This window comes from Subtercola sp. YIM 133946 (genome assembly GCF_036553535.1).
Taxonomy (GTDB): domain Bacteria; phylum Actinomycetota; class Actinomycetes; order Actinomycetales; family Microbacteriaceae; genus Subtercola.
On sequence record NZ_JAZHPE010000026.1, the window covers coordinates 1 to 111,837 of the forward strand.

General features: G+C 69.4%; 111 protein-coding genes (1 of these 111 only partly in view). 47 read left to right on the forward strand and 64 right to left on the reverse strand.

Features of this window, described 5'->3' with window-relative positions:
• Positions 1-160 precede the first annotated feature (160 nt).
• The 4 genes from V3W46_RS09815 to V3W46_RS09830 form a co-directional block, all read right to left on the reverse strand.
• Entirely contained in the window at positions 161-1,108 is a 948-nt protein-coding gene (locus tag V3W46_RS09815) for a MurR/RpiR family transcriptional regulator (protein ID WP_331782927.1), read from the reverse strand.
• Positions 1,109-1,151: 43 nt separating this feature from the next.
• Positions 1,152-2,510: an allantoate amidohydrolase gene (locus V3W46_RS09820; protein ID WP_331782928.1), complete on the reverse strand. Its 1,359-nt coding sequence runs from the start codon at positions 2,508-2,510 to the stop codon at positions 1,152-1,154.
• Positions 2,507-3,724, reverse strand: a complete 1,218-nt coding sequence (locus V3W46_RS09825; protein ID WP_331782929.1) for a pyridoxal-phosphate-dependent aminotransferase family protein — start codon at positions 3,722-3,724, stop codon at positions 2,507-2,509. The genes V3W46_RS09820 and V3W46_RS09825 overlap by 4 nt, the downstream gene beginning before the upstream one ends.
• A gap of 175 nt (positions 3,725-3,899) precedes the next feature.
• On the reverse strand, positions 3,900-4,982 hold the full coding sequence (locus tag V3W46_RS09830) for an acetamidase/formamidase family protein (protein WP_331782930.1): 1,083 nt from the start codon (positions 4,980-4,982) through the stop codon (positions 3,900-3,902).
• Between the two features lie 79 nt (positions 4,983-5,061).
• Between V3W46_RS09830 and V3W46_RS09835 the strand changes: the two genes are divergently transcribed.
• Entirely contained in the window at positions 5,062-5,850 is a 789-nt protein-coding gene (locus tag V3W46_RS09835) for a YoaK family protein (protein WP_331782931.1), read from the forward strand.
• Between the two features lie 56 nt (positions 5,851-5,906).
• Here the strand turns inward: V3W46_RS09835 and V3W46_RS09840 are convergent, their stop codons facing one another.
• The gene (locus tag V3W46_RS09840; protein ID WP_331782932.1) at positions 5,907-6,593 is read right to left on the reverse strand and encodes a phosphonatase-like hydrolase; all 687 of its coding nucleotides are present in this window, start codon (positions 6,591-6,593) and stop codon (positions 5,907-5,909) included.
• 150 nt (positions 6,594-6,743) lie between these two features.
• Here V3W46_RS09840 and V3W46_RS09845 point away from each other — a divergent pair, with 150 nt between their 5' ends.
• From V3W46_RS09845 to V3W46_RS09865, 5 genes are all read left to right on the forward strand, one after another.
• Positions 6,744-7,985: a TIGR03364 family FAD-dependent oxidoreductase gene (locus V3W46_RS09845; protein WP_331782933.1), complete on the forward strand. Its 1,242-nt coding sequence runs from the start codon at positions 6,744-6,746 to the stop codon at positions 7,983-7,985.
• 283 nt (positions 7,986-8,268) lie between these two features.
• Positions 8,269-9,408, forward strand: coding sequence for an ABC transporter substrate-binding protein (locus tag V3W46_RS09850; RefSeq protein ID WP_331782934.1), 1,140 nt, complete (start codon positions 8,269-8,271; stop codon positions 9,406-9,408).
• A 5-nt stretch (positions 9,409-9,413) separates the two neighbouring features.
• The gene (locus V3W46_RS09855) at positions 9,414-10,340 is read left to right on the forward strand and encodes an ABC transporter permease (protein ID WP_331782935.1); all 927 of its coding nucleotides are present in this window, start codon (positions 9,414-9,416) and stop codon (positions 10,338-10,340) included.
• On the forward strand, positions 10,337-11,203 hold the full coding sequence (locus tag V3W46_RS09860) for an ABC transporter permease (protein WP_331782936.1): 867 nt from the start codon (positions 10,337-10,339) through the stop codon (positions 11,201-11,203). Before V3W46_RS09855 ends, V3W46_RS09860 begins: the two co-directional genes overlap by 4 nt.
• Complete coding sequence (locus V3W46_RS09865) at positions 11,200-12,315, forward strand: ABC transporter ATP-binding protein (RefSeq protein WP_331782937.1); 1,116 nt, start codon at positions 11,200-11,202, stop codon at positions 12,313-12,315. Before V3W46_RS09860 ends, V3W46_RS09865 begins: the two co-directional genes overlap by 4 nt.
• Before the next feature lie 3 nt (positions 12,316-12,318).
• On the opposite strand, the gene V3W46_RS09870 is transcribed toward V3W46_RS09865, so the two are convergent.
• The 13 genes from V3W46_RS09870 to V3W46_RS09930 all read right to left on the reverse strand — a co-directional run bounded on the left by V3W46_RS09870 (position 12,319) and on the right by V3W46_RS09930 (position 25,144).
• Positions 12,319-13,419 carry an Fpg/Nei family DNA glycosylase gene (locus V3W46_RS09870; protein ID WP_331782938.1) on the reverse strand — a complete coding sequence of 367 codons (1,101 nt, stop codon included), beginning with the start codon at positions 13,417-13,419 and terminating at the stop codon, positions 12,319-12,321.
• A complete protein-coding gene (gene rnc, locus V3W46_RS09875; protein ID WP_331783072.1) occupies positions 13,412-14,164 on the reverse strand; it encodes a ribonuclease III in 753 nt (250 codons plus the stop codon). Before rnc ends, V3W46_RS09870 begins: the two co-directional genes overlap by 8 nt.
• Before the next feature lie 63 nt (positions 14,165-14,227).
• Positions 14,228-14,431 carry a 50S ribosomal protein L32 gene (rpmF, locus tag V3W46_RS09880; RefSeq protein ID WP_331782939.1) on the reverse strand — a complete coding sequence of 68 codons (204 nt, stop codon included), beginning with the start codon at positions 14,429-14,431 and terminating at the stop codon, positions 14,228-14,230.
• A gap of 3 nt (positions 14,432-14,434) precedes the next feature.
• Positions 14,435-15,061, reverse strand: a complete 627-nt coding sequence (locus V3W46_RS09885; RefSeq protein ID WP_443069966.1) for a YceD family protein — start codon at positions 15,059-15,061, stop codon at positions 14,435-14,437.
• Positions 15,062-15,116: 55 nt separating this feature from the next.
• Positions 15,117-16,064 (reverse strand): LysR family transcriptional regulator, encoded by a 948-nt coding sequence (locus V3W46_RS09890; protein ID WP_331782940.1) that lies wholly within the window; start codon positions 16,062-16,064, stop codon positions 15,117-15,119.
• Between the two features lie 132 nt (positions 16,065-16,196).
• Positions 16,197-17,531, reverse strand: coding sequence for an aspartate aminotransferase family protein (locus V3W46_RS09895; RefSeq protein WP_331783074.1), 1,335 nt, complete (start codon positions 17,529-17,531; stop codon positions 16,197-16,199).
• A gap of 120 nt (positions 17,532-17,651) precedes the next feature.
• Complete coding sequence (locus V3W46_RS09900) at positions 17,652-18,824, reverse strand: ABC transporter substrate-binding protein (RefSeq protein ID WP_331782941.1); 1,173 nt, start codon at positions 18,822-18,824, stop codon at positions 17,652-17,654.
• A gap of 128 nt (positions 18,825-18,952) precedes the next feature.
• Complete coding sequence (locus V3W46_RS09905) at positions 18,953-19,897, reverse strand: ABC transporter permease (protein WP_331782942.1); 945 nt, start codon at positions 19,895-19,897, stop codon at positions 18,953-18,955.
• The gene (locus V3W46_RS09910) at positions 19,894-20,754 is read right to left on the reverse strand and encodes an ABC transporter ATP-binding protein (RefSeq protein WP_331782943.1); all 861 of its coding nucleotides are present in this window, start codon (positions 20,752-20,754) and stop codon (positions 19,894-19,896) included. The genes V3W46_RS09905 and V3W46_RS09910 overlap by 4 nt, the downstream gene beginning before the upstream one ends.
• Positions 20,751-21,632, reverse strand: coding sequence for an ABC transporter permease (locus tag V3W46_RS09915; RefSeq protein ID WP_331782944.1), 882 nt, complete (start codon positions 21,630-21,632; stop codon positions 20,751-20,753). The genes V3W46_RS09910 and V3W46_RS09915 overlap by 4 nt, the downstream gene beginning before the upstream one ends.
• 13 nt (positions 21,633-21,645) lie before the next feature.
• The gene (locus V3W46_RS09920) at positions 21,646-22,662 is read right to left on the reverse strand and encodes a TIGR03842 family LLM class F420-dependent oxidoreductase (RefSeq protein WP_331782945.1); all 1,017 of its coding nucleotides are present in this window, start codon (positions 22,660-22,662) and stop codon (positions 21,646-21,648) included.
• 85 nt (positions 22,663-22,747) lie between these two features.
• Positions 22,748-24,187 carry a dihydropyrimidinase gene (gene hydA / locus V3W46_RS09925; RefSeq protein ID WP_331782946.1) on the reverse strand — a complete coding sequence of 480 codons (1,440 nt, stop codon included), beginning with the start codon at positions 24,185-24,187 and terminating at the stop codon, positions 22,748-22,750.
• Positions 24,188-24,295: 108 nt separating this feature from the next.
• Complete coding sequence (locus V3W46_RS09930; RefSeq protein ID WP_331782947.1) at positions 24,296-25,144, reverse strand: nitrilase-related carbon-nitrogen hydrolase; 849 nt, start codon at positions 25,142-25,144, stop codon at positions 24,296-24,298.
• A 126-nt stretch (positions 25,145-25,270) separates the two neighbouring features.
• Between V3W46_RS09930 and V3W46_RS09935 the strand changes: the two genes are divergently transcribed.
• The 4 genes from V3W46_RS09935 (at position 25,271) to V3W46_RS09950 (ending at position 30,002) form a co-directional block, all read left to right on the forward strand.
• Positions 25,271-27,058: an aminotransferase-like domain-containing protein gene (locus V3W46_RS09935; protein WP_331782948.1), complete on the forward strand. Its 1,788-nt coding sequence runs from the start codon at positions 25,271-25,273 to the stop codon at positions 27,056-27,058.
• A 143-nt stretch (positions 27,059-27,201) separates the two neighbouring features.
• The gene (locus tag V3W46_RS09940) at positions 27,202-28,092 is read left to right on the forward strand and encodes an LLM class flavin-dependent oxidoreductase (RefSeq protein WP_331782949.1); all 891 of its coding nucleotides are present in this window, start codon (positions 27,202-27,204) and stop codon (positions 28,090-28,092) included.
• Positions 28,093-28,152: 60 nt separating this feature from the next.
• A complete protein-coding gene (gene cofD, locus V3W46_RS09945; RefSeq protein WP_331782950.1) occupies positions 28,153-29,160 on the forward strand; it encodes a 2-phospho-L-lactate transferase in 1,008 nt (335 codons plus the stop codon).
• 29 nt (positions 29,161-29,189) lie between these two features.
• On the forward strand, positions 29,190-30,002 hold the full coding sequence (locus tag V3W46_RS09950) for an amino acid deaminase (RefSeq protein WP_331782951.1): 813 nt from the start codon (positions 29,190-29,192) through the stop codon (positions 30,000-30,002).
• A gap of 42 nt (positions 30,003-30,044) precedes the next feature.
• Here V3W46_RS09950 and cofC read toward each other — a convergent pair whose 3' ends face one another.
• From cofC to V3W46_RS09975, 5 genes are read right to left on the reverse strand one after another with little or no spacing between them, the layout of a single operon-like run.
• Entirely contained in the window at positions 30,045-30,677 is a 633-nt protein-coding gene (gene cofC / locus V3W46_RS09955; protein ID WP_331782952.1) for a 2-phospho-L-lactate guanylyltransferase, read from the reverse strand.
• The gene (cofE, locus tag V3W46_RS09960; protein ID WP_331783075.1) at positions 30,674-31,522 is read right to left on the reverse strand and encodes a coenzyme F420-0:L-glutamate ligase; all 849 of its coding nucleotides are present in this window, start codon (positions 31,520-31,522) and stop codon (positions 30,674-30,676) included. The genes cofC and cofE overlap by 4 nt, the downstream gene beginning before the upstream one ends.
• Before the next feature lie 34 nt (positions 31,523-31,556).
• Positions 31,557-32,558, reverse strand: a complete 1,002-nt coding sequence (locus tag V3W46_RS09965) for a TIGR03557 family F420-dependent LLM class oxidoreductase (RefSeq protein WP_331782953.1) — start codon at positions 32,556-32,558, stop codon at positions 31,557-31,559.
• Between the two features lie 41 nt (positions 32,559-32,599).
• Positions 32,600-33,085: a pantetheine-phosphate adenylyltransferase gene (coaD, locus tag V3W46_RS09970; protein WP_331782954.1), complete on the reverse strand. Its 486-nt coding sequence runs from the start codon at positions 33,083-33,085 to the stop codon at positions 32,600-32,602.
• Positions 33,086-33,103: 18 nt separating this feature from the next.
• A complete protein-coding gene (locus V3W46_RS09975) occupies positions 33,104-35,458 on the reverse strand; it encodes an ATP-dependent DNA helicase RecG (protein ID WP_331782955.1) in 2,355 nt (784 codons plus the stop codon).
• A 100-nt stretch (positions 35,459-35,558) separates the two neighbouring features.
• Between V3W46_RS09975 and rsmD the strand changes: the two genes are divergently transcribed.
• From rsmD to V3W46_RS09990, 3 genes are all read left to right on the forward strand, one after another.
• Positions 35,559-36,131 (forward strand): 16S rRNA (guanine(966)-N(2))-methyltransferase RsmD, encoded by a 573-nt coding sequence (gene rsmD, locus V3W46_RS09980; RefSeq protein ID WP_331782956.1) that lies wholly within the window; start codon positions 35,559-35,561, stop codon positions 36,129-36,131.
• 182 nt (positions 36,132-36,313) lie between these two features.
• Positions 36,314-37,003 (forward strand): TetR/AcrR family transcriptional regulator, encoded by a 690-nt coding sequence (locus V3W46_RS09985; protein ID WP_331782957.1) that lies wholly within the window; start codon positions 36,314-36,316, stop codon positions 37,001-37,003.
• The gene (locus V3W46_RS09990) at positions 37,000-38,733 is read left to right on the forward strand and encodes an MDR family MFS transporter (protein WP_331782958.1); all 1,734 of its coding nucleotides are present in this window, start codon (positions 37,000-37,002) and stop codon (positions 38,731-38,733) included. Before V3W46_RS09985 ends, V3W46_RS09990 begins: the two co-directional genes overlap by 4 nt.
• 263 nt (positions 38,734-38,996) lie before the next feature.
• On the opposite strand, the gene V3W46_RS09995 is transcribed toward V3W46_RS09990, so the two are convergent.
• Positions 38,997-39,299, reverse strand: a complete 303-nt coding sequence (locus V3W46_RS09995; RefSeq protein WP_331782959.1) for a DUF7882 family protein — start codon at positions 39,297-39,299, stop codon at positions 38,997-38,999.
• A 97-nt stretch (positions 39,300-39,396) separates the two neighbouring features.
• A complete protein-coding gene (locus V3W46_RS10000; protein WP_331782960.1) occupies positions 39,397-40,539 on the reverse strand; it encodes a thiamine-phosphate kinase in 1,143 nt (380 codons plus the stop codon).
• Positions 40,540-40,562: 23 nt separating this feature from the next.
• Between V3W46_RS10000 and V3W46_RS10005 the strand changes: the two genes are divergently transcribed.
• Positions 40,563-41,234: a DUF3515 family protein gene (locus V3W46_RS10005; RefSeq protein ID WP_331782961.1), complete on the forward strand. Its 672-nt coding sequence runs from the start codon at positions 40,563-40,565 to the stop codon at positions 41,232-41,234.
• A gap of 75 nt (positions 41,235-41,309) precedes the next feature.
• On the opposite strand, the gene V3W46_RS10010 is transcribed toward V3W46_RS10005, so the two are convergent.
• A complete protein-coding gene (locus tag V3W46_RS10010) occupies positions 41,310-43,358 on the reverse strand; it encodes a M3 family metallopeptidase (RefSeq protein ID WP_331782962.1) in 2,049 nt (682 codons plus the stop codon).
• A 78-nt stretch (positions 43,359-43,436) separates the two neighbouring features.
• On the opposite strand from V3W46_RS10010, the gene V3W46_RS10015 reads away from it, so the two are divergent.
• Positions 43,437-44,270 carry an aldo/keto reductase gene (locus V3W46_RS10015; protein ID WP_331782963.1) on the forward strand — a complete coding sequence of 278 codons (834 nt, stop codon included), beginning with the start codon at positions 43,437-43,439 and terminating at the stop codon, positions 44,268-44,270.
• 186 nt (positions 44,271-44,456) lie between these two features.
• On the opposite strand, the gene V3W46_RS10020 is transcribed toward V3W46_RS10015, so the two are convergent.
• Genes V3W46_RS10020 through V3W46_RS10050 form a run of 7 tightly spaced genes read right to left on the reverse strand, consistent with a single transcriptional unit; the run spans position 44,457 to position 51,901 of the window.
• A complete protein-coding gene (locus V3W46_RS10020; protein ID WP_331782964.1) occupies positions 44,457-45,545 on the reverse strand; it encodes a D-alanine--D-alanine ligase family protein in 1,089 nt (362 codons plus the stop codon).
• Positions 45,448-46,593, reverse strand: coding sequence for an NAD(P)H-dependent glycerol-3-phosphate dehydrogenase (locus V3W46_RS10025; protein ID WP_331782965.1), 1,146 nt, complete (start codon positions 46,591-46,593; stop codon positions 45,448-45,450). The genes V3W46_RS10020 and V3W46_RS10025 overlap by 98 nt, the downstream gene beginning before the upstream one ends.
• Positions 46,593-47,321, reverse strand: coding sequence for a lysophospholipid acyltransferase family protein (locus V3W46_RS10030; RefSeq protein WP_331782966.1), 729 nt, complete (start codon positions 47,319-47,321; stop codon positions 46,593-46,595). The genes V3W46_RS10025 and V3W46_RS10030 overlap by 1 nt, the downstream gene beginning before the upstream one ends.
• An 8-nt stretch (positions 47,322-47,329) precedes the next feature.
• Positions 47,330-48,718 (reverse strand): UDP-N-acetylglucosamine 1-carboxyvinyltransferase, encoded by a 1,389-nt coding sequence (murA, locus tag V3W46_RS10035; protein ID WP_331782967.1) that lies wholly within the window; start codon positions 48,716-48,718, stop codon positions 47,330-47,332.
• A 13-nt stretch (positions 48,719-48,731) separates the two neighbouring features.
• Positions 48,732-49,328 (reverse strand): 3-isopropylmalate dehydratase small subunit, encoded by a 597-nt coding sequence (gene leuD, locus V3W46_RS10040; protein WP_331782968.1) that lies wholly within the window; start codon positions 49,326-49,328, stop codon positions 48,732-48,734.
• A gap of 2 nt (positions 49,329-49,330) precedes the next feature.
• The gene (leuC, locus tag V3W46_RS10045; protein WP_331782969.1) at positions 49,331-50,797 is read right to left on the reverse strand and encodes a 3-isopropylmalate dehydratase large subunit; all 1,467 of its coding nucleotides are present in this window, start codon (positions 50,795-50,797) and stop codon (positions 49,331-49,333) included.
• Positions 50,798-50,836: 39 nt separating this feature from the next.
• On the reverse strand, positions 50,837-51,901 hold the full coding sequence (locus V3W46_RS10050; protein WP_331782970.1) for a TerC family protein: 1,065 nt from the start codon (positions 51,899-51,901) through the stop codon (positions 50,837-50,839).
• Between the two features lie 183 nt (positions 51,902-52,084).
• Between V3W46_RS10050 and V3W46_RS10055 the strand changes: the two genes are divergently transcribed.
• Positions 52,085-52,879, forward strand: coding sequence for a TIGR00645 family protein (locus V3W46_RS10055; RefSeq protein ID WP_331782971.1), 795 nt, complete (start codon positions 52,085-52,087; stop codon positions 52,877-52,879).
• Between the two features lie 103 nt (positions 52,880-52,982).
• Here the strand turns inward: V3W46_RS10055 and V3W46_RS10060 are convergent, their stop codons facing one another.
• From V3W46_RS10060 to V3W46_RS10080, 5 genes are all read right to left on the reverse strand, one after another.
• A complete protein-coding gene (locus V3W46_RS10060) occupies positions 52,983-53,720 on the reverse strand; it encodes a PadR family transcriptional regulator (protein ID WP_331782972.1) in 738 nt (245 codons plus the stop codon).
• Positions 53,717-54,556, reverse strand: coding sequence for a DUF4097 family beta strand repeat-containing protein (locus V3W46_RS10065; RefSeq protein WP_331782973.1), 840 nt, complete (start codon positions 54,554-54,556; stop codon positions 53,717-53,719). The genes V3W46_RS10060 and V3W46_RS10065 overlap by 4 nt, the downstream gene beginning before the upstream one ends.
• 144 nt (positions 54,557-54,700) lie before the next feature.
• Complete coding sequence (locus tag V3W46_RS10070) at positions 54,701-54,976, reverse strand: hypothetical protein (protein ID WP_331782974.1); 276 nt, start codon at positions 54,974-54,976, stop codon at positions 54,701-54,703.
• On the reverse strand, positions 54,973-55,470 hold the full coding sequence (locus V3W46_RS10075; RefSeq protein WP_331782975.1) for a MarR family winged helix-turn-helix transcriptional regulator: 498 nt from the start codon (positions 55,468-55,470) through the stop codon (positions 54,973-54,975). Before V3W46_RS10075 ends, V3W46_RS10070 begins: the two co-directional genes overlap by 4 nt.
• 85 nt (positions 55,471-55,555) lie before the next feature.
• Positions 55,556-55,846 (reverse strand): hypothetical protein, encoded by a 291-nt coding sequence (locus V3W46_RS10080; protein ID WP_331782976.1) that lies wholly within the window; start codon positions 55,844-55,846, stop codon positions 55,556-55,558.
• A gap of 141 nt (positions 55,847-55,987) precedes the next feature.
• On the opposite strand from V3W46_RS10080, the gene V3W46_RS10085 reads away from it, so the two are divergent.
• Both V3W46_RS10085 and V3W46_RS10090 read left to right on the forward strand, forming a co-directional pair.
• On the forward strand, positions 55,988-56,557 hold the full coding sequence (locus V3W46_RS10085; protein ID WP_331782977.1) for an SRPBCC domain-containing protein: 570 nt from the start codon (positions 55,988-55,990) through the stop codon (positions 56,555-56,557).
• 32 nt (positions 56,558-56,589) lie between these two features.
• Positions 56,590-57,600 carry an NAD(P)H-hydrate epimerase gene (locus V3W46_RS10090; RefSeq protein WP_331782978.1) on the forward strand — a complete coding sequence of 337 codons (1,011 nt, stop codon included), beginning with the start codon at positions 56,590-56,592 and terminating at the stop codon, positions 57,598-57,600.
• Positions 57,601-57,748: 148 nt separating this feature from the next.
• On the opposite strand, the gene V3W46_RS10095 is transcribed toward V3W46_RS10090, so the two are convergent.
• Positions 57,749-59,377: an acyl-CoA dehydrogenase family protein gene (locus tag V3W46_RS10095; RefSeq protein WP_331782979.1), complete on the reverse strand. Its 1,629-nt coding sequence runs from the start codon at positions 59,375-59,377 to the stop codon at positions 57,749-57,751.
• Between the two features lie 173 nt (positions 59,378-59,550).
• On the opposite strand from V3W46_RS10095, the gene V3W46_RS10100 reads away from it, so the two are divergent.
• Complete coding sequence (locus tag V3W46_RS10100; RefSeq protein WP_331782980.1) at positions 59,551-59,997, forward strand: TM2 domain-containing protein; 447 nt, start codon at positions 59,551-59,553, stop codon at positions 59,995-59,997.
• An 11-nt stretch (positions 59,998-60,008) separates the two neighbouring features.
• The gene (locus V3W46_RS10105; protein ID WP_331782981.1) at positions 60,009-60,989 is read left to right on the forward strand and encodes an alpha/beta hydrolase; all 981 of its coding nucleotides are present in this window, start codon (positions 60,009-60,011) and stop codon (positions 60,987-60,989) included.
• Positions 60,990-60,998: 9 nt separating this feature from the next.
• Here V3W46_RS10105 and V3W46_RS10110 read toward each other — a convergent pair whose 3' ends face one another.
• Entirely contained in the window at positions 60,999-62,003 is a 1,005-nt protein-coding gene (locus tag V3W46_RS10110) for an EamA family transporter (protein WP_331782982.1), read from the reverse strand.
• A gap of 227 nt (positions 62,004-62,230) precedes the next feature.
• Between V3W46_RS10110 and V3W46_RS10115 the strand changes: the two genes are divergently transcribed.
• The 3 genes from V3W46_RS10115 (at position 62,231) to V3W46_RS10125 (ending at position 65,271) form a co-directional block, all read left to right on the forward strand.
• Positions 62,231-62,794, forward strand: a complete 564-nt coding sequence (locus V3W46_RS10115) for a CGNR zinc finger domain-containing protein (RefSeq protein WP_331782983.1) — start codon at positions 62,231-62,233, stop codon at positions 62,792-62,794.
• 97 nt (positions 62,795-62,891) lie between these two features.
• Positions 62,892-63,272 (forward strand): VOC family protein, encoded by a 381-nt coding sequence (locus V3W46_RS10120; protein ID WP_331782984.1) that lies wholly within the window; start codon positions 62,892-62,894, stop codon positions 63,270-63,272.
• A gap of 94 nt (positions 63,273-63,366) precedes the next feature.
• Positions 63,367-65,271 carry a hypothetical protein gene (locus V3W46_RS10125; RefSeq protein WP_331782985.1) on the forward strand — a complete coding sequence of 635 codons (1,905 nt, stop codon included), beginning with the start codon at positions 63,367-63,369 and terminating at the stop codon, positions 65,269-65,271.
• 10 nt (positions 65,272-65,281) lie between these two features.
• On the opposite strand, the gene V3W46_RS10130 is transcribed toward V3W46_RS10125, so the two are convergent.
• Together V3W46_RS10130 and V3W46_RS10135 are read right to left on the reverse strand one after the other, a co-directional pair.
• Positions 65,282-66,262, reverse strand: coding sequence for a hypothetical protein (locus V3W46_RS10130; RefSeq protein WP_331782986.1), 981 nt, complete (start codon positions 66,260-66,262; stop codon positions 65,282-65,284).
• Positions 66,249-68,048 (reverse strand): S53 family peptidase, encoded by a 1,800-nt coding sequence (locus V3W46_RS10135; RefSeq protein ID WP_331782987.1) that lies wholly within the window; start codon positions 68,046-68,048, stop codon positions 66,249-66,251. Before V3W46_RS10135 ends, V3W46_RS10130 begins: the two co-directional genes overlap by 14 nt.
• Positions 68,049-68,134: 86 nt before the next feature.
• Between V3W46_RS10135 and V3W46_RS10140 the strand changes: the two genes are divergently transcribed.
• The 3 genes from V3W46_RS10140 (at position 68,135) to V3W46_RS10150 (ending at position 71,452) form a co-directional block, all read left to right on the forward strand.
• Entirely contained in the window at positions 68,135-69,013 is an 879-nt protein-coding gene (locus V3W46_RS10140) for a PfkB family carbohydrate kinase (RefSeq protein WP_331782988.1), read from the forward strand.
• Positions 69,014-69,161: 148 nt separating this feature from the next.
• Complete coding sequence (locus V3W46_RS10145) at positions 69,162-69,986, forward strand: alpha/beta fold hydrolase (RefSeq protein ID WP_331782989.1); 825 nt, start codon at positions 69,162-69,164, stop codon at positions 69,984-69,986.
• Complete coding sequence (locus tag V3W46_RS10150; protein ID WP_331782990.1) at positions 69,983-71,452, forward strand: diguanylate cyclase; 1,470 nt, start codon at positions 69,983-69,985, stop codon at positions 71,450-71,452. Before V3W46_RS10145 ends, V3W46_RS10150 begins: the two co-directional genes overlap by 4 nt.
• Here V3W46_RS10150 and V3W46_RS10155 read toward each other — a convergent pair.
• A complete protein-coding gene (locus V3W46_RS10155) occupies positions 71,431-72,654 on the reverse strand; it encodes an MFS transporter (RefSeq protein WP_331782991.1) in 1,224 nt (407 codons plus the stop codon). The genes V3W46_RS10150 and V3W46_RS10155 overlap by 22 nt on opposite strands.
• A 53-nt stretch (positions 72,655-72,707) precedes the next feature.
• On the opposite strand from V3W46_RS10155, the gene V3W46_RS10160 reads away from it, so the two are divergent.
• Both V3W46_RS10160 and V3W46_RS10165 read left to right on the forward strand, forming a co-directional pair.
• Complete coding sequence (locus V3W46_RS10160) at positions 72,708-73,046, forward strand: ArsR/SmtB family transcription factor (protein ID WP_331782992.1); 339 nt, start codon at positions 72,708-72,710, stop codon at positions 73,044-73,046.
• 28 nt (positions 73,047-73,074) lie between these two features.
• Complete coding sequence (locus tag V3W46_RS10165; protein ID WP_331782993.1) at positions 73,075-74,169, forward strand: AI-2E family transporter; 1,095 nt, start codon at positions 73,075-73,077, stop codon at positions 74,167-74,169.
• Here V3W46_RS10165 and V3W46_RS10170 read toward each other — a convergent pair.
• Entirely contained in the window at positions 74,154-75,758 is a 1,605-nt protein-coding gene (locus V3W46_RS10170) for a carboxylesterase/lipase family protein (RefSeq protein ID WP_331782994.1), read from the reverse strand. The two genes, V3W46_RS10165 and V3W46_RS10170, sit on opposite strands and share 16 nt — an antisense overlap.
• Positions 75,759-75,903: 145 nt before the next feature.
• On the opposite strand from V3W46_RS10170, the gene V3W46_RS10175 reads away from it, so the two are divergent.
• Positions 75,904-77,730, forward strand: a complete 1,827-nt coding sequence (locus V3W46_RS10175) for a thiamine pyrophosphate-requiring protein (protein WP_331782995.1) — start codon at positions 75,904-75,906, stop codon at positions 77,728-77,730.
• Between the two features lie 5 nt (positions 77,731-77,735).
• Here V3W46_RS10175 and V3W46_RS10180 read toward each other — a convergent pair whose 3' ends face one another.
• A complete protein-coding gene (locus V3W46_RS10180) occupies positions 77,736-78,128 on the reverse strand; it encodes a PPOX class F420-dependent oxidoreductase (RefSeq protein WP_331782996.1) in 393 nt (130 codons plus the stop codon).
• Between the two features lie 75 nt (positions 78,129-78,203).
• Here V3W46_RS10180 and V3W46_RS10185 point away from each other — a divergent pair, with 75 nt between their 5' ends.
• The gene (locus V3W46_RS10185; RefSeq protein ID WP_331782997.1) at positions 78,204-79,790 is read left to right on the forward strand and encodes a Na+/H+ antiporter; all 1,587 of its coding nucleotides are present in this window, start codon (positions 78,204-78,206) and stop codon (positions 79,788-79,790) included.
• Positions 79,791-79,798: 8 nt separating this feature from the next.
• Here V3W46_RS10185 and V3W46_RS10190 read toward each other — a convergent pair whose 3' ends face one another.
• Positions 79,799-80,734: an NADP-dependent oxidoreductase gene (locus V3W46_RS10190; RefSeq protein WP_331782998.1), complete on the reverse strand. Its 936-nt coding sequence runs from the start codon at positions 80,732-80,734 to the stop codon at positions 79,799-79,801.
• An 82-nt stretch (positions 80,735-80,816) separates the two neighbouring features.
• Positions 80,817-82,496, reverse strand: a complete 1,680-nt coding sequence (locus V3W46_RS10195) for an APC family permease (protein ID WP_331782999.1) — start codon at positions 82,494-82,496, stop codon at positions 80,817-80,819.
• Positions 82,497-82,744: 248 nt separating this feature from the next.
• Here V3W46_RS10195 and V3W46_RS10200 point away from each other — a divergent pair, with 248 nt between their 5' ends.
• The gene (locus tag V3W46_RS10200) at positions 82,745-83,500 is read left to right on the forward strand and encodes a ParA family protein (RefSeq protein ID WP_331783000.1); all 756 of its coding nucleotides are present in this window, start codon (positions 82,745-82,747) and stop codon (positions 83,498-83,500) included.
• Between the two features lie 114 nt (positions 83,501-83,614).
• Here the strand turns inward: V3W46_RS10200 and V3W46_RS10205 are convergent, their stop codons facing one another.
• The 10 genes from V3W46_RS10205 to V3W46_RS10250 all read right to left on the reverse strand — a co-directional run bounded on the left by V3W46_RS10205 (position 83,615) and on the right by V3W46_RS10250 (position 93,766).
• Positions 83,615-84,220, reverse strand: coding sequence for an alpha/beta hydrolase (locus V3W46_RS10205; RefSeq protein ID WP_331783001.1), 606 nt, complete (start codon positions 84,218-84,220; stop codon positions 83,615-83,617).
• A gap of 2 nt (positions 84,221-84,222) precedes the next feature.
• Positions 84,223-84,603, reverse strand: a complete 381-nt coding sequence (locus V3W46_RS10210; RefSeq protein ID WP_331783002.1) for a hypothetical protein — start codon at positions 84,601-84,603, stop codon at positions 84,223-84,225.
• 24 nt (positions 84,604-84,627) lie between these two features.
• Positions 84,628-85,482 (reverse strand): mycofactocin-coupled SDR family oxidoreductase, encoded by an 855-nt coding sequence (locus V3W46_RS10215; protein ID WP_331783003.1) that lies wholly within the window; start codon positions 85,480-85,482, stop codon positions 84,628-84,630.
• 155 nt (positions 85,483-85,637) lie between these two features.
• Positions 85,638-85,880: a hypothetical protein gene (locus tag V3W46_RS10220; RefSeq protein ID WP_331783004.1), complete on the reverse strand. Its 243-nt coding sequence runs from the start codon at positions 85,878-85,880 to the stop codon at positions 85,638-85,640.
• A 29-nt stretch (positions 85,881-85,909) separates the two neighbouring features.
• Positions 85,910-86,512, reverse strand: a complete 603-nt coding sequence (locus tag V3W46_RS10225; protein WP_331783005.1) for a J-domain-containing protein — start codon at positions 86,510-86,512, stop codon at positions 85,910-85,912.
• Between the two features lie 134 nt (positions 86,513-86,646).
• Positions 86,647-88,020 carry an NtaA/DmoA family FMN-dependent monooxygenase gene (locus tag V3W46_RS10230; protein WP_331783006.1) on the reverse strand — a complete coding sequence of 458 codons (1,374 nt, stop codon included), beginning with the start codon at positions 88,018-88,020 and terminating at the stop codon, positions 86,647-86,649.
• A 122-nt stretch (positions 88,021-88,142) separates the two neighbouring features.
• Complete coding sequence (locus V3W46_RS10235) at positions 88,143-89,810, reverse strand: MDR family MFS transporter (protein ID WP_331783007.1); 1,668 nt, start codon at positions 89,808-89,810, stop codon at positions 88,143-88,145.
• A 104-nt stretch (positions 89,811-89,914) separates the two neighbouring features.
• Positions 89,915-90,307 carry a hypothetical protein gene (locus V3W46_RS10240; protein WP_331783008.1) on the reverse strand — a complete coding sequence of 131 codons (393 nt, stop codon included), beginning with the start codon at positions 90,305-90,307 and terminating at the stop codon, positions 89,915-89,917.
• A gap of 33 nt (positions 90,308-90,340) precedes the next feature.
• A complete protein-coding gene (locus V3W46_RS10245) occupies positions 90,341-92,422 on the reverse strand; it encodes a solute carrier family 23 protein (RefSeq protein WP_331783009.1) in 2,082 nt (693 codons plus the stop codon).
• A 183-nt stretch (positions 92,423-92,605) separates the two neighbouring features.
• Positions 92,606-93,766 carry an acyl-CoA dehydrogenase family protein gene (locus V3W46_RS10250; protein WP_331783076.1) on the reverse strand — a complete coding sequence of 387 codons (1,161 nt, stop codon included), beginning with the start codon at positions 93,764-93,766 and terminating at the stop codon, positions 92,606-92,608.
• A 297-nt stretch (positions 93,767-94,063) separates the two neighbouring features.
• Between V3W46_RS10250 and V3W46_RS10255 the strand changes: the two genes are divergently transcribed.
• The gene (locus V3W46_RS10255) at positions 94,064-94,909 is read left to right on the forward strand and encodes an MmyB family transcriptional regulator (RefSeq protein WP_331783010.1); all 846 of its coding nucleotides are present in this window, start codon (positions 94,064-94,066) and stop codon (positions 94,907-94,909) included.
• A gap of 14 nt (positions 94,910-94,923) precedes the next feature.
• The gene (locus tag V3W46_RS10260) at positions 94,924-95,526 is read left to right on the forward strand and encodes a TetR/AcrR family transcriptional regulator (protein ID WP_331783011.1); all 603 of its coding nucleotides are present in this window, start codon (positions 94,924-94,926) and stop codon (positions 95,524-95,526) included.
• Between the two features lie 148 nt (positions 95,527-95,674).
• Here V3W46_RS10260 and V3W46_RS10265 read toward each other — a convergent pair whose 3' ends face one another.
• A complete protein-coding gene (locus V3W46_RS10265; RefSeq protein WP_331783012.1) occupies positions 95,675-96,655 on the reverse strand; it encodes a GlxA family transcriptional regulator in 981 nt (326 codons plus the stop codon).
• 154 nt (positions 96,656-96,809) lie between these two features.
• Here V3W46_RS10265 and V3W46_RS10270 point away from each other — a divergent pair, with 154 nt between their 5' ends.
• The gene (locus tag V3W46_RS10270; protein WP_331783013.1) at positions 96,810-97,169 is read left to right on the forward strand and encodes a hypothetical protein; all 360 of its coding nucleotides are present in this window, start codon (positions 96,810-96,812) and stop codon (positions 97,167-97,169) included.
• A 139-nt stretch (positions 97,170-97,308) separates the two neighbouring features.
• Here the strand turns inward: V3W46_RS10270 and V3W46_RS10275 are convergent, their stop codons facing one another.
• Complete coding sequence (locus V3W46_RS10275; protein WP_331783014.1) at positions 97,309-97,617, reverse strand: DUF7882 family protein; 309 nt, start codon at positions 97,615-97,617, stop codon at positions 97,309-97,311.
• A 75-nt stretch (positions 97,618-97,692) separates the two neighbouring features.
• Between V3W46_RS10275 and V3W46_RS10280 the strand changes: the two genes are divergently transcribed.
• The 3 genes from V3W46_RS10280 to V3W46_RS10290 are packed head-to-tail and all read left to right on the forward strand — an operon-like array spanning position 97,693 to position 101,342.
• Entirely contained in the window at positions 97,693-98,700 is a 1,008-nt protein-coding gene (locus V3W46_RS10280) for a diacylglycerol/lipid kinase family protein (RefSeq protein ID WP_331783015.1), read from the forward strand.
• Positions 98,697-100,280, forward strand: coding sequence for a GMC oxidoreductase (locus tag V3W46_RS10285; protein ID WP_331783016.1), 1,584 nt, complete (start codon positions 98,697-98,699; stop codon positions 100,278-100,280). The genes V3W46_RS10280 and V3W46_RS10285 overlap by 4 nt, the downstream gene beginning before the upstream one ends.
• 18 nt (positions 100,281-100,298) lie before the next feature.
• Complete coding sequence (locus tag V3W46_RS10290) at positions 100,299-101,342, forward strand: NAD(P)-dependent alcohol dehydrogenase (protein ID WP_331783017.1); 1,044 nt, start codon at positions 100,299-100,301, stop codon at positions 101,340-101,342.
• 50 nt (positions 101,343-101,392) lie between these two features.
• Here V3W46_RS10290 and V3W46_RS10295 read toward each other — a convergent pair whose 3' ends face one another.
• A complete protein-coding gene (locus tag V3W46_RS10295) occupies positions 101,393-102,211 on the reverse strand; it encodes an ABC transporter ATP-binding protein (RefSeq protein ID WP_331783018.1) in 819 nt (272 codons plus the stop codon).
• 102 nt (positions 102,212-102,313) lie between these two features.
• On the opposite strand from V3W46_RS10295, the gene V3W46_RS10300 reads away from it, so the two are divergent.
• From V3W46_RS10300 to V3W46_RS10310, 3 genes are all read left to right on the forward strand, one after another.
• Complete coding sequence (locus tag V3W46_RS10300; RefSeq protein WP_331783019.1) at positions 102,314-103,618, forward strand: choice-of-anchor G family protein; 1,305 nt, start codon at positions 102,314-102,316, stop codon at positions 103,616-103,618.
• A gap of 193 nt (positions 103,619-103,811) precedes the next feature.
• Positions 103,812-104,273 carry a DUF1772 domain-containing protein gene (locus V3W46_RS10305; protein ID WP_331783020.1) on the forward strand — a complete coding sequence of 154 codons (462 nt, stop codon included), beginning with the start codon at positions 103,812-103,814 and terminating at the stop codon, positions 104,271-104,273.
• Between the two features lie 34 nt (positions 104,274-104,307).
• On the forward strand, positions 104,308-104,676 hold the full coding sequence (locus V3W46_RS10310; RefSeq protein ID WP_331783021.1) for an MmcQ/YjbR family DNA-binding protein: 369 nt from the start codon (positions 104,308-104,310) through the stop codon (positions 104,674-104,676).
• A gap of 107 nt (positions 104,677-104,783) precedes the next feature.
• On the opposite strand, the gene V3W46_RS10315 is transcribed toward V3W46_RS10310, so the two are convergent.
• Positions 104,784-105,437 carry a DNA-3-methyladenine glycosylase family protein gene (locus V3W46_RS10315; protein WP_331783022.1) on the reverse strand — a complete coding sequence of 218 codons (654 nt, stop codon included), beginning with the start codon at positions 105,435-105,437 and terminating at the stop codon, positions 104,784-104,786.
• Positions 105,438-105,523: 86 nt separating this feature from the next.
• Here V3W46_RS10315 and V3W46_RS10320 point away from each other — a divergent pair, with 86 nt between their 5' ends.
• From V3W46_RS10320 to V3W46_RS10335, 4 genes are all read left to right on the forward strand, one after another.
• Entirely contained in the window at positions 105,524-106,558 is a 1,035-nt protein-coding gene (locus V3W46_RS10320) for an aldo/keto reductase (protein ID WP_331783023.1), read from the forward strand.
• An 81-nt stretch (positions 106,559-106,639) separates the two neighbouring features.
• Positions 106,640-107,599, forward strand: a complete 960-nt coding sequence (locus V3W46_RS10325; protein WP_331783024.1) for a DMT family transporter — start codon at positions 106,640-106,642, stop codon at positions 107,597-107,599.
• Positions 107,600-107,634: 35 nt separating this feature from the next.
• Entirely contained in the window at positions 107,635-108,396 is a 762-nt protein-coding gene (locus V3W46_RS10330; RefSeq protein ID WP_331783025.1) for an SDR family NAD(P)-dependent oxidoreductase, read from the forward strand.
• Positions 108,397-108,453: 57 nt separating this feature from the next.
• Complete coding sequence (locus V3W46_RS10335) at positions 108,454-108,804, forward strand: LysR family transcriptional regulator (RefSeq protein WP_331783026.1); 351 nt, start codon at positions 108,454-108,456, stop codon at positions 108,802-108,804.
• Between the two features lie 157 nt (positions 108,805-108,961).
• Here the strand turns inward: V3W46_RS10335 and V3W46_RS10340 are convergent, their stop codons facing one another.
• Positions 108,962-109,327, reverse strand: a complete 366-nt coding sequence (locus tag V3W46_RS10340) for a VOC family protein (protein ID WP_331783027.1) — start codon at positions 109,325-109,327, stop codon at positions 108,962-108,964.
• Between the two features lie 74 nt (positions 109,328-109,401).
• Here V3W46_RS10340 and V3W46_RS10345 point away from each other — a divergent pair, with 74 nt between their 5' ends.
• The 3 genes from V3W46_RS10345 to V3W46_RS10355 are packed head-to-tail and all read left to right on the forward strand — an operon-like array spanning position 109,402 to position 110,375.
• Positions 109,402-109,836, forward strand: a complete 435-nt coding sequence (locus V3W46_RS10345; RefSeq protein ID WP_331783028.1) for a hypothetical protein — start codon at positions 109,402-109,404, stop codon at positions 109,834-109,836.
• Positions 109,827-110,096, forward strand: coding sequence for a GNAT family N-acetyltransferase (locus tag V3W46_RS10350; protein WP_331783029.1), 270 nt, complete (start codon positions 109,827-109,829; stop codon positions 110,094-110,096). The genes V3W46_RS10345 and V3W46_RS10350 overlap by 10 nt, the downstream gene beginning before the upstream one ends.
• A 9-nt stretch (positions 110,097-110,105) precedes the next feature.
• Positions 110,106-110,375 carry a hypothetical protein gene (locus V3W46_RS10355; RefSeq protein ID WP_331783030.1) on the forward strand — a complete coding sequence of 90 codons (270 nt, stop codon included), beginning with the start codon at positions 110,106-110,108 and terminating at the stop codon, positions 110,373-110,375.
• Positions 110,376-110,394: 19 nt separating this feature from the next.
• Here V3W46_RS10355 and V3W46_RS10360 read toward each other — a convergent pair whose 3' ends face one another.
• Together V3W46_RS10360 and V3W46_RS10365 are read right to left on the reverse strand one after the other, a co-directional pair.
• Positions 110,395-111,552, reverse strand: coding sequence for a S1C family serine protease (locus V3W46_RS10360; RefSeq protein WP_331783031.1), 1,158 nt, complete (start codon positions 111,550-111,552; stop codon positions 110,395-110,397).
• A 133-nt stretch (positions 111,553-111,685) separates the two neighbouring features.
• Positions 111,686-111,837, reverse strand: the 3' end of a protein-coding gene (locus tag V3W46_RS10365; RefSeq protein WP_331783032.1) for a hypothetical protein. Its footprint extends 361 nt past the window's final position; the window shows 152 of its 513 coding nt (coding positions 362-513); the start codon falls outside the window, past its right edge; its stop codon occupies positions 111,686-111,688.

Genomic DNA, 111,837 nt, shown 5'->3' on the forward strand with positions numbered 1-111,837 from the left:
GGTGATCGAGGTGACTTGCGACTCCGGGAGGTCACGACGACGGCAGATGGTGGTCGAGCTGACTACTCGACTCCCAGAGGTCGCGACAACGGCAGATGGTGGTCGAGATGACTACTCGACTCCCAGAGGTCGCGACAACGTCAGATGGTGGTCGAGGTGATTACTCGAGTTCGTGGAGGTCGCCGTAGAGGCGGTTGATGGTGGAGATGCGGGTGCGGGTGTCGCGGGAGGCGATAGCGAGGGTCTCGCTGGCGAGGAGGGCGACCAGGCTGTTGGCGGCGGCGTAGCTGTCGAGGACGGTGACGCTGTCGACCGGGCAGCTGAGCCAGACGGCAGCGTGCGGGGCGTACCGGGCGGCGGAGGAGTCGCCGATGAGCACGAGGGGTATGTCGAGCTGCCGTGCGGCATCCACTATTCGGGTGAAGCCGTGGGGGCGGCGGCGGAATCCGATGATGACGACGACGTCGTCGGGGCCGAGGCCGGCGAGCTCTTCGCCGATCGACTGGGCGGGCTGGGGGGCGAGCCTGACGTCGTCGAGGCCCTGGATGAGCTGCTGGCGCAGGTGCAGGGCGACGGGGTACGAGTTGCGCAGGCCGACGACGACCACCCGGCGGCCACCGGCGAGAAGGGCGGCCGCGGCGTCGAGTCGGCCGTCGGTGACGGCCTCGAGGGCGCGGTGGATGTTCGAGCGCTCCTGTTCGAGGTGGGCCTCGAGGGCGGCGGCACGGCGGTCGAGACGGGGGGCTGAATCGGGATCGGGATCGGATGAGCCGAGGGTGATGCCGCCGAGCGGAACGCCTTCGTTGCGGAGGGCGCGGGCGTGGTCGCGCACCTCCTGGGCGTCGGTGAAGCCGAGGCTGCGGAAGAGGCGGCTGACGGTGGCCTTCGAGACTCCGCTGAGGCGGGCGAGTTCGGCGGCGTTGTAGACGGCGAGGTCGGCGAGGTGGTCGAGGATGAAGTCGGCGGCGCGCTGCTCCTGCGGGGTGAGGTCGGCGTAGGAGTCGTCGATGCGCTGACCGATGGGGGCCGGCGAACCGGCCTGCGGGGCGGCGGTCATCCAGACGCCTGCCGTGATCGAGCAGAGGATTGCGCGGGGTGCAGACTGCACCCACGCCGACTCTCTCGTCGCTTGAGGGGGTGGCGGCACGAGGTCATGGCGCGGTGGGAGCAGGGAACGGGGTGGCGGCGGCCAGGAAGAGTACGGCCTGCTCGAAGGCGTCGGTGGCGGCGGCGACGTCGGCGGCCTCGACGTGCTCGTCGGGGTGATGACTGACGCCGCCGCGACAGCGGATGAACAGCATGGCGATGGGCGTGACATCGGCCACCGCCATGCCATCGTGCCCGGCGCGGCTGAGAAGGAGGTCGGGGTCGTCGTTGCCGGTGCTGGCGATGCCGGCGGCGATGGCTTCGCGCAGGCGAGGATTGCACACGACGGCGGGGGCGTTGTGGGTCTGCCGAACGCTGAAGGTGAGGTCGCGTCCCTGGCAGATGGCGGCGATGTTGGCGTTGATCTCAGACCAGGTCTGGTCGCGCTCGTCGTCGAACTCACCGCGCAGGTCGAGGCTGAGTTCGACGCGGCCGGGGATGACGTTCACGGCGTTCGGGAACACCTCGAGGTGGCCGACCGTGGCGATGAGGCCGGCGTGGCGGGCGATGGTCTCGATCATGGTGACGATCTCTGCGGCGCCGGCGAGGGCATCCTTTCGCCGGTAGAAGGGGGTGCCGGAGTGGCCGGCGTGGCCGTTGATCGTGATGGCGAAGCGTCGGGCGCCGGCGATCGTGGAGACGATACCGAGTGCCCGGGAGGCCTCTTCGAGGTACGGGCCCTGCTCGATGTGCGCCTCGAGGTAGCCGATGAGCGACTCGGGGGTGCGGGCGGCGTCGGTCAGGCGGGCGGGGTCGAGACCGAAGGCGGTGTAGGCGTCGCGCAGGGTGACGCCGTTCTCGTCGGTGAGGTCGAGCCAGGTGTCGTCGAAGGTTCCGGCGAGGGCGCGGCTGCCGAGCAGGGCGCGGCCGAAACGGGTGCCCTCCTCGTCGCCGAACGCGACGACCTCGACGGCGAACGGCAGGCGGAGGCCCGCGGAGGTGATGCGGTCGACGACGGCGATGGCGGTCAGCACTCCGAGAATGCCGTCGTAGCGCCCGGCCGAGGGCACGGTGTCGAGGTGCGAGCCGAGAAGCAGCGCGGGCAGGCCGGGCGTGACGCCCTCGAGGCGGCCGCACTGGTTGCCGGCGGCGTCTTGCCAGGTGGTCATGCCGGCCTCGCGCATCCAGGTGGCCGCGAGGGCATTGACGGCGCGGTGTTCGTCGGTGAGATAGACGCGCCGGATGAGGCCGTCGGGCAGGGTGCTGTAGGCGGCCAGCTCGTCGCAGCGGGCGAGGAGGGAGAGGGCGCTGGTGCGGTCGGTGACCTCGGGTGAGAGGGCGGAAGCGCGAGACGGCGTGGCGGCCGGCGGGGGCGCCGCGGGTGACGGCGTGCCGGGTGACGGCGTGGCGGGGGCGTCGGTCACAGGGCGACGCTCGCGGCGAAGTCGGCCTCGACGGCGGCGTCGGCATAGAAGTCGTAGGCCGCGCCCACTCCCCCGCCGGCGGTGGCCGGCGCGCCGGCGCGGCGCAGCACCTGCTCGAGGGCGGCGAGTGTGGTGAGCACGGTGTCTTTACGCGCGTTGTAGCCCATCGTGCCGATGCGCCAGACCTTGCCGTGCAGGGGGCCGAACGAGGTTCCGATCTCGATGCCGAAGTCGTCGAGCAGCTCGCCCCGAACGGCGTCGCCCGAGACGCCGTCGGGGATGTACACCGCCGTGACGTTGTTCATCTGGTGCGACTCGTCGCCGAAGATGCGCAGGCCGAGGCCGCGGAGGCCTTCGAGCATGGCGCCGCCGTGCATCCGGTGCCGCTCGACAGCCATGTCGATTCCCTCGTCGACGAGGAGGCGGGCGCATTCGCGGGCGCCGTAGAGCATGGTGGTGGCCTCGGTGTGGTGGTTGAGACGCTTCGGTCCCCAGTAGTCGAAGATCATCGAGAGGTCGAAGTAGTTCGACCGGATGGGTGACGCAGACACCTCGTCGCCCTCTGAGCGGATGCCCGCCTCGATGCTCTTGCGCGAATCGATGAGGTCGACGGCACGGGGCGAGAAGGTCGCGGGGGCCGAACCCGAAGGCCCGCCGAGGCACTTCTGCAGGCCGGCCGTGACCGCGTCGAGCCCCCAGGCGTCGGTCTCGAAGGTGTTGCCGCCGAGCGAGGCCGTGACGTCGGTGTAGAAGATGACGTCGTGCTCGCGGCAGATCGCGCCGAGTTCGTCGAGCGGCTGGGCCATGGTGGTGGAGGTGTCGCCGTGCACGACGGCGAGGATCTTGGGGCGCGTCTCGACGATGGCCCGCTCGATCTGTTCGGGGGTGAACACCGTGCCCCACTCGGCCTCGATGACGTGCACCTCGGCCTGGCAGCGTTCGGCGATCTCGCGCAGCAGGTGCCCGAACCGGCCGAAGACGGGCACGAGAACGCGGTCGCCCGGCTCGATCATGCTCACCAGAGCCGCCTCGATGCCAGCGCGTGACGTGCCGTCGACCAGCACGGTCTGCTCGTTGGCGGTCTGGAAGACCTCGCGGTAGAGCCCCATCGTCTCGGTCATGTAGGCCGTCATCGCCGGGTCGTACTGACCGACCAGCTGCGCCGACATCGCTCGGAGCACGCGCGGGTCGGCGTTGATCGGGCCGGGGCCCATGAGCAGACGGGCGGGCGGGTTGATGGGCTGGCTGGCGATGAGAGGGCTCCTTGGGCGGCTACCGGATGATCTGATTCATGTGTTTCAGAGATCTAGTATATGCAACAGGTGTTTCAGGGGTGTAACGGTTTCGATACGCGGCTGCGCCGCTGCTCAACCGGCGAGGGCGGCGGGGTCAGGTGAAGTCGGCGACCCGGATGCGCGCGTGCACGCCCTTCACGATGTCGACGACCTGCGAGATGTTGAAGTCGGTCGCCGCGCTGAGGTAGGCGTACGCCAGGTGGGAGTCCATCTGGTAGCGGGCGCCGAGCAGCGAGATCGCGGCGCGAACGCAGTGCTGCACGGCCTCGTCGAGGTCGACGCTCATGCCGGTCGGCACGAGGAACTCGCGGGTCTCGGCGAGCGGGCCGACGAGCCGGCCGAACTGCTGCAGGGCATCCGCCTGGGTGACGACCTCGAACCTGATCGTGACGCGCAGGGAGGCTTCCATGGCCGTGAGGGCGACCTCGCCGTCGCCCTGGGCGAAGTGCGGATCACCGACGTAGGCGAGGGCACCTTCGACCTGCACGGGAAGGTAGAGCGAGGTGCCCGCGGTGAGCAGGTTGATGTCGATGTTGCCGCCGTGCGGGCCCGGCGGAACGGAGTGCGGGCGGGTGTCGCCGGAGACGGCGACGCCCATGATGCCGAGGAAGGGAGCGAGAGGAAAGCGCACCGACCGGGGGCCGCCGGCGACGAGGGGCAGGGTGCCGACGCGGCGCCCATCGGGGTCTTCGTCGACCGCCGCGAACGCGCTCACCGTCTCGAGGCCGACCGGGAATTCGCCGGGCAGGGCGCCGCGCCCGTGCCTGTTCGAGATGACACCGTAGGGCACGCGGGGCAGCGCCTCGACGAGGGTCATCTTGAGCAGGTCGCCGGGCAGGGCACCGCGAACACGGATGGGGCCGGTGACGACGTGCGGGCCGTCGGAGGCCCTGTCGCGCGGGTAGTCGGAGGCAGCGAGCGCCACCGCGTCGTCGAGCACCGCGTCGCCGTCGACGCCGTGCCCGCCGAAGTAACGCCGCGGGTCGCGGCCCTGGTCTTCGAGGATGCCCTCGTGGCTCAGGGTGTCGATCGTGACTTCGGCGCCCGAATCGACCTCGAGAACGGCGCTGTCGGCGGCGCAGGGCAGGCGCCCCCAGAGAACGTTGCGGCCGGTGGCGGGCAGATAGTGTTGGGAGCGGATCGCGCCGGCGCCCGGCTGGAGTGGATCAAGGATCATGTCAGATCTGCCTTCCGGTCTGCCTCGTGGTTCTGCACACGCCCACCGTTCTGAGAGTACCGTGACAAAGGATTCGCCCGTGCTTCGACGACTCAGCAGCAACACCGACAACCTGCACCTCGGCCTGATGCTCGCCCTCACCTTCTCGACGGGTGTGGTCGACGCGGTGGGCTACCTCGGGCTCGACCGCGTGTTCACGGGCAACATGACCGGCAACGTGGTGATTCTCGGTATGGCCCTGGCCGGGGCGGACGGGTTGCCCATCGTCGGGCCGGTGGTGGCGCTGCTCAGCTTCATGCTCGGGGCCGTGATCGCGGGCCGGGTGCTGCGGCCGGTGAAAGACGGCTGGACCCACCGCAGCACGGGACTGCTGACCACGGTCGCGGTGATCATGGTGGCGCTGGCGGTCACGCTGCTCATCTACGGCGCCACTCCCCCGCAGCCGCAGGAGTACGTCGTCACGATGTTCCTCGCCATCGGCATGGGCATGCAGGCCGGCACCGCCCGCCACCTCGGGGTGAAAGACGTGACGACGGTGGTCGTGACCTCGACGATCACCGGCTTCGCCGCCGACTCGCGGCTCGCGGGCGGCAAGGGGCAGCCGTGGTTTCGGCGGGGCGCCGCCATCGTGCTGATCGCGGCAGGTGCCGGGGTGGGCGCGCTGCTGCTGCGGCTCGGGCTCGGCTGGGGGGTGTCGCTGACGGCGCTGATCACGGTGGCGGTGGCGGTGCTCGGTCACGTGGGGGCGTCGACGGCGAAGAAGCAGGCCGCCGAGGTCGAGGCGCCGGTGGGTGGTGGGCCGGTGGGTGGTGGGCCGGTGGGTGACGGGCCGGGGAGCGGCCCGTCAGGCGGGTCGACGGCCGGCTGAGCCGGGTGACCTCGCAGAGTCGGCCGGGAGTGGTCGGCGGTCGGCGGTCGCGGTTGTCAGACGGCGAACTCAGGTAGCGTCAGAAGGGCCGCCGCGCTGTCGATGATGTGGCGGTGAGGATGCCCGGCCAGTCCAGCTCGCGTCAGGCCCCCGGTCAGCACGCCGACGCCGCAGACCCCTGCGTTGTGCGCGGCGATCAGGTCGACCGCCGTGTCGCCCACGGCCATCACCGCGGCGACGTCGGTCACGCCGGTCAGCTCCATGGCGTGGTGGATCAGGTACGGAGCGGGGCGGCCCTGCCGAACATCCGTCGTCGTCACGACCGCGTCGAGCAGGTGCTCGGGCCCCTGCCCCGCGCTCCAGCCGAGCGACTCGAGCAGCGGCTCGGCGACCTCGGCCGAGAATCCGGTGGTCAGCGCGATCGCGACACCGCGCGCGGCGAGCTCGCGCAGCAGCTCTTCGACGCCGGGAAGCGGCACCGGCGGATGCCCGCGGTACGCCTCGGCGAGCAACTGCCGGAAACGCGCGAAGGTCTGGTCGACGAGCGCCGCAGCGGGCTCGACTCCGCCGAGCTGCAGCAGTGCGGTGATCGCGGCGACCTTATCGGTGCCCATCCACTGCTGCAGGCTGTCGTCGGCGACGGTCGCACCGGCCTCGGTGACCGAGTCGGCGAGCGCCAGGTAGACGAGACCGTGGTCGTCGATGGTGGTTCCGGCCATGTCGAAGGCGACGAGTTCGATCATTGTGCAGTGTGCCTCTCTGCGATGGCTGAGGCCCGCGCCACATCATCAGAGCAGGGTCAGTTGAACACGACATGAATGCTGAGTGGCGGGATGCCCGCCAGGCGTCACCCGGCTTGACGAACGTTCGGCGACGAACCAATCTCGGGAATCGTGACTACCGTTCCCGTGATCGCCGAGTGCGACGTTCTCATAGTCGGAGCCGGAATCGTCGGGCTCGCGCACGCCGCCGAGGCGCAGCGGCGCGGCCTCTCGGTGGTGATCGTCGAGCGCGACAGCCGGGCGGTCGGCGCCTCGGTGCGCAACTTCGGGCACTGCTGCATCACCGCACAGACGGGTGAGCTGCTCGAGCTGGCACACCTCGCCCGGGAGCGCTGGCTGCACTTCGGTGGCCGGGCCGGGTTCTTCGCGGTCTCGTCGGGGGCGATGGCCATCGCCCGCAGCCCCGAAGAGCTCGCGGTGCTCGACGAGCTGGCCGCCTCACGCGAGCCGGGCGAGGTGCGGATGGTACGGGCATCCGAAGCCCTCGACCTGCTCGATGCGCCGGGCGACGTGGGGTCGGCTGCCGCATCGGCGCGCGGTGGGTCGGGGTCTGCTCCGGCAGCGGTACCGGGTGGGTCTGGGGCGGCGGGCGGTGCCGGCCCGGCGCGGCCGTGGCCTGCACCCATTCTCGGCGGGGCGGTGCTGCGCGACGACCTGCGGGTCGATCCGCGGGAGGCCGTCGCCGCGCTGGCCGGCTGGCTGGCGGCACAGCCGGGCGTGCGGTTGTTCTGGCGCACCGCGTTTCTGGGCGGGGCCGACGGGATGCTGCACACGTCGCGCGGCGACATCCGGGCTGCGCGCACGATCGTCTGCACCGGGCACGACCTCGATCAGCTGTATCCCGAGCTCGCCGAGCACCACGGCGTCGAACGGTGTGCGCTGCAGATGGCGCGCATCGAGGCTCCGGGGGGCCGGCGCATCGCCCCGGCGGTGCTGACCGGCACGTCGATGCTGCGTTACCCGGCCTTCGCCGAGACGACGACGGCGGCCGCGCTGGGTGCCGCGATGCGCAGCACACGGCCCGACCTCATCGGCATCGGCGCGAACGTGATGTTCACGCAGCGGCCCGACGGCACGATCATCGCCGGCGACAGCCACCGGTACGACGCCACGATCGACCCCTTTCTCGACGAGGGCACCACCGACACGTTGCTCGAGGCGGTCGCCGAGGTGCTCGGCACGCACGAGCTGCGGGTGCTCGAGCGGTGGCAGGGGGTGTATGCGTCGAGTGCGCAGCAGCACTACCTCGTGGCCGAGGCGGCGCCCGGCGTGACGGCGGTCACCATCACCTCGGGCGTCGGAATGACGATCTCGTTCGGGGTGGCGACGCGAACCTTCGACGCGCTGGGCTGAGCCGAGTCGCCTCTCGCGGCGAAGCGGGCGGCGAGACCGCGACCGCGCTCGAGGGCGTGCTGCCGCGGAACGTACACCGGGCGGGTGAACGCCGGGGGCATGGCGGGTGCCGGATGCGTGACGCGGCAGGGCAGTAGACGGGAGGGGTTCGCCTGGCGTTCATGAAAGGCTCCCTCACCGGCCACCGAGGCGAGCGACCATCAGGTGATCGCAACCCGGCGACATGAATCGTTCACCCAGCCCTAGGGCGAACGGCCGTGCGGTCGACCAGGAGGACACCCCAGTGAACAGCAGACGACTCATCGCGGGCGCGGCTCTCATCGCCGCCACCGCCCTCACGCTCACCGCGTGCGCAGGATCGAGCACGCCGTCGAGCACGGCAGAGACCAGCGCGAAGACGGCCACGAGCGCCGCAGACCTCGGCGGCATCGACGCGCTCGTCGCGGCCGCGAACGCCGAAGGCCAGCTCAACGTCATCACCCTTCCGCCGTCATGGGCCAACTACGGCGCCATCATCTCGGGGTTCGAGGCGAAGTACCCGAACATCAAGATCAACTCGGCCAACCCCGACGGGTCGAGCGCCGACGAGGTGGCCGCCGCCAAGGCGCAGAAGGGCCAGTCGACGGCACCCGACGTCTTCGACATCGGCACCGCGGTGCTGCAGCAGAACCTCGACCTGGTCGCACCCTACAAGGTGGCGAACTGGGCCGATCTGCCGGCCGACTACAAAGACTCAGGCGGCAAGTGGTACTACGACTACACCGGCCTGATGTCGGTCGGCTACGACTCGAAGGTGATCACCACTGCGCCGACATCGATCACCGACCTGCTGGGTTCGGCGTACAGCGGAAAGGTCGCCATCAAGGGCGACCCGACGCAGGCGAACGAGGCGGCCAGCGCGGTGTACCTCGCGGCCCTGCAGAACGGCGGCAGCGCCGACAACATCCAGCCCGGAATCGACTTCTTCCACTCGTTGAAGCAGGCGGGCAACTTCCTCGCCGTCACGCCCACGCAGGCCACGGTCGCCTCGGGTGAGACTCCCGTCGTCATCCAGTGGAGCTACAACAACCTCGCCTGGGGCGCGGCCGGAGGAACCAGCGGAAACCCCGACTACAAGACCGTCGTTCTGCCGGGCACCGCCCTCGGCAGCTACTACAACCAGGCCATCAGCGTCGACGCACCGCACCCCGCGGCCGCCCGGCTCTGGGAGGAGTACATCTACAGCCCCGAGGTGCAGAACCTGTACCTCGCCTCGGGCGCCTACCCGGCGACGCTGACCGCCATGCAGACGGCCGGCACGGTCGACAAGACGGTTCTCAGCACCGTCGGCGAGCCGCCGGCGAGCTTCGTGCAGCTGACCGCCGACCAGGCGACCGCAGCAGCGGGCCTGCTCAAGTCGGGCTGGGCAGCGGCGATCGGCTGATGAGCATGACCACCACCGTCGTCGCGCCTGTGGCGCCGACCGACACCGCACGCGGCGCCGAGGTTCCTCCTCGGCGCCGCGTGGCGGCGTGGGTCGGCCTGGTTCCCTTCGGGGCGTACGTCGTTCTGTTTCTTGCCATCCCCGCGGTGCTCGCGATCGCCAGCGGGTTCTTCGACGGTGACGGCGCGTTCACGTTCGCGAACTTCTCGGCGTACACGAACCCGACCATCCTGCAGAACTTCTTCGCCTCCATCTGGATCTCGGCACTGACGGCGGTGCTCGGTGCCATCGGCGGCGCGCTCATCTGCTTCGCTCTGCTCGGCACCCGGCCCGAACGGATGCTGCGTTCCACCGTCGACTCGGCCAGCAGTGTGCTGGCGCAGTTCGGCGGCGTGATGCTCGCGTTCGCGTTCATCGCGACGATCGGCGCCCAGGGGGTGCTGACCAAGTGGCTCGTGTCGCTGGGCTTCACCACGAACATATTCAACAACTTCAACGGCGGGGGGCCGCTTCTCTACCAGATCCCCGGCCTGGTCATCCCGTACCTGTACTTTCAGATTCCCCTGATGGTGCTGTCGTTCATGCCGGCGATGGAGGGCCTGAAGTCGACCTGGGCCGAGGCCAACGCCACACTCGGCGGCACCCGCCTGACCTACTGGACGCGCATCGGCGTGCCGATTCTCGCGCCGGCCTTCTTCGGCAGCCTGATTCTGCTGTTCGCCAACGCCTTTTCGTCGTACGCCACGGCGGCCGCTCTCATCTCGCAGGGCGGCATCATCCCCCTCGCGATCAGGCAGCAGCTGACCAGCGAGACCATCGTGGGCGTGGCGAACGTCGCGGGCGTTCTGGCGCTCGGGATGGTCGTGGTGATGATCGTCTTGATGACGGCGTACTCGGCGCTGCAGCGTCGCGCGTCGCGGTGGCGCCGATGAGCGCGCCCGTGGAGGCCCCGCGCCTCGCCGCGACCCGGCCCGGCCCAGCGCAGAAGACACCGCGGTACGCGGCCGCGCCGTCGAGGCTGACCCGCGGGATCATCCTCGGCGTCACCGCCGTGGTCTTTCTCGTGCCGATTCTGGCGATGATCGAGTTCTCGCTCCGGCAGGGCCAGACCGGAGCCTACGGTCTCGAGCACTACGTGTCGATCTTCACGGCCGGGCAGGCGGGCACCTACGACGTGCTCTTCCAGGGCATCCTGAACTCGATCGGCATCTGCGTCGTCACGGTGCTGATCGTGCTCGTGCTGCTTCTGCCGACGATGATTCTGGTCGAGCTGAAGTACCCGAGGCTGCGCGGTGTTCTCGAATTCGTGTGCATCATTCCGATCACCATTCCGTCGATCGTGCTGGTCGTCGGTTTCATTCCCGTGTACTCGGTGGTCGCACGCATCTTCGGCAGCAATCCATGGACCCTCGCCTTCGCCGTCGGCATCATCGTTCTGCCGTATGCCTACCGGCCGATCGCGTCGAACCTGGCCGCGGTCGAGGTCGTCACGCTCGGCGAGGCAGCCCGGTCGCTCGGCGCGAGCTGGGGCCAGGTGCTCTGGCGGGTGATTCTGCCGAACCTCCGGCCGGGCATCCTGTCGGCCTGCTTCATCACGATCGCGGTAGTGCTCGGCGAGTACACGATCGCATCGTTTCTCAGCCAGAACACTTTTCAGACGGCACTCGTGCTCGTTCAACACACCGACCCGTACGTCGCCGTCATCTTCGCGGTGTTCGCGCTGGTCTTCGCATTCGTTCTACTACTCATCATCGGCCGGCTCGGCAGCCTGGGCCGCAATCGGAGGGCCGCATGAAGGCACAGGTCTCAGCATCAACCACGAAAGCCGGCCGGCCCGCGCGCGCGGCCCGGTCGGGGGCTGCGCCGACGGGACTCGCCCGCGAGGGCGCCAGCGTCGAACTGCGCAACGTGGTCAAGTACTACTCGAGCCAGCGGGCGCTCAACGGGGTGAACCTGTCGATGGCGCCCGGCGAATTCGTCGCCCTGCTCGGCCCGTCAGGGTGCGGCAAGACAACCGTGCTGCGCGCCCTCTCAGGCCTCGAGTCGGTCTCTGAGGGCCACATCGAGATCGACGGTACCGACGTCGTGAACACCCCCGTCAACAAGCGCGACATCGGCATGGTCTTTCAGGCCTACTCGCTGTTTCCGCATATGACGGTGACGCAGAACGTCGAGTTCGGCCTGCGCATGCGCCGAGTGGATGCGGCGAGCAGGCGCCGCCGGGCATCCGAAGCCCTCGAGATGGTCGGGCTGGGCAGCTTCGGCGACCGCTTCGCCCACCAGCTGTCGGGTGGGCAGCAGCAGCGGGTGGCGCTGGCACGGGCGCTGGTCACCCGGCCGCGCGTGCTGCTGCTCGACGAGCCCCTCTCGGCGCTCGACGCGAAGGTGCGAGTGCAGTTGCGCGACGAGATCAGGCGCATCCAGACCGAACTCGGCATCACGACGCTCTTCGTGACGCACGACCAGGAGGAGGCGCTCGCCGTCGCCGACCGGGTCGCGGTGATGCGATCAGGCAACATCGAGCAGATCGGCACGCCGGAAGACCTGTACACGCGGCCGGCCACGTCGTTCGTGGCGACCTTCATCGGGTTGAGCAACACCGTGGATGCCCACCTGGTGGGCAGCACGGTACGAGTGCTGAACGCGGCGCTGCCCCTGCTCGGCACCGGGCCGGCGGATGGGCCGGTGACCGCGTACATCAGGCCGGAAGACATCACCTTCGCGACATCGGGCATCGCGGCGACGGTGGTGGCGTCGAGCTTTCTCGGGTCGTTGCGGCGCACGCAGGTGCGGCTCGACAGTGGGGAACTGCTGTTCGTGCAGCACGACGTGCAGCTGCACCCGGCCTCGGGTGAGCGGGTGTTCGTGGTGCTGCGGGGGCGGCCGGTGGCGGTGGATGCGCAGTAGGGCCTAGCTGGCGCTGCGGGCGGCGCGGGGCGGGCGCAGCTTCTGGCAGTGGGGGCAGAAGTGTGAGCTGCGGTTCATGAAGGCCTCGCGCACGATGAGAGTGCCGCAGCGGGGGCAGGGCTTGCCCTGCTGCCCGTAGGCGTTCAGGGAATGCGAGAAGTAACCCGAGGCCCCGTTGACGTTCACGTAGGTCTCGCTGAAGCTCGTTCCACCCTCGGCGAGAGCCTTCGTCAGTACCAGGCGTACCTCGGTAAGCAGCAGGCGGGTCTTGGCGGCGCTGAGCGATGCGGTCGGCTGGGCATAGTGCAGCCTCGCCGCCCAGAGCGCCTCGTCGGCGTAGATGTTGCCGATACCGCTCACCAGAGTCTGGTCGAGCAGCGCCCGCTTGATGCCGGTGTTCTTGCGCTTCAGTGCGGCGAAGAACGCGCGGTCGTCGAAGGCGGGGTCGAGCGCGTCACGGGCGATGTGCGCGACCTGGCTCGGCACGGCGGCCAGCCAGGCGGGTGCGGCGACGACGGCCGCGAGCGGGCCGTGCGCGGAGGCGGTGGTGCCGGCGGCGCGCTCGGTCGAGGCGAGGAGGGCGGCCTGGGCCGCTGCGACGGCGGCGGGTGCCGGTGGGGTCGGTGCGGGGGCGGCTGGCGTGGGTGGTGCGGGTGGGGGCCAACCGGCCTCGAGGCCGGGGCCCGAGTAGCCGCCGGCACGGGCATCCGGGGTCGGCACCAGGTCGTCGACGGCCATCGATCCGAAGATGCGCTGGTCGACGAAGTTCACCCAGTACTCGCCGAGCGACGGATGCTCGATGCTCAGCCGGATGCGCAACAGCCCGTCTTCGGCGGTACCCGGGTCGCGCAGCAGAACCTGGCCGCTCATGCCGAGGTGGGTGACGAGCGCGCGACCCGACGAGAGCGGAAACCAGAGGAACTTGCCGCGGCGCACCGCAGCCAGCATGCGGTGGCCGACCAGTTCGGCGTCGAACGCTCCGGCCACCGGGTTGTGGCGCTTCAGGGAGCGCTGGTCGAAGACCTCGACGCTGGTGATGAGGGAGTCGGTGACGGCCGGTTCGAGGCCGGCGCGAACGACCTCGACCTCGGGCAGCTCAGGCACGGGTGGCGGCGGGCGGGCCAGCGGATTCGGTGGCGGTGGCGGTGTCGGCGGATGCCGCGGCGTCGAGCTGGCGCTGCGCCTCGCGGGCGGCGACCGACTCGGCCTGCTTCTTGCTCGAGCCCTCGCCGGTGGCGGTGACGCGCGAACCGACGCTGACGGTCGCGACGAACACCTTGCGGTGGTCGGGCCCGCTCTCGGCGATCTCGTAGCGCGGGGCGTCTTCGCCGAGGCTCGCTGCGGTCTCCTGCAGAGCGGTCTTCGGGTCCATGGACTCGCCGAAGGTGTTCGGGTCGGCGACGAGCGGCTCGACCAGGCGCAGCACGAGGGCTGTCGCCGTGTCTCCGCCGAGGCCGAGGTAGGTGGCGCCGATCAGGGCCTCGACGGTGTCGGCCAGAATGGAGGCCTTTTCGCGGCCGCCCGTGAGCACTTCGCCTCGGCCGAGATGGATGTACGCGCCGAGCCCGATCGTCTTGCCGATGCCGGCCAGAGCCACCGTCGACACCAGGCTCGCCCGCCGCTTCGCGAGCTCACCCTCACCGAGGTCGGGGTAGCGGTTGTACAGCATGACCGTCACGGCCTGGCCGAGGATCGAGTCGCCGAGAAACTCGAGGCGCTCGTTCGTGGCCACCCCGCCGTGTTCGTACGACCACGAACGGTGGGTGAGCGCGAGGTGCAGCAGATCATCCGGAATCTGAACCTGCAGGGTCGCCAAAAGGTGCGTTCTGTCTACCGCCTGAGACGACATGTCAGAACGCACCTGGGTGACTCTCGAACCAGATCGTGTCACCCGAGGGGCGACCGGCCTGAATCAAACGTCGGCGACCTTGCGGCCCTTGTACTCGAGGAACAGGGGGGTGCCGGCGGAGTCTTCGACAACCTTCGCGCGGTGCGGGAGGCTGTACGTGGTCTTGCCGTTCTCGACGGTCTTGACCAGGGTGGGGGCAGTCGCCTTCCACTGTGCGCGGCGCATGCGGGTCGAGGCCCGCGACATCTTTCGCTTGGGTACAGCCATGAGCTAACTCTTTTCTCTCTCGGAGGGCGACCCGAACGAATCGTCTTCGTCGGGCGCACCATCTCCAGTGGACGTGTCTGTGGAAGCTTTTGCGGTTTGCTGCGGAGACCCGGCGGATTCCAGCAGGCCCTGCAGTGCAGACCAACGGGAATCGACGATCTCCTGTGGTGCACGCTCGGGCAGATCTTCAAGCCGCTCGCCCGTGACGGGGTCGAGGCCTGGGCAATCCGGCCGGCAGACCGGTTGGAACGGGAGTGCGAGAACCACCGCATCCCGGATCAGAGGTTCAAGGTCGACATGGTCGCCGATCACCTCATAATCAAAAGCTTCGTCTCGAGAATACGCGAAAAGCTCCGCAAACTCGACTCGAACGGGCAAAGTGATGTCTTTGAGGCACCGTCCGCAGATTCCGACGGCCTCGCCGTCGACCTGCGCGGTCACCAGAATGCCGTCGTGCAACGACTCGAGACGCACGTCGGCTTCGAGCACGCTGCCGGCCTCGACGGCCACGAGGCCCTCACCCATCTTCTCCGGCACAACGAGGTCGAGTTCGCGTTCGCGCAGCTCGCCGGGCTGGTGCATCAGATCCCAGACGTTGACCGTGAACGGGGTTTTACTGAATTTGTTCACGAGGGTCGAGTTTACATCGCTGGCGCGGGGCGATGGCCGGTCGGGGCGATGCGGGCTACGGAGCGATGGTGGGGTTCGCCTCGGCCACTGCTGCGGATTCGGCTCGCAGGGCATCCACCACCGTGCGCACGGCGAGCCGTTCGGCGCGGTCAGGGCGCATCAGGGCGTAGATATGGCGCTCGGCCCGAACGCCGGTGAGCGGCTTAAGCGAGATGCGCTGCGACAGGGCGCTCGAGGTCAGATAGGCGCCTCCGGCGGTGAAGCGCGGCAGAATCGCGATGCCGAGGCCGGCGGCGACGAGGGCCTCGGTGACGCGGGTGTCGGCGAAGCGCTGCACGATGTCGACCGGAGCGCCTGCCGCGGCCGAGATGTCGTAGAGCGTGCGTTCGAACGGATAGCCCCACGGCACGCCGATCCACTGGTCGCCGATGAGGTCGGTCGGGGTGACGCTGGGTGCGCCGGCGAGCGGATGCCCGGGCGGCAGCGCCACATCGAGTGGTTCGGTCATCAGATGCACCACGTTGAGCCCGCGGCCCTGCCAGAGGGCGGGCGGGCGCGTCGGGGCGTGCGCCACGACGATGTCGAAGTCGTTCGTGAGCTCAGGGAAGCGCTCGGAGACCGGGTCGCGGTCGCTGGCGTGCAGAGTGAGGCCGGTCTGGCGGGCCAGGCGGTGCAGCACCCCGGGCAGCAGCATCTGGCCGCCGGTGGGAAAAGTGGCCAGCGAGACCTCGCCGGTGGGGTCGTGGCGAAACTCGTCCCAGAGGGCGTCGGCGCGCTCGAGGGCGACGGCGACATCGGTGGCGCTGCGGGCGAGGGCGCGGCCGGCGTCGGTGAGCACGATGCCGCGGCCCGCCTTCTCGGTGAGGGGAAGGCCGGCCTCGCGCTCGAGCACCCGCAGCTGCTGCGAGACGGCCGACGGGGTGCGGTGTGTGGCGCGGGCGACCTCGGTGATGCTGCCGCGCTCGGCGAGCTCACGGAGCAGTTCGAGCCGGCGCACGTCCATGTAGTCACGCTACCGCTTCGGGCGTCGGGCGCCGCGCGGCGCTACCGTGTCGCGTGGAGCGCCGGTCGGGAACTCGGGACGCGCGCAGGCCGCGCGGCGCGCGCGGCGGCGGTGTCAGGCGGGTCGGCGGCCTCAGGCGGGAACGACGAGCGAGGCGAACGCCTCGTCGAGAATTGCGAACGCGGTGGCGCACTCCGCCTCGGTGACGACGCACGGCGGCACGATGTGCAGGCGGTTGTCGGCGAAGAACGGGAGCAGACCGAGCGAGAGCAGCTTCGCCTTCAGCTCGCCGACCAGCGTGCCGGTGAGCGGCTCACGCGTTTCGGCATCGGCCACCAGGTCGAGCGCCCAGAAGACGCCGATGCCGCGCACCTCGCCGATGACCGGGTACTTCGCAGCGAGCGCCCGCAGCCCGGGCTCGAGCACGTCGCGACCGATGCGCGCCGCGTTCTCGACGATGCCCTCGTCGGCCATCGCGTCGAGCGCACCGATGATCGACGCCATGGCGAGCGGATGCCCGGAGTAGGTGAGCCCGCCGGGAAAGACCTGCTCGTCGAACTGGTCGGCGATGAACGGCGGGATGATCACTCCCCCGACCGGCACGTAGCCCGAGTTCACGCCCTTCGCGAACGTGATCAGGTCGGGAACGACCGGTTCGTCGACCAGCCCCAGCGACTGGAACGCGAACCAGCCGCCGGTGCGGCCGAATCCGCACATCACCTCGTCGAAGATGAGCACGATGCCGTACTTGTCGGCGAGTGCGCGTACGCCGGCCAGGTACCCGGGCGGCGGCACGAGCACGCCGGCCGTGCCGGGGATGGTCTCGATGAGAATGGCGGCGATCGACGACGCCCCCTCGGCCTGGATCACTCGCTCGAGGTGGTGCAGGGCCCGGCTCGACTCTTCTTCGGGCGTCGACGACCAGAACTCGGAGCGGTACGCGAAGGGGCCGAAGAAGTGGGCGTGCCCGCGAGCGTATTCGTTGGGCACGCGGCGCCAGTCGCCCGTCGCGACGACCGCCGCACCGGTGTTGCCGTGGTACGAGCGGTACATCGAGAGGATCTTGTCGCGGCCCGTGTACAGCCGGGCGAGGCGCATGGCGTTCTCGTTCGCGTCAGCCCCGCCGTTGGTGAAGAAGACCTTGCTGAACTCGTCTCCGGCCAGCCCCAGGATGCGCTGCGCCGCCTGGCCGCGGGCGAGGTTCGCGTGCGCCGGCGCGACGGTGGCGAGCGTCTCGGCCTGCTGCTTGATCGCAGCGACCACGGCCGGATGCTGGTGCCCGATGTTGACGTTGACGAGCTGGCTCGAGAAGTCGAGGTAGCTCTTGCCGTCGAAGTCCCAGACCGTGCTGCCGAGTGCGCCGGCGATGACCATCGGTTTCAGCGCCGCCTGCGCAGACCACGAGTGGAAGACGTGGGCGCGGTCGAGTTCAGCGGCCAGCTGGCCGTCTTCTGGTGAGAGGTTCACGGTGTGGTGCTTTCTGTTGCGGGGTGTGGAGGGCCGGTCATCCACGTCACTCGACCCTACGCCTGGCACCGGGTGCCTGTCGGTGTGTCGTGAGGTGGATGACCGGCCGGGAGCCTCGTGCTACTTGCCGCCCTCGGTGAGGGTGACGGTGATGGGCTGGTAGGAGCTGCCGGTGACGTCGACACCCTCAGACTTCAGCGCGTCGAGTGCCTTGTTCACGTAGGTGTTGTCGTACGCGTCTGCGTCGGGCTCCTTCGTGATGACGGTGCTGCCTTCGAGGTTTTTGGCGTTCATCGCGACATCGACGGTCTGCGCCCACGAATCGGCGTTCACGACACCGATGCCGTCGGGTGAAGGCCAGATGAGCTTGTTGATCTCATTGGTCATCCAAAGCTGGTGGCTCGCGCCGAGCTGCGAGCCGGCCGCGACGACGATGGCCGAGGCCTTGTCGGGGTTGTCGCGGGCGTAGATCCAGCCCTTGAGCGCCGCCGTCAGGAACTTGACCGTGGTGTCTTGGTAGGCCGGGTCGTTCTTCAGCTTGTCGGTGTTGGCCCAGATGGCGTCTTGCAGCATGGCCGTGCCCTCGGTGTTCCAGTCGATGACGTTCAGGTCGCTCGGCTGGTACAGCTTGCCTGTGGCCGGGTTCACCGTCTCGAGAATCTGCGCGTATTCGTTGTAGGTCTCGGCCTGGGCGGCGTCGATCGACCCGTCGAGCAGGCCCGACTCGTCGAAGTTCTGCTGCACGAGCTGCACGTCGGTCGCGGGGTCGAGGCCGGCCTTGGTGATGCCGGCGAACATCTCGAACTCGTTGCCGTACCCCCAGTTGCCGACGACCTTGCCTTTCAGATCGGCGGCGGTCTTGATGTTCTTGTCGGCCATCGAGACCTGCAGGGTGCCTGACTTCTGAAAGACCTGGGCCACGTCGGTGATGCCGGCGCCCTGCTCGCGCGAAGCGAGGGCCTTCGGCACCCACGCCACGGCGTAGTCGACCGCGCCGTCGGCGAGCTGGGTCTGCGGCACGATGTCGGTGCCGCCCTCGACGATGGTCACGTCGAGCCCCTCGTCTTTGAAGTAACCCTGGTCGAGGGCTGCGTAGTATCCCGAGAACTGCGCCTGGGTGAACCACTGCAGCTGCAGTTTGACCGGGGTGAGAGCGCCGCCGCTCGAGCTGGCGTCAGGGGTGCTCGAACTGCCTGAACTCGAGCAGCCCGACAGTACGAGGGCTGCCGACGCGGCGATGGCCGCCGCGCCGAGGGTGATGCGTTTGCTGTGCTTCAACTTCTCCTCCTTCATGTGGTGAATCTGGGGGTGTGTCGTGCGGGGTGATGCGGTGTGCTGGTGGTGCGGTGTGCTGGTGATTCTGTTGATGCGGTGTGCTGGTGGTGCGGGTGGTACATCTGTGGGGGCGCAAGCCCTACGGCTCAGGTGCGCCGGCGGGTGGCCAGACGCTCGAGCAGCAGGGTGACACCGTAGAACACGAGGCCGAGGATGATCGCCCCGAACACGTAGGCCCAGGCCCTCGGGTACGCGCTGTTCGCGGCGGCGGAGGTGATGCGTGAGCCGAGGCCGTTCTGCAACCCGCCGAAGTACTCGGCGACGATGGCCGAGATCACACCGAGCGGCGCGGCGATGCGCAACCCGGTGAAGATGAACGGCAGCGCGCCGGGCAGCGTCACCGTGCGGGTCATCTGCCAGTTGGAGGCGGCATAGGCGCGCATCAGGTCGCGGTGCACGGGGCGCACCTGCCGCAGCCCGCGCAGCGTGTTGACGAAGATCGGGGCGAACACCACGATCAGCACGACGACACGGCGCGGGGTGTCTGAGGTCGAGCCGAACATTGTGTTCAGGATGGGCGCGAGCGCGACGATCGGAACCACCGCGATGGCGGCGACGATCGGCACAACCATGCGGTCGAAGATGGTCAGCCGTGACGCGAGCAACGCCAACACGATGGCCAGCACCGCTCCCACCACGATGCCGATCAGCGCATTCAGCCCGGTGGCGAGCAGCGACGACCACAGCAGCGGAAAGACGGTCACGATCTGTCCGGCGATGTCGGTGGGGCTCGGCAGCAGGTAGGGCTTGATGTCGAACACGACGACGACGAGCTGCCAGAGCAGCAGGAAGACGACGCCGAGGATGACCGGCGGCAGGATCGACCGGGCGATCCATGCCCCGCTGCCGGGGCCCGTCGGCGGCCTGGTGCCCGACGGGGCGGTGACCGACTCCCCCGGCAGCGCGAACAACGCGGGCGCGGTGGGGTCGGCGGCGGTCGCAGGGTCGAGCAGTGCAGTCACCGGATGCTCGGGCATCCGTTCGCCGGGTTCAGTCGCGTCGGCCGGCGGTTCGTTGCTCAGGTCGCTCATCGCGGGTCGGCCCCCAGCGGTGCGCCCGGCTTGCCGTGCAGGGCCTCGCGAACGGCGGTGACGCCGGCGAAGAACGCCGGATTCTCGCGCAGGATCTCGCTGCGTTCGGTGCCCGGCCCGAGGTTCACGTCGACGATGCCGACGATGCGACCGGGTCGCGGCGACATGACGACCACCCGGTCGCTCAAGAAGACCGCCTCGGGAATCGAGTGCGTGACGAACACCACTGCGGCGCCGGTCTCGGAGCAGATGCGCACGAGCTCCTGCTGCATGCGCTCGCGCGTCATCTCGTCGAGCGCACCGAACGGCTCGTCCATCAGCAGCAGCTTGGGTCGTTCGGCGAGCGACCGGGCGATGGCGACTCGCTGCTGCATTCCGCCCGAGAGCTGGTCGGGGTAGCGCGAGCGGAAGTCGGTGAGCCCGACGAGCTCGATCAGCTCTTCGGCCCGGGCGGTTCGGTCGGCCCTGCCGACCCCGTGCAGCTCGAGCGGAAGCTCGATGTTGGCCTGCACCGTGCGCCACGGCAGCAGCCCCGCGCTCTGGAAAGCGATGCCGTACTCCTGGTCGATGCGCGCCTGGCGTGCCGTCTTGCCGAACACCAGCACCTCGCCGCTCGACGCCTCATCGAGGTCGGCGATCAGGCGCAGCAGCGTGCTCTTGCCGCACCCGGAGGGGCCGATCAGCGAGACGAACTCCCCCGGCGCCACAGTGAGGTCGATGTCGTCGAGCGCGCGCACCTCGGCACCCTTGGCGACCCGGAACACCTTCGTGGCCCTGCTGATCGAGATGGCCGCAGTGGCGAGAGCGACGGCACCCCCCGACGTGTCGGCGGTATCACGGGCAACGGAATCGGTCATGACGACGCCTCCTGTCGGTTGAAGCGTTTGAGGGCGAGACCTGCGAGGGCCACGAGTCCCGCGACGAGCAGGCCGAGCACCACGGCGCCGGCGATCGGGGCGTACGCCTTGGCGGGGTCGGAGGTGCCCGATTGGGCGAACTCGATGATCATGCGGCCGATGCCGCCCTTGTATCCCGTCGAGACTTCTGCCACGACGGTGCCGACGATGGCGCTGGCGGCGCCGAGCCGCAGGGCGGGAAGCAGGTACGGAACGCTCGCCGGCAGGCGCAGGCGAATCAGCGTCTTCCACCACCCCGCATCGTAGCTGCGCATCAGTTCGACGTGGATCGTGTCGGGCGACTGAAGGCCGCGCAGGGCACCGACGGCGACTGGGAAGAAGGCGAGGTACGAGGCGATCACGGCGACCGACATCCATCTGTCCCAGGAGAACGCACCGATCTGGATCTTGCCGCCCCAGGCGACGATCACCGGGGCCAGCGCGATCAGCGGAACCGTCTGGCTGAGGATGAGCCAGGGCAACACGGCCCGCTCGGCGACCCGCAGGCGTTGCATGAGCAGTGCCAGCAGGAAACCGACGAACGACCCGACCGCCCAGCCCACGGCCGCGACCCCGAGGCTGTTCAGAGCGGCGCCGACGACCGCGAGCCAGACGGGCGGCGAGCCGGCCGACGAGTTCACCGGCTCGATCGCGCGCTGCACCATCTCGACGATGTGCGGCATCGACCGGTCGTCGGTCTTCGGCAGTATGCCCTGACCGAACAGCTCGACCCCGCCCGCCGGGCCGAGAGCCTTGTAGCCCTCCCATAGCGCGACGAGCACGATGATGCCGATCAGCCCCCACAGCACCGCATAAAAGCGGCCCCCCACCCTGGTCATGCGCTCATCACCCTCACGCAGTCGCCGTGATGTGATCACGAAGGGCCGGGATGACGCTCTCGCCGTACACCCGAAGCGTCTCTTCTTTGTTGTCGTGCTGCAGATACCCGGCGAACTGGTCGACACCGAGCTCTTTGAGGGCCCTCAGCTTCTTGATGTGGTTCTCGGCCGGGCCGAGCAGGCAGAACCGGTCGACGATCTCGTCGGGAACGAACTCGGCGTGCGTGTTGCCGGCCTGCCCGTGCTCGTTGTAGTCGTACCCCTGTCGGCCGGCGATGTAGTCGGTGAGAGCTTTCGGCACCGACGAGTCTGCTCCGTACTTCGACACGATGTCGGCGACGTGGTTGCCCACCATTCCACCGAACCAACGGCACTGGTCGCGCATGTGCTGCCAGTCGTCGCCGATGTACATGGGGGCTGCCACACAGAACCTGATCGACAGGGGGTCGCGACCCGCCTTCTCGGCCGCGTCACGAACGGTCTTGATCATCCACTCGGCGATGTCGAGGTCGGCGAGCTGCAGAATGAACCCGTCACCCACCTCGCCGGTGAGCTTGAGCGCCAGGGGGCCGTACGCCGCGACCCACACCTCGAGTTCGGAGCCGTGGCTCCAGGGGAACTGCACCGTGGCGCCGTTGTATTCGACCGGGCGGGAGTTGGCCAGCTCGCGGATGACGTGGATCGATTCGCGCAACGTCTTGAGGGTGGTGGGCGCACCGTTGGTGGCCCGCACCGCCGAGTCGCCGCGGCCGATGCCGCAGATGGTGCGGTTGCCGTACATCTCGTTGAGGGTGGCGAAGATGGATGCCGTGACAGTCCAGTCACGGGTCGCCGGGTTGGTCACCATGGGGCCGACCTTGATGCGGTGCGTCTCGTTCAGAATCTGGCTGTAGATGACGTACGGCTCCTCCCACAGCAGGTGGGAGTCGAACGTCCACGCGTACTCGAAGCCGTGCTGCTCGGCGAGCTTCGCGAGCGCGAGCGTTCGGGAGGCCGGCGGGTGGGTCTGGAGAACTGCTCCGAATTGCATGTGGTTCCGTTCGGTTGGTGGGGGGGTTCGATACGGGCTTCGCCCTACTCGACCGGCGAGTAGCGGAGCATGATCGAAACCGAGGTCAGATCAGGTACTGGCTGAGGCCGCGCTTGAAGTACCGGCCGTCGCCCTTGGTACCGAGGTACTGGTTGTCGTCGACGATGACCTTTCCGCGCGAGATGACCGTGTCGACGTGGCCATCGATCTCGAACCCCTCCCAGGCTGCGTAGTCCATGTTCATATGGTTCTTCTTGCCCTCGCCCATGCCGATCGAGGTGTGGCCGTTCGGGTCGTAGATGACCACGTCGCCGTCGGCGCCGGGCTGGATGACGCCTTTCTTGCCGTACATGCCGAACATGCGAGCCGGTGTGGTCGACGTGAGCTCGACCCAGCGCGGCAGCGTGATCTCGCCCATCACAACACCCTGGTAGATGAGGTCCATGCGGTGCTCGACAGAGCCGATGCCGTTGGGGATCTTCGAGAAGTCGGCGATGCCCATATCTTTCTGGCCCTTCATACAGAAGGGGCAGTGGTCGGTCGAGATGACCTGCAGGTCGTTCGTGCGAAGGCCCTGCCACATGTGGTGCTGGTGGCCCTCGGCGCGCGACCGCAGCGGCGTTGAGCACACCCACTTCGCGCCCTCGAAGTCGCCCCACTCGGCACTGGATGCCCCCAGCTGCTCTTCGAGCGAGAGGTAGAGATACTGCGGGCAGGTCTCCGCGAACACGTTCTGGCCCTTGTCGCGCGCCAGAGCGATCTGCTCGACCGCCTGCTTCGCGCTGACGTGCACGATGTACAGCGGCGCACCCGTGAGGTTCGCCAGCATGATCGCGCGGTGCGTCGCCTCCTCCTCGGCCTGCCACGGCCGGGTGGTGCCGTGGAAGTAGGGGGTGGTGTCGCCTCGAGCGATCGACTGCTGCACGAGCACGTCGATGACGCTGCCGTTCTCGGCGTGCATCATCATCAGGCTGCCGTTCTCGCTGGCCCGCTGCATCGCCTTGACGATCTGGCCGTCGTCGCTGAGAAAAACGCCCTTGTAGGCCATGAAGAGCTTGAAACTCGAGACGCCCTCGTTCAGCAGTTCATCCATTGCGGTGAGGGAGCTGTCTTGCACGTCGGAGAGGATCTGGTGAAAGCCGTAGTCGACGGCGCAGTTGCCTGCCGCCTTCTCGTGCCACAGGTTGTACTGGTCGAGGATGTTCTCGCCCGCGTACTGCACCACGAAGTCGACGATGCTCGTGGTGCCGCCCCACGCCGCCGCACGTGTGCCCGTCTCGAACGTGTCGCTGGCGAAGGTGCCGCCGAACGGCATCTCCATGTGGGTGTGGGCGTCGATGCCGCCCGGGATGACGTACTTTCCCCGCGCATCGATCACGGTGTCGACGCTGCCCGCGACGTCGAACCCGAGCAGGGCCGACCCGGGCGCCAGCACGGCGGCGATGGTCTCGCCGTCGATCAGCACGTCGGCCTGGGCTGTTCCCGTGGCGTTCACCACGGTTCCGTTCGTTATGAGAGTCTTCATCGATCAATTTCCTTCGATATTCGCCGATCGAGCTTGTCGAGATCTTATGGCTTCGATGGTGCGGGTTTCGATACGGCCCTTCGGGCCTACTCAACCAGCGCGACAGGGCTACGGCTGCGGGATGGCCGTGTACGACTCCGGCCGGCGGTCGCGGTAGAACTGCCAGTCGTCACGCATCTGCTGAACCATGTCGAGGTCGAGATCGCGAATCAGAATCTCCTCGTCGCTGCCGGAGCCACGCTCGCCGACGAAGTTGCCCCGAGGGTCGATGACCTGGCTGGTGCCGTAGAAGTCGACGGCGAGTTCGCCGTACTCGTTGTCTTCGCGGCCGACCCGGTTGGGCTGCAGCACGAAGTAGCCGTTGGCGACGGCCGCCGCGGGGCCCTCGACCTCCCACAGCCGGTTCGACAGGCCGGGCTTGGTGGCGTTGGGGTTGAAGACCATGTGCGCGCCGTTCAGGCCCAGCTCGCGCCACCCTTCGGGAAAGTGCCGGTCGTAGCAGATGTACAGGCCGATCTTGCCGACCGAGGTGGTGAAGACCGGGTAGCCGCCGTTGCCGGGGCGGAAGTAGAACTTCTCCCAGAAGCGGTCGAGGTTCGGAATGTGGTGTTTGCGGTACTTGCCGAGAACGGTGCCGTCGGCTTCGACGATGACGGCGGTGTTGTAGTAGACGCCCGTGATGTCTTCTTCGTAGATGGGCAGGATCATCACGATGTTCAGCTCTTTCGCCAGGGCGGCGAAACGCTGCACGATGGGGCCGTCGGCAGGCTCGGCGTAGCGGTAGTACTTCTTGTCTTCGGTGATGCCGAAGTACGGGCCGTAGAACAGCTCTTGGAAGCAGATCACCTGCGCGCCCTCGGCGGCGGCGTCACGCGCGAACTGCTCGTGCTTGTCGAGCATCGACTCTTTGTCGCCCGTCCAGGTGGTCTGTGTGATCGCTGCCCTGATGACCGTCATGGTGCCTGTTCCTTTCGAAGCCGTTTTTGTTATTATTCTTTGTGAACATTTCTCTTGTGTTTCAGCCTGTGACCCCATCGTAAATAAGTCAAGACAGCCCGATCCCGAAAAACGCGAGAGGTGTGCATGATCGACCTCATAGCGGGGGCTGTGGAGAAGAAGACGCCCGAGGCCATTGCGGCGGCGGTCTCCCGCCTCATCCGCACCGGCCAGATCGAGTCGGGCGAACGCCTGCCGACGGTTCGCGAACTCGCCGCGGCCCTGGGCGTGAGTCCGGCGACCGTGTCGAACGCGTGGCAGGCCCTCGCCGGCGTCGGCCTCATCACCTCGCGCGGCCGGGCCGGCAGTTTCGTGCTGCAGGCCGGCACGACGTGGATGCCCGCCCACTTCGCCGAGCTCGCCGGCTCGCACGTCGAGGCCCGCCTCGACCTGTCGGCCGGCACGCCCGACGCCGAACTGCTGCCCGACCTCGGGGCGGCACTCGCCCGCGTACCGGCTCGCGCCGACACCTCGAGCTACCTGGCAGGGCGCGTGCTCCCCGAACTGGAACGTTACCTGCGGGCATCCTGGCCCTACCCGCCTGAGGCTCTGACGATCACCGACGGAGCCCTCGACGCCGTCTCACGGTCGCTCGACGTGGTGCTGCGGTACGGCGACCGGGTGATCGTCGAAGATCCGACGTTTCCGCCCTTTCTCGACCTGCTCGAGCAGAACGGCGCCGAACGCGTGCCTGTGGCGATCGACGAGCACGGTATGGTTCCGGATGCCCTGGCCTTCGCTCTGCGCTCGAACCCGGCCGCGATCATCCTGCAGACGCGGGCGCAGAACCCGACGGGCGCGTCGATGACCGAGCAGCGGGCGCGCGAGCTGGTGCGGGTGCTGCGTGCGCACTCGCACCTCACCGACCCCGTGATCATCGAAGACGACCACTCGGGCGAGATCAGCACGGTGGGTGCGACGAGCCTCGGTGCGTGGCTGCCGCATCGCACGCTGCACATCCGCAGCTTCGCGAAGTCGCACGGGCCTGACCTGCGCATCGGGGCCCTCGCCGGGCCGGCCGCCCTCGTCGACCGGGTCGTCGCGCGCCGCATGCTCGGCCCCGGCTGGACCTCGCGCATGCTGCAGGTCATTCTGTACGAGCTGCTCTCGGCGCCGGCGTCGGTGGCGCAAGTGGCGGCGGCGCGCGAGACGTACCACGGGCGGCAGGTGGCGCTGGCGGAGGCGCTGGCGCGCCAGGGGGTCGGCACGGGGTGGAGGTTCGCCGCGGGTGCGGTCGGTGGCGGCGCCGCGAGCGGTGGCGCGGTTGATGGCGGCGCGGGCGGCCGCAGCAGTGCGGGTGGTGGCGGCGCGGGCGGTGTCGGCGGTGGCGATGGCGGCGGTGGCGGTGGCGATGGCGGCGGTGGCGATGGCGGCGGCGCGTCGGCGGGCCTGTGGGTGCCCGACGGCATCAACCTGTGGATGCCCGTGGCCGACGAGCGCGCGGCGATCGTGCTGCTCGCGGCGAGCGGCATGCGGGTTGCGGCAGGCACTCCGTTTCAGGCGCGCGCGGTGGGGGCCGAGGGCGAGGGCTCCCGCGGCGCCTGGGACGACACGCGTGGCGCGGGTGGAACCGGCGGCCGGAACAGCATGGGCCGAGGCGGCGGCCGAGCCGGGACGGGCGGCGTTGGCGGAGGCGGCAGCCGGGACAGCATGGGCGGCGATGGCGGAGTTGGCGGCCAAGACAGCAGTGGCGGCAGTGGTGGAGCCGGCGCGGGTGGAGGCGGTGCGGGTCGGGCTCTCCCGGACGGAGGAGACGGCGGCGGGGGCGGCGCGGCGGGGGCCGAGCATCCGCAGGCGATTCGCGTCACGGCCGGGCTCGTACGCGGAGACTTCGACGAGGTGGCGGCGCTGCTGGCGGCGGCGTCGCGCGCCTGAGCGCCACTGTCGGAGCGAGGCGATCATGGCGAGCGTGACGAGCATGGTGAGCGGGATGGAGCGAGCGCGGCGGAGCGCGGCGGAGCGAGGCGGAGCCGAGCGAGGCCGAGCGAGGCCGAGCGCGGCGAGCTTAGACTCTGGGCATGCGCTTCGGAATCGTCATACTGCCGCAGGACTCGTGGAACATCGGGAGACGCAAATGGGTCGAGGCGGAGACGCTGGGCTTCGATCACGCCTGGACCTACGACCACCTCTCGTGGCGTTCGCTCGCCGACGAGCCGTGGGGCGCGACGGTTCCCACGCTGACGGCCGCCGCGACGGTCACCTCCACCATTCGCCTCGGCACGTTCGTGTCGTCGCCGAATTTCAGGCATCCGGTTCCCTTCGCCAAAGAAATCGCGACGCTCGACGACATCTCGGCCGGCCGGTTCACTCTCGGCGTGGGGTCGGGCGGCACCGGATTCGACTCGTTCGTGCTCGGCCAGGCCGAGCTGACGCCCCGCGAGCGACACGAACGGTTCACCGAATTCGTCGAGCTGCTCGACGAACTGCTGCGGTTCGAGCCGCGGGCCGGGGGGCCCGGTATCAGCCGCGCCGGAACCTGGTTCACGGCGCACGAGGCGCGTATGGTGGGCCGCCCGGCGCAGCAGCCGCGGGTGCCGTTCGTGCTCGCCGCAAACGGTGTGAAGGGGCTCGCGCTGGTCAGCAGGCTGGCCGACGGGTGGGTCACGACCGGCGCCGACGGCGCGACGGGCGACGAGTGGTGGGATGCGGTTGAGCGGCTGAGTATCCGGCTCGACGAGGCGGCCGACGCGGCCGGACGCGACCCGCGATCGATCGACCGCTACCTCTCGCTCGACTCGGGCGGACAGTACTCGCTCGAGAGCGTGGGGGCGTTCGAGGAGCTGGTGGGGCGGGCATCCGTTCTCGGTTTCACCGACATCATCAGCCACTGGCCCCGGGCCGAAGGCATCTACGCCGGCCGCGAAGAGGTGCTCGTCGAGGTGGCGTCGCGGCTGCCCGCGCTGCGCTGACCTGCGCTGACCTACGCTCACCTGCGCTGAGGGGCCGCCCCGAGGTGTGAGGATGGACGGGTGAAGATAACGGTACTGGCCGGCGGCGTCGGCGGCGCGAAGTTTCTGCGCGGGCTGCGCGCGCACCTGCGACAGGTCGACCCCGACGGGTTCGGCGGCACGGCGAGCGAGGTCACCGTGGTCGTCAACACGGGTGACGACGTCTGGCTCACCGGGCTGCGCGTGTGCCCCGACCTCGACTCGATCATGTACACGCTCGGCGGCGCCAACGACGAGGTGCGCGGGTGGGGGCGGGTGGGCGAGTCTGAACGCGTCAGCGCGGAACTCACCGAATACGGGGTGGGATGGCCGTGGTTCACGCTCGGCGACCTCGACCTGGGCACGCACATCACCCGCTCGCACCTGCTGCGCGAGGGTCTCACGCTGAGCGAGGTGACGGCGCGGCTCTGCGCGCGATGGAACCTGGGAGTGCGCCTGCTGCCGATGAGCGACCAGTCGGTCGAGACGCACGTGGTCGTGGCAGACCCCGAGCAGCCGGGTGGCGAACGCTCCATGCACTTCGAGGAGTGGTGGGTGCACTACCGCGCCGGGTTGACCGCCCTGCGGTTCGAGCAGCGCGGTCTCGCGTCGGCCGTCGCCGCGCCGGGGGTCGTGCAAGCCATTCTGGGCGCCGATGTGGTGCTGTTCGCGCCGTCGAATCCGGTGGTGTCGATCGATACGATCGTGGCTGTGCCGGGCATCCGTGACGCCCTCGTCGAGACAGGTGCGCCCGTGGTCGGGGTCTCGCCGATCATCTCGGGGTCGGCGGTGCGTGGCATGGCGCACGCCTGCCTCAGCGCGATCGGTGTCGAGACGGCGGCCGATGCGGTGGCGCTGCACTATGGGGCGCGCGACTCGGGCGGGCTGCTCGACGCCTGGCTGGTCGACGAGAGCGATGCCGCGCTGGTGGCAGGGCTCGAGGAGGCCGGGCTGCGGGTGGCGGCGGTTCCGCTGTGGATGAACTCGGTCGAGGCCACGACCGCGCTGGCGGCGGCGGCGCTGGCGGAGGCGGCCGGGCTCACCGTCTGAGCGGGGGCGACCGCGGCCTAGCATGGGGCGTGGCCGAAAACGGGGACTTCATCGAGCGGGTGATGCGGGCATCCGTCGCCGCGGCGGGCGTGGAGGCTGCGGCGGCAGAGGGCGCGGGCGGGGTCGACGCTGAGGTCAGCGCGAAGTCGAGAGCCGAGGTGGGGCGGATGCTCGCGCAGAACCTCCCCGAGCTGATGACGAGCCTCGGGCGCGACAGGGCTGCCGGGGCGTTCGCGCGCTGGGGGCTGTCGACCGTGGTCGACGAGAACCTGCAGCAACCGGTCATCGGCCGTGCCCTCTTCGAGTCTCTGCACGACGCGGCGGGCATCGAGGCACGGTGGCCCCTCGGCAACGCCGGCCTGCTGCACGTCTACGGATACCTGCTGTCGACCGTCTCGACCCCGTATGGACTCAAACGTGAGCGCTGGATCGGCACCGACCTTTCACACGCACTGGGGCTGCCCGACGGTGCGTTCGTCACGGCGTTGGCGTCGCCGGACGGCGAGGTGGGCCTGCTGCAGTTCGTCACCGCGGCGCTGACAGGCTCCCGTGCGGCGGCCGACACACGGGTCGTCGTCGACGAGTTCGCCGGCGAGGAGCGCGAGGAGATCGCCCGCGCGACCTTCGTAGGGCCGCGCGACGCGGTCGTCGGGGCGGTCGTCTATGAGATCGTGCTGGCCGAGACGGCGCACCTGATCACGGCGTTCCCGGTGGGGGTGTCGAGCGAGCGCTGGCTCGAGGGGTTCACGGCCGCGCCGCCGCGCCTCAGGTACAACGCCGCCGCCCACGAGCTGCCACCGCGGTCGCCGCTCGCGTCGCGCCGCGTGCGCCTGCTCGACTGACGCGCCGGCGGGGCGTCAGGGCACGGGGTGCGCGAGGGGGCGTCAGGCCACCGGGTGCGCGAGGGCTCGGGCCGTGTGTGGGCCGACGCCCTGGCGCAGGGCGCGCTCGAGGTCGGCGGGGGTATCGACGTCGCGGCGCAGGGTGGAGCCTTCGGGCAGGGCGAGGGAGGTCATGCCGAGGCCGACGTGGCGCGCGGCCGAACCTGGGCCGAAGGCCGGCGTGAGCGCGGCGTGTGGCTGGGCTGTGATGGTGGTGGTTCCGGTGCCGTCGGCGTCGGCGACGAAGGCGGTGGGATGCCCGGCGGCCAGCTCGAGCGCCTCAGCCACATCGCGCGTGGCGAGCGTCGGCAGGTCGGCGGTGATCACGGCCACAGCGCTGTCGGGGTGTGTGCGCCGCGCCCGCTCGAGCCCTGCGGCTATGGCCGCGTTGAGTCCGTCGCCCGGATCGGGCACGATCTGCGCCCCGAGCCCGGCGAGCGCGGAGGCCGCCTCGGGGTCGCTCGTGACGACGACGAGCTGCCGAACATCCGCAACCGCAGCGATGGCGCCCACGGTGTCGAGAGCGAAGGCGAGCGCCAGGCGCCGCCGCTCGACGGGGCTGAGTGGGAAGTCGGCGAGGCGTGTCTTCGACGCCGTCGACCCCTTGACCGGAACGACGACGATCCAGTCGGTCACGTGCGCCCGTCGAAGGGTGTGACGCCGCGCCCGGTGGCAAGGCCCTCGGCGTAGCCGGCGGCGCGACCCTCGGCGAGGGCCTCGTCGGTGCCGAGGCGGAACATGTCGGTCGGTCCCGTGCGGTTCAACGCGCGCGCCGGAGTGTCGAGCGTCTCGACCACGAAGCGCCCGAGGCCGCGCACGAGGGCCACCGGAACACCGGTCGCCTTGCCCTTCACGAGGTCGGCCGCGGCCGCGATCTCATCGGCGACGGCGATCTGGGTGACCTCGAGGCGCTGCCCGAACGCGTCGACGCCGCCACGCAGGTCGTCGACGACCGACACCCCGGCCGCCCCGATCGCGGCGTCGGTCTGCCCTTCGCGCCACGCGCGACCGAGCGTGTCAGAGACGAGGATGCCCAGCCTCACGCCGAACCGCGCACGCAGTTCGGCCGCCAGCGCTCGCGCCGACGCATCGGGGTCGACGGGCAGCAGCAGCACGGTTCCGGCCGGGGTGTTGCTCGCGTCGACGCCGGCGGCCGCCTGCACGATGCCCTGACGGTTCTCGACGATGCGGGTCACTCCGCCGGGATGGGCGCGGGTGGCCACCACGCGAACAGTCTCGGCCGTGATGGCGTCTTCACGATCATCCGCCCGCACCGACCGGCCCTCGGCCTTCGAAACGATCTTGCTGGTCACGACGAGGATGTCACCGTCGATGGGCGTGATTGCGCTCTCACCGAGGGCGTCGCCGATCAGCACCCCGAGCCGATCGCCGGCCGAGATCTCGCCCATGCCGCCGACGGCATACACGCTCAGGCCGGGCTGAGCGCCCGGCAGCTCACCCGCCGTCACGCCGGCGCGCATCGCGCCGCCCGGTGCCTGGTCGCCCACCCGCACGTCAGCGATGGAGCTTCGGCAGCACGTCGCGGCCGAAGACCTCGATCCACTCGGCCTGGTTGCGGCCGACGTTGTGCAGGTAGACCCGGTCGAAGCCGAGGTCGATGAAGCGCTGGATGTACTCGCGGTGCGCATCGGGGTCGCTCGAGATCACCATGCGGCCCTCGAAGTCTTCCGGCCGAACGAGCTTCGCCATCTGCTCGAACTCGAACGGCGAACGAATGTCGGCCTTCGGAAACTTCATGCCGCCGTTGGGCCATTCGACCATGGCGTTGGTCAGCGCTTCCTCGTCGGTGGGGGCCCACGACATGTGCAGCTGAAGCACCTTCGGCATGGTCGAAGGGTCTTTGCCCGCCTCGCGAGCGCCCTCGTCGAACTTCGCGAAGAGCCCTGCGATCTTCTCGAGCGGGGCACCGACGGTGATGAGGCCGTCGGTGTGCCGCCCGGCGCGCTTCGCCGTCACCGGGCCGGCGGTCGCCACGAGGATTTCGGGCGCAACCTCGGGCATGGTCCACAGGCGGGTCGACTCGAGCTTGTAGAACTCGCCCCGGTGCTTGACGTCTTTGCCCGCGAGCGAGGCGGTGAACAGTTTGTTGATGATGTCGATGGCCTCGAACATCCGGTTGATGCGTTCGGGAGTCTCGGGCCAGTACTGGCCGACGATGTGCTCGTTGAGCGCCTCACCCGACCCGAGCCCGAGCCAGTGCCGCCCGGGGTACATGGCGGCCATCGTGGCGCTGGCCTGGGCGACCATCGCCGGGTGCCAGCGGAACGTCGGCGCCGTCACGCCCGGCCCGAAATCGCCTTTCGTTCGCTCGCCCACGGCGGTCAGAACGTTCCAGACGAACGACGCCTGCCCCTGCTGCGGAACCCACGGCTGGTAGTGGTCGGCCGCCATCACACCGCTGAAGCCGTGCTGTTCGGCCAGGGCGCTCAGCGCAACGGCCTCTGACGGATGGAACTGCTCGAGCATGGCGGCGTAACCGATGGTGAGGTCTGACATACCTCAATCCTGCCACCTCGGTCAGGCGGCCCGCCCCGGGGTCACTCGTGACTGGCCAGAAACTCGGCGACGGCCTTCGGCACGTAGGGAGCCACATCGCCCCCGAGACCGGCCACCTGACGCACCAGCGAACTCGAGACGTGAGCATGGGCCGGGTCTGGCAGCAGAAAGATCGTCTCGACGCCCGCCAGGTTGCGGTTGACGATCGCCATCGGCGTCTCGTACGCCACGTCGACCTGCGAGCGGATGCCCTTCACCAGCACCTTCGCCCCGACCTCTTCGCAGTAGTCGACGAGCAGCCCCATACTCCATGACGTGACGACCACGTTGCCCGTGACCCCGCCGTCGACGATGGCCTGCTGGATGAGCGACACCCGCTGCGCGATCGGCAGCAGCGCCGACTTGTCGGGATTGTGCACCACGACCACGTGCACTTCGTCGAAGATGCCGGCCGCGCGCGCGATCACGTCGATGTGCCCGAGCGTGACCGGGTCGAACGATCCGGGTACGACAGCGATGGTGTTCATGCCTTCAGGCTACCAAGCTCAGCTTTTGGCCAGGAACGCACGGTCGCTCTCGTCGAGCCGCCGGGCGAGCGCATCACGCAGCTCCGGATGCCCGGCGAGCGCCGCGTCGTCTGCGAGCACCTCTGCCGCCGCCTGCCGAGCCTCACCGATGAGCTCACCGTCGGCCACCACCCGCAGCAGGCGCAGCGACGAGCGACCGCCCGACTGGGTGCTGCCGAGCACGTCGCCCTCGCGGCGCAGCTCGAGGTCGATCTGCGCCAGCTCGAAGCCGTCGAGGGTGGAGGCGACGGCGTCGACCCGCTCGCGGGCGAGCGAGTCGGCTTCGGCGTAGGTGACGAGCAGGCAGAGCCCCGGCACGCCGCCGCGCCCGACCCGGCCGCGCAGCTGGTGCAGCTGCGAGACGCCGAACCGATCTGCATCCATCACCACCATCGTCGAGGCGTTCGGCACGTCGACACCGACCTCGATGACCGTGGTGGCCACGAGCACGTCGATCTCGCCGGCCGCGTAGGCCTGCATCGTCTGGTCTTTCTCTTCGGCGCTCATGCGGCCGTGCAACGGTTCGATGCGGCGGCCGGCCAGCTCGGGCCGGGCGCGGGCCTCGGCGAGCACGGCGGCGACGGTGGCCATCGGGCGCGGGGGCGACTCGCCCGCGGCAGCCGGCGGTGCGGCTGCGCCGGCCTTGCCCTTCGGGGCCGGCCGGGCATCCATGTCGTCGGCCTCGAGGCTGTCGGCCGGTTCGGAGACGCTCGGCTCGATGGCCGGGCAGACGAAGAAGGCCTGGCGCCCCTTGTCGAGTTCTTCGGCCGTGCGCTGCCAGATGCGGCCCACCCAGCCGGGCTTCTCGGCGAGCGGAACGACGAAGCTCGAGATGCCCTGGCGCCCGGCAGGCAGTTCGGTGATGGTGCTGATATCGAGGTCGCCGAACACGGTCATCGCCACCGTGCGCGGAATCGGCGTGGCCGTGAGCACCAGAACGTGCGGCGGCAGGGCTCCCTTCAGCCGCAGCGCCTCGCGCTGTTCGACGCCGAAGCGGTGCTGCTCGTCGACCACGACGAGGCCGAGGTCGTAGAACTGCACCGCATCGCTGAGCAGCGCGTGCGTGCCGATGACGATCTTCGCCTGCCCCGACACCATGCGCAGCAGTGCCTTGCGGCGCACCGCGACGGGCAGCTGGCCGGTGTGCAGAGTGGGCATGAGCTCGGCCGAGAGGTCGGGGCCGAGCACCCGCACGATCGACCGCAGGTGCTGGGCGGCGAGCACCTCGGTGGGCGCGAGCAGCGCGGACTGGCCGCCCGAGTCGGCCACGGCCAGCATGGCGCGCAGGGCCACGAGCGTCTTGCCCGAGCCGACCTCGCCCTGCACCAGCCGGTTCATCGGCTCAGACTTCGCCAGGTCGGCCGCGATCTCGCTGCCGACCAGCTGCTGGTCGCCCGTGAGGGTGAACGCGAGCGCCCGGTCGAAGCGGTCGAGGTAGCCGCCCGGCTTCGGCACGCGGGGTGCCGCCGCCTGGGCGTGCGCGGCCTGCCGCTGCTGCAACAGGGCCGTCTGCAGCACGAGGGCCTCCTGGTACTTCAGCGCCGACCGCGCCTTCAGATAGTCGCTGTCTCGCTGCGGCTGGTGGATGAGCCTCAGCGCGGTGCCGAAATCGATGAGGCCGCGCTCGGCCCGCACCGCTTCGGGCACGGGGTCGCCGATCGGCCCCACCGCCTCGAGCACGATGCCCATTGCCGCCTGGATCTGCCAGCTCGACATGGTGCCGCTCGCCGGATAGATCGGAATCGGCGACTCCGCCCACTTCTTCGCCTGGTCAGACACACTGCCGTCGAGTTCGAGCAGGTCGAGTTCGTCGAACAGCTGGTAGTCGGGGTGGGCGAGCTGCAGAGCACCCCGGTACTCCGACACCTTGCCCGCGAAGATGCCGCGCAGTCCGGGCCGCAGCTCGCGCGCCCGCCACGCCTGGTTGAAGAACGTCAGGCTCAGGATGCCCCGGCCGTCAGAAATCGACACTTCGAGTATCGACCCCCGCCGTGCCTTCATCGACCGCTCGGTCACCTTTCGAATCTCGGCCACGATCGTGACGGTCTCGTTCAGCGGCAGCTCGCCGAGCGCTGTGAGCTCGCCCCGCCGCGCGTACCGACGGGGATAGTGCCCCAGCATGTCGCCTACCGTCGTGATGCCGAACGCCTTCTGCAGGGCGCCCGCCGTTCGTCCGCCGAGGATGCCCGACACTCTGTCGTCGAGCGGCGACCCTGTGCCGAGGTTCGCACGCCGTTCGTCGGCGGTGAGCTCGCGCGCCGCGCGGTCGTCGGCGGTGGTGCGCGACGAACCGCGGGCGGCGGCCTGCGCGGCGGCTTCGTCTGGCGGGGTCATACGCCCGATTCTAGGCTTCGGAGGCGACAGCCCGGCCCTCGTGACGAAGGCCTGTGGAGAGTTCTGCCACCTGTGCACAACGCCTCGCTACCATTCAGCTATGACCCGCATCATCGCCGGATTCGCCGGCTCCCAACGCCTCGCGGTGCCCTCGGCCGGCACCCGACCCACCAGCGACCGCGTGCGCGAGGCGATCTTCTCGGCCCTGCAGTCGCGCGACCTCATCACCGGGTCGGCCGTGCTCGACCTCTACGCCGGCTCGGGCGCCCTGGGGCTCGAAGCGGCGAGCAGGGGGGCCGCCGAGGTGACCCTGGTGGAGAAGAGCCCCGCGGCGGCGCGGGTCGCCCGGGCCAACGGAACGATCATCCACTCGGCTGCGGCCGCGTCGAAGGCGACCAGGCCGCGCATCACGGTCGCCGCCCAGGCGGTCACGGCGTTTCTCGGCACGTCGCCGGCGCGCTACGACATCGTGTTCGTCGACCCGCCGTACGATCTCGGCGAGGCGGAGCTGGCCGACACCCTGCACCGGCTTGTTCATCACGTCGAGTCGAGCGGCACAGTGGTGGTCGAGCGCACGTCGAGGTCACCCGCGCCGCTGCTTCCCGCGGGTCTCACCCTCGATCGGCGAAAAGACTACGGCGAGACGACGCTGTGGTGGTTCGTGGCCGACTGACGCCGACGATGCAGGGCAGCGGACGGGCAGCGCAGGCACCGCTGATGCACCGGGCAGCACACGTTGACTCCGCAGATTTGCATCACAGCAGATTTGCGGAGCAGCAGATTTGCATCACAGCAGATTTGCAGCTTCGCACATTTGCACTTGCGAAAGTTTGCAGCAAGCGCAATAATTGAGTCATGGAAACAACTGCCCCCGTCGGTCTGCGCGACAAGAAGCGCGCCGAGACCCGGGCCAGGCTCGAGCGTGCGGCCGTCGAACTCGTGCTGCAGGGCGGCCTGGCTCACGCGACCGTCGACGCCATCAGCGAGGCCGCCGACGTGTCGAGCCGCACCTTCTTCAACTATTTCGACAGTAAAGAAGACGCCATTCTCGGCATTCGCGACCTCGAGGTGACCGACGAGTCAGTCGCTGAGCACCTGGCCGAGTACGGTGCGGGTTCAGCCGCCGGCCCTGCCGACGGCTCGGGCGAGCCCGACATCGTCGAGTCTGTCGTGCGGCTGCTGTTCTGGGTCATCGGCCCCTCGATCACCACGACAGAGCTGCACGCCTCGCGCATGAAGGTCGTGAAGGCCCACCCCGAGCTGCTGAGCAGGCACGTCACGCAGATGACCCGCATGGCCGACCAGCTCACCACGGCCATCCAGACACTGCTTCAGGCGTCGCCCGCGTTCGCGAACGACTCACCCGAATCGCTCGCCGCCTCGGCCGACGTGCTCTTCGCCATCTGCAGCGGGGGCGTTCGCGTCGCCGTCAGAGAGTGGATCACCGAGGGCAGCGCCACAACCCGCGGCCTCGCCGCCACCCAGAACAACTTGGAATCGCGGGCCATCGAGCTCGTCAGAGAGGTAACGAAGAAAATCCAATGAGTGCCACAACCACGTCGGCGCCGACCGCAGCGGCCGCCCCGACCTCGAAACGCAACATCCTGCTGGTGTTCGCCGGTCTCATGGTGACGATGCTGCTCGCATCGCTCGACCAGACCATCTTCAGCACCGCGCTGCCGACCATCGTCGGCCAGCTCAACGGCGTCGACCTGATGCTCTGGGTCACCACCGCGTACATCCTGGCGTCGACCATCGTTCTGCCGGTCTACGGCAAGCTCGGCGACCTCATCGGTCGCAAGGGCCTGTTCATCATCGCGATCAGCCTGTTCATGGTGGGTTCGGTCATCGGCGGGCTCGCCCCCGACATGGGCCAGCTCATCGCCGGCCGCGCCATCCAGGGCCTCGGCGGCGGTGGTCTGATGATCCTCTCGCAGGCCATCATCGCCGACGTCGTGCCCGCCCGCGAGCGCGGCAAGTACATGGGCATCATGGGCGGCGTCTTCGCCCTGTCGAGCGTCGCCGGCCCGCTGCTGGGCGGCTGGTTCACCGAGGGGCCCGGCTGGCGCTGGGGTTTCTGGATGAACATTCCGCTGGGCATCCTCGCGATTCTCTCGGCCGTGATGTTCCTGAAGCTGCCGAAGGGCGCGCAGGGCAAGCCCCGTATCGACTTCGCCGGCATGGTTCTGCTCGCACTCGCCTCGACCGGCCTCGTGCTGACCACCACCTGGGGCGGCAACACCTACGACTGGGATTCGCCCACGATCATCGGCCTCATCGCCGGCACCGTGATCGCCGCCATCGCGTTCATCATGGTGGAGCGTCGGGCTGCTGAGCCCATCATGCCGCCGTTCCTGTTCAAGCAGAAGAACTTCATCTTCACCACGATCGCCGGTCTCATCATCGGCATCGCGATGTTCGGCGCCCTCGCCTACCTGCCGACCTACATGCAGATGGTGACCGGAGCGGACGCCACCCAGGCGGGGCTGCTGATGATCCCGCTGATGGCGGGCCTGCTGATCACCTCGATCGGCTCTGGCCAGCTGGTGAGCCGTACGGGCCACTACAAGTTCCTGCCGATCGTCGGCACGATCATCACGGCCGGCGCGCTTCTGCTGCTGTCGACCATGACCGCCGGCATGCCGGTCTGGATCATCTGCGCCTACCTCGCCATCATGGGCATCGGGCTCGGCATGTGCATGCAGATTCTGATCCTCATCGTTCAGAACACGTTCCCGCTGCGTGTCGTCGGTACGGCTACGGCGTCGAACAACTACTTCCGCCAGATCGGCGCCTCACTCGGCACCGCGATCGTCGGCAGTCTGTTCACCGCGAAGCTGACCACTCTCCTGGCCGAGAGGATGCCCGCCGGAACCGGCACCGCCGGTGGCAACAACTCGCTGACCCCCGACCTGGTTCGCGCGCTGCCCTCCTCGGTTCGCGACGTGATCATCGGCTCGTACAACGATGCGCTCACCCCCGTGTTCCTGCTCATGGTTCCGCTGGTGCTCGCCGCCACGGTGCTGCTGTTCTTCGTGAAAGAGAAGCCGCTGGCCACCACGCTCGACCGCGGCGACGTGCTGTCGGAGTCGCTCGAGGTCGACGGCGCGTCACGTGTGTCGCTCGCGACGGGCGCGCTCGCTGTGGTCGACGCCGCTGACCACGACGACCCCGATGCTGAGCTGGCTCTGCTGACCGAGGGCGAGTCGGAGTCTGCGTCTGCGTCGGCGTCTTCGTCTTCCGCCGAGCACTCGGGCCCTCGTCACTCGCTGTAGAGCAACCCCAACGCCGGTTGAGTAGCGCCGCAGGCGCGTATCGAAACCCCCATGCTGCACCGGGTCTCGATACGCGCTTCGCGCTACTCGACCGGCGTTTTCGGGTACCCCGCCCGCGCTACTCGACCGGCGTTCTGGGGTACCCCGCCCGCGCTACTCGACTGGCGTTTTCGGGTACCCGCCCGCGCTACTCGACCGGCGTTCTGGGGTAACCCGGCCGCGCTACTCGACCGGCGTTTTCGGGAGCACTCGCGCCGCCGTCGTCACAGGTCGGGCTCGGGCAGCAGCTGCAGGCCGACCGTGGTGCTCGCCCCCAGCATCAGGGCCTCGATCCAGGCGCGGTTGAGGGCCGGCTCCTTGCTGCCGTAGAACTTGAACTGCAGCGGAATCGACGGGTGCATCCACAGGCTCGCGTGCCCGGCGCCCGAGTCGGGGCCGTAGGCGTACTGCATTGTGAACGACTCGCCCCGGCGCAGCTTCGTGACGATGACCACGCGCAGGTGGGCGAGCACGCGGTCGTCGAACTCGATCTCGACCCCCGGCGTTCCATAGATCAGTTTGCCCATCGCTGCAGCTCCCGTCGCGTCGCCTCCACCTGGGCGCGATCGCTGTCGTCGCGGGGCTGGGCCTGAGACAGATTCTAATCCGCCGCCGATCGGGCACTCAGCCCGCGGCGCCGTTCCAATCGGTGAAGGGATCCCACCCGCCGGGCTTCACGTAGGCCTCGCCGCCGACGGTGACGAGCGGATGCCCGTCGGCGCGTTCGCGCACCACTCCGATCGCGCGAAATCCGGGGGGCAGCTCGCTCCCGGCCGTGAACGTCGCGAGCAGGGCGTGGTCCTCTCCTCCACAGAGCACGAAGTCGCGGGCTTGTGCACCGACCACCGCATCGACGGCTGCGAGCGCCGCCGCCTCTGCTTCGATGGCCGCATGAGAGAAATCGATCGAGCATCCACTCGCCGCGGCGATGCGCCCGGCGTCGAGCACCAGCCCGTCAGACACGTCGAGCATCGCCGTCGCACCGGCGCGGGCCGCGGCGACCCCGGCCGCCAGTGGCGAGGCGGGGGCGAGCTGCGCGTCCACGATGGCCGGATGCGCTGCGCGAACGGCCCGGCCCAGCTCGGCGTCGGGATGGCGCTCCCCCACGGCGTCGAGGTGGGGCGCCCTCTCGGCGTCGGGATGGCGCTCTTGCGCTTCCGGGGCACCGGGGGTGGTGGCCTGGTCGAAGAGCAGCCGGATGCCCGCGCCGGCCCGGCCGAGGTCGCCCGCCACGGCCACGGTATCGCCCGGGCGGGCACCCGAGCGCACGACGGGAGGGCGGCCGTCGAGGTCGCCGAACGCCGTGACGGCGAGGGTGAGAGTGTTCGAAACCGAGAGGTCTCCACCCACCACCCCCGTGTCGGGCGCGAGCTCGGCGCAGGCATCGTGCAGTCCGTCGGCGATGCCCTCGAGCGTCGCGACCGGGGTGTGCAGTGGCGCGGCGATCGCCACGACGAGGGCCGACGGTGTCGCGCCCATGGCCGCCACGTCGGCCAGGTTCGTCACCGCCGCCTTCCAGCCGAGGTCGTGCGGCGTCGACCACGCGAGGCGAAAGTCGGGGCCGTGAATCATCATGTCGGTCGTGACCACGAACCGGGCATCCGGCGCCGCGATGACCGCCGAGTCGTCTCCCGGCCCCAGAAGCGCCGCCCGCGCGTCGGGCAGGCGCGGAAAGACGCGCCTGAGCGCCTCGACCTCGCCGACGCTCTCGAGAGTGTCGGTCGCGGGCGAGAACGAAAGCTGAGGGTGCGCCCCACGAGTACTCACCTGTCAACGGTAGCCTGTCAGTGATGTTCGCCCGCACCGTGCCCTCTCACCGCGACCCTGCCCAGCCCCGTCGGCGCCGGAACCTGCTCGTGCCCGCCGTCGTCGCCGTGACGCTCGTGAGCGTCGCACTGACGGGATGCGCGGCCACCGTCGCCCTCGACCCCGCCGCCGACGCCACCGACCCCGGCTGCGCCCAGGTCATGGTGCGCCTGCCCACGACCGTGGGCGACGACCAGAGCCAACGCGAGACGAACGCGCAGGCCACCTCGGCCTGGGGGTCGCCGGCATCGGTGCTGCTGCGCTGCGGCGTCACTCCGCCCGGGCCGACCACCCTGCCGTGCATCAACATCCTGCCGCCCGGGGGCACGAGCGTCGACTGGATCGAAGACGACTCGCAGAAACCGTCGTACACCTACACCACGTTCGGTCGCACTCCGGCGACGCAGGTGGTCGTCGACTCGAACGCCGTCTCGGCGACGACCGTGCTCACCGACCTGAACACAGCTATCTCGGCCATCCGCGCCACGGCCGAGTGCACCGCCCCCGACGACATCCTCGGCACAGGCGGCAGCACCTCGGGTTCGACGATGACCCCCGCCCCGTCGCCGCTGCCGACGCAGGCTCCGGTCGACCCCCTCGCCCCCGAGACCCCGACCTCCCCCACCCAGTTCGCGACCGACGCCCCCTCGAACTGACCCGGTTCGCCGACCGAAGCCCCTCGAAACTGAGCTCGGCCGGTCACGCCACGCAGGCGTCGAACGAGCCCGCGATCAGGCGGTGAGGCCCCGGCGGGCGAGGAGGGGGGCGATGTCGGCAGGGCGGCCGCGGAAGTCGAGGTAGGCGTCGAGGGGCGCCACCGAGCCGCCCACGCCGAGCAGGCGGAGGCGAAAACGGTCGCCGTTCGCCCGGGTGAGCCCGCCGTTCTCGCGGAACCACTCGACGGTGTCGGCGTCGAGCACCTCGCTCCAGATATAGGAGTAGTAGCCGGCGTCGTAGCCGCCCGAGAACGTGTGGGCGAAGTAGGTGCTCGAGTACCGCGTGGGCACCGCCGGGTTGTCGAGGCCGGCGGAGGCGAGCGCTGCCGCCTCGAAGGCGGCGACCTCACCGCCCTCAAGCGCGGCGGCCTCGGCGGGGGTGAGCGCATGCCAGGCCTGGTCGAGCAGTGCCGCCGCGAGGTACTCCGAGGTGGCGAATCCCTCGTTGAAAGCGGATGACGCCTGCAGTCGCTGCACCAGTTCTGCGGGCATGGGGGCGCCTGTCTCGTGGTGCACGGCGTAGTTCGCCAGAACCTCGGGCCAGAGCATCCACATCTCGTTGACCTGGCTCGGAAACTCGACGAAGTCGCGAAACACGCGCGTGCCGGCGAACCGCGGGTACGTCACGCGAGCGAACAGCCCGTGCAGCGCATGCCCGAACTCGTGGAACAGCGTCGTGACCTCGCTGCGGGTGAGCAGCGTGGGGGTCGCATCTGCGGGCTTCGGCACGTTGAGGTTGTTGGTGACGATCACCGGATGCCCGAGCAGCGAGCTCTGTGAGCTGAGCGAGTTCATCCACGCCCCACCACGCTTCGAGTCGCGCGTGTACAGGTCGAGCAGATAGAGCCCGACAACGGCCCCACGCTCGGCATCCGACCCCTCGCGCACCTCGAAGATGCGCACCTCGGGGTGGTACCCGACCAAGTCGGGCCGTTCGGTGAATGTCACTCCGTACAGGGCTTCGGCCGCGAAGAAGACGCCGTCTCGCAGCACCCGCTCGGCCTCGAAGTAGGGCCGCATCTGTGCCGAGTCGATGTCGTAGACAGCCTGGCGCACCTTCTCGCTGTAGAACGCCCAGTCCCACGCCGCCAGCTCGAACTCGTCGCCGACGAGCTTCTGCAGCTCGGCCTGCTCAGCCCGGGCGTTGCGCGCTGCAGGAGCGGCGAGCTGCCGCAGCAATCCCAGCACGGCTTCGGGGGTCTTCGCAGTCTGGCCGCTCGTCACGAAGGCCGCGTGCGAGGAGAACCCGAGCAGGGCGGCCCGCTCGGCCCGCAGCAGCGCGATCTGCAGCACGATGGCGCTGTTGTCGTGCTCTCCGCCGCGCGCGCCCCGCGATCGCGAGGCCGTCATGATGCGCTGCCGCACTGAGCGGTCGGTGAGCTGTGCGAGGTACGGATGCCCGGTCGGCAGCACCAGCGTGATGAGGTACTTTCCCGGCATCCCCCGTTCGGTCGCGGCGGCAGCCGCCGCTGAGACCTCTCCCGCGCCCAGCCCGTCGAGCTCCGACTCGTCGTCGACCACGACGGCGAGCTCGTTCGTGTCGGCCAGCAGGTTCTTCTCGAACCGGGTGGTGAGAGTGGACAGCTGCCGATTCAGCTCGCGCAGAGCGGTCTTACCGGCGTCGTCGAGCCCGGCGCCCGAGCGGGTGTAGCCGTCGTAGTACTGCTCGACGAGGTAGCGCCCCTCGGCATCCAGCTCCTCGCGCGCCTGCCAGACGTGTCGGATGCGCTCGTACAGGGCGGCGTTCAGCCGTATCGCGTCGGAGTGCGCCGCGAGCTGCGGTGCCAGCCGCTCTTCGAGCGCATTCGTGAAGTCGGTGCTGTCGGCCGATGCTTTGTTGAAGAACACCGCGGAGACGCGCGACAGGGTCTGGCCGCTGCGCTCGAGGGCGACCAGCGTGTTGTCGAAGGTCGGGGCATCGGGCTCGCCCACGATGGCCTCGACCTCGGCGAGCTGCTCGGCCATGCCACGTTCGAAGGCCGGCGCGTAGTGCTCGTCGCGTATCTCGGCGAAGGGCGGCAACCCGAACTCGAGGGGGCTGGGTTCGAAGAACGGGTTCGTCATACCCTGAGCCTATTGCGGCGAGCGCAAGCCCCCGTTGCGAACTGGCAGCCCCGCCGTGTGGCCGCGTAGCGTGGAAGCATGACAGTTCCTAACGTGACCCTGAACAACGGCGTAGAGATTCCCCAGCTCGGCTTCGGAGTGTTCCAGATCGACCCGAAAGACACGAAAGAGGCCACCCTCACCGCGCTCGAGGTGGGCTACCGACACATCGACACCGCCGAGATGTACGGCAATGAGAAGGAGGTCGGCGAGGCCGTCGCCTCATCCGGCCTGAAGCGCGACGAGATCTTCGTCACCAGCAAGCTCAACAACGGTTTTCACGCGACGAAGGATGCTCTGCAGGCGTTCGACACCACCATGGACGACCTCGGCTTCGAGTACCTCGACCTCTTCCTGGTGCACTGGCCGCTGCCCAAGATCGGCGACTTCGTCGAGACGTGGCAGGCCATGCAGCAGATTCTCGAAAGCAAGCGCGTTCGCGCCATCGGCGTCTCGAACTTCCAGCCGCACCACATCGAGCGCCTGCTGAAGGAGACCGACGTGGTTCCGGCCGTGAACCAGATCGAAGTGCACCCCTACCTCACGCAAGACGATGTGCGCGACTTCAACCGCGAGCACGGCATCGCCACCGAGGCCTGGTCGCCTATCGCCCAGGGCAAGGTGCTCGACGACGCCACCATCGTCGACATCGCCGAGCGTCTCGGCAAGACCCCGGCCCAGGTCACCCTGCGCTGGCACATCCAGCGCGGCGACATCGTCTTTCCGAAGTCGGTGACCCGTGAGCGTGTGGTCGAGAACTTCAACCTGTTCGACTTCGAGCTGAGCGACGACGACATCGCCGCCATCACGGCCCTCAACCGCGACGAGCGCACCGGCCCGAACCCCGACGAGTTCAACTACATCCCCAGCTAGGCGGGCGGGCGGTTTCGATACGCGGCGCTGCGCGCCGCTACTCAACCAGCGGCAGGTCGCTGGTCGAGTAGCGCGCAGCGCGTATCGAAACCAGGGTCAGGTCGCTGGTTGAGTAGCGCGCAGCGCGTATCGAAACCAGCGGCAGGTCGCTGGTTGAGTAGCGCGCAGCGCGTATCGAAACCAGCGTCAGTCGAGGGCGAGCGCGATCAGCTCGTCGATGATCTCGGGGTAGGTGAGCCCCGTGGCGATCCAGCACTTCGGAAACATCGAGATGGGCGTGAAGCCCGGCATCGTGTTGATCTCGTTGATGACGAAGCCGCCCGGCGTCAAGAAGAAGTCGACGCGGGCGAGCCCTTCGCAGCCGATCGAGCTGAACGCCCGAACGGCCAGCGACTGCATCTCGGCGAGTTCGGCAGCCGTGAGGTCGGCCGGGCAGACGAGGTCGATTCCGGGGGCGTCGAGATACTTGGCGTCGAAGTCGTAGAATTCGCGGTCGGTCATCACCACTTCGCCGGCGACGGATGCCCGGGGCTCTGCTCCCGCCCGGCCACCGAGCACGCCGCATTCCACCTCGCGCCCCACGATGCCCTCCTCGACGAGCACGCGGTCGTCTTCGGCGAAGGCGGTGGACATGGCCGCGCCGAGCTCCGCCCACTGCTTCACCTTGCTCACGCCCACACTCGATCCGGCCCGGGCGGGCTTCACGAACACTGGCAGCGTGAGGTCTGACGACACCAGCTCGGTGACGGCGTCGGGTGCCTCGTTCCACTGCCGGGAGGTGACGGTGTGCCACGGCGCGACGGCGATGCCGGCCTGCGACAGCACGGTCTTGGTGAAGTGCTTGTCCATGCCGAGGGCGGAGGCGAGCACACCGGCCCCGACGTAGCGCAGCCCGACGAGTTCGAGCAGGCCCTGGATCGTGCCGTCTTCGCCGTAGGGCCCGTGCAGGATGGGGAAGACCACGTCGACGTCGCCGAGCGAGCGAACGGTGCCACGGGCATCCGTCACCGTCAGTTCGCGCGAGAGGGCACTCTCGGGCCAGTGCACCCGGGTGCCGTTGTCGCCCACCGTCGGCAGGTGGGCCGGGTCGAGCGCGAACTTCGACGCGTCGTCGTCTTCGAGCACGAACGCGCCATCGCGGGTGATGCCCACCGGAATCACCTCGTAGCGCGAGCGGTCAATCGCCGTGAGTACTCCGCCGGCCGTCGCGCAGCTGATCGAATGCTCGCTGGAACGGCCGCCAAAGAGCAGAGCCACCACGGTTTTGTTTGCCATCGTTCGGCCTTTCGCCCTGGGGTTCGAGTGAGTCTGTCGTGAGATGCGGTGCAATATCCCGAGGGTTCAGCGTACCGGCAAGCACCTGGCTGACCTGCTGCACAATGGGCATGTCGACCCCGCGGGCGGCGGCGAGCGTGAGAATCGGGGCGACCGATGACAGCCCCTCTGCCGTCTGCTGCATGCGCCCGACCACGTCGGCGAAGCTGTAGCCCTGCCCGAGCAGGCGGCCGGCCGTGTTGTTGCGCGAGAGCGGCGAACTGCTGGTCGCGATGAGGTCGCCGAGGCCCGCAAGGCCCGCCATGGTCTCGGGATGCGCGCCGTAGGCGACCGCGAACGCCGTCATCTCGGCCAGCCCGCGGGTGATGATCGAGGCTTTCGTGTTCTCGCCGTAGCCGACTCCGTCGACGATGCCGATCGCCACCGCGATCAGGTTCTTGAGCACGCCGCCGAACTCGGTGCCGACGACGTCGGTGTTGACGAATGAGCGAAAGTAGCGGTTCGTGGCCACCATCGCCACGGTCTCGGCGGTCACGATACTGTCAGACGCGATGACGGCGGCGGTCGGCTGCTCGCGGGCGATCTCAAGGGCGAGGTTGGGGCCCGACGCCACGGCGAGCCGGTCGCGGTCGAGGCCGAGCCCCTGCTCGAGCACCTCGCTCATGCGCAGCCCCGTGCCCTTCTCCACGCCCTTCATCAGGCTGGTGACGATGGTCTCGTCGCCGATCAGCGGCCTGAGCGCATCGAGGTTCGACCGCAGCGACTGGCTCGGAATCGACACGAACACCAGCGAAGCCCCGGCGACGGCGGCTTCGAGGCTCGCGGTGGCGCGGATGCTCGGCGGCAGGTTGATGCCCGGCAGGTAGTCGCTGTTGCGTTTCGCCTCGTTGATCTCACGCGCGAGTTCGGGGCGCCGTGCCCACAGCGTCACGTCGGCTCCCCCGTCGGCGAGGATCTTGCCGAACGTGGTGCCCCAGCTGCCCGCCCCCAGCACCGTCACCGTGCGCGGCGGCACGACGATCGCCTTGGGTTTCGCCCGTCTCGCCATCAGAGTGCCCCGAATTCTGTCTGGTTGTGGTCGGCCGGGTTCCAGCGCTCTGCCGGTGCCGGCTCAGCGCGCAGGTCTTCGAGCAGCCCCGTGATCGCCGTCATCACCCGGTCGGTCGCCTCGACGAGGATGCCCTGCGTCAGCGGCACGCCACGAAAGTCGCTCAGGTCGACCTCGTCGCCGTACGACACGTGCACCGTCTTGCGCGGAAACAGGCTGATCTTCTTGCTCCAGCGCGGCAGGATCGCCTGAGTGCCCCAGTGTGCGACAGGGATGATCGGCAGATCGTTCTCGAGCGCGATGCGCACCGCACCCGACTTGCCCCGCATCGGCCAGAGGTCGGGCTGGCGCGTGAGGGTTCCCTCGGGGTAGACGATGACGCCCTCACCCGAGGCGGCCAGGTCGTGCGCCGCCGAGATGGCGGCTGGGCCCGAGGTGCGGGTGGTGCGTTCGACCGGTACCTGCCGCACGGCGCGCAGCGCCCAGCCGAGCACGGGAACGCGGAACAGCGACGCTTTGGCGAGAAAACGGGGCACTCGCCCGAGCTTCCAGACCGACCATCCGATGATCACGGGGTCGATGTCGCTGAAGTGGTTGGGGGTGAGAACGAACGAGCCGGTCTTCGGCAACTTGTCGCCGTTCTGCACCTCGAGCCGCGCGATCGCCGTCATGAAGGCGATCGCGGGTAACGCCAGAACCCGGAACGACAGGTTCTTCTCGTTCGCCACCGTGCCGGTTACGACTCGAAGGAGAAGTCTGCTCCCAGCTTCTCGAGCTTGCCGGTGAAGTCACCGTAACCCCGGCTGATCAGCCCGACGTTGCTCACCCGCGACTGGCCCTGTGCGGTCAGTGCGGCGATGAGGTGACTGAAGCCGCCGCGCAGGTCGGGAACCTCGATGTCGGCACCGTGCAGCTTGGTCGGGCCGACGATGACCGCCGCCTGCTCGAGTGCGCGGCGGGGAACGCGACGGCCTTCGCCCTCGAGCCCGTCTTTGTGCACCGTGATGTCGGCGCCCATCTCGACGAGCGCCTCGGTGAACCCGAAGCGGTTCTCGTAGACCGTCTCGTGCACCACCGAGGTGCCGATGGCCTGGGTGAGGGCCACGATGAGCGGCTGCTGCCAGTCGGTCATGAAGCCGGGGTGCACGTCGGTCTCGATGACGACGGGCTTGAGGTCGCCGCCCGGGTGGAAGAAGCGGATGCCGTCTTCTTCGATGTCGAAGTCGCCACCGATCTTGCGGAAGACGTTGAGGAAGGTCATCATCTCCTGCTGCTTGGCGCCCACGCAGAAGATGTCGCCCTTCGTGGCCAGAGCGGCGGATGCCCAGCTCGCGGCCTCGTTGCGGTCGAACAGCGCGCGGTGGTCGTAGCCCTTGAGGCTGTCGACGCCCTCGATGAGGATGACGCGGTTGGGCTCGATCGAGATGATCGCGCCCATCTTCTGCAGCACGGCGATGAGATCCATGATCTCGGGCTCGATGGCCGCGTTCTTCAGCTCGGTGATGCCCCGGGCCCGCACGCCGGTGAGCAGAACCTGCTCGGTGGCGCCGACGCTCGGGTAGGGCAGCTCGATGTTGGCGCCCTTCAGACCGTTCGGCGCGGTGATGTTGATGCCGCTCGGGAGCTTGTCGACGACGGCACCGAAGGCGCGCAGTGCGTCGAGGTGGAAGTCGATGGGGCGGTCGCCGATGCGGCAGCCGCCGAGGTCGGGAATGAACGCGTGGCCCAAGCGATGCAGAAGCGGCCCGCAGAACAGAATCGGGATGCGACTCGAACCCGACAGTGCGTCGATCTCGGCGCTCTGGGCGATGGCCACGTTGGCCGGGTCGAGAACCAGGATGCCCGACTCGGGGCTGCCCGTGATCTCGACGCCATGGATCTCGAGCAGTCGCGACACCACGTGCACGTCGCTGATGTCGGGAACGTCGCGCAGCACGCTCTTGGTGTCGCCGAGGAGCGAGGCGACCATGGCCTTCGTCACCAGGTTCTTGGCGCCGCGAACGTCGATGCGGCCGCGCAGCGGCCGACCGCCGTTGACGATGATCGTGTCAGAGAGAAGACCCACGCGAGCGGCCGCCTTCTTCGCATCGAGGGTGAGGGATGCGTCTTGGAGGAGAGTGTTCATATAAGGGTGCTGCCTACTTCACTGGGAGTGTCTTCGGTCGCCATGATGCCCGGCGGCTCTCGAATTCTGTGATCTCTGCCTCGTTGCGCAGAGTGAGCCCGATGTCGTCGAGACCTTCGAGCAGCCTCCATCGAGTGTAGTCATCGATATCGAAAGGAAGCGTGAGGTCGCCGACCGACACGGTCTTCGTGGTGAGGTCGACGCTGATCTCGAGGCCCGGCTGCTCGTCGATGGCGGCCCAGATGGTCTCGATGTCGGCCTCGGTCAGCGTGGCCACGAGCAGGCCCTGCTTGCCGGCGTTGCCGCGGAAGATGTCGCCGAAACGAGAGCTGAGCACGGCGTCGAATCCGAAGTCGCGAAGCGCCCAGACGGCGTGCTCACGGCTGGAGCCCGTGCCGAAGTCGGGGCCGGCCACCAGAATCCTGGCGCCCTGGTAGGCGGGGAGGTTCAGAACGAAATCGGGGTCTTGCCGCCAGGCGGAGAACAGGGCATCCTCGAAGCCGGTCTTGGTGACGCGCTTGAGAAACACGGCGGGAATGATCTGGTCGGTGTCGACATTGGAGCGGGCCAGGGGCGCGGCCACGCCGGTGATGACGGATACGGCTTCCATTGCTACGCCATCCTCTCGGTGGGTGCGCCGGCGGTGGCCAGCGAATGTTCGTTGTGCTCCAAATCCCACGGCGACGAGAGGGTGCCGCGGATGGCCGTGGCCGCCGCGACGAGCGGTGACACGAGATGGGTGCGGCCGCCCTTGCCCTGCCGGCCCTCGAAGTTGCGGTTCGACGTGGATGCACAGCGTTCGCCGGGCGCGAGCTGGTCGGGATTCATGCCGAGGCACATCGAGCACCCGGCGAACCGCCACTCGGCGCCGAACTCTTCGACGATCTTGTCGATGCCCTCGGCCTCGGCCTCGATGCGCACACGCGCCGAACCCGGAACCACCATCACCCGCACGTTGTCGGCCTTCTTCTGGCCCTTGATCACCGACGCGAAGGCGCGCAGGTCTTCGATGCGGCTGTTCGTGCAGGAACCCATGAAGACGGCGTCGACCGCGATCTGCTTCATGGGGGTGTTGGCCTCGAGGGCCATGTACTCGAGCGCACGCTCGGCGTTGGCGCGGTCGTTCGCGTCGATGATCAGCGACGGGTCGGGCACGTTCTCGCTGAGCGAGACTCCCTGGCCGGGGTTGGTGCCCCAGGTGACGAAGGGTTCGAGCTCGTCGGCGTTCAGGAACACCTCGGCATCGAACACGGCGGTGTCATCGGTGGCCAGCGTCTTCCAGTACGCGACGGCGTCGTGCCAGTCGGCACCCTCGGGGGCATGCGGGCGGCCCTTGAGGTATTCGAAGGTGGTCTCGTCGGGGGCGACCATGCCGGCGCGGGCGCCCGCCTCGATCGACATGTTGCAGATGGTCATGCGGCCATCCATCGACAGAGAACGGATGGCCGAGCCGCGGTACTCGAGCACGTAGCCCTGCCCGCCGCCGGTGCCGATCTTCGCGATCACCGCCAGGATGATGTCTTTCGCCGTCACGCCGGGGCGCAGGGTGCCCTCCACGGTGATGGCCATGGTCTTGAACGGCTTCAGAGGCAGGGTCTGGGTGGCGAGCACGTGCTCGACCTCGCTGGTGCCGATGCCGAACGCCATCGCGCCGAACGCGCCGTGGGTGCTCGTGTGGCTGTCGCCGCACACCACGGTGATGCCGGGCATGGTGAGGCCGAGCTGCGGACCGACCACGTGCACGATGCCCTGCTCGACGTCGCCGAGCGAGTGCAGGCGCACCCCGAACTCCTTGGCGTTGGCGCGCAGGGTGTCGATCTGCAGGCGGCTGGTGTCATCGGCGATCGGCCGGTTGATGGCCAGCGTGGGGGTGTTGTGGTCTTCGGTGGCGATGGTCAGGTCGAGGCGGCGAACCGGCCGGCCGGCCGCGCGCAGCCCGTCGAAGGCCTGAGGGCTCGTGACCTCGTGCACGAGGTGCAGGTCGATGTAGAGAAGGTCAGGGCTGCCGTCTTCGCCTTTGACGACAACATGGTCATCCCACACCTTTTCGGCGAGGGTGCGAGCCCTGACTTCTGACATTGGTCTTCCTTCTCGATGTGGCTGTGCTATCCGCTCATTCTAACCGCGCGGGTCTGAATTGATTCCCGGCTCGCTCTCGGTCGGTGCGCTGGGTTCGGGCCCATCCACGGCCGCCGCCCCCGTACCACGCCGCCTGTCGACGCGCATCTTGACCAGGCTGGCGATGGTGGCCACGGCCATCGACACGATGATGACCCCGAGCGATGCGAAGGTCGAGATGTCGGGCACCCAGTCGATGTGCTCGCCGCCGTTGATGAAGGGCAGCTCGTTCTCGTGCAGGGCGTGGAAGACCAGCTTCACGCCGATGAACGCGAGGATGAACGCGATGCCGTAGTGCAGGTAGACGAGCCGGTCGAGCAGACCCCCGAGCAGGAAGTACAGCTGCCGCAGGCCCATGAGGGCGAAGATGTTCGCCGCGAACACGATGAACGGGCTCTGGGTGATGCCGAAGATGGCCGGAATCGAGTCGAGCGCGAACAGCAGGTCGGTCGACCCGATGGCGATGAACACGATGAGCATCGGGGTGAAGAACCGCTTGCCCGAGATGGTGGTGCGGATCTTCGTGCCGTCGAAGTCGGGCGAGATGGCGACGCGCCGGCGCAGCATGCGGGTGGCCAGATTGTCTTTCTGCGGTTCGTCGTCGTCGTGCGAGCCGAAGGCCTGCTTGACGGCGGTGTAGAGCAGGAAGGCGCCGAAGATGTAGAAGATCCAGCTGAAGTTCTCGATCAGGCTCGCGCCCAGCACGATGAAGATGGCACGCAGAATCAGGGCGATGATGATGCCCACCATCAGCACCTCCTGCTGCAGCTTTCGCGGCACCGCGAAGCGAGCCATGATGATGACGAACACGAAGAGGTTGTCGATGCTGAGGCTGTACTCGGTCACCCAGCCGGCCAGGAACTCGACGGCGTGGGTGCTGTCGCCGATCACCCACATCAGCCCCGCAAAGATGAGCGCCAGCACCACGTAGAAGACCACCCAGAGGGTCGACTCCTTCGTGGAGGGGATGTGCGGCCGCTTGATCACCAGCAGCAGGTCGCCGATCAGAATCAGCGTCAGTACGACGAGGGAGGTGATCTCGAACCAGAGGGGAAGAGCAGTCATTCAGTGGGCCTTTCGCGCGACGACAGCGGCGAAAGTCTCTCCCGCATGCCTCGTTCTGAGCCGAACGCGCACGCCCCCGCAACCGGGCCACCGACGACGGCGACCGTATTGACGACAACGGTGTGGTGGGATACTCCCCTTCATTGAGAGATTGTACAGGAACCTCCCCGTAGCCTTTTGACCATGGCCAAACCCGATTCGACCATCATCCGCACGTATCCGCCCCAGAGCGCCGGCGTCAAAGGCATCGGCTACCTGATCTTCTTCAGCCGCTGGCTGCAGGCTCCGCTCTACCTCGGGCTCATCGTCGCCCAGCTCATCTACGTGGTGGTGTTCGTGATCGAACTGATCCACCTGGCCGAGACGGTGGTGCACGATCCGCTCGCCATCGACGAGGCGAAGATCATGCTGGCCGTGCTCGGCCTGATCGACGTCGTGATGATCGCGAACCTGCTGATCATGGTGATCATCGGCGGGTACGAGACATTCGTGTCGCGCATCAACATCGACGGGCATCCCGACCAGCCCGAGTGGCTGTCGCACGTGAACGCCAACGTGCTCAAGGTCAAGCTGGCGATGGCGATCATCGGCATCTCGTCGATCCACCTGCTGAAGACGTTCATCGAGGTGGGCGACATCGGGGCGCCCGAGTCGGAAGACGAGAGCATCACCGGCGAGACCTACACGAGCGAGGGGGTGTTCTGGCAGGTCGTGATACACAGCGTGTTCATTCTGTCGGCTCTGGCGCTGGCCTTCATCGACCGCATGTCGAAGGGGCACGGCCCCGCGGCACTCGGCGTCGGTGCGGGCGTCGGCGTTCAGGCCTCGGTCGCCTCGGGCCCTTCGGCAGTTTCTGGCGCTTCGGCCGCGTCGCCAGTCGGCCCGGCCACCGCGGCGCCGGCGGCTGTCTCGGCAGATAGCCGGCCGGTCGCCGGGTACCTGATCGACGGCGTCTTCGTGCCGTCGAACAACGGCTGACCACGCCTCTGGTACGCCTGACTATGCGCCTGGCGACGCCTGGCGACGCCTAGCGACGCCTGGCCACGCCTCGCCACGCCTGGCCACGCCTCGCCACGCCTGGCTACGCCCGAAGGCTGGCCTTGAACTCCGCCTGCAGGCGCGCCAGCTCAGAGGTGAGGTGCGCGACGGCCGCCTGCGGAACGGCCGAGCGGGCGGCGTACTTGCGCAGGTCGACGCGTACCGATGAGCGGAAGGCGTTCAGCGCCGCCTCCACGTCGCGCACGGCGTCGTTGTTCGCCTGGCGGCGATCTTCGGCCTGCGTCTGCTCGGGTGCATCGGGTGTTTCGGCTGCGCCTGGCGCGCCGGTGGAGGGCGCGCCCTGCTCCGACGCCGGCACCCGCGTGCCCCAGAAGCCCGACGGCCACGACCCGGCGGAGGCCGCGTCGTCGGAGTAGGTGCGATTGGGGTCGGGTCGCGAATCGCGTGACGCGGCAGCGAGATCGGCGCGCAGGCTGCGCATGGCGTCGTTCACCCCGGCACGGAGTCCGTCGGCGAGAACACGCAGAGAGTCGGTGACGTTGTTCTCGATGGAGTCGAGGTCGTCTTGCCGGGCATCCAGTTCGGCCCTGCCGGCGTCGGTGATCGAGTAGACCGTCTTGCGCCCGTCTGTCGACTTGGTGACGAGGCCCTCGTCTTCGAGCTTCGCCAGCCGCGGGTAGATGGTTCCGGCGCTGGGGCTGTAGGTTCCGCCGAAGCGTTCGCTGAGCTCTTGGATGAGCTCGTAGCCGTGCCGTGGATGCTCGGCCAGCAGGCTCAGCAGGTACAGCCTCAGGTCGCCGTGCCCGAAGATGCCACTCACGCTGTCGCCTCGGCGGGGGCGTCGCTCTGCACAGGGGCCGCGGGGCGACGGATGGCCGTGATGTCGCCGGCGACGGAGTTGGCGTGCACCTCGGCGAACCGGCCGTCGAGCGAGCCGGTGGTGAAGTTCTTGCCCTTGCCGTAGGTGCCGCGGAAGATCGACCCGTCGAGGCTCAGCAGCCCCGAGACCGTGTTGACGGTGTAACGGGCGCCGAGGCTGTCGTCGAGGCGCACGGTGAAGTCACCCGAGACGGTGTTGTTGTCGATGGTGTCGACATCGCCGTCGAGGTCGAGGAAGACGGTGGCGGCGACGCCGTCGGCCGAGAACCGGCGCACGGCCCCGCTCACGGTGATGTCACCCGTCACGGTGTGCGCGCCGACGTTGCCGATGTGGTCGCTGATCGAGATCTCGCCGTTGACGGTGTTGATCTCGATGTCGCCCTCGACGCCGTCGACGACGATGTCGCCGTTGACCGAGCTGACTTTGACGTCGGCACCGAGGCCTGAGACGAGCGCGCTGGCGTTCACCACCCCGAACTTCACGAGGGCGGAGCGGGGCACGAGCAGGCTCACATCAGCCTTCGCGGTGCCACGGAACGAGGCGAACACGTCGATGAAGTTGTCCCAGCGCAGCTGGGGATGATCGATCTCGAGGTGATCGCCGTCGATCTGCACCTTCAGGTCTTTGCCGAGCACCGAGTGCACCTCGACGCGGGCGCCGGGCTCGTCGTGGCCGATGATGTCGATCTTGCCGCCGATGAGGCTGATCTTGACCGAGCGCACCAGGTCGAGATCGATGACTTTGGGCCCGCTGACGAGCCACTTCTCCAGCGCCATGCCGGACTCCCTTCGCTACGAGGGCAACTCGCGATATATCGCGTGTTGCTCGAGATCACTGTACGCATCCGGGTGGGGCAAAGTCAAGCTATATCGCGTTTCGGGTGGGGGTGTCGGGGTGAGGGGCGGGATGGGGCGGGGTGCTCAGCGAGCGACGACACGGGGATGCTCGCGCCAGGCCGGCATCGTGGCCATGTAGTCGAGCGTGGCGCTCTCGACCTGCTCGGGCGACTGCCCGGGGTGCGACTTCGCCTGCCACAGCGACATGCGGCGAAACCGTTCGTCGAAGCTCTGCAGCTCGCCGGTGGCCTCGTCGGTGCAGTGGTCGCAGTACGGCCCCGACTCGATGGGCATGCCGCAGCTCTGGCAGGTGAGCATGGTGGTGGTGTCGGTGTTCTCGGTGTGGTCGGTGGTGCTCATGAGGGTGTCCTTTCGGGGGTGGCGGGGTGCGGGTGGTGTGGGGTGGGTAGAAGAGGAACGGCGGCGGTCTGGGAGACGACGGCGACCAAGGCGCGCAGGGAGGAGAGCAGCGATGAGCGCTCGTCGGCGGGCAGCTGCTGCAGGGCATCCGTCAGCAGGCGCTCACTGAGCACCTGCTCGTCGCGGCGCAGGCGGTCGAGGCCCTCGGGAGTGAGCCACACGAGGGTGCGGCGGCGGTCGGCCGGATCGGTACGGCGTTCGAGCAGGCCCTTGAGCTCGAGCTGGCTCACGATGTCGCTGACCACCGACTGCGAGCGGTCGAGGTGCTGGGCCGCCTCGCCGATGGTGAGCGGGCCCGTGAAGCAGAGGTGGGTGAGCACGGCGCGGGAGGCTCCGGTGAGGGCGGTCTGCTTCTCGTCGCGGCGGTGCAGGCCGAGGTAGACGGCGCGGAACAGCTGCTCGAACTCGGCCGCGGCGCCTGGAACATCGTTCATGGCACCCACTTTCGACCTCTTCGAAAGCATCGTCAATGCCGATGTGTCGCCGATCGGCCGCGACGAGGCGACCGGTCGCCGGCGGTCACTGGAACGTGCGCAGAAGCAGCCAGACCGAACGGTTCAGATCGAAGAGAATGTCGAACACGTAGGCCTCGCCATCGTCGGCGGTCGCCTGGAACCGCCACGCCGGGGCGCGGAGGGGCGGATGGGTGAACGTCGTGGCGTCGAGAAACTCGTCGGGTTCGACGTTCGGGTAGATTCCGGCGAGCGGGGTCGGCGAGTCGGTCACACGAAACCGGCGCGAACCCCAGACCAGCCGGTTCGGCCGCCCGTCGTGCAGCCAGACCATCACCACTTCATCGAGCTGGATCACACGTTCACTCCTTTCGCACCGCGGCCGGGACGCCGGGCGCTCGGCCGACACTGTTCGAACATATGTTCGAATGAAGCGACTCTAGAGCGCTGATCGATGACACGCCAAACGAATGTCGGAGCAGGTGATTACGGTGAAGCCATGACAAACACAACCTCGACCTCCTACATCGACATCGCTGCCGGCGCCGACCGGGTGTGGGCGGCGGTGACCCGACCCGACCTGGTGCAACGCTGGCAGTACGGCAGCCGGCTGATCACCGACTGGAACGTCGGCGGCCCGATTCGGTTCGTCTCGGAGTGGGAGGGGCAGCGGTTCGAGCAGTGGGGCACGGTTCTGTCGGTCGACTCGGGGCGATCGCTCGCCTACACGCTGTTCGCCCCGCGGCCCGACCTCGCGGATGCCCCCGAGAACTACTTCACGATGACGTACACGCTCGAGCCCGCGCCGTCGGGGTCGGGTACGCGCATCACGATCGTGCAAGATGATCCGCGGCCGGCGGCGCCCGGTGAGGAGTCGTTCGGCGACGACTTCGGCGACGACGATGGCGGGTTCGGCGACGACTTCGGCAGCGACGGCGGGTTCGGGGGTGACTCTGGCGACGGCGGGTTCGGCGATGGCACTGACGAGGGCGGGTTCGGCGATGAGGATGGGGGCGCCGACACCGCGAACCCGGTGCTGATCGCGCTGAAGGAGCTGTGCGAGGCATAGCGCGACGGATGCCCGGTGATGGAGTCGAGGGAATGAAGACCTACACGGCCGCTCAGGTGCGGGAGGCGGAGGAACCGCTGCTCGCGGCGGGCGTGCCACTCATGGCACGGGCATCCGCCGCCCTGGCCGCCGAGACGCGAAAGATGCTCGCCGAGCGCCGCGCGGCCGGTCGCGGCGCGACCGCGGCTGGCGGAGTGGCCACCGATCATGACAGGAGCGCAGATGGCGTGGTGATCGGCGAGTTCGCCGACGGCGCAGGGGTGCCGGGGCCGGCGCGAGTGCTGGTGCTGGCCGGGTCGGGCAACAACGGCGGGGATGCGCTGTTCGCGGCGGCGCGGCTGGCGCGCATCGATGGGGCGGTCGTGTCGATCGTTCTGACGAGTGACCGCGTGCATACCGAGGGGCTGGCAGCCGCCCTCGACGCCGGTGCGACGCTCATCGGTGACGAAGGAAGCGATGCGGCGGTGTCTGGAGCGGCGTCCACGGCGGCGGAGGTTGCGTCGTCGTCGGTGGCGGCGACGAAGCACGCTGGGTCGGAGGCGGCGACCCAGCAGGCTGGGTCGGAGGCCGCGACCCAGCAGGCTGGGTCGGTGACGGCGACGAAACACGCTTCGTCGGTGGCGGCGACGAAACACGCTGGGTCGGTGGCGGCGACCGAGCAGACTGGGTCGGTGGCGGCCGCCGCCGCCGCGAGTGACGTGATACTCGACGGCATACTCGGCACCGGCACGAGTGCCGACCCCGCGCTGCGCGGTCGGGCGCGGGAGGTGGTGGCGGGCATCCGGAGTGTTCTGCAGAGCATCGACCACCGCGAACGTGCCGACGTGGTGGCGGTCGACCTGCCGAGCGGTGTCGGGGCAGACGACGGGGCAGTGACCGATTCGACGGTGCTGGCGGCGACGGTCACGGTCACGTTCGGCGGGTGTAAGCGTGGGTTGCTGCTGCATCCGGCGGCGCGCTACGCCGGGCGCGTGGTCGTGGCCGACATCGGGCTGGGCGCCGAGCTCGACCGGGTGGCGGCGCGGGACCCCGCCGCCGACTGAGCACCCCCTCCGCGCGACCAGGCGCTGCGAGTGAGCGATCGGCACAGTCGGCCCCGCCCAGAGGCCGCGTGAAGTCCGCGTGGAGCCCGCGTGGAGCCCGCGTAGAGCCCGCGTGGGGGCCGAGTGGAGGCCGTGGAGGCCGGGTGGGTCAGGCGCGAGCGATGATGTCGGCGAACGGGGTGGCGGCCGGGAGTTCGCCGTAGAGACGCCCGCGGGTGGGGGCGAGGCGCGACTGCGCGAAGGTGTCGCCGATTGCGGCCGGCGCGTGGCGGAGCAGCAGCGAGGCCTGCAGCGCGACGGCGAGGGAGCCGACGAGGCGGCGCGCGCTGACGGCGGCTGAGGCGGGGTCGAGCCGGGCTTCACGGACGAGGCGGCGGGTGGCCTCGAGGTGCTCGTCGAACAGGCGCGACGTGCCGGCGGCGAGCGCGAGCTCGTCGTCGAAGGCCTCGTATGCGTCGAAGCGCCCCGCCTCCCCAGCGCCGAGCGCGCGCAGCACGTCGAGGGCGATCACGTTGCCCGAGCCCTCCCAGACCGCCATGACGGGCTGCTCGCGGTAGCGGCGGGCGAGCGGGAACGCCTCTGTGTAGCCGTTTCCGCCCAGACACTCGAGCGCCTCGGCGGCGTGGCCGGGGCCGAGCTTGCAGATGTAGTACTTCGACACGGCCGTGGCGAGCCTGCGGAAGGCCCGGTCGGCGTCGGAGGCGTCGTCGTCGTGGGCGCGGGCCAGGCGCAGCGCCGTCGCGGTGGCTGCCTCCGACTCGAGCGCCAGGTCGGTCACCACGTTCGTCATGGCGGGCTGGTCGACCAGCAGCGACCCGAAGGCCGAGCGGTGCCGCACGTGCCAGAGCGCCTCGGCCGCGGCCTGCCGCATGCCGGCCGTCGTGCCCAGGATGCAGTCGAGCCGGGTGCGCGACACCATCTCGATGATCGTCTTGACGCCGCGGCCCTCCTCCCCCACCAGCGTGCCGAGCGTCTGGTCGAACTCGACCTCGCTCGAGGCGTTCGAGCGGTTGCCGAGCTTGTCTTTCAGGCGCTGGATGCGGAACGCGTTGCGGCTGCCGTCGGCGAGCACGCGTGCCACGAGAAAGCAGGAGAGTCCGCCGGGCGCCTGGGCTAGCACGAGAAACCCGTCAGACATGGGCGCACTGCAGAACCACTTGTGGCCCGTGAGCAGGTACGTTCCGTCGCCGAGGCGAGTGGCCACGGTCGTGTTGGCCCGAACATCCGACCCGCCCTGCTTCTCGGTCATCGCCATGCCGAACAGCGCCGACGTGGAGCCGAGCGCCGGGTCGTACGAGCGGCTGAGCAGGCGGGGCATCCACTCGGCGGCGAGCCCGGGGGGTGCAGACGACTGGATGACCGGCACCGCTGCGTGCGTCATCGACACTGGGCAGGCGTGCCCCGGTTCGACCTGCGCGAAGAGCATGAAGGTCGCCGCACGGGCGACGTTGGCGCCGGGCCGGGGCGCCGCCCAGGCCGAGGTGTGCGCCCCCTCGGCGACGGCAGCCGAGATGACGCGGTGGTATGACGAGTCGTACTCGACCTCGTCGAGGCGGTTGCCGTACCGGTCATGCGTGTGCAGCTCGGGCTCGACACGGTTCGCCCGCTCGGCGTCATGCTGGAACTGCGGTGTCGCGACATACCGGCCCACCCGCCGCAGGTCGTCGAGCGCCCACCCGGCATCGTGACGCGTCACCGCCTCGACGAGGGCGACGTTGCTCGTGAACTCGTCGACGTTCTCACGCGGCGCGACCTGATTGAAAACCGTATGCGTCATCGTCGACGACCTCCTGCTGCCCCTTTCAGGCTAGCGCTACGGGCCGACGGTCGGGGCGCGTCGCATCGGCGCTCAGCGGGCGTCGTGTCGAGCGCAGCGGGGCGGGCGCAAGGGGGCTCCGGATGCACGGCGGAATGCCGCTCGCCGAAGGGGTTCGGGGCTACGATGGGCGCGTGACTGACATCGCGCCAACCCTGCCTCCCGTCGTCGTTACCTCTGTGCCGGCGGCGGTGACCGCGGGAACTGCCGATGCGGGCGCTGCGGATGCCTCGACCGGCGGGGCGACCACGACCGGCGGTGCGACCACCATCGTCTACGTCAACCCGCCCGCCACGGTGGTGGCCCCCGGGTTGCCGGCGGCGGCCGGCGCACCCGGTGGGGCCGGCGCGGGCACGCTCGTGCACCCGTCGCGCAAGGGAGCTTCGCTGCTCACCGCGTACGCGCTGTTCTTCTTCTTCGGCTGGACGGGTATGCACCAGGTCTACCTCGGCAACACCCTGCGCGGCGTGAGCTACATCTTCACGTTCTCGTGGTTCACGCTCGCTCTCTGGGTCGACCTCTTCACCCTGCCCTCGCAGGTGCGACGGGTGAACACCGAGAGGATGCTCGGCCTGCGGTAGGGCTGACGACCATGGCCAATCAGCTCCACCGCCTGCCCGACGGCAGAACCCTCGGAGTCAGCTCGCTCGGCGATCCCGGGTCGCGCCGGCTCGTTCTCGTCTGCCATCCCACTCCCGGCGCGGGCGGATTCGACCCCGATCCGAAGGCCACGGCCGAGTCCGGCCTGCAGTTCCTGATGATCGACCGGCCCGGCTACGGCGCCTCTGACCCGGTGGCACGCGACGTCGACCCGACCATCCAGCAGCACGCCGACGACCTCGCCTCGTACCTGTCGTGGTCGGCGGGCGCCGCCACCAACGCGACCACCGCCGACTTCGGCAGCATCGCGGTCATCGGCTGGGGCGCCGGCGGCGGGTCCACGGCGTTGTCGCTCGCCGCACGCCACCCTGAGGTGGTCGATCGACTCGTCATCGTCGGCACTCCGCGGGTCGACGGCCCCGGGCTGATCGATCCGGTGCGCCGGCTTCTCGGACTGTCGCGCATCGAGGCCTTCTCGCCGCGCTCGCACCTCGACCGGGTGATCGCGTCGCACGGTGAGATCGGACTGCAGACGCTCGGCATCGGTGCCGGTTCTGGCGCCGGTTCCGGTTCGGCGACCGCAGCCGCGGCCGCGCCCGAGCACGCAGCGCCTCACGGCTCAGGCGACGCCGGGGCAGGCCAGACCGGCGGGTTCGACGTGTCGGCGCGCCCGGGCTTGCGCGGCCGCATCGAACGGATGCTCGGCGACTCGTCGCGACAGGGCGCCGCTGGCATCGCCACCGACCTGCTCGCCTTTCGCGACCGATCGTGGGCACTCGATCTGCCGGCCATCACGGCCGACACCCTGCTCGTCTACGGAACCGACGACCCCCTGGCGTCTGCCCGCGACGGCAACTGGTACCGGCGGCGCATCTCGGGTTCGCGCGTGCACGAGGCGAAGGGTGCCGATGCCTCGGTGTACATCAGCGAGTGGCCGCGCATCCTGCAGCACGTCGCCGACCGCTCGCAGTAGCCGGCGCCGTCAGCCCAGCTGGGGCGGAACGGCGAACGATCCGCTCTCGGCTGCGGGAGCGTCGACCACTTCTGCGTCTGCCGTCTGACCCGGCTCGGCGCCGGCCCCGCCGCTGTCAGAGCGTACGAAGCCGATGCCCACCAGAATCAGCGCGCCGCCGACCAATTGCAGCAGCGACAGCTTCTCGCCCAGCAGCAGCCACGCGTAGAACGTCGCCGCCACCACCTCGAGCAGCCCCGCGAACGACGCCAGGCGCGACCCGAGCATCTCGCTGGCCGTGATGCTCGCCGCGTAGGCCACCGCGGTGGCGAGCACGCCCACCGCGAGCAGTGGAACCCACCACGCCACCGGAGAACCGAAGAGAGCGACATCGCCGAACGACATGGTGAACGGAACCAGCCCCGTCAGCCCCACGACCAGCAGCATCAGCGCGCCGATCAGCAGCCCGAAACCGGCGAACGCCACGGTCGGCAGGCCGTCGCTCGGCCGGGCCGCGACCACGTAGTAGACGGCGCAACCCACCATCGCGACGACCGCAAGCAGGTATCCGAGGGCGTCGAACGTGCTGGCGCCGCCGCCCGGCGACACGACCAGCACCAGTCCGGCGAGCGCCACGACCGAACCGACGAGCACGACCACCCGCGGCGCCCGCCGCGTTCGGGCCCACACGAAGGCCACGAGCAGCAGGGGCGCCATGTACTCGATCAGGATGCCCGACGACACCGGGATGCGCTGGATCGCCGCGAAGTACACCAGCTGCGTTCCTGCCACGCCTACGCTCGCCATCGCGAGCACCCGCCAGCGCGCACGCCAGAGCACCGCCCAGCGGCCGCGCAGCGACAGCAGCGCGAACGGTAGCAGCACGAGCCCGCCGATGAACGCGCGAACGGTGACCGCGGCGGCCGGGCTCCAGCCGGCCTCGAGCAGCGGCTTGATGAGCGCCCCCGACATGCCGAAGGTCGCCGCGGCGAGCACGGCGATGGCGAGTCCGGTGGTGGTCGACGAGCGTTTCATGGTGGGGTGCCGATCGGTTGGTGAGGGCAGGGTGTGAGCCGCACGGTGCGATTTTGTACGATGTGACGTCGCACGGTGTGACCCGCACGGTGTGATTTTGCACGGCGTGACGTCGCACGGTGTGACCCGCTCAGAACGGCTTCGCCGAGCCGACTGGATGCCCGCCTCAGGCCCCTCTTGCTGGCCACTGAGTACGACGGTAGTCTCGTCGCAGGTAAGGAGTCAATTTGCATTTTGCCCCTGACACGGAGGCGACGCTGGAGTTCACCGTCGACCTCGCGAACACGGTTGCCGGCGCGACCAAGAGCGGCCTCGACGAGATCGCCACGCCGGCCCAGCTCACCGCCCTGCTCGACCGCCACCGCTACACCGGGCGGTTCGACCGCGACGAGGCCGAACTGGCCGAGGTGCACACGACGCGCGCCGATCTGCGGCGCATCTGGCTGCTCGACCGCGACGCGGCGGTGGTCGAGGTGAACGCGATGCTCGAGAACGCCCGGGCCCTTCCGCATCTCGTGCGGCACGACGACTTCGACTGGCACCTGCACGCCACCGACCAGGGCGCGCCGCTGGCCGAACGCATCCGCGTGGAGGTGTCGCTGGCACTGGTCGACGTCATCCGCACCGCTGAGATGGGTCGCCTGCGGGCCTGTGCCGCCGACGATTGCACGGGGCTCGTCCTCGATCTCTCACGCAACGGGTCGAAGCGGTTCTGCAGCGTGCGGTGCGGCAATCGCGTCAACATGATCGCCTTCCGGCAGCGCGCTCTCGACGACGTGGCGGGAGGCTGAGGCGATCGGGCGCCCGCGTCCATCCCTTGCCAATGGCCGGTGCAGGGCCCACAATCATTGCATCCGGCCGCCAGGGCCACGATCGAAAGGCACGTCAATGACGAACGGCCCCGCATCTCCGAAACCTGTCGACTACTTCGAGATCGGCACCCCCGACCCCGCAGCCGCCCAGGCCTTCTACGGCGCTCTCTTCGACTGGCAGTTCGGCGAGGCGTCGGGGCCGGCCCAGTACCGTGCGATCAACGGCACCGGCGGCGGCCTGTGGGACACGACGAGCATGGGCGGCCCCACCTGGGCCGTGTTCTACGTGCACGTCGACGATGTTCAGGCGGCCTTCGACCAGGCTGTGCAACTCGGAGCCTCTGTTGCCCTGCCCCTCATCAACAACGGCGCAATCGAGTTCGCGCACCTGGTCGACCCGGCCGGCAACCGGTTCGCGATCTGGAACGAGCTGCCCGCTGAGGCCGCTGCCGAGTGACCGGGAATCTCGCGTGTGCACGGTGTCTACTACGCTCGTGCTAAACGAATCTCATCATTGGCGAACCAATTGACCGAGGAGAGGTGTGCAAAGCGTGGCAATTGACAGAAGTTTAGCTCTCGACGAGCCAGCGATCAGCGCCCTCCTCCGCACCGACCACACCGGGTTCCTGCGCGTGGGCGACACGACCCGCACTCTGCACGGAACGACGGAGGGCGAGGCGCTGCAGGCGCTGATCCAGCTCATCCAAGACGAGGCGTCGCACATCGGCCGGCCCGTGCGGGTGACCGTTCGGGCACGCACGGGGCTGAGCATCCTGCTCGCCGCCCCCGACGGTTCGATAGAAGAAGAGAGCTTCGTACCCTTCGAAGAGCTGCCCCAGCCCTGGCCGCCGCCCGAGACCCCCGAGGCGGAGTCAGGCGAGGTGGAGCCTGTCGAGGCGGAGGAAGCCGAGGCGGAGGAACCCGAGGCGGGAGAGTCTGAGCCGGAGCACTCCGACTCAGACGCCGTCGAGGCGGAGGAGGTTGAGGCGGAGCACTCCGAGCCAGACGCCGTCGAGGCGGAGGAGGTTGAGCCGGAGCACTCCGAAGCGGAGCAATCGGAGCCGGGTGCCGTCGAGGCGGAGCAATCCGAGCCCGTGGCCGACGAATCGGAGCACTCCGAGCCCATTTCCGACGAATCGGAGCACTCCGAGCCGGACGCTGTCGAGCCGGAGGAGTTTGAGCAGCAGGCAGGCGAGCAGGAGGCAGGCGAGACCTTGTCATCGCCGGTCGCCGCGGGTCGAGTGATCGACAGCGACGTCGACGACGACGACGACGAGGTCATCAGCGAGCAGGCGCCGATGCCGGCACCCGTCTCGGCCTCACCGCCGGCCTTCGAACCGGAGCCGGAACCCGAGCCCGAGCCCGCGGTCGCCGAGCCGCCCCTCAGGGCGGCACCCGAACCAAACTCCCTGGCCACTCCAGCCGAACCACCAGGAACACCAGGAACACCAGCGCCACCCGCCCGCGAGGCACAGCCGCACGCGAGCACACCCCAGACACCAGCACCGAAAGCACCCATGTCAGCTCAAACCCGTCGTGACCTGCTCGACGCACCCTCGTTCCTCGCGCCGACCACGGTCGCCGATCCGGCGCAACGAGGGTTCGCCGGCTTTCTGAACAAGTTCGGCTTCCACCGTTCGCCCGGCCCCCGCGAGAAAGCGGAGCGCGCCGACATCGAGGGAGTCTCGAGGCACTTCGACGCCCACCGCACCGTGAGCGTCATCAACCGCAAGGGTGGCGCCAACAAGACGCCGACCGTCGTCAACCTCGCCGCGGTCTTCGCGCGGTACGGCGGTGGCGGCGTGCTCGCCTGGGACAACAACGAGACCATGGGCACGCTCGGCTGGCGCACCGAGCCGGGCGCGCACGGCTCGACGGTGCTCGACGTTCTCGGCAACGCCGACGACCTGCTCGACGCCCGCGCCGAGTTCGGCCAGATGTCGAGCTTCGTGCACCACCAGCAGGCCGACAAGTTCGACGTGCTGCGATCGGATGAAGACCCGTCGGGAATTCACGAGATGACGGCCGACGAGGTCGACATCGTGCACAGCATCGCCGCGAAGTACTACCGGCTCATCTTCATGGACTCGGGCAACAGCGACCGCGCCGAGAACTGGCTGCGCATGATCGACCACACCGATCAGCTGGTCGTGCCCACGACCACGATGGAAGACCGCGCCCAAGCCGCCCTGCTCACACTGCAGGCCGTGCAGAGCCGCAGCGAGAAGGCCGCCGACCTCGCCCGCAACGCCGTGGTGGTGGTGTCGGAGTGGCAGCCGAAGGAGTCGAGCATCTCGCAGCGCATGGCCGACGACTTCAGGCCGTACGTTCGTGACGTGGTGATCGTGCCGTTCGACCCCGCGCTGAAGGCCGGGCGCATCCAGTACGACGCCCTGAACCAGGCGACGAGGCGGGCCTGGCTCGCCGCAGCCGCATCGGTGGCCAGGGGCCTCTAGCCTCTAGCCTCTAACCGTCGAGGTCAGGAAAGTGGGGCCCGAAGAGCGCGCGCAGCCGCTCTGACACGGTCTGCCAGTCGTCGTCGATCGACGCGTTGACCGCGCTGCGCATCATGGCGGCAGCGGCGTCGACGAGGTATCCCGTTTCGATGCGTTTCGACATGCTGGCGGATGCCCGAACCCCCGGCTTGGCATTCGGGCTTGAAACGTCGGTGAGGGTCATCAGGTCGTCGGCCGCAAGCTGCTCGAAGGCCCAGCACAGATCCCACAGTGGGCTGAACGACGGCTGCTGCAGGGCCTGCCTGATGACGGCGGTCTCGAGGTAGTACGACGAGACGGCAGCGCGCACCCGATGCTTCCACGCCAGAACGAGCCTGATCAGCGGGCGCATCGTGCCGTCGTCGACTCGGTTCAGCAGAATCTCGCGCGCCCCGACCCGGCTCGCCACCCAGTGCCTGGCGGCGTCGGCGACCAGCACGATGTCGCCGCCCGGTGCGGCCAGGCCGGCCGGTGCCTCGAAGGCCGGCACGAGACGGATGCCCGGCGGCACCGATCCGACTGCACCGGCGCCGGTCAGCCCAGCGCCCGCGGCGGCCACCACCCGCGAGGGCAGGGCACCCGACGGCGCCGTGACGGCGCTGCCGCTGGTCAGGGGCGCCACGAGTGCGTTCACCGCGTCGCCCCGCCCCGACGCCACCGTGTTCACGAGGTCGACGGCCCGGGCCACCGAGCTCGGCTTACCCGACAGCACCACCAGCACGTCGAACCAGCTGCGGCCGCCGACCTCAGTGCCGTGCCGGTACGAGCCGGCGTCGACGACCCGCAGCACCCGTGGGTCGCCCGCGAGCGCATCGGCCACACCGTCGCGGGCCGCCGTCAGGCGAGCCCGCTCCTGCTCTGGGGCGCGGGTGATCTCATCGAACTCCCGGAACGCCGACTCGATGTTGTGCAGCACGATGCCCGCCACCCACTGCGCGTCAGCGGTCTTCACCGATGGCGCGGATGCTGCGCAGTTCGTCGGCCAGTTCGGCCGCGCCCGGCGCGCCGGCCTGGCGGGTGACCGCGGGGCCCACCTCGCCCTCTGCGCCCGCCGCATCGGCCGGCTGGGCAACCGGCGAACCGGGCTCGGCGCCCGCCCCTGGCGAGCCGGCCACGGAGCCCGCGCCCTGCTCGCGAAGCGCGGCCAGCAGCGCGGTGCCGTTCGGCACGCCCAAGCCGGTGCAGGCATCCCACCCCGGCCCGGCCTCGAACGACCCGTTGTCGCCGACCGTGACGTCGCGCAGCCCCGAGGTCAGGCCGTACAGTGCGGGCTGAAGCAGCCCGAGGCCGCCGGAGCCGAGCGACTGCACGAGGCGGGCGACGAGGGCTGCCCAGAGCGGCGCCACCGCGCTCGTTCCGCCGTAGACGGCCCGGGTACCGTCGACCAGCACCTCGTACCCGGTCTGAGGATCGGCGTTCGCCGCCACATCGGGCACGCCGCGCCCGCCGCCCGCCGAGCCGGCCACCGGAACGCCGGCTCCCCTCTGCCAGGCCGGCAGCCCGAAGACGTCGCTCACGCCGCCGCCGGTCGCACCCTTGCCTGCACCGTTGTTCCACACCGTCTCCGAGCTGACCGTGCCCTTCACGGCGACCAGTCTGGTTCCGCCGCAGGCCAGCGCATGCGGGCTGGAGGCCGGGAAGTCTGCGTGGTCGCTGCCGTCGGTGGCTCCGTCGCTGCTGCCGTTGTCGCCCGCGGCCGCAGTGACCGTCACGCCGAGCGCCGCGGCGTCGAGCAGGGCGTCGTCGAAGGCGGTGCGGGCCTGCGCTGTCCACTGGTCTTCGCTCTGGCCCCAGCTGATGCTGATGGCGGCGGGGGTCGGTGTCGCGTGCGCGGCGGTGGCGACGGCGTCGAGAAAGCCGGCGTCGGTATTGGGTGCGAAGTAGACGAGAATCGTCGCGGCCGGTGACAGCGCACCGACCACCTCGATGTCGAGCAGAACCTCGCCGTCGGCCCCCTGCGGGTCTTGGCCGGGCTGGTTGTCGGCGCCGTCGACACCGACGGCTGTCACCGTGGGCACCGCGAGGCCGAGGCCGCCGAAGTAGGTGTCGAGGTCGGACTGCTCGAACCCGCCGCCGAGCTCGATGATGGCCACCGTCTGGCCCGTGCCATCGGTGTCGGCGGGAAAGTCATAGATCTCGCCGAGTTCGACCGGCGTGTAGCTCACCGTGGTCGCGTGCGCCTCGGCCACCCTGAACTGCGCTCGCGCCTGAGGCCGGTCGTCGAGCCCGAGCACAGCGGTGACCACCCCGTCGAGGGCGGCCGGGATGCTCAGGCCGCCGCTTCGCCGACGAGCCGACGAGTCGCCGGCCGTGACCTGCAGCGAGGTGCCGAAAACACGGTCGAGCGTGGGCACCGGCGCTGAGATGCGCACCCGTCGCGACGCAGCGTCGGCCGAGAGCACGGTCACGCCGAGCGACTCGAGCGTGCCGGTGACGAGCGCGACATCGTCGTCGCTCGCCCCGTACTCTGCGCCGAACGACGAAGCGGAGACGAGCGGGCCGGGCGCGGCGGCGACGGCCGAGGGGTCGAGGGTGTTGGCCCGCCGCAGCACGAGGGTGGCCTCGCCGCTGACCGACGCCGGGTCGGCAACCGGCTCGCCGCTGCGGGCGGCTGAAGGATGCCCGCCGACGGGCTGCTCGCCGGCCGACGGCCCGCCAGGGGCGGCCGGTCGCTCGCTGCCCGGCAGGGGTACGAGCTCGAGTGGTTCTGCCTCGTCGGGCGACTGGGAATCTGTCATGCCCTCTGTCTACAGCCATCCTCCGACACCGACAAGAGGTTGCGCAGGGGGCTTCGGGCCGAGTCGAAAAGGTACAATGGACTGTGATGACGAGCCGGCCGATGCGTGTGTGCATCGTCGGCCACATCTGCATCGACGAGAACCCGAGGGGCTCCGAGCCTGCCGTTCGAACGCCCGGTTCGCCCGCCGTCTTCATCGTCGGCGAGTACGCCGGCCTGGCCGGCATCGAGACCACGGTTCTGGCCACGCACGGCACCGACTTCAGCCGGCTCTCCCCCGGCACGCCGCTCGCGACGCCGCCCGGCCGCTCGCCCTCGCTGCTCTACCGCAACTACTTCGTCGACGGGCGCCGCCGGCAGGAGTGCCGCAACACGCAGAACGCCGCCCCGCCCGTGCTCGACGGCACGGCGCGGCGGTTGTTGGCCGAGGCCGACGTGGTGATCATCGCTCCGCTGCTCGACAACTTCACCCCGGACTACCTGGCGGGGGTGTTCGCGATCGTGTCGCCGAGCGCGCTGCGGGTGCTGCTGCCGCAGGGCTATTTTCGGGCGGTGGCGGCAGACCAGAGCATCCATCAGGCCGACTTCACGGAGCACGCCCGCATTCTGCCCGACGTCGACCTGGTGGTCTTCTCTGACGAAGACTGCACCGACGCCCTCGACCGCGCGGTGGAGTTCTCGCTCTCGTCGCCGCGAACGCGCATCGTGGTCACGCAGGGCGAACTCGGCGCCACCTGCGTCGAGCAGGGGGTGACGCATGGCATCGCCGCCTCGCCCATCTCGTCGGTCGACGAGCTCACCACCATCGGCGCCGGCGACGTGTTCAGCGCGCATCTCGCGCTGGCCTGCGTCACGTCGCGCGACCTGCGCTCGGCCGTCGCCACCGCGAACGAAGCGGCGGCATCGTTTCTCGATCAGGGCCAGCGCCGGCTCTCGCCGACAGACTCGACCCTGCTGGCCGGCTAGCCGCAGGGGTAGCCCCGCACCCCACACCCCGCACCCGACACCCCGCAGCCGCCAACAGCCGCCCGCTCGCCGCCAGCCCGGCACGACCCCCGTTCGAGGCACCCGGCCGCTAAGCTGGGCGCATGAGCCGTCTGGGGAGTACGACACTGTGACCATCGTTGCGCCGAGGGAACGCGCCGACGAGATCGTGGCCCGCAACCACGTCACCATCAGCGGCGCCGCGACAGGCCGACCGATGATGTTCGGGCACGGCTACGGCACGAGCCAGAACATGTGGCGCCTCGTCGCGCCGCAGTTCGCCGACGACCACCGGGTGGTGCTGTTCGACCATGTCGGCTCGGGCGACTCCGACCAGGGCGCCTACGACCGCAGCAAGTACGACTCGCTCTACGGCTACGCCGACGACCTGCTCGAGATCGCGCACGCGCTCGACCTGCACGACATCGTGTTCGTCGGCCACTCGGTCAGCTCGATGATCGGCTGCCTCGCCGCGATCGCCGAACCCGAGCTGTTCAGCGCGCTGGTGCTCGTCGGCCCGTCGCCACGGTACATCAACGATGCCGAATACGTGGGCGGGTTCGAAGCGGCCGATGTGGATGCCCTGCTCGACTCCCTCGACGCGAACTACCTCGGCTGGGCATCCGCCATGGCCCCCGTGTTCATGGGCAACGCCGAACGGCCCGAGCTGACGGCCGAGCTGAACGACAGCTTCGCGAAGGCGCGGCCCGAGGTGGCGCGGCAGTTCGCGCGCGTGACCTTTCTCTCTGACGTGCGGGGCGAGCTCGGCAAGGTGACCACGCCCACCCTGATCGTGCAGTCGACCGACGACATCGTGGCGCCGGTGGTCGTGGGCGAATACCTGCAGGGCGAGATCGCGGGCAGCAGGCTCGTGGTGCTCGAGGCCGACGGGCACTACGTGCACCTGTCGAATCCGGGCAAGCTCAGCGACACGATCCGTTCGTTCCTGCCGTGACCGCGACGCAGGGTCCGGGCGAGCCGCCGGCTGGGGCGGAAGAGGATGCGGCTGCGACGATCGCGGGCGATCCGCTGGGCCCGGCCTCGGGCGACCCGTTCGAACGTGCCCCCTGCGGCCTGCTCTCGACCACGCCCAGCGGCGTCGTGACCACTGCCAACGAGACGTTCCTCACGATGGTCGGGGCGAGCCACGACGAGGTGGTCGGCCACTACGTGATGGAGCGTCTCACCCGCGGCAGCAAGCTCTTCTATGAGACGCGGCTGATGCCGCTGCTGCGCAGCCAGGGCAGGGTGAACGAGATCGCGCTCGAGCTGCAGGTGCCGGGCGCCGACGTGCTGTCGGTGTTCGTCAACGCTGTCGTCGACCGCGCCGCGGGGCACGAGGCGATTCGGTTCGCCGTGTTCGACGCCACCCTGCGACGGCACTACGAGCGCGACCTGCTGGCGGCCCGCCGGGCAGCCGAACTGTCTGAGAAGCGGGTGCGAATCCTGCAGTCGGCCACGACCGGCTTCGGCGCCGCCGACACCGAGCTCGACCTGGCGACGACCCTCGTAGACGCGGCACGGGCCGCCACCGACGCGTCGCTCGTTCGCGTGTACTTCCTCGACGAGACCGGCGACCTCGTGCCCGTCACCGCCGACACTCTGCCGCCGATTCCGCCCAATGCCCAGTCACCGGTCGCCGAGACCGCGCGCACCGCCACCACCCTGCTCTGCCCCGACTCGGCCACGCTGGCGGCACGCTTCCCGGCATCAGTCGACGACCTGCACCGGGAGCGCATCGAGTCGCTCGCCGCGGTGCCGATCCTCGAGTCCGGCGCGGCGACCGGCGTCGTGGTCTGCGGATTCGGGCGCCCACGGCAGCTCGAGCCGAACACCGTGCACCTGCTCGAGTCGCTGGCCGAGCAGTCGGTGCTGGTGCGCCAGCGCATCCGGCTGCGCCAGCAGGTGGTCTTCCAGTCGCTGCACGACGCCCTCACCGGCCTGCCGAACCGACTGTTCCTGCAGCGCCGACTCGACCAGGCGCTCGCGGCCGCGCAGCCGGGCGACAGGGCGATCGCACTGGTGTTCATCGACCTCGACGGCTTCAAGGCCATCAACGACAAGCTCGGCCACCGCGGCGGCGACCTTGTGCTGCAACAGGTCAGCGAGCGGCTGCGCGGCGGGGTGCGCGGCAGCGACACCGTCGCCCGGCTCGGCGGCGACGAGTTCCTGGTGGTCTGCGAGGGCGTCGACGAGGGGTCCATCCTCGATGTCGCCGAGCGCCTTCGACTGTCGATCCGCCGCCCGCTGGTCGGCGACGCCGCCGACCTGCCGCTGTCGGCGAGCGTCGGCGTGAGCCTCTACCGCGCCGATGCCGATCGTGACGACGTGACCGGGGAGACGCTCATCCGCCTCGCCGACGAAGCGATGTACGAATCGAAGCGCGCGGGCAAAGACCGCTACACCTTCGTCGAGGTCTGAGCGGCCAGGGGCCGCAGCGGAGCGCGCGACCGCCGGCGCACCACGTAGCCCAGCTGGAAGAGCAGCAGCGCGAGCGCAACCGCCACCGCACCGAAGTCGGGGATGGCCTGGGCCCCGCCCGCCGCGAGCGCAGCGGCCCCCACGGGCGGGGCGATCGCGATGCCGAGATACATCGCGGTGGTGTACCACGACAGCGCCACCCCCGAGGCCGCAGGCTCAATGCTGATCAACCGGTGCTGCACGGGCGGCACCGCCGCGAAGGCCGCGACGCCCCACACGGCGAAGACGGCGGCCGTGGCGAGGTAGTTCAGGTCGATGATCGGCAGCACCACGAGCGCGGCGAGATGGATGACGAAGAAGATGCTCGCGGTGCGACGGTTGCCGAGGCGATCGGTGAGAAACCCCGCGCCCACGTTGCCGACGGTTCCAGCCAGACCGTAGACCAGCAGCAGCACCGCCAGCAGCGTGCCGTCGCCGCCGGTCGCCCCGGCCGTCACCTCGGCACTGAAGATGTACACGATGTTGAAGCCGGCCGTCATGAAGAGGGCGGCGCCGAGCGCCAGCACGATGCGCGGGTCGGCCAGCGGCGCGAACCGCGCCTTCAGGCTGACCGGATGCCCGAGCGGGATCTGCCGCACGAACAGCGCCACCAGCACGGCCAGCACGGCCGCGAGCGCCGCCACGATGAGCAGCGGCAACTGCCAGCCGCCCACCGCCCCGAGTGCTGTACCGAGCGGAGAGCCGAGCGCCGTCGCGGCGGTGAACCCGAGCAGCACGAACGCAATGGCCCGACCCCGCTTCTCGGGCGGGGCGAGTGACGCCGCGGCTGCTGTCGCCGCGGGCACCAGCGCCGCGCCGCCGAGGCCGGCCACGATGCGGCCGGCGGTGAACAGCGCGAGGGTGTCAGACCCTGCGGCGGCGGCCGTGCCCAGGGCGATCAGCACGAGACCGAGCGCCATCAGCGTCGTGCGTGACAACCGCGGCAGCAGAATCGCCACCGCCGGCGCCGCGACGGCCACCACGATCGCGTAGAACGTGATCGAGTAGCTCACCGCGCCCAGCGGAACATCGAGTGTCGCTGCGATGTCGGGCAGCAGGCCGGCGATGACGAACGCGTTCGTTCCCACGATGAACAGGCCCACGGCGAGCAGGGCCAGCCGTGGGTAGAACCCGCGCGGGTATGATTGTTCGATGTTCGTCACACTGTGAGTATATCCGATAGTTTGATGAACGTCGAACGATAAGAGAGGTTCGGATGCCCGACAATCCCTACCCGCAGCCACAGACCGCCGACATCCGTCTCACCGACGTGCTGCGTGCACTCGCCGACCCCGGCCGCGTGAAGATGGTTCAGGTGCTGTCAGACGGCGCCTTCCACCGCTGCACGGTCGACGACTTCGGCCTCGACATCACCAAGTCGACGCTGTCGCACCACTTCAAGACCCTGCGCGAGGCCGGGCTCACGACCGTGAAGATCGACGGCCGCAACCACTCCATCGCGCTGCGCTCAGACGACGTCGAATCGCGCTTTCCCGGCCTGCTGGCCTCGCTGACATCGGCCGAGGCCATCGACGACGTGGCCGCGACGGGCTGACCGAGGTCAAGGGGGTACATTTCATAGGATGACAACGCCCCCGCCACCCGCCGCCGGTCTCGCCTCGCGTGCCGGTCTCTCGCCCGCCACCCGGGTGCTGCTCACGCTGGCGGCGGCGGTTGTCGTCGTCGTCGGCTTCTCGCTCGGCAAGTCGATCATCGGCCCGTTCGCGCTGGCAGCCGTGATCGTGATCATCGTGCATCCGCTTCGCCACCCGCTCGAGCGGCGAGGGGCACCCCGCTGGCTCGCCACCGCGGCGGTGCTCGTCGCCGCCTATGCGATTCTGGCCGTGATGGGCGCGCTGATACTGCTCGCCGCTACACAGTTCGTCGCCCTGCTGAAACAGAATTCGGGCGAGGTCAGCAGCACGATCGATTCGCTGACGGGTGCCCTCGGCGGCCTCGGCTTCGACCTGTCGAGCCTCACCGCATCGGGCGGCCCGCTCGACACGAGCACGCTCGTGTCGGCAGCCGCGAGCGTCGGCTCAGCCGTCGCATCGACCGCCACGGCCTTCTTCTTCATTCTGGTGTACATCATCTTCATGGGCGCCGATGCGGCGCGCTACGGCGAGATACCGCCCGCGCTCGCCCGAGCGAAGGCGTCGACCATCAGCTCTCTGCAGCACTACAGCTCGGGCGTGCGCCGATACTTCGTGGTCAGCGCGATCTTCGGGCTGATCGTGGCGATTCTCGACGGGCTGCTGCTCTGGGCGCTCGGCGTGCCCGGCGCGTTCATCTGGGCCGTGCTGGCGTTCGTGACCAACTTCATTCCGAACATCGGGTTCGTGCTCGGGCTGGTGCCGGCCGCCGTGTTCGCGCTGCTCTCGGGCGGCTGGGTCGTCGCGCTCATCGTGGTGGTCGCCTACTGCGTGATCAACGCGCTGCTGCAGGAGGTGGTGCAGCCGAAGTTCGTCAGCGATGCCGTCGACCTGTCGCTCACGCTGACATTCGCCAGCGTCGTGTTCTGGGTGGCCGTGATCGGGCCCATCGGGGCATTGCTGGCCATTCCGCTCACCCTGCTGCTGCGCGAGATCGTCATCGGCACCGACCCGGGCGCCTCGTGGTCGCGCTGGCTGACGGGCGACAACCGCGACTTCGCGACCCCGGGTCAGACCGCGGCGTAGTACGAAGCGGAGGCCGGCAGGGGTTCGGGCTCGTCGAAGGGCAGAAAGGCGTCCCACGCGAGGCGGCGCTGGCGGCGCGGGTCAGACTCGACGTGGTCGGTGTCGCCGATGATGTTGGTCAGCCGGCGCTGCTCGGTGTACAGCGGCCAGCCATCGGCCAGCTCGCGGCGGCCGGCGAAGCGCAGCCAGTTGTCGCGCATGCGCTCGCCCGCAGCACTGAACGGCTCGCGCCCGCCGAGCGCCGTCATCACCCGGCCGAGCGAGACGTCGGCCTGGTCGAACAGCGCGTACATCTCGACGCCGTGCGTCGCGTCGAGGCCCACCAGCCGCAGCAGCCGGGGCGCGACGTCGAATCGATAGGCGTAGACGGGCGCGAAGCGGGAGTGGAAGTCGGCCACCTTCGTCGATGGATACCAGAAGGCGTAGTCGCCCCCGAAGTCGGCCGCCGAACGCCGTGACGGCAGCCCGGGGTAGGCGTACTGCATGAGCGTTCGTGCGGCCCGCGGCGCCCGCTCGAACAGCGCCCTGATGCGGCGGGGCGACCGCGGCAGAATGTCGATCCGGCCGCGGAACAGGGTGCCCTCACGATTGTTCGTTCCGATGATCAGCGGAACGCGGTGCGCAGTGCCGTCGCGAAACGCGGCGAGCGGATGCTCGGGCACGATGTCGCCGTCGACCACCGGCGCGAGGCAGAACGTGCCCGGAAAGTCGTCGGGAGTGTGCAGCTGCAGCGTCAGCGACGCCGTCACCAGGTCGGCCGCCGACGTCTGGTCGAGCACGTGCGCGGCCACCGCCGGCGCGAGCGGCGTTCGGGGCGACAGCTCGGGGTGGAACCGGTCGCGCACGATCGTCACGAACTGCTCGGCCCACGCGTCAGCCAGGTCTCGGGGGTACACCGAGCTGGGCGGCGAACTCTGAGCGATCGCCCGGGCGAACAGGCCGCCCGCCGAAGGCGTGGCCATCAGCGTGGTGACCGCGTTTCCGCCGGCCGATTCGCCGAACAGGGTGACGTTCGCCGGGTCGCCGCCGAACCGCTCGATGTTGCGCTGCACCCAGCCGAGCGCGGCGACCTGATCGCGCAGCCCGAGGTTGCCGTCGATGGGTCTCTCCGGCGACGAGTAGCGGCTGAGGTCGAGATAGCCGAGCGCCCCGAGGCGGTAGTTGAAGCTCACGTAGACCGCAGAGCCGGTGCGTACGAAGCCCTCGCCCTGCCCCGAGAAGTCGCGCGACGAGCCGGCCGCGTAGCCGCCGCCGTGAATGAACACCATGACGGGCAGCAGCTCGCGGGCATCCGGTGCGCCCGGCGACCCCGCCGACGGAATGATCACGTTGAGGGTGAGGCAGTCTTCACCCGACGGGATGCCCGGCCCGACGCCCGCGAACTGACCACGGTAGGCCTGGGTGGCCACGGGCCCGAACTCGGCCGCGTCACGGATGCCCGCCCACGGCACGACCGGCTGCGGAGCCCGGAACCGCAGGGGGCCGACCGGCGGCGCCGCGTAGGGGATGCCGCGCCACACCGTCGTCGCACCCTCGCGCACCCCGCGCACGATACCGCCCTCGACCTCGATCTCCACCCCAGTGACCATAGGGCGAATCTACGCCCCGGCCGACCGCGGGATAAGGGGCTTGTCGCGCCGCCCGGCCGCGGCGCAGGGCTGTCAATCCCTAGCCCGCCGCCCACCCGGCGGACTAGGTTTCGAACGTCACCAGCACCATCTCGAAAGGCTCTTCATGACAACCGTGAGCGACTTCGTCATCCAGCGCATGAAAGACTGGGGGGTCACCCGTGTGTTCGGGTTTCCGGGCGACGGGGCAGGCGCGTTCGACGGTGCCCTGGGCAAGGCCGAGCGCGAGGGCGCGGGGCTGCAGTACATCCGGCCCACCCACGAAGAGATCTGCGGTCTGATGGCGACGGCCCACGCGAAGTTCACCGGCGAGGTCGGCGTGTGCATCGCCACCTCGAGCCCGGGCGCGTTCCACCTGCTGAACGGCCTGTACGACGCCCAGATGGACAACCAGCCGGTCGTGGCGATCGTCGGCCAGCAGGGCCTGAACGCGCTCGGCACCTTCACGATGCAGGAGTCGAACCTCGAGCGGGTGTTCGCCGATGTCGCCGTGTACGTGCAGACCATCGTGTCGCCGCAGCAGGCGCAAGCCGTGGTCGACACCGCGTTCCGCACCGCCCGGGTTCGCCTCGGACCGGCCGTCATCGTCATTCCGCACGACGTGCAAGACATGAAGATGGCCGAACCCGCGGCCGCGAACTGGGAGTCGCGCTCGAGCGCCGTCGCCCCCTCGACCACGATCGTTCCGCCCGAGGCAGACATCAGGGCTGCCGCCGCCGTCATCAATGCGGGCAGCAAGGTCACCTTCCTGGTCGGCCACGGCGCCACGGGCGCGACCGACGAGGTGCTCGAGGCGGCTCGGCTGGCCGGGGCGGGCATCATCACCGCACTGCGGGGCAAGCAGGTCGTGTCGTCAGACGTGCCGCACCACAGCCAGCAGCTCGGCCTGCTGGGCTCGCTGCCGAGCCTGCACCAGATCAACGACTGCGACACACTCGTGCTGCTCGGCACGAACTATCCCTACGGCCAGTTTCTGCCGAAGACCGGGCAGGCCCGGGCTGTGCAGGTCGACCTGAAGCCCGAACAGATGGGGCTGCGTTACCCCACAGAGGTCAACCTGTGGGGCGACGTGCGGGCGACGCTGCAGGCGATCATCCCGCACCTCGAGCCGAAGACCGACCTCGCCTGGCAGCAGAACGTGGCCGACGAGATGGTCGCGTGGGAGAGCGAGATGGAGGCGCAGGCGATGCACTCGTACTCCGACGGCGCCAACCCGCGCCGGGTCATCCACGAGATCAACAAGCGCCTGCCCCCGCGCGCGATCGTGACGGCCGACGCCGGAACCACCGCCGACTGGTACGGCCACCACATCCGCCTGCGGGAGGGCATGCTCGGCGACCTCTCTGGGCGACTCGCCACGATGATGGCGGCGATGCCGTACGCCGTGGCCGCCAAGTTCGCCTACCCCGAGCGCACGGTCGTCTGCACGATCGGCGACGGAGCCTTTCAGATGCTCGGTATGAACGAGCTCATCACCGTCAAGAAGTACCTCAGCGAATGGAGCAATCCGCAGCTCATCATCGTGGTGATCCACAACGACGACCTGAGCCAGGTGTCGTGGGAGATGCGCACCGAAGACGGCAACCCGGTGTGGCGCACGGCGCAAGACGTCGAGTCGGTCGACTACGCCGGCTGGGCCGAACTGCTCGGGTTCAACGCGGTACGGGTGAAGACCGACGACGAGATCGAGGCGGCCGTCGACGCCGCCTTCGCCCATCGCGGGGTCACGCTGATCGATGCGTACTGCAGCCGCAACGTGCCGCCGCTGCCGGCGCACATCACGGCGGAGTTCGCCAAGAACACGGCTCTCGCTCTGCTGAAGGGCGATCCGCTCGCGCTCGGGGTCGTGCGCGACTCGGCCGAGGCGCTGGTCACCGAGGGCATCGAGCGCGTCAAAGACAAGCTGAACCTGGGCGGCGACAAGGGCGAGTAGGGGCGTCAGCCCTGCGAGCCCACCTTGTCGGGCCTGATGATCAGCATCACCCGGGTCTGGTCGCGACCGCCGTACCACGGGTAGTTTTGGCCGGTGTACTTGTGCGAGAGCGCATCGATGTGCTCGGCCGCGCCTTCGGTGCGCGTCTCGATGACTGTTCCACGCACCTGGAAGTAGCGCGTCGGGTTCTCCGCGTCGGCGATCGCCACCGACACCCGCGGATCGCGGGCGATGTTGCGCACCTTCTGAAAACCCTCGACGGTGTTGATCACGACGTTCTCGCCGTCGGTGTCGACCCACGTCTCGGTGAGCTGGGGTGAGCCGTTCGGCATGGTGGTAGCGATGAAGCAGAGGCTCGGTTTGCGCAGCAGGCCGAGCAGTTCGTCAGAGAGTGTCATTGACTCAGTATCGCCGGTCATCCATCATGGCGAACACGCCACCGACACGGGTTGCACAATCGCGGGGAGTACGCCATGGAGGGTCTCGTCATACTGGTGATCATCGGTCTCACCATCTTCGGTGGGGGCGCGATCGCCGCGAAACTGCGCCTGCCTGCGCCGTTGGTGCTGCTGGTGGCCGGGTCGGCGCTGGGGTTCATCCCCTTTCTGGCCGGCATCGCCCTGCCGCCCGACCTGGTGATTCTGCTCTTTCTGCCGGCGTTGCTCTACTGGGAGTCGCTGAACACCTCGCTGCGCGAGATACGCCGCAACCTGCGCGTCATCGTTCTGAGTGCCATCGTGCTGGTGCTGGTGACCGCGGGCGTCGTGGCCGCCATCGCCCACGGGTTCGGGATGCCCTGGCCCATCGCCTTCGTACTCGGCGCCATTCTCGCCCCCACCGACGCCACCGCCGTCGCCTCGGTCGCCGGCCACCTGCCGCGGCGCAATGCCACGATTCTGCGCGCCGAGAGCCTCATCAACGACGGAACGGCCCTGGTGCTCTACGCCATCGCCCTGGGCGCGGCCGTGAGCGGCACGCCCATCTCGATCGGCGGCGCCACCCTGCGCTTCATCGCCTCCTACGTGTTCGGCATCGCCATCGGCCTGGCCGTCGGGCTCATCGTCGTTCTGCTGCGGCGGCTGGTGCGCGACCGGCTGCTCGTCAACACCCTGAGCGTCGTCACGCCGTTTCTGGCCTATCTGCCGGCCGAGTTCTTCGGCGTGTCGGGTGTGGTCGCCGTGGTGACCTGCGGGCTGCTCATCTTCCAGACCGGGCCGCGCCTCATCACGGCGAGCATGCGGTCGCAGTCGTACGGTTTCTGGCAGCTGAGCACGTTCATCCTCAACGGCGCGCTCTTCGTGCTGATCGGTTTCGAGCTGCACACGGTCGCGGCGGGCCTGGGCACCGGATGGGCGCAGACGGTGGGGTTCGGGCTGGTCATCGCCGTGGCCGTGTTCGCCACCCGGCTGGTCTGGTCGAACACCACGCCGTACATCATCAGGGCGATCGACCGGCGCCCCTCGCAGCGGCTGCTGCGCGTGAAGTTCAGGCAGCGCATACCCACAGCGTGGGCGGGGTTCCGCGGCGCCGTCTCGCTGGCGGCGGCGCTGGCGCTGCCCACGACCACGAGCTCGGGTGACCCGCTGCCGTTTCGCGACCTGATCATCGCCACCACGTTCATCGACATCCTGTTCACGCTCGTCGTGCAGGGTCTGACCATGCCGGCCATCGTGCGCTGGGCCCGCCTGCAGCCCGACCCGACCGAGTTCGACGAAGAGCTGCTGGCCGACCAGACCGGCCTGCGGGCCGAGCTGGCCGCGCTGCCCGAGGTCGCCGCGCAGCTCAAGACACCGAAGGAGTCGGCCGACGCCGTGCGGCACATGCTCGAACTTCGGCTTGCGCGCATCCACCGCGAAGACGGCGACCCTGCTGCTGCCCGGCGCGAGCCGAGCGAGATCGACACGAAGTCAGACCTGCAGGCGGCCCTGCTGCCGAAGAAGCGCGAGGCGATCTACCGGCTGCGCCACGAGGGCGTCATCGACGACGTCGTGCTGCGCCGGGTGACCGCCCGGCTCGACCTCGAAGAGCTGCGCCTCACTCCCCCGCCCGAAGAGGACTGACACGGAGGTCAGGGGAGCAGGGCCAGCTTGCCACCCGGGTGCTGCGAGCTGAGGTACTGCAGGGCATCCCGTGCCTCGTCGAGCGGATACGTGCGGGCGACCGGCACCACGAGTGAGCCCTCGCCGGCCAGATCGATGAGACGTTGACGAACCCCGTCGCGAAAGGCGGCGCTGGCCGGCATGGTGCCGCCGATGGCGAGAAAGCCGTGCTCTTTCGCCCGAGCCGGCGCCGCGATGGTGACGATGCGCTGCCGGTCGGGCACGAGCGCAAGCGACACCGCCGTGGCCTCGTCGGTACCGACGGTGTCGATGCCGGCCGTGACTCCCTCGGGCGCCGCCGCGCGCACGCGGTCTTCGAGGCCATCGCCGTAGGTCACCGGGATGCCGCCGAACCGCCGCACCACGTCGAAGTTCTTCTCGCTGGCCGTGCCGATGACGCGTGCCCCGATGAGGCGCGCCTGCTGCAGCACGCTGACCCCGACCGAGCCGGAGGCGCCGTGCACCAGCACCGTCTCGCCCGCGGCGACCGTCGTCACGTGCAGCGCCTCGGCGGCCGTCGCGCCGGCGAGCAGCAGGTTCGCGGCCTCGACGAAGCCCAGCGAGGCGGGCTTCGCGAACACATTCTTCGCCGGTACGGTGAGCGCCGTCGAGTACCCGCCGGCGACCCGGTAGGCGATCACCTCGTCGCCGACGGCGCCGCCGCCCGACGCGATCTCGGTGCCCTCGCCGAGCGCCCGGATGACGCCGGCCAGCTCGTAGCCGACCCTGATCGGCAGCAGCGACCGATCGCTGCCGCTCGCCACGTGCTTGTAGTCGGCGGGGTTCATTCCGGCCGCGCGCACCTCGATCGTCACCTCACCCGGGCCGGGTGGCGGCACCTCGACCTCGTGCTCCTCGAACACGTCGAGACCGCCGAAATCCGTCGCAACCCACATCTTGTCCATGCTCCCCATTCAACCCCGTGGGCACGGGATGATCGAGGCCCTTGCCCCGGCGCGAGAAACGGCTACACGCGGCGGGGCCGGGTCATGCCCCGAGCACGGCAGGCTGGCCGTCAGACTCCTCTTCGTGGCTGATGTCGTCGTCGACCTGCGCCTCGACGTCGGCGTTCGACATGCGGCGGCTGACAGCGAAGTAGAACACGATGAGGGCGAACGCGGCGACGATCAGGGTGTCCCAGTCGGCCGGCAGCAGGTTCAGCTCGGTCGTGCCGAAGTCACCGAGATAGCCGATGATGGTCATGCCGATCAGCCACGGCCAGATCCAGAGCGCCGACTGCCAGCGCGCCTTCGCCAGGTTCACGTTCCTCGCCTTGACGAGGGCGGCGATCACGAACAGCACCTGGCCGATGAGCACGGCGACGGCCAGCCGCCAGGTCGCGTCGAAGCCGCCCCAGTAGATGATCAGGTTGGCGAACACGAAACCGAGCGGCAGCATGAACATGGGCGCGGGCACCTTGTAGGGGTGCTCACGCTTCAGGTCGGCCTTGCGCAGTGCGGCGAGCGAGATCGGGGCGAACGCGTACATGATGGCGGTCGCACTGGTGATGTAGCCGACCAGCTGCAGCCATCCTGTACCCGGCACCAGCAGCGCGCCGATGCCGAGCAGGCTGGCCAGCACGAGCGACCAGATCGGCACGCCGCGGGCCGAGATGCGGGTCAGAGCGTGGGGCAGGCCGAGCGCGTACGAGATGCGCGCGGTGGTGCCCACGTAGATCAGGCCGGTGCCGCCGGGCGAGATCACCGCGTCGATGATCAGGATCGCGGCCAGCCAGCCCGCCCCGGCGGCCAGCGCCAGGGTGTAGTACGGGCCGTAGTCGCCCTCTCCGATGGGGTTCGCCCAGCCGTTCTGGATGAGCGTGGCCGGGTCGAGTGACCCGATGAACGCCACCTCGAGCAGCAGGTAGAGCAGGGCGCCGATCGACATGGCGAGGATGATCGCCTTCGCCACATCCTTCTTCGGGTTCTTCGCCTCGCCCGCCATCTGCGAAGCCTGCTCGAAGCCCTGCAGGGCGAAGACGACGCCCGCCGGCAGCGCGGCGAAGATGCCGTGGAAGCCGAACGGCGCGAAGCCGCCGTTCGCCGTGAAGTTCTGCGCGTGAAAGCTCAGTGTGATCAGCACCACAATCGTGAGCAGCGGCACGAACGTCTTCCAGATCACGATGCCGGTGTTGCTGTCAGAGAGCCAGCGCGCCCCACCGAGGTTCACGAAGGTGAACAGCAGCATCGCGAGGATGCCCACCACCGTGCCCTGCGGGCTGAGGGTGCCGTCGACGTTGATCAGGGGCCAGTCGGTCTTGATGGAACCGACCGAGTTCACGTAGCTCAGGCTCGCCTCCACTTCGAGCGGGGCGATGAACACCGCCTGCAGGTAGGTCACCCAGCCGGCCGTGAACCCGGCGAAGCCGCCGAATGCGTAGTGCGGGTACCGCGCCGTGCCGCCGGCCACCGGGTAGGCGCCGCCGAGATCGGCGTGGATGAGCGCCAGCACCATGAGCATGATCGCGGCGATGACCCACGAGATGAGGGCCGATCCGCCCGAGAATTTGGCGGCCGTGAGGGCCCCGAGCAGCCAGCCCGAGCCGATGATCGAGCCGAGCGACACGAACGTGAGCCCCCAGAACCCCACCGTTCGCTTCAGGGCCGGATTCTGGCCGCCGCCGGCACCGGATGCCGCGCCTGTCGATGATGCTGTCGATGTCGTCATGCTGTCCACCTGTCACTAGGTGTTGCGCGAGCGGTACAGAGTTGCACCACAGTACGTCGAAGCCGGCCGACCCGCCAGCCTTGCAATCCTGAGAGAACTCGAAGTATTGCTGGGGCGGTCGACGACGTAGGATCACCCGCGTTCAGGGCGGTCTCGGAACTGTTCGCACACCCGGCACGGCGATTCGCGGCGCCGCCACGCAGGCCGGGTGCGCCCGGGCCGTAGGCTGCCCAGATGAAGGTCAGAGCGTGAAGGTCATCGCCGTCTACAGCACCAAGGGCGGGGTGGGCAAGACGACGACGGCCGTGAACCTCGCCTGGGAGGCCGCGGCCGACCTGCGCGTGCTGCTCTGGGACCTCGACCCGCAGGGCGCCGCGACCTACCTGCTCGACGTGAAGCCCAAGCTCAAGGGCGGCATCGAGGCTCTCGTCGACGGAAGGTCGAGCACCCGCAGTGTGGTGCGCCAGACCGCGAACCGGCGGCTCGACGTCATCCCCGCCGACGCCGGGTACCGCGAGCTCGACCTCGTGTTCGACGCCGCGAAGAAGTCGGCGGAACGCATCACGCGCATCCTCAGCCAGGTCGAGCGCGACTACGACCTCGTGATTCTCGACTGCCCACCCGGCGAATCACTGGTCGCCCAGAACGCCCTGCACGCCGCCGACCTGGTGGTGGTTCCGCTGGTGCCCTCGCCGCTGTCGTTGCGGTCGCTCGACCAGGTGCGCACGATCGTGGCCGAGGCCGAGCATCCGGCGACCCTGCTCGCGTTCCTGTCGATGGTCGACCGGCGCAAGGTCGCCCACCGCGACGCCGTTCGAGACCTGCACCGCAGCCAGGCCGACGTGAGCAACATCGTGGTGCCGTCGACCGTGGTCATCGAACGCATGGGGTCGGAACGCACGGCGGTGGCCGAATATGCGCCGAACACCGAGGCGGCGCGATCGTTCAGTGAGCTGTGGGTGCGGGCGCAGTCGCTGGTGAAGGCGAAGCGGCGCAAGCGGTAGCGAGCAGTCGACGCGATCTCGCCGTGGCCGTGGCCGTGGCGGTGCCGGTGGCGGTGCTGGTGCCGGTGGCGCTGGCGGTGCCGTTGGCGATGGCGGTTCCGGGGTGGGCGTGGCTCAGCCGAGGCCGTCGACGAACGCGACGCTCGCCGTCGAGATCTGCGAACGGGCGTCGTCGTGCGAGATCGACGGCTGACCATCCCCGGCCTGCGGGCCGTAGTCGCCGAAGAACGCGTGCACTCCCCCATCGATCACCAGGTAGGTCGTGTCGGGCGGCAGCGACGCCTTCGACGCGTCGATCTTGGCCGGCGTAGCGAGCCCGTCGTTCGACCCCGAGACCGACAGCACGGCGGCGTCGAGGCCGCTCATGTCGGTGGCCGGGTAGGAGGCGTAGAGCAGCAGCCCCACGACCGGCTCGCTCGGGGCGTTCGCGTACTGCTGGGCATCCATCGCCGCCACGGTTCCGCCCAGCGAGTGGCCGGCCACCACCCACTGCGTCACGCCGGCGACATGATCGCGCGCGGCCGAGAACGCCCCGGTCGAGAGAAAGGCGATGCCGAACGGCTGCTTCGGTATCACGACCACGTGACCCGCTTCGGCCAGCGGGCGCAGCACGGCGGCGTAGGCCCGGGCGTCGACCTTCGCGCCCGGCTGGAAGAACACTCCCGTGTCGCTGACCGTGCCGGTCGGGGTGAGTACGATCTGGGTGGGCGTCTCGCTCACCGTCACAGCCTGGTCGGAGGCCATCGCCGTGAGCGCCGGCTCCACCGCGACGAGGGCACCAGCCAGGCCGTCGCCGCGATCATGACCACCGACAGCGCGAGCAGGATGCCGCGCAGTACCGCAGCGCGCCGATGCGCCGGGCGGCGGCGCCACGCGAGCACCGCGAAGACGGCGCTCACGGCGAACACCACCGTCAGCAGCACCGCGTAGGCCGGATGCCCGTGCACCAGCATCGCGCCGGTGGCGATCGCGGCCCACACACTCACGATGACCCCGCCCGTCGCGACGACCCGGCTCGCCCACAGCAGCACGAGGTCTGCCCGCGTGACTCGGGGGGCGTCACGCGCCGCCAGCGGGCCCGGCCCGGCCGCCTGTTCGCTCATGCAGCCGAGCCTAGCCGTGCAGGGCTACTCCTTCGGGTCCATGTTGATGCCCGCCATCGCGAGGTGGCCGGAGTCGACGGGCAGGCTGATGCCGGTGACGTTCGACGCCAACGGCGAGTTCAGAAAGAGCGCCGCGTTCGCGATGACCTCGGGGTTCATGAAGCCCGAGCCCTTCAGAATGCCGTACGTCTTGCCCGCCGCCATCAGGTCGTCGTACGTTCCGCCGGCGTGCCCGGCCATCATGTCGTAGCCCTGCTGATTGTTCGTCATTCCGGTGAGAATGGTGCCCGGGTTCACGGTGTTGGCACGGATGCCCTGCGGCCCCAACTCGACGGCGATGGCCTTCATGAACCCCACCACCGCGAACTTGGCCGCCGTGTAGTGCGAGAAGAACGGACCACCCTCGAGCCCGTTCACTGAACTCGTCATGACGATGGAACCCTGCTGCCGCTCGATCATGTGCGGCACGACGGCCTTCACCGACTGCCACACCCCGGTGAGGTTGATGTCGATCATCTCCTGCCACGTCTCGCGGCTCATCTCCTGCACCGGTCCGAGGGTCCAGATGCCGGCGTTCGCGATGAGACAGTCGATCTGCCCGAACTGGGCGATGCCTTCCGCCACGGCCGCGTCGAGCGCATCCTGGTCGCGAACATCTGCCTCGATGCTGAGCACGCGGCGGTCGAGCGCCTCGACCTGGCTCACCGTTTCGGCGATGTCGTCGGCGGTGGTGTGCGGGTAGGGAACCGAGGCGAACGGTGTCGTCGTGTCGACGAAGACGATGTCGGCCCCCTCCCGCGCCGACACGATGGCGTGCGCGCGGCCCTGGCCGCGACCTCCGCCGGTGATGAAGACGACCTTGCCGTCGAGAAGACCCATGTGTTCACTCCTTCGTGCATCGTTCTGCGCACGGCGAGATGTTCCGGCGCAGCGGCGCCCCACGGCTGGTCACACAAGCAGCGATCGTCATTGAGGCACTCGGTGCCGAATAACTTACTCCGGGCCTCCGCGGCACGGTAGCCCCCATCGCACCCTCAGTGCGGCGCGACGAACGTGAGCACGAAGCCGGCCAGCGTCACGAGCACCATGAGCACGCCGAGCACGATTCCGCGACGGATGCGCGGGGGCGCCGAACCCGCCCGCACCGACCCCCACATGTAGGCGGTCTGATGCACCCGGTGGGCCTCGGCGATCACGCCGGCCGTGCCCGGAAGAGTCTCATCGAGCACACCATCGCGCGCGTTCCGCTCGATGGCGAGCGCCTCCTCGAGCGTCATCGCGTGTGCCTTCGACCGGGCCATGGCGGCTACAGCCCCTCTTCGCGGCGGGCCCGGCGTCGCTCGCGCCAGGTCATCGCCGCCAGCTCGGCCTCGCGCTGCTCGCGCGCGGCGTGCGCGGCCTCGAGCCGGGCCGTGCGACGCTGCCGCCAGCGCGCCACCTCGTCGTCGACGTCGCGCACCGGCGTGATCACAGGCGGGCCGCCCTTCAGCTGCCGCCGGGCCTTGACGATGCGGGCGTTGAAGTCGTCGAGCAGCTGCCGCACGGCGTGCTCAGAGGGCGCAGCGTCGAGCCGGGCATCCAGACCCTGATTCTCGGTGCGCAGCGTGAGCGCGGGCGGGCCGAGCCCGGTGATGTTCTCGCGCTCGATCTTCTTGCGAATCCACCAGTCGGGGTCGTAGGTCTGCTCGAGCCCGGTGAGCGGCTTGCCGGCCCCGGGCAGATTGTCGAAGGCACCGGCACGAATGGCCTGCTGAATCTGAATCTCGACGTACTGCGCCCGGGCCTCCATGCGCGTCTGCCCGGCCACATCTGCCTCGTCGTCGGGCTCGGCGTCTGATGGCACCGACCCGTCGAGCTGGTAGCGCGCCACGTTCAGCCTGGTGTCGCTGCGCTCGTTCCTCCCGGCCATGACTCAAGCCTAAGCACAGCCAGGCGGGCTCGTCGAGGGGGTGCCCTGTGCCCACCCACCGCCCGCTCGTCGCATGCCAAGCCGTCGTGTGCCCGGCCGTCGTGTGCCCGCCGCCGCCGTCAGCCGCCCGCCGGTCAGCCGACGGCGACCGGCGTGGCGGCGATGTACGCGGTGCCCGGATGATCGTGCGGCAGCCGCGCCTGGCCCTCGCCGAAGATGCGCTCGCGCAGGGTGGGGCCCGACGGTGCCTCGGTGAGCAACCCGCGCCGGCGCATCTCGGGCATCACCAGGTCGATGAAGTCGTCGTACCCGCCGGTGGGATCGGGCTGCACGAGAAAACCGTCTGCACCGGTGGTCTCGATGACGGCCTCGGCCTGGTCGACCACCTGCTCGGGAGTGCCGATGAACGGCTGGCCCATGACGCCGTTGCGCCTGAACTCGTCGAGAATCTGGCGCACGGTCGGTGCCGGCTTGCCGTTCTCGCCCGAGAACCGCTCGACGTTCGTGCGGCCCTGCTCGGTCTTGGTGGTGGCGAGCGGTTTGTCGAGATCCATCGAGGCCAGGTCGAGACCGGTGAAGAACGCGTAGGCCGCGGCGGCGCCCTCGAGGGTCTGGTAGCCGACCATGCGCTCGCGCAGGGCCCGCGCCTCGGCCTCGGTCTCGGCGACGATGAAGGTGCCGGCGGGCATGAACTTGATGGCGTCGGCCGACCGCCCGAACTGCTCGGCCCGCGCCTTGATGTCGGCGATCTGCGTTGCCATCATGTCGACTTCGGCGGCCACGAACACGGCCTCGGCATAACGCGCGGCGAGGTCGCGGCCGCGGGGCGAGGTGCCGGCTTGGAAGAGCACCGGGGTGCGCTGCGGCGACGGCGGAACCGTGAGCAGGCCGTGCGCCTTGAAGAACGGGCCGTCGTGCTCGATCTCGTGCACCTTCGACGGGTCGGCGTAGATGCCGTTCTCCTTGTCGACCTTCAGGGCGTCGTCTTCCCACGAGCCTTCCCAGAGCTTCATCGTGAGGTTCACGTGCTCGTCAGCCACGGCATAGCGGTCGTCGTGCGCGATCATCTTCTCGCCCATGAGCTTCGACGAGGCGTTCTGGCCCGAGCCGGTGACCACGTTCCAGCCGATGCGACCCTTGCTCAGGTGATCGAGCGTGGCGAGACGCTTGGCGAGCATCTGCGGTTTCTCGACGGTCGTCGAACTCGTCACGACGAGACCGAGCCGCTCGGTGACGAGAGCGAGGGCCGACAGGATGGTCGACGGGTCGCCGCGCGGAAAGAGCACGGCCTTCTCGATGGCCACATCGATCACCCGGCCGTCGAGCACCGGGTACGAGTAGTCGTCGGCGAAGAACAGAAAGTCGACGCCCGCCTGGTCAAGACGCTTGGCCATCGTGACCCAGTGGTCGAGCTGCAGGAAGTCGACCGAGGTGTTGGCCGGCAGCCGCCAGGCCCCACCGAGACCGAACGTCTGGAACGCGCCGAGCATCAGCGTCTTGTCACTCATGGAGTCCCCTACCGTCAGCAATGTGAACTGGTCAGTTCACTCTGCCGAGTGTAACCGCCCCACATTTCGGTGACGTTACGTTCGCCACTGCTTCGGAGGCAGGCTCCGGTCGGGCTCGCGCGCTACTGCTTCGGCGGCTCGGCGCCGGTGCCGATGTCTGCGCCGGCGTGCTTCGCGGCCTTCGCTTCGGCCAGGCGCTGCGCCTCGAGTACGTCGGCCTCCTCGCCCGTGATCGCCTCGCCGCGCGCCACCATGCCGGCCACGTCAGAGAGCGGAATCGGCTTGAGGAACAGCGACAGCACGAACGCCACGGCGATGAACGGAATCAGGTACCAGAACACCGGCGCGAGCGAGTCGGCGTAGGCGTTGACGACGAGGTCGTGAATCGCCTGCGGCAGCTTGTTGAGCGCGGCCGGGTCGAGCGTGGCCGTCGAGGCCGCCGCATCCGTCGGCGAAGCACCCGACGCGGTGAAGATGTCGAACAGCGAGCTCGACAGCCGACTGGTGAACAGCGCCCCGAAGACGGCCACCCCGAGGGCCGAACCGACTTCGCGGAAGTAGTTGTTCGTGCTGGTCGCGGTGCCGACCTCGTTCGCCGGCACGGCGTTCTGCACCACGAGCACGATGACCTGCATGATGAGGCCGAGCCCGGTGCCGAAGAGGAACAGGAACACGCAGATCAGCCAGATCGGGGTCGCCGCACTCAGCGTGGTCATGGCGAACACACCGACGCCGGTGATCAGCGTTCCCGCGATCGGGAACACCTTGTAGCGGCCGGTGCGTGAGATGACGATGCCCGAGATGATCGAGGCGCCGATGAGGCCCACCATCATCGGCAGCAGCAACAGGCCCGACGCCGCGGCCGAGGCCCCCGACGCCATCTGCAGGAAGGTCGGGATGAAGGCGAGGGCGGCGAACATCACGATGCCCAGAACGAACCCGATCGAGGTGGCGATGACGAACACGCTGTTCTTGAAGAACGACAGCGGGATGATCGGGTCTTCTGCCCGCGACTCGACGAACACGAAGGCGAGCGCCGCCAGCAGCAGTCCCGCTCCCCACAGCAACGTCTCGGGCGCCCCCCAGCCGTGCTTGTCGTTGCCACCGAACTCGGTGAAGAAGATGAGGCACGTCGTCGCTGCGGAAAGGAAGACCACGCCGGCGATGTCGATGCGATGGGTCGGCCGCTTACCGGGCAGGGTGAGCGCGAACCACGTGATGACGAACGCCGCCACCCCCACCGGAATGTTGATGTAGAAGGCCCACTGCCAGGTGAGGTGGTCGACGAAGAACCCGCCGAGCAGCGGCCCGGCGACGGCGGCGAGACCGAAGATGCCGCCGAGCGGGCCGAGGTAACGGCCGCGCTCGGAGGCGGGCACGATGTCGGCGATGATCGCCTGCGACAGAATGATGAGACCGCCTCCGCCGAGGCCCTGAATGGCGCGGAACACCACGAACACCCAGAAGTCGGTCGAGAATGCGCAGCCGATCGAGGCGAGCGTGAACAGCGCGATCGCGATCAGAAACAGCCCGCGCCGGCCGAACACGTCGCCGAACTTGCCGTAGATCGGCATGACGAGTGTGGTCGCCAGCAGGTAGGCGGTGGTGATCCAGGCCTGGTTCTCGACGCCGCCCAGTTGGCCGACGATGGTCGGCATGGCCGTCGACACGATGGTCTGGTCGAGGCTCGACAGCAGCATGCCGGCGATCAGCGCCCCGAAGATGATCCAGATGCGGCGCCGGGTCAGCAGCAGCGGCTCGGCGTTTCTCAGCGCACTCGGCAGGGTCATGCGTCGGTACCAACTCTTTCGGATGGGTGTCAACGACGAACGGTCGTCTGTGAATGATATTCGATGCGGCGCCCCCGCTATGCGGCAGCCGTGTGACGTTCGGGTTACGACTCGGCCCTGAAGTCGCTCAGTTCGAACACCGCCTGGTCTGCCGAGCTGAATGCGAACCGCAGCCGGATGATCGCGCCGAAGACGATCGGGTGCTTACGCCGAACGACCGAGGTCGCCCGACGAGCGTCATCGCCCAGCAGGCGGGTCGCCGTGGCCAGGCGCACCGGCCCGGTCGCCTTTCCGCTGTTCGTTCCGGCCGAGACTCTGACGGTCGGAAAATTGCGGATGCGCTTCGCCTTGCCCGACGCTCCGTCGGTCATCACGTAGACGACGTCGCCCGACCGCGTCGGCGTCACCGGCGTCGCCACCCAGCTGCCGTCACGCTTCTGGGTCTGCAGGATGATCGCCCAGCCCGAGGTGACCGCGTCGACGTCTGCTGTGTTCATGGCGTCATCGTACGCGGCACCGGGCCGAGTCGCTCACCGCGCGGGCACCTCGGTCGCCTGGCCGATGTGCGACGAGGCGATGGGGTTGGCGTCGGCCACCTTGTCGTCGAAGCGGTGGTTCATGATCTTCGACACCTCGATGAGAGCGGATGCCCGTTCCGCCACCGGCGAGTTCGCCATCTTCGCCCAGCCGTTGTCGACCACCTTCTCGTAGCGCTCCACCTCGCGGGCGCACACGACGAGCGGAAAGCCGAAGCGTTCGCGGTACGTCGTGGCCAGGTCGGCGATGTCGTCGATGTCTTCGCTGTTCAGCGCCCCGATGCCGCTCTCGGAGTGGTCGCGTGCATAGGCGTGTCCGGTGTCGTCGGGGCTGCCGAGGTCGGGGAACGAGTTCAGCAGCAGAAGCTGCTCTTCTGACGAGGCCGTGAGCAGGGCATCCTGAAACGCCGCCCGCAGCGCGAAGGCGTCGGCGAAGGGCCGCTCGGCGAACGCCCGTTCGAGCAGCCAGGGCGCGTCTTGCACGAGGTCGCCGAACGTCTCGTCGAACTGCTGCTGGGTCATCTCGTTGACCTGGTCGAGCGTCACCAGCGTGCGGCCCGGTCGCCCGGCGACCGCCTGCCCCCGACCGCCGGTGTGGAAGAACAGCAGATTCAGCGCAATCGCCGTGATGGCGCCGAACGTGATGCCCGAGCCGAAGAAGATCTGCGCCCACTCGGGAAACGCCGCCGACACCGCCCCGAAGGCCGTGATGAGCCCCGAGGTCGCGAGCGTCGTACCGATGATGATGCCGTTGCGGTGGTCGGAGAAGTCGACCTTCTGCAGGGTCTGGATGCCCGCGACCGCCACCGCGGCGAAGAGTGCCAGCGCGGCCCCGCCGAGCACCGGGTGCGGAATGCCCGACACGATCGCACCTGCCTTCGGAATGAGCCCCAGAACGATCATGATGAGACCGGCGGTCGCCACCACCCACCTGCTCTTCACCTGCGTGAGCCGCACCAGCCCGACGTTCTCGGCGAAGGCCGTGTACGGGAACGAGTTGAAGATGCCACCGAGCACCGTGGCCAGGCCGTCTGCACGAATGGCCGCGGCGATGTCGGCGGGCCGGATGCGCTTGCCGACGATCTCGCCGGTGGCGTAGGCGTCACCCGTCGTCTCGACCATAGTGATCAGCATGACGATGATCATCGAGATGATGGCCGTGATCGAGAACTGCGGAATGCCGAAGCTGAACGGCAGCACCAGCCCCACGGCCGGCGACGTGGCCACGCTGTCGAAGTTCGCCGCCCCCAGCGCGAACGCGATGAGGGTGCCGATCACCAGGCCGAGCAGCACGGCGATGGTCTGCAGAAAACCGCGGAAGAATCGCTGGATGAGCAGGATGATCGCCAGCGTGCCGAACGCATAGGCGAAGTTGGTCAGCAGCACGCCGCCGTTCATCAGCGTGTAGTCGTACTGCGCCACCGAGGTGCCTGCGATGTGGGCCGCATCGGTGTACACGAAGGTCTGCAGTCCGGTCGCCGGATCGATGTACGATCCGTTCACGCCGGGGATCGCGCCGAACGTCACGTCACCGGCCGCCACCGGAATCAGGGCCACACCGATGATCAGGATGATCGACCCGGTCACCACAGGCGGGAAGAAGCGCAGCAGCCGCGCGAAGAACGGCGCCACGAGAATTGTGAAGAGCCCGGCGACGATGACCGACCCGTAGATCGTCAGCAGGCCGTCGACGTTGCTGCCGCCCGAGTTCATCACCGCGAGCCCGATGGCGATCATCGGGCTGACGGCGGTGAAGGTGACGCCCTGCAGCAGCGGCAGCTTGATGCCGAACCGGAACCACCGCCTGCCGAAGCCGATCGACTGGATGAGCGAGGCCAACCCGCAGGTGAAGAGGTCGGCGTTGATGAGGTGGATCAGTTGCTCGTTGCTGAGGCCCAGCGCGTTCGCCACCAGGATCGGCACCAGCACCGCGCCCGCGTAGAACGCCAGAACGTGCTGAAACCCGTAGGCCGCGAGTTTCGGTACCGGCAGCACCTCGTCGACCGGATGCACCCGCGGTCGGGCCGGCTTGCTCGAACCCGCGGCCGGGCCCGGTGGTGTCTTCGTATCGGTCATGGTGCTGCCCTCCCCCTCAGAACTGGCTGAGGCAATTCTCATTCGCTTCCGCGCCGGGTGACACACCGGCTGCGCTGATTTCACAAACCCGAAACACGCCCCCGCCGGCGGCGCGCCGATGACGGTCGGCCCGCCGACGGCGCGCCGATGACGGTCGGCCGTACGCCGGTCGACGGGCGACCGTCAGTGGAAGGCGGCGATGCCCGTGATGCGGTTGCCCAGAATGAGCGTGTGCACTTCGTCGGTACCCTCGTAGGTGCGCACGCTCTCGAGGTTGCTGGCATGCCGCAACGGCGAGTAGTCGAGCGTGATGCCGTTGCCGCCCAGAATGCTGCGCGCGCTTCGGCAGACGGCGATGGCCTCGCGGCAGTTGTTCAGCTTGCCGAACGAGATCTGGGCCGGCGTGAGCGTGCCGGCGTCTTTGCGGCGGCCGAGGTGCAGCGCGAGCAGCAGGCCCTTGTCGATCTCGAGCGCCATGTCGACGAGCTTCTGCTGGGTGAGCTGATAGCCCGCGAGCGGCCGGTCGAACTGGATGCGCTCGAGCGAGTAGCCGAGGGCCGCCTCATAGCTGTCGCGCGCTGCCCCCATCGCACCCCAGACGATGCCGTAGCGAGCCTCGTTCAGGCACTCGAAGGGCCCGCGCAGGCCGCGCGCATTCGGCAGCAGGGCGTCGGCGGGCAGCCGCATCTCGTCGAGAACGATGTCGCACTGGATGGATGCCCGCATCGAGAGCTTCTGGCCGATCGCGGTGGCGCTGAACCCGGGCGTCGAGGTCGGCACGATGAAACCCCGGACCCCGTCGTCGGTGCCCGCCCAGATGATCGCGACGTCGGCGATCGTCGCCAAGCCGATCCACCGTTTCGACCCGTTCAGCACCCAGTCGTCGCCGTCGCGGCGAGCGAAGGTCTTCATGCTCGACGGGTCGGAACCGGCGGTGGGCTCGGTGAGGCCGAAGCAGCCGATGATCGCGCCCGCGGCCATGCCCGGCAGCCACTGCTGCTTCTGCTGCTCGCTGCCGTGCTTGGCGATGGCGCTCATGGCCAGCGAGCCCTGCACGCTCACGAACGTGCGCAGCCCCGAGTCGCCGGCCTCGAGTTCGAGCGCCGCCAGGCCGTAGTCGATGGCGCTGCGCCCCGCGCATCCGTAGCCCGTCAGATGCATGCCCAGGAGTCCAAGCTTCGCCATGCCCGCAACGACCGAGCGCGGAAACTCGGCCCGGTCGTACCAGCCCGCGATGTTCGGCCTGATCTCGGCGTCGACGAACGAGCGCACCTGCTGGCGAAAGGCGAGTTCGTCGGCCGTGAGCAGGTCGTCGATGCCGATGAGGTCGGAGGCGGCGGCCACGGTGGCCCGGGCAGCGTCGGCGGGGCCGACGGCTTCGGCCGATGGCGTGGAACCGACATCGGGTGGTGTTGCATCGGGCGGTGCGGCATCGGGCGGTGTTGCATCGGGCACGCGATGATCCTTCGTTCGACGGTCAATGGTGCCCACGATATCGACCCGCACGACCGGATGCTCGGGGCGCGACGCCGCACGGCCGGCCCGCGTGTCTCGAATCGACGCATGCAGGGCCGAAAACGCTCTCACGCGGTGCGGAGCCGCCGCTCCAGAATGAGGTCAGGCATCTCGCATGGGAGAACAATGAACGACTCGGCATCGGCACTCGGCGACTATCTGCGCGCCAGGCGCGAACTCGTGCAACCTGAAGACGTCGGCCTCGCCCGCGACCTGCACCGCCGGGTGCGCGGCCTGCGCCGCGAAGAGGTCGCGGCCGTCGCCACCATCAGCAGCGACTACTACCTGCGGCTCGAACAGGGCCGCGACCACCAGCCCTCCGACCAGGTGCTGCTCGCGCTCGCCCGGGCGCTGTGCCTCGACAGCGAGGCGACCGCCTACCTGTTCCGGCTCGCCCACCCCGGCGTGAGCCAGCGCCGGGCCAGCATGACTCCGGCGCTCGACGAAGACCTGCTGCGTCTGCTCGAGCAGTTCTCCGGCACGCCGGCCCTGGTCATCGACCGCAACCACGACGTGGCGGCGGCGAACGACCTGGCCGGCCGGCTGTGCGGGCGGTACGTGCACGAGGGGTCGAGCATCCTGAACCTGGTGTTCTCGCGGCTGCTGCGTGCGACGGCGCCCGACTGGCCCGAACTGGCGCGGGGCACGGTGGCCTCGTTCCGGTTTCACAGCGACCCGAGGGATGCCCGGCGGCGCGACCTCGTTCGCTCGCTGTCGAGGCGCGATCCCGAGTTCCGCCGCCTCTGGGCACGGCACGACGCGTCGGCCTCGTACAGCGGGCGCGCGCTGCTGCTCATCGACGGGGTCGGCCCGGTTCGGCTGCGGTTTCAGAACCTCGCGATTCCCGGCCGACCCGACCACGCGCTGGTCACGTTCTTCGGCGAGGCGGGCACGCCAGGCCCCGCCGCCCTGGCGCACCTCGCCGCGCAGAGCACCGCGAACGGCACCGCAGCCCGGCTGGCTCGCGTTTAGCGTAGCTTGGACGCATGGGTAGAAAACGGCGCTTCGACGAAGAATCGCTTCTCGACTGCGCTCAAGAGAGGTTCTGGGTGCAGGGGTACGACCAGACGTCGATCGACGACATCTCGCGGTGCTCCGGGGTCGGCAATGGCAGCATCTACGCGGCCTACGGCAACAAGCTCGGCCTGTTCCTCGCGGTGTTCAACCGCTACTGCAACGGCCGGGTCGAGCTCGTGTCGAACGTGGTCGACGCGCACGTCGGCACCTTCGAGGCCGCGGTGGCCAACTACCTCGACGAGATCGTCGCCGAGTGCACCTCGTACCCCGACCGTCGCGGCTGCCTCATGCTGAACAGCCTGGCCGAGCTCGGCACCCGGTTTCCCGACGTCGTCGCCGTCGGATCGGCCACCGTCACCGGGATGGAGCGCGTACTCGCCCGCCGCGTCGAGAAGAGCGTCGAGGCCGGCGAGATCACCCTCGCGCCCGACGCCATCGAGCCGCTGGGGGCGCACATCGTGCTCGTCTCGCAGGGGCTCATCCAGCTCAGCCGGTTCGGCGTCGGCGTCGAACGCCTGCAGTCGATTGCGGCCACGTCGAGCCGCATGTCGGCGCTGCTCAGCGCCGCCTGAGCATCCGTCGCCTGAGCATCCGTCGCCTGAGCATTCCGCCGCGTGAGCATCCGTCGCCTGAGCATCCGTCGCCCGAGCATCCGTCGCCCGCGCGCCCGCCGCGCCCGCGCCCGCGACCTCGACCGCACCCCGCCGAACGGATGCCCGGTCAGGCCGTCGGCGCGCACCTGGTGGTCTGGAACCGGCGCTGGTACTCCGACGGTGTGATGCCGAGCTTGGCCGTGAACGCGCGCCGCAGCGCGGCGGGCGTGCTGAAGCCCGACTCCGCCGACGCCCGCGCCACCGACGCCCCCGCCTCGAGCTGCCCCGTCGCAAGATCGAGCCTCATCGAGTTGACGTACTCGAGCGGGCTCATCTCGAGCTCGTCACGCACGATACGGGTGAGGTGTCGCTTGCTCACGTTCGCATGGGCGGCCAGATCGCTGAGCGTGCAGGGCCTCGTCGGGTCGGCGTTGACGTAGTCGGCGACGGCCCGCGCCACCGGTGTGCGTGGCGCAGCCGAGCGCAGCGAGGCCGAGAACTGCGACTGCCCGCCCGATCGCTGCATGTAGACCAGCAGCAGCTGGGCGACGCTGCGCGCCACATCGGCCCCGTGGTCTTCTTCGACCAGCGCGAGGGCGAGATCGATGCCGGCGGCGACTCCCGCAGACGTGTAGATGTCGCCGTCTCGAACGAAGATCGAGTCGGGCTCGACGTCGATGGTCGGGTACAGCCGCGCGAGCAGGGGCGCGAACTTCCAGTGCGTCGTAGCGGCCCGGTGGTCGAGCAAGCCCGCCGCCGCGAGCGCGAAGGCGCCGCTGCAGATCGACGCCATGCGCCGGGTTCGGGTGCTGAGCAGACGCACCGAATCGAGAATGGCCCCGTCTTCGTACACGCGCGGCGCGACCTCGCTGCCGGGCACGATCACCGTGTCGAAGTCGCCTGCGTCGGCCGCGGCCATGTGCACCCCGATGCGCACCCCCATCGACGTGGTGACATCGGCGCCGTCGGCCGAGAGCAGCACGAGCTCGTAGCCACCGCCGCGCTGGTTCGCCTCGACGAACACCTCGCCCGGGCCGACGAAGTCGAGCGTCTTGACCTGGTCGAAGAGGAGGATTCCGATTCGCGCGATCGAACGGGTTGTGCGCATTCTTGAATACTGCCTCCATTATCCTCCCGACACAACCGAGCCGACACTCCTCGCGGCCGTCGCCGACACCCCGGCTTATACCTCTTCGAGTGGGGCGGAGCCAACTGGTCAGAGCCGAGTATGGCTTTCGGGCAGCGTCTGGTTCACTGTGATGATGAGAGAGCTGCATTACGGGTCGGGCGTCATCACTGTCAGCTTCGACGTGTGCTCAGCCGTCTTCGACTACACCGTCGCTCTGGCCAATGCCGGCGTGACCGACCGCATCACGGTTCCGGTGATGAACAACGGCAGGCGGGGGTTTTCGAACCTGCTGCTCGGCCCGCAGACGCAGCTGTACTGCACCGCGACCGTCGGTGACGAACATCTGGATGCCCGCCCCGACGCCGAAGAGATCGATCTCGACGACGCAGAACTGGTCGCCGCCCTCGTGCTGAAGACGGCCGCGCTGAACCACAGCGTGCCCCTGGCCGCGTCGAACGGCGACCTCACCGAGACGCTCGCCGACCTGGACTGACCCGGCACGCACGCCGATGCGGCCGGGGGGTCAGAGCGCGCACAGCTCACCACCGGCAGCGCGGCCGACGTGGCCGACGGGTCAGACGGCTTACTACTCGCCGTCGATTCGCACGGCGGATGTCGAGCGCGGGCGTGCGTCAGGCCTGCGGCACCAACTCGGGCACCAGCTCGAGGCCGCCGGCGCTGTTCGCCCGGCTCATCAGCCGCTCGACCCACTCACGGTTGAGCGGAACACGCTTCGACCCGTGAAAGGTGAACTCGAGGTGCATCTGCGGGTGCATCCACAGCGTCGTGTGACCGCTGCCCATCTCGTTCGACCGCTCCCAGCTGAACGAGAAGCTCTCGCTGCGACGCAGCTTCGCGAGGATGACGGCCTGCAGGTGGGCCAGGTCGCGGTCGTCGATGGTGATCGGCTTCGCGGCCGGCCCATACGTCAGTGTGCCCATGACACGAGAGTATCAGCCGGGCATGACGACTCGCGGCCCATCGTCGGCACCTGAGGGCGCCTCTAAGATGAGCGCATGACCGACGACCCGCCGAAAGTCGCAGCCGTGGTGTACAACCCGGTCAAGGTCGACCTGCCGCGCCTGCGCGAGGCGGTCGAGAGCGAGGCCGCCTCGGCGGGCTGGGGGGCGCCGCTCTGGTTCGAGACGACGGTCGACGACGGCGGCCAGGGCATGACCCGCCGGGCCCTCGACGCGAAGGTCGACGTGGTGATCGCGGCCGGCGGCGACGGCACGGTGCGCTGCGTGGCCGAGGGGATGCGCGGCAGCGCCACCCCGCTCGCGCTGCTGCCCAGCGGCACGGGCAACCTGCTGGCGCGCAACCTGAAGCTGACGCTGAACGACCTGCCCGGCTCGGTACGGTCGGCGTTCACCGGGGTCGACCGCGACATCGATCTCGGCGTCATCGACATCGAACGCGAAGACGCCGGCCGCGACCGGCACGTCTTCGTGGTGATGGCGGGCATGGGCATCGACGCGAAGATGATCGAGAACACCAACGACGACCTGAAGAAGAAGGCCGGCTGGGTGGCCTACATCGGTGCCGTGGTCGTCTCGATGCGCGACCGCAGCGAGCTGCACCTGCGCTACAGCCTCGACGGCGGCCGGTCGAAGCGGCGCACCGTGAACACGCTCATCATCGGCAACTGCGGGTCGCTGCCGGGCAACATCCTGCTGATGCCCGATGCCGTCGTCGACGACGGGCTGTTCGACGTGCTGCTGATGCGGCCGAGGGGGGTGTTCGGCTGGCCCCGGGTGTACGCGCGGGTCGCCTGGATCAACCGCATCTCCCGGCGCAAGGCGGGCGCATCGACCGCCGGCGAGAGCCGCCCCGACGACGAGCTGCGCTACAAGACGGGCACGACACTGGTCGCCCGCCTGCGGCAGCCGGCCCAGATCGAGCTCGACGGCGACTCGTTCGGCGCCGCGGCCGCCTTCAGCGCACGCCTCGAGCCCGGCGGCCTGAAGCTGCGGGTGCCTGCCCCGGCGGCGGGCGTGGCGCCGGCGGCGGCGACCTCCTCGTGACGGCGCGGCCGTACGACGTGCTCATCGTCGGCAGCGGAATCATGGGCGCCGGAGTGGCGCGCGCCATCCGCGACGCCGACCCGCACGCGCGCATCGTGATGGTCGAGGCTGCCCCGGTGATCGGCAGCGTGCCCGGCCAGCACCTGCACGATTCGGCCGAGCCCGAGATCTGGGCGCGCTACAACGCGAGCGTGTCGTCGGGCGTGCAGGCCCTCTACGTGGGCGCCGAGAGCACGCCCGACATCGGCGACACGGTGGTGGGCGCGGCGCCCGGCATCTACAGTCTCGGGTCGTTCGGCGAGAACGCCGCCGAGCTGCCGGGCAGCGCCGTGGCCTGGAACGCGGGCGGCATGGGTGTGCACTGGACGGCGGCGACGCCCTGGCCCTCCGGCTCCGAGGTGTTCGCAGGCGGGGGTCAGGGCGTCGGATCGGCCGCCGCGGCCGGCGTCGCCGGAGACGAACAGGCCGCCACCGGATCGGCCGCCGCGCGACAGTGGCAGGCCGACCTCGACCGTGCGCGCGAGCTGCTGCACGTCAACCCGAACCCGTACGGCACCAGCGCGGCCGGCGCGGTGGTGCTGCGCCGGCTCGACGAAGCCTTCGCGGCCGTCAGCGCCGACGGCCGGCACGTTCAACCCATGCCGATGGCGATCAACCGCGTCTCCGCCGGCCACCTCTGGCGCACCGGGCCCAACCGCATCTTCGAGCCTCTGGGCACCGGCGACGACGACGACTTCACGCTGCTCACCGAGACGGTGTGCCTGCGAGTGATGCACGACGACGGCCGGGCGGTCGGGGCCGAGGTGCGCGACCTCGCCACGGGCGACGCCCGCGTGATCGAGGCGCGCGCGGTCGTGCTGTGCGCCGACGCCCTCAGAACGCCGCAGCTGCTGTGGGCATCCGCGATTCGGCCGCCGGCGCTGGGCCACCACCTCAACGAGCACGCCTTTCTCAGCGGCCGGGTCATCGTCGACCATGAGGGGCTCGGCATCGACCTCGCCGAGATACCGATGCCGCGCGACGGCGAATGGTTCTGCGGCTCGTACTGGCTGCCGGCCAACGGGCCGGGGCAGCCATTCCACGGGCAGATCATGGACTCGCCCATCATCGACGACGCCGGCACAACCGTCGGCTACTCGGTGGGGCTGTCGTGGTATGTGCCCACCGAGACGCGCGCCGACAACCGCCTCGAGTTCTCTGACACCGAACTCGACCCCGCGGGGCTGCCGCGCATGACCGTGCACTTCTCGTACAGCCCCGCCGACCTCGCCCTGATTCAGGATGCCCGGGCCAGCCAGGCACGCGCAGCCACCCGGCTCGGCGCCTTCGACCCCGCGCTCGACGCCGCGCTGCTGGCGCCCGGTTCGTCGCTGCACTACACCGGCACCGTGCGCATGGGCGAGACCGACGACGGCACGAGCGTCTGCGACACCGGCGCTAGAATCTGGGGGTACGACAATCTCTTCGTGGCCGGCAATGGTGTTGTGCCCACGGCCCTCGCCTGCAACTCGACGCTCACGGCCATGATCACGGCCGTTCGAGCCGCACGATCTGTGCTCGCGGTGCTCGCGGCAGCCTGACTCACCCCCAGGAGAACCATGCTCACCGTCAACGCCTATGCCGCCACGTCGGCCACCGATCCGCTGGTGAAGACCACGATCGAGCGCCGCGACCTCGGCCCGACCGACGTGCTCATCGAGATCGCGTACTCGGGCATCTGCCACTCCGACATCCACACGGTTCGCGGCGAGTGGGGCGACATCGCCTACCCGCAGGTCGTGGGTCACGAGATCGTCGGCGTCGTCACCGAGGTCGGCTCCGACGTGACGCTGCACCAGGTCGGTGACCGCGTCGGCGTCGGCTGCATGGTGAACTCGTGCCGCGAGTGCGAGAACTGCCTCGCCGGCGAAGAGAACTACTGCCTGAAGGGCAACACCGGAACGTACACCGCCGTCGACCGCGACGGCACCATCACCCAGGGCGGCTACTCGACCCACATCGTGGTCGTCGAAGACTTCGTTCTGCGGGTACCCGAATCGATCGCCTTCGAGAAGGCGGCGCCGCTGCTCTGCGCCGGCATCACCACCTACTCGCCGCTCGCCCACTGGGGCGCGGGGCCCGGCACGAAGGTCGCCGTCGTGGGCATGGGCGGGCTCGGCCACATGGCCGTGAAGATCGCCCACGCCATGGGCGCCGAGGTCACCGTTCTGTCGCAGACCCTCAGCAAGAAAGACGACGGCCTGCGGCTCGGCGCCGACCACTACTACGCCACCGGCGACACGTCGACGTTCACCGACCTGCAGAACTCGTTCGACCTCATCGTCAACACGGTGAGCGCGCAGATCGACATCAACGCCTACCTGAAGCTGCTGCGCCTCGACGGCACGCTGGTCAGCGTCGGGGCCCCGCCCGAGGCGCTGCCGGTCGGCGTCTTCACGCTGTTCGGCAACCGGCGGTCGTTCGCCGGGTCGAGCATCGGCGGAATCCGCGAGACGCAGCAGATGCTCGACTTCTGCGCCGAGCACGGCATCGCCCCCGAGACCGAGCTCATCTCGGCCGACCAGATCAACGAGGCGTACGAGCGGGTGCTGGCGTCAGACGTGCGGTACCGCTTCGTGATCGACATCGCCACGCTGGCGTAGCGGCAGGCGGCGGGCGGCGGGCGTCGGGGTCTCAGCGGTCGTGCCGCCGATCATCCGCGGGCCCGCGTCTCACGCCGCCGCGCCCGGGCGAACCAGCGCTCGTCGTCGTGCCCCACGTCGATGGGATGCTCGAACGCCGCCGACACCGCCTCGCTCGTGATCACGTCGTGCGCCCGGCCGCACGCCACCACGGCCCCGTGCGCGATCAGCAGGGCATGGGTGGTGGTGCGCGGAAGCTCCTCGAGGTGATGCGTGACGAGAATCGACGCCACGTCGGGGTGCGTCTGGTCGAGAGTGTCGATGGTCTCGAGCAGCTGTTCGCGGGCCGCCACATCGAGCCCGGTCGACGGCTCGTCGAGCAGCAGCAGCTTCGGCTGCGAGATGAGGGCCCGGGCGACCAGCGATCGGCCGCGTTCGCCCTGCGACAGCGTCGGCCAGCGCTCGAACCGCTTGCCCGCGAGTCCCACCGTCTCGATCAGGGTGTCGGCGGCCTCGATGTCGGCGGCGCTCGGCTCCCAGCGCAGGGGCAGCTCGACCGTTCCCGTGATTCCGGTGAGCACCACCTCGCGAATGGTCAGCGCCGACTGCAGCGGATGCCTCGGGTTCACATGCCCGATACGACGCCGCAGCGCCAGCAGCTCCGTTCGCCCGAGCTGCTCGCCGAAGAGGCGCACCGTGCCCGACGTGGGGTGGGTGACCGCCCCGCAGAAGCCGAGGATGGTGCTCTTTCCGGCCCCGTTCGGCCCGAGCAGCGCCCAGTGCTCACCGCTGTCGACCGTGAACGTCACCCGGTCGAGAATCTGCTTGTGCTGGCGCACGAACGTGACGCCCTCGAGGTCGACGACGTGTTCGCGGTGTTCGGGTTCCATCCCTCCAACCCTAACGTCGCACTTTTTTCATGACGTTTTCTCATTAATAGGCTAACCTTCGTGCTGACCCCTCATGTTCCGGGGCAGAAATGGTGGAATCACGTGAAGATCTCGAAGACCCGCGCCCCCGGCGCGACCGCACCGTCGCGGCTGCCCCGCCGACGACTGCTGTGCACGACCGTGGCGTTCGGCACCGCCGCACTCATCGCCGTGCCCGCGTCGGCCATGGCCCAGGGCGCCCCGACCGACGTCGTCTCGCAGGCGAACGGAAGGCTCGTGTCGGCCTCTGTGCTGAGCGGCAGCCTGCTCGACAGCCTGATCACGCTGAAGGGCGCGACTGCTGTGAACACGGATGCCCGGGGTGACGTCATCGTCGACACACCGGTCGACGCCTCCGCCGTGGCCGGTCTCGTCAACCTGAAGGTCGGTACGACCAACCTGCCCGTGTTCGGCGACGCGGGCATCATCCGGCTCGGCGGAGTTGGCCAATTCGGCCGAGCCAACGACGACGGGTCGTCTGCTGCGTTCTCGGGCACCGTGTCGGCGGCGCCCAGCCTGATCGGCGTCAACACCGTGACCGCCGGCCCCGCGGTCGGGTCTCCGTCTAACGGCAGCAGCGCAGAGCTGAAGGTCGGCACAGCCGCCCTTCTCGGCGGGCCAGATCTGGTGAACCTCGACGCCACCATCGGCGTGCTCGCCGCGTCGGCCCGCGAAGACACGTCGGGCGCTCAGACGGGCCAATACCGACTCACCGACCTGGGCATCGGCGTGGGTGGCACGCTCGTCGCCGCCCCGACCGACACGCTGCACACGGCCGTCGATTCGCTGATCACCGCGCTCGCCGCGGCCGGCGCCACCGGCCTCACTAACCCGTTCGCAGCAGACGGCCGCATCACGCTCACGCTCGCCGACCTGCAGGCGGCGGGTCTCGGCTCCGACCTCGACACCCTGCCGGCCGACACTGACCTGCTGAGCTACGTTCCGCGGGCCGTTGTACTGAAGATCACCGCGCTGACGAATGCCCTGCTGGCCCAGGCCGCGACCGTGGTCGCTGCGCTCCCCGGCCCGTCGCAGCCCGCAGCCCTCGCCGCCCTGGCGATTGCGCACAACCTCATCGACCCCGTCATCTCGGCCTTGGGCGGAGTGCTCGAGGGCCCGCTCGGCGCAGCCGTCGACGCCGTCGCCCAGCTCGACGTGAACCACCAGACCACGGCGAACGGAACCTTCACCGAGACTGCCCTTCGAGTCGGTCTGGGCGCCGACGGTTCCCTCGCCTCGGTCGACCTCGCGAGCGCCTCGGTCGGCCCCAACGGCGGCCCCTCCGTCGTCACGCCGCCGACCACACCGCCCACCACCCCTCCGACGACAAAGCCCAGCCAGCCCACCCTCCCCCGCGTAGCGGGCTGACTCCCCCCGGTCGCACGCTGACTCCTCTGGGCAGCGGGCTTTTCCGGTCGCACGTTGACTCCTCCGGGCAGCGGGCCGACTCTCCCGCGTCGAGGGCTGATCGGCCCGCCCGCCCGTAGCGAGGGCGGCGAGGCCGGCGCTCTCGGCGCTGGGGGTGGGTAGGCTGCTTGCGAGAGATCGGCGAAGGGGCAGCGTGGGCGTCAGCATCATTCAGGTCGTGGGGCTCGTGCTCGTGGGGCTCCTGGCCGGCGAAGAGTTGATCGTGCGATGGGGAGTGCAGCCCGCGCTCGCCTCGCTCGACGACCGTTCACACGTCGCGGCGCGCGTCGCCCTCGTGAAGCGGCTGAAGGTCGTCGTTCCGGTTCTCATGGTGCCCGCTGTTCTGGTGTCGATCGCCGTGCTGATCGTGACAGGGGGCGCCCCCGGGCTGGGCTGGCGGGTGGCCGGGATGATCGCCCTGGTGGCGTTCGTCCTCATCTCGTTCCTCGGCACGGTGCCCATCAACATCACGGTCAACGACTGGAACATCGACAACCCCCCAGCAGACTGGAAGGCGGTCGTGCAGCGCTGGCAGACCATCGACGTCTTCCGGTCGTCTGCCGCGATCGTGGCGTTCATCTGCTTCGCCGTCGCCGTCGGGGTGCAGCTGCCCTGATGCCGCCGGCGCCCGAGTCGGGCATGCTGGGGGGATGGAGAGACAGGCACTGGCGGCGCTGGCGCTGCGGGTGGCGGCGGGGCTGCCTGCGGCGACGCAGGGGCAGCCTTTCGGGGAGGGCACCGAGGTGTTCAAGGTGGTCGGCAAGGTGTTCGCCCTCGTCAACACGCAGTCGAACCCTGCGTGCGTCACCCTGAAGTGTGCACCGCCGCACGCCCGCGCGCTGGTCGAGCAGTATGCGGGGGTCATCCCGGGCTACCACATGAACAAGCAGCACTGGATCTCGATCACCGCTGACGACTCCGCCGACGAGACGCTGGTCGAAGACCTGATCGGCAACTCGTACGACATCGTGGTCGGGCTACTGCCCCGCGACCGGCGCCCACTCGACACCGCCGAGTAGGAGGCGGCGCTCCGCCGATCCCGCTGCGCCGATTCCGCTCCGCCGATCCCGCTCCGCCGATTCCGCTCCGCCGATCCCGCTCCGCCGATCCCGCTTCGCCGAACCCGCTACGCCGAATCGGCGACGGCGCTCGCCGTGCTGCCGCCGTACAGCTCAGCCGCCCGCCAGCAGTACCACGACAGCACACTGCGGTAGGGGCGGTACGCCTCGCCGAGCACGAGCAACTGCTTCTCGGTCGGCGTCGGCACCCGCCACGCCAGCCCGTACCCCTTTCTGATGCCGAGGTCGCCGCCCGGCAGCACGTCGGGCCGGCCGAGGTGGATCATCAGGAAGACCTCAGAGGTCCACCGCCCGATGCCGCGCACGGTGATCCGCCTCGCAACGACCTCTTCGTCGGTCAGGCGGGCGAGAACGTCGTCGTCGAGCGGAACCGACCCGTCGAGCGCCTTCGCCGTGAGGTCGAGCATCGACGCTGCCTTCGCAGCCGACAGCCCCACCGCCCGCAGCTCGTCTGGCGAGAACGCAGCGAGTCGCTCGGGCACGACATCGCCGTCGAGCAGCGCCACCAGGCGACCATGGATGGCGTGCGCCGCCGCTCCGGCGAGCTGCTGGTACGTGATCGCCCGCACCAGGGCAGCGTAGTTCGACTCGGTCGGTGCGTCGAACGTGATCGGGCCCGTCTCGGCGGCGAGCGCCGCGATGACAGGGTCACGCGCCACGAGCGCCGCCGTCGCCGCGGTGTACCTGTTCGACGCGATCATCCGAGCCTCCGGCGTGTGCCGCACCCGCCCACGCCCTCCGGGGTGAGAGCGCGAGAGCGCGGGAGTGTTAGTGAGAGAGTAGTCGGGTGAACCCCGCAACGCACCGCGCCCGCCTCGGCCTCGGGCTGGCCGCCATCGGTCGTCCGGCCTACATCACCGAGGGCCGCGACACCGACCTCGGTGCCGGGGCGGCGCGGTCTGTCGAGGTGATGCGCGCGCGGGCCCATGCGCTGCTCGACGAGGCCTGGGCGCTCGGCGTTCGGTACGTCGACGCGGCGCGATCGTACGGGCTGGCCGAACAGTTTCTGGGCTCGTGGCTCGCCGAGCATCCGGGTCGCCGGGCCGACCTCACCGTAGGCTCGAAATGGGGCTACGAGTACCTCGGCGACTGGCAGCTGAATGCCGAGACGCAGGAGCGCAAGCAGCATTCGGTGCGGATGCTCGACCGGCAGTGGCCCGAGACGCTGACGGCGCTCGGCGGGGCTCCCGACGTGTACCTCATCCATTCGCTCACGCCCGACAGCCCCGCGCTCGGCGACGCCGCCCTGCTCGACCGTCTGCGCGAGCTGGCGTCGGGCGGCACACGGCTGGGCTTCTCGACCAGCGGACCCAGCCAGGGCGCGGTCATCGACGCGGTGCTCGCGCTGCCCGACTCGCCGTTCGGGGCGGTGCAGACCACCTGGAACCTGCTCGAGCCATCGGCCGCCCCCGCTCTCGCCCGGGCGCACGACGCCGGCTGGTTCGTGGTGATCAAGGAGGCGCTCGCGAACGGCCGCCTGACCACCCGCGGCGCCGCGGGCTCCTCAGATGATGGCGACGCCGACAGCCCGGCCGGCGCGGCCACCGCCGGTGAGCCGGATGCCCGCGCCTTCGCCGCTCGCCAGAACCGCCCCCTCGAGGCCCTCGCCCTCGACGTCGCCGCCGCCCAGCCCTGGGCCGACGTGGTGCTGACGGGCGCCGTGACCCCCGCGCAGCTGCGCGAGAACGTCGCCGGCCTGGCACCGAGCGCCGCGGCCCAGGATGAAGCCGCCGCGGCCGCCCTCACTGGGCCCGCCGCGGCCGCCCTCGCCGAGCCCCCGGAGCTGTACTGGGCGAAACGCGGCGCCCGCGCCTGGCGGTAGCCGCACGACGCAACGACGTCAACCCGCCGCGCCACGCGCCCAGATGGTCGGCCCCCGGCCCGTGACACGTTACGTTGGAGTGTGGCCGTTGATCTCATCGCTCTGTCGCCGACGCAATCGCTCGGCGTACCGATAGCGCTGATCGGCGCCGTCTTTCTCGCCTTCGGGGCCGAATACCAGCACCGCGGCGTGAACAAGGTCGACGCGGCCAGCGAGAACAACGCCAAGTCGGGCCTCAACATCGGGCAGCTCGTGGCGCTCGTGAAGCGTCCGTCGTGGCTGCTCGGCACCTGCCTGATCGTTCTGGCCATCATCTGCCAGCTGACCAGCCTCTATCTTGCTCCCCTGACGGTGGTGCAACCGCTGGGTGCGATCGCCCTCGTCATCACGGCCATCCTGAACGCCCGCTCGACGAAGATGAAGCTGACGGCCGCGAGCATCCGCGCCATCGCGTTCTGTGTACTCGGCATCGCGATCTTCGTCACCATCGCCTCGCTCACCACGAGCACCGTGCCCATCGGCAACGAGCAGCTCGTCGTCGTGCTCATCGTGCTCGCCGTCGTGCTCGCTCTTCTGCTGGTCGGGTTCATTCTGTTCCGGCACCGGTCGCGCGGCATCTTCTACATCTTCGGCGGCGGCATTCTCTTCGGCTTCGTCGCCACCCTCGCCAAGCTCATCATCGAGCGCGTCACCAGCATCATCGAAGACGGGTTCAGGCTCGTTCCGGGCGACGGCCTCACCATCGTCTGCCTGCTCGGCATCATCGTCGCCGGCCTGCTCGGAACCTACTTCGTGCAGACGGCCTACTCCACGGGCCCGCCCGACCTCGTCGTGGCCGGCCTCACGGTCATCGACCCGATCGTCGGCGTCACCATCGGCATCGTCGTGCTGGGCGAGGCGTCGTCGGCCCCGTGGTGGGCCGCGGTCGCCTTCGTGCTGGCGGGCATCCTCGCCGTCTACGGCGTGACCCAGCTCGCCAGGCGGGCTCCCGTCGTCGTGCCCGACGAGCACGCCCCGCACGACGCCCCGGTCACCGACTAGCGCGCCCTCGCCCCCCCCGATCGGCGGATGCCCGCATGAAGAACGTTCTCGTCACCGGTGCCTCACGCGGAATCGGCCGCGCGATCGCCACCGCCTTCGCGGCCGACGGCTACCGCGTGGCCGTGCACTACGCATCCAGCCGGCCCGACGCCGCCGCGACCCTCGACGCGCTGCCGGGTGACGGCCACGTGCTCGTCTCGGGCGACCTCGCCGACCCTCAGCAGGCCCGTGCCATCGCCGAGACGGCGGCCGACCGGCTCGGGGTCGTCGGCACCCTGGTGAACAATGCGGCCGTGGCGCCGTCGGCGGCGAACATCCACCGCGTCGCCGACGCGTCGTACGACGAGTGGCAGGCCGCCTGGCGCGAGACGATCGACGTGAACCTGCTGGGCGCGTCGAACATCACCTACTGCGTCGCCCGCGCCCTCATCGCGTCGGGCGAGCCGGGCACGATCGTCAACGTCGGCTCGCGCGGAGCGTTCAAGGGCGAGCCCGACTACCCCGCCTACGGTGCGAGCAAGGCCGCGCTGCACGCCTTCGGCCAGTCGATGGCGATCGCGCTGGCGCCGCACGCCATCGGCGTGGCGTCGGTCGCCCCGGGGTTCGTCTCGACCGAGCGCCAGGCCGACAAGCTCGGCGGGGCCCACGGTGACGCCATTCGCGACCAGAGCCCCTTCGGTCGCGTCGGCACGCCCGAGGAGGTCGCTGCGGCGGTGCTGTTCCTCGCATCGCCGGGCGCGCAGTGGGCGTCGGGCAGCATTCTCGACCTGAACGGCGCCTCGTACCTGCGCTCCTGAGCTGGGTCACCCACGGCCTGCCGCGTGCCCGCCACTGATCAGTGGTCTACTTGACGCATGGCCTCCCACGATCTCACCCTGCACTTCATGGCCGCCGCCGAGCAGCTGCACTTCGCCCACGCGGCGCGCTCGCAGGGCGTCTCCCGTGCCACCTTGGTCGCCTCGGTGAAGGAGCTCGAGGCCGAACTCGGCTACCCCCTGTTCGACTATTCGGCCGCGACGACGACCCTGACCCCCGCCGGCGAGGCCTTGCAGGCCTCCACGAAGATCCAATGGGCGAAGTCGGCCGCCGCGGCCGCCGCCGACGTTCCCCCGCCCGGCGGCAAGGCCAAAGCCTCCAAGGGGAAGGGCCGCGCCCCCGCCGTCAAGGGTGCCCCGCGCACGGGCAAGCGCCGCCAGTCGCGCTGAGCCACCCCGTCGGCCCGCCCACTATCTGGCACCACTGCCGCCACCCCGCTGCCGCCGCCACGCGAGCCCGCCGCCACCCCGCTTTGCGCAGAAGCACCGTTTCGGGCGCCATAGCGACCATCTGCGCCAAACGGATCGGAGCGGGGCGAGGCATGCGTCAGTCAGAGGGCTTTATCAGGCAGAACGGATGCCCGACCGGGTCGAGGTACACCCGAAAGGTCGTATCGCCCGAACCCGTGGCCGTCGCCCCGATGGCCAGAACCTGCTGCTCCCCCGCGTCGAGGTCGTCGACCTTCACGTCGAGGTGCATCTGCTGTGGAACATCCTGACCCGGCCATTCGGGCGCCCGGTACCCGTCGACGCGCTGGAACGCGACGATCGGCCGGGCATCCCCCGCCCCGACGAGCTCGACCCAGTCATCGTCGCGTGAGGCCACCGTCATGCCGAGCAGCTCGGCGTAGAACTCACTGAGCGCCTTCGGGTCGGGGCAGTCGAGAACGATGACGTCAAGGGTACCGATCATGCCCACAGTGTAGGTCGACCGACCTGCCCGCACCAGAGCCGCCCCGGCTTCGCCGATCGCGGCACACTGGTCGTATGACGGAGGCAGCACACCCGCCCGGCGCGCAGCCCCAGGTGAGGATCGAGCCCGCCGCCGCGGCCAGCTGGCCGGCGGTCGAGCACGCGTTCACGGGCGGCGGCGACGGTGCCGGCTGCTGGTGCCAGTGGTTCGTGCTGCCGAGCCGGGAGTTCTCGGCGAGCGGTGCAGCGCAGCTTCGCGGCCTGCTGCGCCAGGAGGTCGAGGGCGGGCATCCTCTCCCGGCCGACACGGCTCCCGCCGGGCATCCACCCACCCCCGACACGGCCACCGCCGGGCATCCGCTCTCGCCGGGCCTCATCGCCTTCGTCGACGGCGTGGCCGCAGGCTGGGTTCGGGTCGGGCCGCGAGCGCCGCTGAAACGCCTGATGAACTCGCGCGTCGTCAAGACAGGCAGCCCCGAGCCGGCCGACGATCCCGACGTGTGGGCGTAACCTGCCTGATCGTGCGGCGCGAGTCGAGGGGGCGGGGGCTAGCGTCGGAGCTCGTCGCCCGCGCCGTGCGCTACGCAACTGCGAACGGCGCCCGCGTCATCGAGGCCTATCCGATCGACACCGCCCAGCGAAGGGCGTCGGCGAACGAACTCTACGTCGGCTCGGTTCGCCTTCTCGCCCAGCACGGCTTCACCGAGGCATCCCGCCCCCTCGGAGCACGCGTCGTCATGACGCTTGCCCCAGCCCGGCCGCAGGCATAGTGTGCCGTCATGACTGATCAGGATGCAGAGCCCACCCTCGACGACATCGAACTGCCCGAGACGGGTGAGGCTACCTTCTGGCGCGACGGCGTGCAGCACACCATCCGCGCCGACGGCTCCGAAGACGCCGAACCCACCTGGGCGCTGCACGCCGAGGAGGCCCTCATCGCCCACATCAGCCGCCGCGAAGGCAAGTGGATCGGCGCCAACATCGAGCCCTCCCGCCAGGTCGAGTCCGACTCCGACTGGCGCCAGGTCGTCATCGACGTCACCGACTGAGCCCGGCCGGCGAGCGGCGCTACAGCACGCCGCGGGCGTCGAGTTCGCGGGGAACGGTGACCGCGTCGACCAGAGCGCCGTTGCGCCATACGGTCACCTCGACAGCGCGGTCGATGGCGTCTTCGACCATCATCGCCTGGATGGCCGTCGTGGTGTTGACGGTGCGTCCGCCGATCTCAACGACGATGTCGCCCCGCTTGATTCCCGCCTCGTCGGCCGGGCTGCCCGCCGAAACACCGGCGACCTGGATGCCCGTGCGCGAGCCGATGCGTTCGGCGAGCCGCGGCTCCAACGTGATCTGGGCCCCGGCGATTCCGAGCCAGGCGCGACGCACGCGGCCGCTCCGGATGAGCGCGTCGATGATTCGGCGGGTCGTGGCGTTGATCGGCACGGCCAGTCCGAGGCCGATGCCCGCCACGGCGGTGTTGACCCCGATCATCCGCCCTCGGCTGTCAGCCAGCACACCGCCGCTGTTGCCGGGGTTGAGCGACGCGTCGGTCTGGATCACCTCGTCGACCACCCGACCGGCCTGAGTCGGCAGAGACCGCCCGAGCGCCGACACGATGCCCGCCGTCACGCTGCCCGAAAGCCCGCGCGGATTGCCGAGCGCCACCACGAGCTGGCCGACCCGCAGGCGCGGGGCGTCGCCGAACGTGACCGGGCGCGGCACCTCGTCGCTGGCGTGCAGCACCGCCAGGTCGGAGAGCGGATCGCGCCCCACCACCTCGGCAGCGACGATGCGCCCGTCGGCGAACGCGGCCTCGACGGCCACCGCCCCCTCGACCACGTGGGCGCTCGTCAGCAGGTAGCCTCCGGTGGTTCTCACGCGATCGCCCGGCGGGCGGGAGTCGCCAGTTGTGCGCGAGTCGCCAGCCGCGCCGGCTTCGCCAGCCGCGCCGAAGTCGCCAGCCGCGCCGAAGTCGGGAGCCAGGCGGGCGCCGCCAGCCGCGCCGAAGTGGCCAGCCGCGCCGGAGTCCTCAGCCGCGCGGGCGACGCTGGCCGCCCGCGCGTCGATGACGCTGGCGCTGCCGAGCCCGCCGCCGCGCGCTGTTCGCACCGACACGCTGGCCACGCTCGGCAGCACAGACTCCGCCACCGACATCACCGTGCGCGAGTACGCATCGAGTGCTGCGTCGTCGTCGACCGGACTCGTTCCATCGCCTGAGTCGTACATCATGAGTGCCTCAGCACTGGCGCCTCGGCCTTTATGCCCGTGTTCGCGCAGGGCGAGCATCCGCCAGCCGAGCGGCGCGGCGTCGCACGTCGGCCGACCACAGGCACGCGGCCGGGCGCAGGGCGCGGGGCGCGGCTCAGCGGGCGCTGCCGATCACCTCGTCAGACACCTCGCGCAAGAAGATCTCGGCCGTCCTCGGCCCCACGCCCTTCAACTCGAGCAAGGTCGCCTTCAGGGCAGCGCGCGACTCGGCGTTCTTCACCAGCTCGCTCACCGAACCGTGCTCTG

Excerpts from the sequence above, each read along its gene's own strand:
- V3W46_RS10015 (WP_331782963.1), top strand. The coding sequence starts at position 43,437 with ATGACAGTTCCTAACGTGACCCTGAACAACGGCGTAGAGATTCCCCAG.
- V3W46_RS09990 (WP_331782958.1), top strand. The coding sequence starts at position 37,000 with ATGAGTGCCACAACCACGTCGGCGCCGACCGCAGCGGCCGCCCCGACC.
- V3W46_RS09920 (WP_331782945.1), bottom strand. The coding sequence starts at position 22,662 with ATGCAATTCGGAGCAGTTCTCCAGACCCACCCGCCGGCCTCCCGAACG.
- murA (WP_331782967.1), bottom strand. The coding sequence starts at position 48,718 with ATGAACACTCTCCTCCAAGACGCATCCCTCACCCTCGATGCGAAGAAG.
- V3W46_RS10210 (WP_331783002.1), bottom strand. The coding sequence starts at position 84,603 with ATGAGCGAACAGGCGGCCGGGCCGGGCCCGCTGGCGGCGCGTGACGCC.
- V3W46_RS10355 (WP_331783030.1), top strand. The coding sequence starts at position 110,106 with ATGACTGATCAGGATGCAGAGCCCACCCTCGACGACATCGAACTGCCC.
- V3W46_RS10270 (WP_331783013.1), top strand. The coding sequence starts at position 96,810 with ATGAGAGAGCTGCATTACGGGTCGGGCGTCATCACTGTCAGCTTCGAC.
- V3W46_RS10265 (WP_331783012.1), bottom strand. The coding sequence starts at position 96,655 with ATGCGCACAACCCGTTCGATCGCGCGAATCGGAATCCTCCTCTTCGAC.
- V3W46_RS10220 (WP_331783004.1), bottom strand. The coding sequence starts at position 85,880 with ATGACGCTCGAGGAGGCGCTCGCCATCGAGCGGAACGCGCGCGATGGT.
- V3W46_RS10235 (WP_331783007.1), bottom strand. The coding sequence starts at position 89,810 with ATGACCCTGCCGAGTGCGCTGAGAAACGCCGAGCCGCTGCTGCTGACC.
- V3W46_RS10345 (WP_331783028.1), top strand. The coding sequence starts at position 109,402 with ATGACGGAGGCAGCACACCCGCCCGGCGCGCAGCCCCAGGTGAGGATC.
- V3W46_RS09900 (WP_331782941.1), bottom strand. The coding sequence starts at position 18,824 with ATGAAGGAGGAGAAGTTGAAGCACAGCAAACGCATCACCCTCGGCGCG.
- V3W46_RS09935 (WP_331782948.1), top strand. The coding sequence starts at position 25,271 with ATGATCGACCTCATAGCGGGGGCTGTGGAGAAGAAGACGCCCGAGGCC.
- V3W46_RS10180 (WP_331782996.1), bottom strand. The coding sequence starts at position 78,128 with ATGACACTCTCTGACGAACTGCTCGGCCTGCTGCGCAAACCGAGCCTC.
- V3W46_RS09940 (WP_331782949.1), top strand. The coding sequence starts at position 27,202 with ATGCGCTTCGGAATCGTCATACTGCCGCAGGACTCGTGGAACATCGGG.
- V3W46_RS10165 (WP_331782993.1), top strand. The coding sequence starts at position 73,075 with ATGACAACGCCCCCGCCACCCGCCGCCGGTCTCGCCTCGCGTGCCGGT.
- V3W46_RS10225 (WP_331783005.1), bottom strand. The coding sequence starts at position 86,512 with ATGGCCGGGAGGAACGAGCGCAGCGACACCAGGCTGAACGTGGCGCGC.
- V3W46_RS09985 (WP_331782957.1), top strand. The coding sequence starts at position 36,314 with ATGGAAACAACTGCCCCCGTCGGTCTGCGCGACAAGAAGCGCGCCGAG.
- V3W46_RS10335 (WP_331783026.1), top strand. The coding sequence starts at position 108,454 with ATGGCCTCCCACGATCTCACCCTGCACTTCATGGCCGCCGCCGAGCAG.
- V3W46_RS10160 (WP_331782992.1), top strand. The coding sequence starts at position 72,708 with ATGCCCGACAATCCCTACCCGCAGCCACAGACCGCCGACATCCGTCTC.
- V3W46_RS10110 (WP_331782982.1), bottom strand. The coding sequence starts at position 62,003 with ATGAAACGCTCGTCGACCACCACCGGACTCGCCATCGCCGTGCTCGCC.
- V3W46_RS10085 (WP_331782977.1), top strand. The coding sequence starts at position 55,988 with ATGACAAACACAACCTCGACCTCCTACATCGACATCGCTGCCGGCGCC.
- V3W46_RS10195 (WP_331782999.1), bottom strand. The coding sequence starts at position 82,496 with ATGACGACATCGACAGCATCATCGACAGGCGCGGCATCCGGTGCCGGC.
- V3W46_RS09930 (WP_331782947.1), bottom strand. The coding sequence starts at position 25,144 with ATGACGGTCATCAGGGCAGCGATCACACAGACCACCTGGACGGGCGAC.
- V3W46_RS09915 (WP_331782944.1), bottom strand. The coding sequence starts at position 21,632 with ATGACCAGGGTGGGGGGCCGCTTTTATGCGGTGCTGTGGGGGCTGATC.
- V3W46_RS10360 (WP_331783031.1), bottom strand. The coding sequence starts at position 111,552 with ATGATGTACGACTCAGGCGATGGAACGAGTCCGGTCGACGACGACGCA.
- V3W46_RS10075 (WP_331782975.1), bottom strand. The coding sequence starts at position 55,470 with ATGAACGATGTTCCAGGCGCCGCGGCCGAGTTCGAGCAGCTGTTCCGC.
- V3W46_RS09840 (WP_331782932.1), bottom strand. The coding sequence starts at position 6,593 with ATGATCGAACTCGTCGCCTTCGACATGGCCGGAACCACCATCGACGAC.
- V3W46_RS09865 (WP_331782937.1), top strand. The coding sequence starts at position 11,200 with ATGAAGGCACAGGTCTCAGCATCAACCACGAAAGCCGGCCGGCCCGCG.
- V3W46_RS09965 (WP_331782953.1), bottom strand. The coding sequence starts at position 32,558 with ATGTCAGACCTCACCATCGGTTACGCCGCCATGCTCGAGCAGTTCCAT.
- rpmF (WP_331782939.1), bottom strand. The coding sequence starts at position 14,431 with ATGGCTGTACCCAAGCGAAAGATGTCGCGGGCCTCGACCCGCATGCGC.
- V3W46_RS10185 (WP_331782997.1), top strand. The coding sequence starts at position 78,204 with ATGGAGGGTCTCGTCATACTGGTGATCATCGGTCTCACCATCTTCGGT.
- V3W46_RS10105 (WP_331782981.1), top strand. The coding sequence starts at position 60,009 with ATGGCCAATCAGCTCCACCGCCTGCCCGACGGCAGAACCCTCGGAGTC.
- V3W46_RS09995 (WP_331782959.1), bottom strand. The coding sequence starts at position 39,299 with ATGGGCAAACTGATCTATGGAACGCCGGGGGTCGAGATCGAGTTCGAC.
- V3W46_RS10295 (WP_331783018.1), bottom strand. The coding sequence starts at position 102,211 with ATGGAACCCGAACACCGCGAACACGTCGTCGACCTCGAGGGCGTCACG.
- V3W46_RS10290 (WP_331783017.1), top strand. The coding sequence starts at position 100,299 with ATGCTCACCGTCAACGCCTATGCCGCCACGTCGGCCACCGATCCGCTG.
- V3W46_RS10065 (WP_331782973.1), bottom strand. The coding sequence starts at position 54,556 with ATGGCGCTGGAGAAGTGGCTCGTCAGCGGGCCCAAAGTCATCGATCTC.
- V3W46_RS10090 (WP_331782978.1), top strand. The coding sequence starts at position 56,590 with ATGAAGACCTACACGGCCGCTCAGGTGCGGGAGGCGGAGGAACCGCTG.
- V3W46_RS10240 (WP_331783008.1), bottom strand. The coding sequence starts at position 90,307 with ATGAACACAGCAGACGTCGACGCGGTCACCTCGGGCTGGGCGATCATC.
- V3W46_RS10005 (WP_331782961.1), top strand. The coding sequence starts at position 40,563 with ATGTTCGCCCGCACCGTGCCCTCTCACCGCGACCCTGCCCAGCCCCGT.
- V3W46_RS10310 (WP_331783021.1), top strand. The coding sequence starts at position 104,308 with ATGGAGAGACAGGCACTGGCGGCGCTGGCGCTGCGGGTGGCGGCGGGG.
- V3W46_RS10245 (WP_331783009.1), bottom strand. The coding sequence starts at position 92,422 with ATGACCGATACGAAGACACCACCGGGCCCGGCCGCGGGTTCGAGCAAG.
- V3W46_RS10135 (WP_331782987.1), bottom strand. The coding sequence starts at position 68,048 with ATGACAGATTCCCAGTCGCCCGACGAGGCAGAACCACTCGAGCTCGTA.
- V3W46_RS10020 (WP_331782964.1), bottom strand. The coding sequence starts at position 45,545 with ATGGCAAACAAAACCGTGGTGGCTCTGCTCTTTGGCGGCCGTTCCAGC.
- V3W46_RS10275 (WP_331783014.1), bottom strand. The coding sequence starts at position 97,617 with ATGGGCACACTGACGTATGGGCCGGCCGCGAAGCCGATCACCATCGAC.
- V3W46_RS09905 (WP_331782942.1), bottom strand. The coding sequence starts at position 19,897 with ATGAGCGACCTGAGCAACGAACCGCCGGCCGACGCGACTGAACCCGGC.
- V3W46_RS10175 (WP_331782995.1), top strand. The coding sequence starts at position 75,904 with ATGACAACCGTGAGCGACTTCGTCATCCAGCGCATGAAAGACTGGGGG.
- V3W46_RS10190 (WP_331782998.1), bottom strand. The coding sequence starts at position 80,734 with ATGGACAAGATGTGGGTTGCGACGGATTTCGGCGGTCTCGACGTGTTC.
- hydA (WP_331782946.1), bottom strand. The coding sequence starts at position 24,187 with ATGAAGACTCTCATAACGAACGGAACCGTGGTGAACGCCACGGGAACA.
- V3W46_RS09860 (WP_331782936.1), top strand. The coding sequence starts at position 10,337 with ATGAGCGCGCCCGTGGAGGCCCCGCGCCTCGCCGCGACCCGGCCCGGC.
- V3W46_RS10140 (WP_331782988.1), top strand. The coding sequence starts at position 68,135 with ATGACGAGCCGGCCGATGCGTGTGTGCATCGTCGGCCACATCTGCATC.
- V3W46_RS10315 (WP_331783022.1), bottom strand. The coding sequence starts at position 105,437 with ATGATCGCGTCGAACAGGTACACCGCGGCGACGGCGGCGCTCGTGGCG.
- V3W46_RS10170 (WP_331782994.1), bottom strand. The coding sequence starts at position 75,758 with ATGGTCACTGGGGTGGAGATCGAGGTCGAGGGCGGTATCGTGCGCGGG.
- V3W46_RS09910 (WP_331782943.1), bottom strand. The coding sequence starts at position 20,754 with ATGACCGATTCCGTTGCCCGTGATACCGCCGACACGTCGGGGGGTGCC.
- V3W46_RS10340 (WP_331783027.1), bottom strand. The coding sequence starts at position 109,327 with ATGATCGGTACCCTTGACGTCATCGTTCTCGACTGCCCCGACCCGAAG.
- V3W46_RS10260 (WP_331783011.1), top strand. The coding sequence starts at position 94,924 with ATGGGTAGAAAACGGCGCTTCGACGAAGAATCGCTTCTCGACTGCGCT.
- V3W46_RS10050 (WP_331782970.1), bottom strand. The coding sequence starts at position 51,901 with ATGACTGCTCTTCCCCTCTGGTTCGAGATCACCTCCCTCGTCGTACTG.
- coaD (WP_331782954.1), bottom strand. The coding sequence starts at position 33,085 with ATGAACACCATCGCTGTCGTACCCGGATCGTTCGACCCGGTCACGCTC.
- leuD (WP_331782968.1), bottom strand. The coding sequence starts at position 49,328 with ATGGAAGCCGTATCCGTCATCACCGGCGTGGCCGCGCCCCTGGCCCGC.
- V3W46_RS10215 (WP_331783003.1), bottom strand. The coding sequence starts at position 85,482 with ATGGGTCTTCTCGACGGCAAGGTCGTCTTCATCACCGGCGGAGGTCGC.
- rsmD (WP_331782956.1), top strand. The coding sequence starts at position 35,559 with ATGACCCGCATCATCGCCGGATTCGCCGGCTCCCAACGCCTCGCGGTG.
- V3W46_RS10255 (WP_331783010.1), top strand. The coding sequence starts at position 94,064 with ATGAACGACTCGGCATCGGCACTCGGCGACTATCTGCGCGCCAGGCGC.
- V3W46_RS09890 (WP_331782940.1), bottom strand. The coding sequence starts at position 16,064 with ATGGACGTGCGCCGGCTCGAACTGCTCCGTGAGCTCGCCGAGCGCGGC.
- V3W46_RS10095 (WP_331782979.1), bottom strand. The coding sequence starts at position 59,377 with ATGACGCATACGGTTTTCAATCAGGTCGCGCCGCGTGAGAACGTCGAC.
- V3W46_RS10025 (WP_331782965.1), bottom strand. The coding sequence starts at position 46,593 with ATGGCGAGACGGGCGAAACCCAAGGCGATCGTCGTGCCGCCGCGCACG.
- V3W46_RS10330 (WP_331783025.1), top strand. The coding sequence starts at position 107,635 with ATGAAGAACGTTCTCGTCACCGGTGCCTCACGCGGAATCGGCCGCGCG.
- V3W46_RS10010 (WP_331782962.1), bottom strand. The coding sequence starts at position 43,358 with ATGACGAACCCGTTCTTCGAACCCAGCCCCCTCGAGTTCGGGTTGCCG.
- cofE (WP_331783075.1), bottom strand. The coding sequence starts at position 31,522 with ATGCGCGCCGGCGTGACGGCGGGTGAGCTGCCGGGCGCTCAGCCCGGC.
- V3W46_RS09830 (WP_331782930.1), bottom strand. The coding sequence starts at position 4,982 with ATGATCCTTGATCCACTCCAGCCGGGCGCCGGCGCGATCCGCTCCCAA.
- V3W46_RS09825 (WP_331782929.1), bottom strand. The coding sequence starts at position 3,724 with ATGGGCCCCGGCCCGATCAACGCCGACCCGCGCGTGCTCCGAGCGATG.
- V3W46_RS10120 (WP_331782984.1), top strand. The coding sequence starts at position 62,892 with ATGACGAACGGCCCCGCATCTCCGAAACCTGTCGACTACTTCGAGATC.
- V3W46_RS10070 (WP_331782974.1), bottom strand. The coding sequence starts at position 54,976 with ATGAGCACCACCGACCACACCGAGAACACCGACACCACCACCATGCTC.
- V3W46_RS10280 (WP_331783015.1), top strand. The coding sequence starts at position 97,693 with ATGACCGACGACCCGCCGAAAGTCGCAGCCGTGGTGTACAACCCGGTC.
- V3W46_RS10230 (WP_331783006.1), bottom strand. The coding sequence starts at position 88,020 with ATGAGTGACAAGACGCTGATGCTCGGCGCGTTCCAGACGTTCGGTCTC.
- V3W46_RS10055 (WP_331782971.1), top strand. The coding sequence starts at position 52,085 with ATGGCCAAACCCGATTCGACCATCATCCGCACGTATCCGCCCCAGAGC.
- leuC (WP_331782969.1), bottom strand. The coding sequence starts at position 50,797 with ATGTCAGAAGTCAGGGCTCGCACCCTCGCCGAAAAGGTGTGGGATGAC.
- V3W46_RS09855 (WP_331782935.1), top strand. The coding sequence starts at position 9,414 with ATGACCACCACCGTCGTCGCGCCTGTGGCGCCGACCGACACCGCACGC.
- rnc (WP_331783072.1), bottom strand. The coding sequence starts at position 14,164 with ATGTCGTCTCAGGCGGTAGACAGAACGCACCTTTTGGCGACCCTGCAG.
- V3W46_RS09975 (WP_331782955.1), bottom strand. The coding sequence starts at position 35,458 with ATGACCCCGCCAGACGAAGCCGCCGCGCAGGCCGCCGCCCGCGGTTCG.